The organism is Streptomyces sp. ICBB 8177 (assembly GCF_003144095.1).
Classification (GTDB): domain Bacteria; phylum Actinomycetota; class Actinomycetes; order Streptomycetales; family Streptomycetaceae; genus Streptantibioticus_D.
In genome coordinates, this window is sequence record NZ_NSKH01000004.1 from 281,311 (window position 1) to 396,653 (window position 115,343).

The 115,343-nt window shown below is 71.5% G+C and carries 93 protein-coding genes and 4 pseudogenes (2 of these 97 only partly in view); 48 read left to right on the plus strand and 49 right to left on the minus strand.

What is annotated here, in order from left to right; all coding sequences use genetic code 11:
- From CK485_RS06930 to CK485_RS06945, 4 genes are all read left to right on the plus strand, one after another.
- On the plus strand, positions 1–338 hold the 3' end of the coding sequence (locus CK485_RS06930; protein WP_158288176.1) for an amino acid adenylation domain-containing protein. 1,267 nt of this gene lie to the left of the window's left edge; the window shows 338 of its 1,605 coding nt (coding positions 1,268–1,605); its start codon lies off the left edge, out of view; its stop codon occupies positions 336–338.
- Complete coding sequence (locus CK485_RS06935) at positions 335–3,415, plus strand: condensation domain-containing protein (RefSeq protein WP_241968186.1); 3,081 nt, start codon at positions 335–337, stop codon at positions 3,413–3,415. The genes CK485_RS06930 and CK485_RS06935 overlap by 4 nt, the downstream gene beginning before the upstream one ends.
- Positions 3,412–4,311: a TIGR03621 family F420-dependent LLM class oxidoreductase gene (locus CK485_RS06940; protein ID WP_109448087.1), complete on the plus strand. Its 900-nt coding sequence runs from the start codon at positions 3,412–3,414 to the stop codon at positions 4,309–4,311. The genes CK485_RS06935 and CK485_RS06940 overlap by 4 nt, the downstream gene beginning before the upstream one ends.
- Positions 4,312–4,482: 171 nt before the next feature.
- Positions 4,483–5,301 carry a serine hydrolase gene (locus tag CK485_RS06945; protein WP_109448089.1) on the plus strand — a complete coding sequence of 273 codons (819 nt, stop codon included), beginning with the start codon at positions 4,483–4,485 and terminating at the stop codon, positions 5,299–5,301.
- Positions 5,302–5,373: 72 nt separating this feature from the next.
- On the opposite strand, the gene CK485_RS06950 is transcribed toward CK485_RS06945, so the two are convergent.
- On the minus strand, positions 5,374–6,153 hold the full coding sequence (locus CK485_RS06950) for an SDR family oxidoreductase (RefSeq protein WP_109448516.1): 780 nt from the start codon (positions 6,151–6,153) through the stop codon (positions 5,374–5,376).
- 177 nt (positions 6,154–6,330) lie between these two features.
- Here CK485_RS06950 and CK485_RS06955 point away from each other — a divergent pair, with 177 nt between their 5' ends.
- The 3 genes from CK485_RS06955 (at position 6,331) to CK485_RS06965 (ending at position 10,212) form a co-directional block, all read left to right on the plus strand.
- The gene (locus CK485_RS06955) at positions 6,331–8,283 is read left to right on the plus strand and encodes a TetM/TetW/TetO/TetS family tetracycline resistance ribosomal protection protein (protein ID WP_109448091.1); all 1,953 of its coding nucleotides are present in this window, start codon (positions 6,331–6,333) and stop codon (positions 8,281–8,283) included.
- A gap of 67 nt (positions 8,284–8,350) precedes the next feature.
- Entirely contained in the window at positions 8,351–8,647 is a 297-nt protein-coding gene (locus CK485_RS06960) for a hypothetical protein (protein ID WP_109448093.1), read from the plus strand.
- 170 nt (positions 8,648–8,817) lie between these two features.
- A complete protein-coding gene (locus CK485_RS06965; RefSeq protein ID WP_199239266.1) occupies positions 8,818–10,212 on the plus strand; it encodes a threonine/serine exporter family protein in 1,395 nt (464 codons plus the stop codon).
- Between the two features lie 144 nt (positions 10,213–10,356).
- On the opposite strand, the gene CK485_RS06970 is transcribed toward CK485_RS06965, so the two are convergent.
- Together CK485_RS06970 and CK485_RS06975 are read right to left on the minus strand one after the other, a co-directional pair.
- Complete coding sequence (locus CK485_RS06970) at positions 10,357–11,325, minus strand: serine hydrolase (protein WP_109448518.1); 969 nt, start codon at positions 11,323–11,325, stop codon at positions 10,357–10,359.
- A gap of 224 nt (positions 11,326–11,549) precedes the next feature.
- Complete coding sequence (locus tag CK485_RS06975; RefSeq protein WP_109448097.1) at positions 11,550–12,500, minus strand: EamA family transporter; 951 nt, start codon at positions 12,498–12,500, stop codon at positions 11,550–11,552.
- Between the two features lie 104 nt (positions 12,501–12,604).
- On the opposite strand from CK485_RS06975, the gene CK485_RS06980 reads away from it, so the two are divergent.
- The 6 genes from CK485_RS06980 (at position 12,605) to CK485_RS07005 (ending at position 18,883) form a co-directional block, all read left to right on the plus strand.
- The gene (locus CK485_RS06980) at positions 12,605–13,630 is read left to right on the plus strand and encodes a LysR family transcriptional regulator (RefSeq protein WP_109448099.1); all 1,026 of its coding nucleotides are present in this window, start codon (positions 12,605–12,607) and stop codon (positions 13,628–13,630) included.
- A 367-nt stretch (positions 13,631–13,997) separates the two neighbouring features.
- Complete coding sequence (locus CK485_RS06985; protein WP_241968187.1) at positions 13,998–15,518, plus strand: PqqD family protein; 1,521 nt, start codon at positions 13,998–14,000, stop codon at positions 15,516–15,518.
- A gap of 3 nt (positions 15,519–15,521) precedes the next feature.
- The gene (locus tag CK485_RS06990) at positions 15,522–16,808 is read left to right on the plus strand and encodes an ATP-grasp domain-containing protein (RefSeq protein ID WP_109448101.1); all 1,287 of its coding nucleotides are present in this window, start codon (positions 15,522–15,524) and stop codon (positions 16,806–16,808) included.
- Positions 16,809–16,815: 7 nt separating this feature from the next.
- The gene (locus CK485_RS06995; RefSeq protein WP_109448103.1) at positions 16,816–17,547 is read left to right on the plus strand and encodes a hypothetical protein; all 732 of its coding nucleotides are present in this window, start codon (positions 16,816–16,818) and stop codon (positions 17,545–17,547) included.
- 11 nt (positions 17,548–17,558) lie between these two features.
- Complete coding sequence (locus CK485_RS07000; protein WP_146214494.1) at positions 17,559–18,368, plus strand: hypothetical protein; 810 nt, start codon at positions 17,559–17,561, stop codon at positions 18,366–18,368.
- On the plus strand, positions 18,359–18,883 hold the full coding sequence (locus CK485_RS07005; RefSeq protein WP_241968188.1) for a YbaK/EbsC family protein: 525 nt from the start codon (positions 18,359–18,361) through the stop codon (positions 18,881–18,883). Before CK485_RS07000 ends, CK485_RS07005 begins: the two co-directional genes overlap by 10 nt.
- Positions 18,884–18,956: 73 nt before the next feature.
- Here the strand turns inward: CK485_RS07005 and CK485_RS07010 are convergent, their stop codons facing one another.
- The 3 genes from CK485_RS07010 to CK485_RS07020 form a co-directional block, all read right to left on the minus strand.
- A complete protein-coding gene (locus CK485_RS07010) occupies positions 18,957–19,889 on the minus strand; it encodes a nitrilase-related carbon-nitrogen hydrolase (protein ID WP_109448109.1) in 933 nt (310 codons plus the stop codon).
- A complete protein-coding gene (locus tag CK485_RS07015; protein WP_241968189.1) occupies positions 19,886–20,779 on the minus strand; it encodes a 2-dehydropantoate 2-reductase in 894 nt (297 codons plus the stop codon). The genes CK485_RS07010 and CK485_RS07015 overlap by 4 nt, the downstream gene beginning before the upstream one ends.
- Before the next feature lie 135 nt (positions 20,780–20,914).
- On the minus strand, positions 20,915–22,261 hold the full coding sequence (locus CK485_RS07020) for a S53 family peptidase (protein WP_241968190.1): 1,347 nt from the start codon (positions 22,259–22,261) through the stop codon (positions 20,915–20,917).
- Positions 22,262–22,391: 130 nt separating this feature from the next.
- Between CK485_RS07020 and CK485_RS07025 the strand changes: the two genes are divergently transcribed.
- The 6 genes from CK485_RS07025 (at position 22,392) to CK485_RS07045 (ending at position 27,189) form a co-directional block, all read left to right on the plus strand.
- Positions 22,392–22,832 (plus strand): protein-tyrosine phosphatase family protein, encoded by a 441-nt coding sequence (locus tag CK485_RS07025; protein ID WP_109448115.1) that lies wholly within the window; start codon positions 22,392–22,394, stop codon positions 22,830–22,832.
- On the plus strand, positions 22,829–23,986 hold the full coding sequence (locus CK485_RS07030; protein ID WP_158288177.1) for a low temperature requirement protein A: 1,158 nt from the start codon (positions 22,829–22,831) through the stop codon (positions 23,984–23,986). The genes CK485_RS07025 and CK485_RS07030 overlap by 4 nt, the downstream gene beginning before the upstream one ends.
- A 365-nt stretch (positions 23,987–24,351) precedes the next feature.
- Positions 24,352–25,029, plus strand: a complete 678-nt coding sequence (locus CK485_RS07035; RefSeq protein WP_109448119.1) for a LysM peptidoglycan-binding domain-containing protein — start codon at positions 24,352–24,354, stop codon at positions 25,027–25,029.
- Between the two features lie 221 nt (positions 25,030–25,250).
- Positions 25,251–25,664, plus strand: a complete 414-nt coding sequence (locus tag CK485_RS28695) for a hypothetical protein (protein ID WP_158288178.1) — start codon at positions 25,251–25,253, stop codon at positions 25,662–25,664.
- Positions 25,661–26,974, plus strand: a complete 1,314-nt coding sequence (locus tag CK485_RS07040) for an NADH-ubiquinone oxidoreductase-F iron-sulfur binding region domain-containing protein (RefSeq protein ID WP_158288179.1) — start codon at positions 25,661–25,663, stop codon at positions 26,972–26,974. Before CK485_RS28695 ends, CK485_RS07040 begins: the two co-directional genes overlap by 4 nt.
- Complete coding sequence (locus CK485_RS07045; RefSeq protein WP_109448123.1) at positions 26,971–27,189, plus strand: ferredoxin; 219 nt, start codon at positions 26,971–26,973, stop codon at positions 27,187–27,189. Before CK485_RS07040 ends, CK485_RS07045 begins: the two co-directional genes overlap by 4 nt.
- Positions 27,190–27,227: 38 nt before the next feature.
- Here the strand turns inward: CK485_RS07045 and CK485_RS07050 are convergent, their stop codons facing one another.
- From CK485_RS07050 to CK485_RS07090, 9 genes and pseudogenes are all read right to left on the minus strand, one after another.
- The gene (locus CK485_RS07050) at positions 27,228–28,613 is read right to left on the minus strand and encodes a HAMP domain-containing sensor histidine kinase (RefSeq protein ID WP_109448125.1); all 1,386 of its coding nucleotides are present in this window, start codon (positions 28,611–28,613) and stop codon (positions 27,228–27,230) included.
- 52 nt (positions 28,614–28,665) lie between these two features.
- Entirely contained in the window at positions 28,666–29,349 is a 684-nt protein-coding gene (locus CK485_RS07055; RefSeq protein ID WP_342673466.1) for a response regulator transcription factor, read from the minus strand.
- A gap of 283 nt (positions 29,350–29,632) precedes the next feature.
- The gene (locus tag CK485_RS07060; protein WP_241968191.1) at positions 29,633–30,976 is read right to left on the minus strand and encodes a nickel-dependent hydrogenase large subunit; all 1,344 of its coding nucleotides are present in this window, start codon (positions 30,974–30,976) and stop codon (positions 29,633–29,635) included.
- A complete protein-coding gene (locus tag CK485_RS07065) occupies positions 30,973–31,755 on the minus strand; it encodes an oxidoreductase (protein WP_109448526.1) in 783 nt (260 codons plus the stop codon). Before CK485_RS07065 ends, CK485_RS07060 begins: the two co-directional genes overlap by 4 nt.
- A gap of 2 nt (positions 31,756–31,757) precedes the next feature.
- A complete protein-coding gene (locus tag CK485_RS07070) occupies positions 31,758–32,585 on the minus strand; it encodes an FAD/NAD(P)-binding protein (protein ID WP_241968192.1) in 828 nt (275 codons plus the stop codon).
- Positions 32,582–33,076 carry a cyclic nucleotide-binding domain-containing protein gene (locus CK485_RS07075; RefSeq protein WP_241968193.1) on the minus strand — a complete coding sequence of 165 codons (495 nt, stop codon included), beginning with the start codon at positions 33,074–33,076 and terminating at the stop codon, positions 32,582–32,584. Before CK485_RS07075 ends, CK485_RS07070 begins: the two co-directional genes overlap by 4 nt.
- Positions 33,073–34,236: a 4Fe-4S dicluster domain-containing protein gene (locus CK485_RS07080; protein WP_109448127.1), complete on the minus strand. Its 1,164-nt coding sequence runs from the start codon at positions 34,234–34,236 to the stop codon at positions 33,073–33,075. Before CK485_RS07080 ends, CK485_RS07075 begins: the two co-directional genes overlap by 4 nt.
- 150 nt (positions 34,237–34,386) lie before the next feature.
- Positions 34,387–35,358 carry a hypothetical protein gene (locus CK485_RS07085; RefSeq protein WP_109448129.1) on the minus strand — a complete coding sequence of 324 codons (972 nt, stop codon included), beginning with the start codon at positions 35,356–35,358 and terminating at the stop codon, positions 34,387–34,389.
- A 313-nt stretch (positions 35,359–35,671) separates the two neighbouring features.
- Positions 35,672–36,129, minus strand: a pseudogene (locus tag CK485_RS07090) (transposase family protein); the annotation flags it as partial.
- 217 nt (positions 36,130–36,346) lie between these two features.
- On the opposite strand from CK485_RS07090, the gene CK485_RS07095 reads away from it, so the two are divergent.
- Positions 36,347–37,804, plus strand: coding sequence for a potassium/proton antiporter (locus CK485_RS07095; protein WP_109448131.1), 1,458 nt, complete (start codon positions 36,347–36,349; stop codon positions 37,802–37,804).
- A 1,315-nt stretch (positions 37,805–39,119) separates the two neighbouring features.
- Here the strand turns inward: CK485_RS07095 and CK485_RS29435 are convergent.
- The 4 genes and pseudogenes from CK485_RS29435 to CK485_RS07115 all read right to left on the minus strand — a co-directional run.
- Positions 39,120–39,401, minus strand: coding sequence for a hypothetical protein (locus tag CK485_RS29435; protein ID WP_241968194.1), 282 nt, complete (start codon positions 39,399–39,401; stop codon positions 39,120–39,122).
- 449 nt (positions 39,402–39,850) lie between these two features.
- Positions 39,851–41,152, minus strand: a complete 1,302-nt coding sequence (locus tag CK485_RS07105) for an erythromycin esterase family protein (protein WP_109448135.1) — start codon at positions 41,150–41,152, stop codon at positions 39,851–39,853.
- 131 nt (positions 41,153–41,283) lie between these two features.
- Positions 41,284–41,484, minus strand: a pseudogene (locus CK485_RS07110) (antibiotic acetyltransferase); the annotation flags it as partial.
- A 46-nt stretch (positions 41,485–41,530) separates the two neighbouring features.
- Positions 41,531–42,036, minus strand: a pseudogene (locus CK485_RS07115) (ATP-binding cassette domain-containing protein); the annotation flags it as partial.
- A gap of 414 nt (positions 42,037–42,450) precedes the next feature.
- Between CK485_RS07115 and CK485_RS07120 the strand changes: the two are divergent.
- From CK485_RS07120 to CK485_RS07130, 3 genes are all read left to right on the plus strand, one after another.
- The gene (locus tag CK485_RS07120) at positions 42,451–43,746 is read left to right on the plus strand and encodes a glycosyltransferase (RefSeq protein ID WP_342673467.1); all 1,296 of its coding nucleotides are present in this window, start codon (positions 42,451–42,453) and stop codon (positions 43,744–43,746) included.
- Positions 43,747–43,994: 248 nt separating this feature from the next.
- Positions 43,995–44,402 carry a YciI family protein gene (locus CK485_RS07125; protein WP_109448137.1) on the plus strand — a complete coding sequence of 136 codons (408 nt, stop codon included), beginning with the start codon at positions 43,995–43,997 and terminating at the stop codon, positions 44,400–44,402.
- An 8-nt stretch (positions 44,403–44,410) separates the two neighbouring features.
- Positions 44,411–45,580 (plus strand): DUF6596 domain-containing protein, encoded by a 1,170-nt coding sequence (locus CK485_RS07130; RefSeq protein WP_109448139.1) that lies wholly within the window; start codon positions 44,411–44,413, stop codon positions 45,578–45,580.
- Between the two features lie 699 nt (positions 45,581–46,279).
- On the opposite strand, the gene CK485_RS07140 is transcribed toward CK485_RS07130, so the two are convergent.
- The 8 genes from CK485_RS07140 to CK485_RS07175 all read right to left on the minus strand — a co-directional run bounded on the left by CK485_RS07140 (position 46,280) and on the right by CK485_RS07175 (position 56,316).
- Positions 46,280–46,654, minus strand: coding sequence for a hypothetical protein (locus CK485_RS07140; RefSeq protein ID WP_109448143.1), 375 nt, complete (start codon positions 46,652–46,654; stop codon positions 46,280–46,282).
- Between the two features lie 266 nt (positions 46,655–46,920).
- The gene (locus CK485_RS07145) at positions 46,921–47,226 is read right to left on the minus strand and encodes a hypothetical protein (RefSeq protein WP_146214496.1); all 306 of its coding nucleotides are present in this window, start codon (positions 47,224–47,226) and stop codon (positions 46,921–46,923) included.
- Between the two features lie 422 nt (positions 47,227–47,648).
- Positions 47,649–49,103 (minus strand): Re/Si-specific NAD(P)(+) transhydrogenase subunit beta, encoded by a 1,455-nt coding sequence (pntB, locus tag CK485_RS07150; RefSeq protein ID WP_109448147.1) that lies wholly within the window; start codon positions 49,101–49,103, stop codon positions 47,649–47,651.
- A 6-nt stretch (positions 49,104–49,109) separates the two neighbouring features.
- A complete protein-coding gene (locus tag CK485_RS07155; RefSeq protein ID WP_109448149.1) occupies positions 49,110–50,690 on the minus strand; it encodes a Re/Si-specific NAD(P)(+) transhydrogenase subunit alpha in 1,581 nt (526 codons plus the stop codon).
- Between the two features lie 634 nt (positions 50,691–51,324).
- A complete protein-coding gene (locus tag CK485_RS07160; RefSeq protein ID WP_109448151.1) occupies positions 51,325–52,809 on the minus strand; it encodes a GH1 family beta-glucosidase in 1,485 nt (494 codons plus the stop codon).
- An 85-nt stretch (positions 52,810–52,894) separates the two neighbouring features.
- Complete coding sequence (locus tag CK485_RS07165; protein WP_109448153.1) at positions 52,895–53,815, minus strand: carbohydrate ABC transporter permease; 921 nt, start codon at positions 53,813–53,815, stop codon at positions 52,895–52,897.
- Between the two features lie 31 nt (positions 53,816–53,846).
- The gene (locus tag CK485_RS07170; RefSeq protein ID WP_241968216.1) at positions 53,847–54,779 is read right to left on the minus strand and encodes a sugar ABC transporter permease; all 933 of its coding nucleotides are present in this window, start codon (positions 54,777–54,779) and stop codon (positions 53,847–53,849) included.
- 193 nt (positions 54,780–54,972) lie between these two features.
- The gene (locus CK485_RS07175; RefSeq protein WP_109448157.1) at positions 54,973–56,316 is read right to left on the minus strand and encodes an ABC transporter substrate-binding protein; all 1,344 of its coding nucleotides are present in this window, start codon (positions 56,314–56,316) and stop codon (positions 54,973–54,975) included.
- A 258-nt stretch (positions 56,317–56,574) separates the two neighbouring features.
- Between CK485_RS07175 and CK485_RS07180 the strand changes: the two genes are divergently transcribed.
- Positions 56,575–57,615, plus strand: a complete 1,041-nt coding sequence (locus CK485_RS07180; protein ID WP_109448159.1) for a LacI family DNA-binding transcriptional regulator — start codon at positions 56,575–56,577, stop codon at positions 57,613–57,615.
- Between the two features lie 94 nt (positions 57,616–57,709).
- On the opposite strand, the gene CK485_RS07185 is transcribed toward CK485_RS07180, so the two are convergent.
- Positions 57,710–58,102, minus strand: a complete 393-nt coding sequence (locus CK485_RS07185) for a nuclear transport factor 2 family protein (protein WP_109448161.1) — start codon at positions 58,100–58,102, stop codon at positions 57,710–57,712.
- Between the two features lie 155 nt (positions 58,103–58,257).
- Here CK485_RS07185 and CK485_RS07190 point away from each other — a divergent pair.
- A pseudogene (locus CK485_RS07190) lies at positions 58,258–58,853 on the plus strand (PadR family transcriptional regulator).
- On the opposite strand, the gene CK485_RS07195 reads toward CK485_RS07190, so the two are convergent.
- Both CK485_RS07195 and CK485_RS07200 read right to left on the minus strand, forming a co-directional pair.
- Positions 58,846–59,289, minus strand: a complete 444-nt coding sequence (locus CK485_RS07195; protein ID WP_241968195.1) for a DUF3574 domain-containing protein — start codon at positions 59,287–59,289, stop codon at positions 58,846–58,848. The pseudogene CK485_RS07190 and the gene CK485_RS07195 sit on opposite strands and share 8 nt — an antisense overlap.
- Positions 59,290–59,397: 108 nt before the next feature.
- Positions 59,398–61,227, minus strand: a complete 1,830-nt coding sequence (locus CK485_RS07200; protein ID WP_109448165.1) for an AMP-dependent synthetase/ligase — start codon at positions 61,225–61,227, stop codon at positions 59,398–59,400.
- Positions 61,228–61,519: 292 nt separating this feature from the next.
- Here CK485_RS07200 and CK485_RS07205 point away from each other — a divergent pair, with 292 nt between their 5' ends.
- From CK485_RS07205 to CK485_RS07240, 8 genes are all read left to right on the plus strand, one after another.
- A complete protein-coding gene (locus CK485_RS07205; protein WP_109448167.1) occupies positions 61,520–63,121 on the plus strand; it encodes a ricin-type beta-trefoil lectin domain protein in 1,602 nt (533 codons plus the stop codon).
- Between the two features lie 114 nt (positions 63,122–63,235).
- Positions 63,236–63,910 (plus strand): TetR/AcrR family transcriptional regulator, encoded by a 675-nt coding sequence (locus tag CK485_RS07210; protein WP_109448169.1) that lies wholly within the window; start codon positions 63,236–63,238, stop codon positions 63,908–63,910.
- 54 nt (positions 63,911–63,964) lie between these two features.
- Positions 63,965–65,638 carry an FAD-binding dehydrogenase gene (locus tag CK485_RS07215; protein ID WP_109448172.1) on the plus strand — a complete coding sequence of 558 codons (1,674 nt, stop codon included), beginning with the start codon at positions 63,965–63,967 and terminating at the stop codon, positions 65,636–65,638.
- Positions 65,639–65,765: 127 nt separating this feature from the next.
- Positions 65,766–67,229: a glutamate decarboxylase gene (locus tag CK485_RS07220; RefSeq protein ID WP_109448174.1), complete on the plus strand. Its 1,464-nt coding sequence runs from the start codon at positions 65,766–65,768 to the stop codon at positions 67,227–67,229.
- A gap of 249 nt (positions 67,230–67,478) precedes the next feature.
- A complete protein-coding gene (locus CK485_RS28700) occupies positions 67,479–69,740 on the plus strand; it encodes a DUF4157 domain-containing protein (RefSeq protein ID WP_109448176.1) in 2,262 nt (753 codons plus the stop codon).
- A gap of 136 nt (positions 69,741–69,876) precedes the next feature.
- A complete protein-coding gene (gene panD, locus CK485_RS07230; RefSeq protein WP_109448178.1) occupies positions 69,877–70,302 on the plus strand; it encodes an aspartate 1-decarboxylase in 426 nt (141 codons plus the stop codon).
- 137 nt (positions 70,303–70,439) lie between these two features.
- Complete coding sequence (locus CK485_RS07235) at positions 70,440–73,832, plus strand: S8 family serine peptidase (RefSeq protein ID WP_109448180.1); 3,393 nt, start codon at positions 70,440–70,442, stop codon at positions 73,830–73,832.
- Between the two features lie 274 nt (positions 73,833–74,106).
- Complete coding sequence (locus CK485_RS07240) at positions 74,107–74,529, plus strand: GNAT family N-acetyltransferase (protein WP_109448182.1); 423 nt, start codon at positions 74,107–74,109, stop codon at positions 74,527–74,529.
- 15 nt (positions 74,530–74,544) lie between these two features.
- Here CK485_RS07240 and CK485_RS07245 read toward each other — a convergent pair whose 3' ends face one another.
- Positions 74,545–75,048 (minus strand): hypothetical protein, encoded by a 504-nt coding sequence (locus CK485_RS07245; protein WP_109448184.1) that lies wholly within the window; start codon positions 75,046–75,048, stop codon positions 74,545–74,547.
- 550 nt (positions 75,049–75,598) lie between these two features.
- Between CK485_RS07245 and CK485_RS07250 the strand changes: the two genes are divergently transcribed.
- On the plus strand, positions 75,599–76,498 hold the full coding sequence (locus CK485_RS07250) for a C1 family peptidase (RefSeq protein WP_109448186.1): 900 nt from the start codon (positions 75,599–75,601) through the stop codon (positions 76,496–76,498).
- A gap of 145 nt (positions 76,499–76,643) precedes the next feature.
- Positions 76,644–77,009: a VOC family protein gene (locus CK485_RS07255; protein ID WP_109448188.1), complete on the plus strand. Its 366-nt coding sequence runs from the start codon at positions 76,644–76,646 to the stop codon at positions 77,007–77,009.
- A gap of 31 nt (positions 77,010–77,040) precedes the next feature.
- Here the strand turns inward: CK485_RS07255 and CK485_RS07260 are convergent, their stop codons facing one another.
- From CK485_RS07260 to CK485_RS07270, 3 genes are all read right to left on the minus strand, one after another.
- Positions 77,041–77,949, minus strand: a complete 909-nt coding sequence (locus CK485_RS07260) for an NAD-dependent protein deacetylase (protein WP_199239267.1) — start codon at positions 77,947–77,949, stop codon at positions 77,041–77,043.
- 40 nt (positions 77,950–77,989) lie between these two features.
- Entirely contained in the window at positions 77,990–79,111 is a 1,122-nt protein-coding gene (locus tag CK485_RS07265) for a PP2C family protein-serine/threonine phosphatase (RefSeq protein ID WP_158288180.1), read from the minus strand.
- A gap of 352 nt (positions 79,112–79,463) precedes the next feature.
- Positions 79,464–79,955, minus strand: coding sequence for a hypothetical protein (locus tag CK485_RS07270; protein WP_146214497.1), 492 nt, complete (start codon positions 79,953–79,955; stop codon positions 79,464–79,466).
- A 260-nt stretch (positions 79,956–80,215) separates the two neighbouring features.
- Between CK485_RS07270 and CK485_RS07275 the strand changes: the two genes are divergently transcribed.
- Positions 80,216–80,929, plus strand: coding sequence for a TetR/AcrR family transcriptional regulator (locus CK485_RS07275; RefSeq protein ID WP_109448194.1), 714 nt, complete (start codon positions 80,216–80,218; stop codon positions 80,927–80,929).
- Positions 80,930–81,088: 159 nt separating this feature from the next.
- Here CK485_RS07275 and CK485_RS07280 read toward each other — a convergent pair whose 3' ends face one another.
- Together CK485_RS07280 and CK485_RS07285 are read right to left on the minus strand one after the other, a co-directional pair.
- Positions 81,089–84,367 (minus strand): lectin, encoded by a 3,279-nt coding sequence (locus CK485_RS07280; protein ID WP_109448196.1) that lies wholly within the window; start codon positions 84,365–84,367, stop codon positions 81,089–81,091.
- A gap of 751 nt (positions 84,368–85,118) precedes the next feature.
- Positions 85,119–86,180, minus strand: coding sequence for a chitinase (locus CK485_RS07285; RefSeq protein WP_241968196.1), 1,062 nt, complete (start codon positions 86,178–86,180; stop codon positions 85,119–85,121).
- Between the two features lie 338 nt (positions 86,181–86,518).
- Here CK485_RS07285 and CK485_RS07290 point away from each other — a divergent pair, with 338 nt between their 5' ends.
- Both CK485_RS07290 and CK485_RS07295 read left to right on the plus strand, forming a co-directional pair.
- Positions 86,519–86,851, plus strand: coding sequence for a metalloregulator ArsR/SmtB family transcription factor (locus CK485_RS07290; protein ID WP_109448198.1), 333 nt, complete (start codon positions 86,519–86,521; stop codon positions 86,849–86,851).
- A gap of 34 nt (positions 86,852–86,885) precedes the next feature.
- The gene (locus CK485_RS07295) at positions 86,886–87,569 is read left to right on the plus strand and encodes an NAD(P)H-dependent oxidoreductase (RefSeq protein ID WP_109448200.1); all 684 of its coding nucleotides are present in this window, start codon (positions 86,886–86,888) and stop codon (positions 87,567–87,569) included.
- Positions 87,570–87,730: 161 nt separating this feature from the next.
- Here the strand turns inward: CK485_RS07295 and CK485_RS07300 are convergent, their stop codons facing one another.
- From CK485_RS07300 to CK485_RS07360, 12 genes are all read right to left on the minus strand, one after another.
- Positions 87,731–88,726 (minus strand): YihY/virulence factor BrkB family protein, encoded by a 996-nt coding sequence (locus CK485_RS07300; RefSeq protein ID WP_109448202.1) that lies wholly within the window; start codon positions 88,724–88,726, stop codon positions 87,731–87,733.
- Positions 88,727–88,981: 255 nt separating this feature from the next.
- On the minus strand, positions 88,982–89,746 hold the full coding sequence (locus CK485_RS07305) for a hypothetical protein (RefSeq protein WP_109448204.1): 765 nt from the start codon (positions 89,744–89,746) through the stop codon (positions 88,982–88,984).
- Positions 89,747–90,610: 864 nt separating this feature from the next.
- Positions 90,611–91,591, minus strand: a complete 981-nt coding sequence (locus tag CK485_RS07315) for a TauD/TfdA family dioxygenase (protein ID WP_109448206.1) — start codon at positions 91,589–91,591, stop codon at positions 90,611–90,613.
- 52 nt (positions 91,592–91,643) lie between these two features.
- Positions 91,644–92,624, minus strand: coding sequence for an AEC family transporter (locus tag CK485_RS07320; protein ID WP_109448208.1), 981 nt, complete (start codon positions 92,622–92,624; stop codon positions 91,644–91,646).
- A complete protein-coding gene (locus CK485_RS07325) occupies positions 92,612–93,526 on the minus strand; it encodes an aminotransferase class IV (protein ID WP_109448210.1) in 915 nt (304 codons plus the stop codon). The genes CK485_RS07320 and CK485_RS07325 overlap by 13 nt, the downstream gene beginning before the upstream one ends.
- Positions 93,527–93,535: 9 nt before the next feature.
- A complete protein-coding gene (locus CK485_RS07330) occupies positions 93,536–94,357 on the minus strand; it encodes a hypothetical protein (RefSeq protein WP_109448212.1) in 822 nt (273 codons plus the stop codon).
- A gap of 10 nt (positions 94,358–94,367) precedes the next feature.
- Entirely contained in the window at positions 94,368–96,173 is a 1,806-nt protein-coding gene (gene asnB, locus CK485_RS07335; protein WP_109448214.1) for an asparagine synthase (glutamine-hydrolyzing), read from the minus strand.
- A 130-nt stretch (positions 96,174–96,303) separates the two neighbouring features.
- Positions 96,304–97,233, minus strand: coding sequence for a peptidase (locus CK485_RS07340; protein ID WP_109448536.1), 930 nt, complete (start codon positions 97,231–97,233; stop codon positions 96,304–96,306).
- 5 nt (positions 97,234–97,238) lie between these two features.
- Positions 97,239–98,501: an ATP-grasp domain-containing protein gene (locus CK485_RS07345; protein ID WP_241968197.1), complete on the minus strand. Its 1,263-nt coding sequence runs from the start codon at positions 98,499–98,501 to the stop codon at positions 97,239–97,241.
- Between the two features lie 14 nt (positions 98,502–98,515).
- Entirely contained in the window at positions 98,516–102,322 is a 3,807-nt protein-coding gene (locus CK485_RS07350) for an amino acid adenylation domain-containing protein (RefSeq protein WP_241968218.1), read from the minus strand.
- 337 nt (positions 102,323–102,659) lie between these two features.
- Positions 102,660–103,898 (minus strand): MFS transporter, encoded by a 1,239-nt coding sequence (locus CK485_RS07355; RefSeq protein ID WP_109448540.1) that lies wholly within the window; start codon positions 103,896–103,898, stop codon positions 102,660–102,662.
- A gap of 431 nt (positions 103,899–104,329) precedes the next feature.
- Positions 104,330–105,199 (minus strand): LysR family transcriptional regulator, encoded by an 870-nt coding sequence (locus CK485_RS07360; RefSeq protein WP_241968199.1) that lies wholly within the window; start codon positions 105,197–105,199, stop codon positions 104,330–104,332.
- 714 nt (positions 105,200–105,913) lie between these two features.
- Here CK485_RS07360 and CK485_RS07365 point away from each other — a divergent pair.
- The 10 genes from CK485_RS07365 to CK485_RS07410 all read left to right on the plus strand — a co-directional run bounded on the left by CK485_RS07365 (position 105,914) and on the right by CK485_RS07410 (position 114,603).
- Positions 105,914–106,666, plus strand: coding sequence for an alpha/beta hydrolase (locus CK485_RS07365; RefSeq protein ID WP_158288181.1), 753 nt, complete (start codon positions 105,914–105,916; stop codon positions 106,664–106,666).
- On the plus strand, positions 106,663–108,261 hold the full coding sequence (locus tag CK485_RS07370; RefSeq protein ID WP_109448222.1) for an AMP-binding protein: 1,599 nt from the start codon (positions 106,663–106,665) through the stop codon (positions 108,259–108,261). The genes CK485_RS07365 and CK485_RS07370 overlap by 4 nt, the downstream gene beginning before the upstream one ends.
- The gene (locus CK485_RS07375; protein WP_109448224.1) at positions 108,258–108,521 is read left to right on the plus strand and encodes an acyl carrier protein; all 264 of its coding nucleotides are present in this window, start codon (positions 108,258–108,260) and stop codon (positions 108,519–108,521) included. Before CK485_RS07370 ends, CK485_RS07375 begins: the two co-directional genes overlap by 4 nt.
- The gene (locus CK485_RS07380; protein ID WP_241968200.1) at positions 108,518–109,708 is read left to right on the plus strand and encodes an acyl-CoA dehydrogenase; all 1,191 of its coding nucleotides are present in this window, start codon (positions 108,518–108,520) and stop codon (positions 109,706–109,708) included. Before CK485_RS07375 ends, CK485_RS07380 begins: the two co-directional genes overlap by 4 nt.
- Before the next feature lie 14 nt (positions 109,709–109,722).
- The gene (locus CK485_RS07385) at positions 109,723–110,907 is read left to right on the plus strand and encodes an acyl-CoA dehydrogenase family protein (RefSeq protein WP_109448227.1); all 1,185 of its coding nucleotides are present in this window, start codon (positions 109,723–109,725) and stop codon (positions 110,905–110,907) included.
- Complete coding sequence (locus tag CK485_RS07390; RefSeq protein ID WP_109448229.1) at positions 110,901–111,413, plus strand: flavin reductase family protein; 513 nt, start codon at positions 110,901–110,903, stop codon at positions 111,411–111,413. The genes CK485_RS07385 and CK485_RS07390 overlap by 7 nt, the downstream gene beginning before the upstream one ends.
- Before the next feature lie 70 nt (positions 111,414–111,483).
- Positions 111,484–111,900: an aspartate 1-decarboxylase gene (gene panD, locus CK485_RS07395; protein WP_109448231.1), complete on the plus strand. Its 417-nt coding sequence runs from the start codon at positions 111,484–111,486 to the stop codon at positions 111,898–111,900.
- Positions 111,897–112,646 carry an SDR family NAD(P)-dependent oxidoreductase gene (locus tag CK485_RS07400; RefSeq protein ID WP_109448233.1) on the plus strand — a complete coding sequence of 250 codons (750 nt, stop codon included), beginning with the start codon at positions 111,897–111,899 and terminating at the stop codon, positions 112,644–112,646. The genes panD (CK485_RS07395) and CK485_RS07400 overlap by 4 nt, the downstream gene beginning before the upstream one ends.
- Positions 112,647–112,690: 44 nt before the next feature.
- Positions 112,691–113,512, plus strand: coding sequence for a phytanoyl-CoA dioxygenase family protein (locus CK485_RS07405; protein ID WP_109448235.1), 822 nt, complete (start codon positions 112,691–112,693; stop codon positions 113,510–113,512).
- A complete protein-coding gene (locus tag CK485_RS07410; protein WP_199239268.1) occupies positions 113,509–114,603 on the plus strand; it encodes a zinc-binding dehydrogenase in 1,095 nt (364 codons plus the stop codon). The genes CK485_RS07405 and CK485_RS07410 overlap by 4 nt, the downstream gene beginning before the upstream one ends.
- A gap of 68 nt (positions 114,604–114,671) precedes the next feature.
- On the opposite strand, the gene CK485_RS07415 is transcribed toward CK485_RS07410, so the two are convergent.
- Positions 114,672–115,343: the 3' portion of a helix-turn-helix transcriptional regulator gene (locus tag CK485_RS07415; protein WP_109448237.1), read on the minus strand. 225 nt of this gene lie beyond the right edge of the window; 672 of the gene's 897 nt are visible here — the last part of the coding sequence; its start codon lies beyond the right edge, outside the window; the stop codon is at positions 114,672–114,674.

Here is a 115,343-nt window from a genome sequence, read left to right on the forward strand (position 1 = left end):
TGAAGATCAACGGATACCGCATCGAGACCGGCGAGGTGGAGACCGCGCTGCGCGGCACGCCGGGCGTGGCCGACGTCGTGGTGGTCGCTGCCACCAGCCGCATCGGCGAGCGCATGCTCGTGGCGTTCTACACCACCACCCCCGGCGGCGGGGGCGACGGACCGGCGGAGGGACTGCCGCAGCGGCTCGCTGCCCGGGCGCGGGCGGTGCTCCCCGCGTTCATGGTGCCCGGGCGGTTCGTCGCCGTGGCGCAGATGCCGCTCAGCCCGTCCGGCAAGACCGACAAGCGCGCCCTCGCCGAACGGCTGACCCGGCGCCCCTCGGGAGGGATCGCGTGAACGACGACCCGCGCACCGCCACCGAAGCGCCCGGCAGCCTGCCGCTGTCCGCCACCCAGGAGGCGATGTGGGTGACCTGGCGGATGGACCCGGGTAAGTGGGAGCACATCATCCCGCTCGCCTTCCAGGTCACCGGCGCGCTGGACGTCGAGCGGCTGCGTGCCGCCGTCGACGCGGTGGTCCGCCGCCATCCGGCGCTGCGCGCACGGGTGTCGGACGCCCCGGAAGACCCGCGCCTCACCTGGGACGGCGCTCCCGTGGCGGCCGTCGGGGTCCGCGTGCGTGCCGTCAGCGGTGAGCGGGACGCAGCGATCACGGCGGCACGGGCACCGTTCGACCTCACCGCGGGACCGCTGGCCCGGGTCGAGGTGCTTGAGGGTCCCGGATACACCGTCCTGCTCCTGACCGTGCACCACATCGTGCTGGACGGCACGTCGATCCCCCTTCTCCTGGACGACCTGCGACGGGCCTACGCGGGCGAGGACATCGGCGGGCCCGAGGACCCCGCGCCGCTGGTCGCCCACGCCGCCCGATCGCGTGAGGCAGCCGAGGGGGACGCGGGCGAGCCGCTGCGCGCGTTCTGGCGGCAGGCGTTGAGGGACGCGCCGGAGGACGGCCTGCTGGCGGCACCGGACGCGAACGGGTCGGCAGAGCCGGTCACATGGCCCCTGGCGCTCGAACCTGAGACGGCCGCCGGCGTGGCGCGGCTCGCCGACGCGCTGGGCGTCTCCCGTTTCACCGTGGCGTTCGCGGCGCTCTTCGTCGTCCTGCGGCACCACACCGGCGGTGACGACCTGATCATCTCGGCGCCGTACCACGGGCGTTCGGACCAGGCGCTGGCCGGGCGGGTCGGCTTCTTCGTCAACGTCCTGCCGTTCCGGCTGCGGATGCGCGCGAGTGACACCTACGAGCGCGTCGTACGCGAACTGCGGTCGGTCGTACGGGAGTCGCTGGCGCACGGGACACTGCCGCTGCCCGCGATCCTGCGCACCGCGGGCCTGGTGGGACCGCGCGCCCGGCACACCACGCACCAGGTGGTCTTCGAGTACTGGAACACCGCGAGCGAGACCGGTGTGGACGTCTTCGACTTCGCCCTCGCCCACGAGGGCACGCGGTGCGGGCTGAGCATGCTCGACCTGACGGACGTGGCGGACTACCGGCTCACGGTCATGCTCGCCGAGGGCAGCACCGGCAGCCGGATGCTGTGGAAGGACCCGTCCGGCACGGTCGGGGCCGACCGGATCGCGTCACTGGCACGGGACTACCACGCCGTGCTGAGCGACATGCCGGCAGACCCCCGGCGCACCCTCGCCGACATCGGCGCCCTGCTGACTCCGGTCACGTCGGCGGCCTGCCCGGAAGCCCCCGATGCCTCCGACAGCACTTCGGCGGACGGCGGCGGCGCTCCGTGCGAGGCGACGCCCTCGACGCTGGACGCCATGGCCGCCGTGTGGAGCGACGTGCTCGGCATCGACGACCTGACCCCCGACGAGTCGTTCTTCGAACTCGGCGGCCACTCCCTGCTCGCCGCCACGCTGCTCGGCCGGATCACCGACCGCCTCGGCGTCGAGCTGACGATGCGCGACCTGTTCGCCCACCCCCGACTGGGCGCTCTCGCCGGGGTGGCCGAAGGCCGCCTCGCCGCGCGGATCGCCCCGGCGGCGGAGGGGGCGGCCGGGGCGGACGAGGACGGATGGGGCCCGCTCTTCCCCGCGTCGGGTTTCCAGGAGAGCATCTGGCTGGCCGAACGCCTCGACCCGGCCCATGCGCGCTACCACATCCCGCTCTTCTGGCACGTGCGCGGCACCCTGGACCCGGACGCGCTGCGGTCGGCGCTGGCGCTGCTCGTGGAACGCCACGAGATCCTGCGCACCCGCTTCGTGGACCGCGACGGCCGCCTCCACCACGAGGTCGGCGACGCGTGGGAGCCCGAGGTGGAGTTCGCCGAGGTGGCCGAGTCGGGCGACGAGGCGCGGCGGCAGTGGCTGCGCAAGTGGTCCGACACCGCCGCCACCGGGTTCGTGCCCGGCGAGGGGAGACTGCTGGCCGCCGCTGTGGTCGGTTCGCCGGACGGCGATCCGGTGCTCGCCCTGTGCGTCCACCACCTGGTCCTGGACGGCGAGTCGGTGCCCCTGCTGGTGCGGGAGCTGGAGCGCTGCTACCGGCACGCGGCCGCTCCCGGCTCACCGCCGCCCGAGGCCGGCGGCCAGTACCGCGACCTGGTCCGCGCCCAGCGCACCGGAACCGGCCGGGCGAGGGCCGAGGCCGATCTGGCGTACTGGCAGGAGCACCTGCGCGACGCCCCGGCCGCACTGGACCTGCCCGCGCCCGACGTCGCCGAGCCGTCCGGCACCCTCTCGTTGCCTCTCGCGCCCGACGCGGCGGTGAAGGCCGAGGCGCTCGGCTCGCGCCGGCGGACCACGGCGTTCGCGGTGCACGCCGCGGCGCTCGCGGCGGTGCTGCACCGCGCGTCGGGCGCGGCGGACCTCACCTTCGGCGTCCCGGTCGCCGACCGCGCCGGGCGGAGCGCGGGCGACGTGCTCGGACCAAGCCTCAACACCGTTGTCCTGCGGTCGCGTTGTGCGCCGGAGACGACCTTCGGGGATCTGCTGGGGGCGATGAGGGACGAGGTGCTCAACGCCTTCGAGCACCGGCACGCGCCGTTCGAGGAAGTCGTGGGACGGCTGCGCCCTCGACGCAGGCCCGGACGCGCGCCGTACGTCGACTGCGTGCTGAACAACGTGAGCATGGCCGACTGGTCGGCGGACCTGGGCAGCGCGCGGCTGGTGCCGCTCGAAGCCATGCACAGCGACGAGGCCGCCAAGTTCGGCCTCACCGTCACCTTCACCCGGGGAGCGGACGGGACGCGCGGCGACCTGGCCTTCCGGGGCGATGTGGTCGGCGCCGCCGACGCGCACGCGCTGGCGGACGAACTCGCCGCCGTCATCGGCCGGTTCCCCGGTCTGCTCACGCGGACCGTGTGGAACTCCCGCCCCGGCGCGGCCGGTTCCGGTGACGCGGACGCCGCTGCCCCCACCGACCCGACACCTTCCCTTCCGGCGAGGAGCACCGAGTGAGTCCGGCCACCCCCTTCCGTTTCGGCGTCAATCTCTCGCCGGTCGCCTCCCGTGGCCCTGAGTGGGCTGACCGGTGCCGCGCCGCCGAGCGCCACGGGTTCGACGTCATCGCCGTCCCCGACCACCTGGGAGTGCAGGCGCCGTTCACCGCGATGGTCGCCGCGGCGCACGCGACGCAGCGGGCGCGCGTGACCACGTACGTCCTCAACAGCGCCTTGTGGAACCCGGTCCTGCTGGCCCGCGAGGCGCTGTCCGCCGAGGCGCTGACCGGCGGCCGCGTCGAGGTGGGCGTCGGCACCGGCTACGTGCGCTCGGAGTTCGACACCGCAGGGGTGGAGTGGGGCAGCGCGGGCAGCCGGGTGGACCGGCTCGAGGACACCGTCACCAGTCTGCGTGCCCTGTTCGCCGACCCGCGTCCGCTGGGCTTCACCGAGCCGCCCGCCCGGCTGCCGGTGCTGATCGGTGGCAACGGCGACCGGGTGCTGCGGCTCGCCGCCCGCCACGCGGACATCGTGTCGTTCGCCGGTGCCGTCCTCGCGCCCGGCTCGGCTCGCGGCACGCTGCGACTGATCGACGCGGACGCCATGGCCGAACGGGTGGGCTACTTCGAGCGGGAGGCGGGCGAGCGCGGGGCGCGCACGGAACGCAACATCCTCGTGCAGACGGTCGTGGTGACGCCCGACCGGTCGGGCACCGCGGAGACGATGCGCAGGCGCCTGCCGTACCTGACGGCCCAGCAGATCGTCGAGGTGCCCACCCTGCTGGTCGGCAGCGAGCGGCAGATCGCCGCCGCGCTGCTGGAGCGCAGGGAGCGGTACGGCTTCTCGTACGTGTGCGTGCACGAGCGGGACATGGCCGCGTTCGCACCGGTGATCGGACTGCTGCGAGGGCGGTGACGGGACGCGGCGGCCAGGACGCTTCACCCGCATCGCGTATTGATCCGGGCCTTCGTACGGGGTATGCCGGTCCCGAGGCCCTTGGGCGGAGTGCGGTGCGGTTCCCGGGTGCCCGGCGGGCCGGGCCGCGTCCGCCGGGCGGGCGGTACGGGAACGAGGGGACGGCGGCGCATGCGGGTCCGTACGGTCGGTGCGGTGCTCTCCCTGGTCGCGGTGCTGGCCGCAGGGCGTATCGTCGCGGCCATGCATTCCACGGCCGACGCGAACGCTGACGTGGCCTCGATGGTCTCCGGCGCGACGGGACAGCCGGCGGGTTCGGGCACCGGACGGCTGTCGGTCGCCGTCCGCGACCTCGACACCGGCGTCAGCGGCCGGTACTCGACGGCCGACGGCCACCGCTTCGTCTCCGCGAGCGTCGTCAAGGTCGACATCCTCGTCACGCTGCTGCTCCAGGCGCAGGAACGGCACCGGCCGCTCACCGACCGGGAGCGGCAGCTGTGCGGCCTGATGATCCAGGACAGCGACAACGACGCCGCGAGCACGCTGTGGAGCGAACTCGGCGCCGCCGCGGTGACCCGGACCAATCAGGCGCTGGGGCTGCGCTCGACCACCGCCGGGACAGGACCTGCGTGGGGCCTGACCACGACCACCGCCGACGACCAGCTGCGACTGCTCGCGGCGATCATGACACCGGCCTCGCCGCTGACCGCTTCGTCCCGCCAGTACGCCGTGTCGCTGATGCGTGCGGTGCGCGCCGACCAGCGGTGGGGCGTGAGCGCGGCGGCCGATCCCGGCACCGTGAGCGGGCTGAAGAACGGCTGGCTGCCGCGCAGCGGCGACGGCCTGTGGGTGGTCAACAGCGTGGGCGAGGTACGGCATGGCGGCCACCGCCTGCTCATCGCCGTGCTCAGCGACGGCCAGCCGTCCCAGCAGGCGGGCATCTCCCTGGTGGAGACCACGGCCCGGGCGGCGGCCGAAGCGGTGGACTGATCTTCGGCGCTCGCTTCCCCGACGGGGTCGCCGGTCCCCTGTACGCCCGCCGCCCGCTTCGGCGGTCCGCCCTCAGTGCACGGAGAAGCCGCCGTCCACGAAGAGGGCCTGGCCGGTGACGTAGGCGGAGGCGGCCGAGGCGAGGAAGACCGCGGCGCCCGCGAAGTCCTCCGCCACGCCGTTGCGGCCCACGAGCGTGCGCCGGGCGAGCGCCTCCACCCGGTCCGGGTCGGACGAGAGCCGGGCGTTGAGGGGCGTCATCACGAAGCCGGGCACGAGCGTGTTGCTCGTCACGCCGTACGGGGACCACGCCTCGGCCTGCGAGCGGGCCAGCGACTCGAGCCCGCCCTTGGACACCCCGTAGGCGCCGCTGTCGACGAACGCGCGGTGCGCCTGCTGCGAGGAGATGTGGATGAGGCGGCCGAAGCCGCGCCGCGCCATGCCCGGGCCGAAGCACTGCCCGAGCAGGTAGGGCGCGGTGAGGTTCACGGCCATCGTGGTGTCCCACGTGGCGTCGTCCAGGTCGCCCATCGGCGGGCGCAGGTTGATCCCCGCGCTGTTGACCAGGATGTCGGGCTCCCCGAACACCGCGGCCGCCTCCCGCGCCGCGTCGCGCACGCCGTCGCGGTCGGCCAGGTCGGCGCTCACCCATGCCGCCTCACCGCCGTCGGCCTTCAACTCCTGTGTCACGGAGGCGAGTTCGTCCTTCTTCCGGGCCACGATCACGACGCGGGCGCCCGCCCGGGACAGCGCGCCGGCGATCGCCCGGCCGATGCCGGAGCTGCCGCCGGTCACCACGGCCACCCGGCCGTCCAGGGAGAACAACTGCGTCAGATACGTCTGCGGCGTCATGACGGCCACCCTAGACGGCGGTTCGCGCGGCGCGATATTCGGTTGCGCGCGGCCCGACGGCTGCCAGGATGTCCGAGGACCCGTTCCCCACCAGGCAGGAAGCAACGCGATGCGCCGACTCCACGGAATCACCCAGCGCCCCGTCCGGACGGTGACTCTCCGAGGACTCACACACGCATGCGCACTCCTTCCCTCCCTCCCACGGGGGACGTCCAGCACACTCTGAACGTCGGCATCCTGGCGCACGTCGACGCGGGCAAGACCAGCCTGACCGAGCGCCTTCTGTTCGACACCGGCGTCATCGACCGCCTGGGCGGCGTCGACACCGGCGACACCCAGACCGACACCGGGGACATCGAACGGCAGCGCGGCATCACCGTGCGCTCCGCCGTGGTCTCGTTCACCACGGGCCACACCCGGGTCAACCTGATCGACACACCAGGGCACGCGGACTTCGTCGCCGAGGTCGAGCGGGCGCTCGGCGTGCTGGACGCGGCGGTGCTCGTGGTGTCCGCGGTGGAGGGCGTGCAGGCGCACACCCGGCTGCTGATGCGGACCCTGCGCGGCATGGGTTTGCCGACGCTGCTGTTCGTCAACAAGATCGACCGGGCCGGGGCCCGCCACGCCGGTTTGCTCGACGACATCCGGCGCAAGCTGGTCCCCCGGATCGTCGCGATGACCCGGGTGAGACGGCTCGGCACGCCGCAGGCCCGCGCCCTGCCGCTGTCCCTCGACGACCCCGATGTGCTCGCGGCCGCGGGAGACGTGCTCGCCGAGACCGACGACGCGTTGCTCGCCAGGGTGGTGGACGGCCCGCCTCCCACGGCCGCCGAACTGCGCGCCGCCCTCGCCGAGCAGGTCGCCGGGGCCCGGGTCTTCCCCGTGTACTGCGGCTCCGCGCTCAGTGGCGAGGGCGTCGGGGCGCTGGTCGACGGCATGACCGGTCTGCTCGCTCCCGCCGTCCCCGCCCGGCCAGACGTCGCCGCCGAGCCACGGGGGACGGTCTTCGCCGTGGACCGCGGTCCCGGTGGCGAACGGCGGGCGTACCTGCGGCTGTTCGCGGGCGAGTTGGCGCCCCGACGGCGGGTGACCCTGCTGCGCCGGCAGGCGGACGGCTCGACGGGCCGCCACGCCGGACGTGTCACCTCCCTCCACGTCGTCGGCCGCGACGGGCCCGGGGCACCGGTGCTCACGGCGGGGAACATCGGCCGGATCACCGGCCTGCATGGCGTACGGCCCGGTGACCGGTTGTCGGGGGACGAACTCGGCGGCGACGCACCGCTGTTGCCCGCGCCGACGCTCAGGACCACCGTCAGGCCACGGCACCCGTCACCCGGCGCCGCCACCCGGCTGCACGCCGCGCTCCTGGAGCTCGCGGACCGCGATCCGCTCATCCACGCCGAGGCGGAGCCGGACGGCACCACCCGCGTCCTGCTGTACGGCGAGGTCCAGAGGGAGATCATCGCCGCGATCCTCGTGCGCGAGTACGGCATCGAGGCCGACTTCGCACCGAGCGCGATCATCTGTACCGAGCGTCCGGCCGGTTCCGCCGAGGCGTGCGAGGAGATGGCCTGGCGTGCTCCCACCCCGGGCGGCATGTGGGCCACGGTGGGACTGCGGGTGGAGCCGCTGACGCGCGGCTCAGGCAACGCGTTCCGGTACGAGACCGAACTCGGTGCGCTCCCGCCCGCGTTCCACCGTGCCGTCGAGGAGAGCGTCCACGCGGGGCTGCGCGAGGGGCCGGGCGGCTGGGCGGTGACCGACTGCGCCGTCACGCTGGTCCGTTCTGCCTTCGTCGGCCCCCTCAGCACCGCGGGCGACTTCCGCGAGGTGACCCGCCTGGTGCTGCGAAGGGCGCTGGCGCGGGCGGGAACGCGGGTGTACGAACCGTGCCACGCCTTCGAGGCCGACGTGCCGCTGGACTGCCTCGCGCCGGTCACCGCCTGCCTGGGCCGGCTCGGTGCGCGGATCCGGCGGACCTCGGGTGGTACGTCGTCGTGGCTGGTCGAGGGAGCGATCCCGGCGCGCACGGCGCCGGAGGCCCAGCGGAGGCTCCCCGGGCTGTCGCACGGTGAGGGCGTGTGGTGGTCGCGCCCGGACGGCGACCGGCCGCTGGACGGGAGGCACTGAGGCGGGACGGCACTGAGGGCGGGAGGCATTGAGGTTTCAACGCCTCCCGCACGGCAAGGCGTTGGGCATGACCGGATACAGAGCCCGATACGGAGGAAGTGGCGCGGCGCGTCTGGTTGCGGGAGTCGCGGACGCGGCGGCACTCATCCTGATCGTGTGGATCGTGATGTGGTTCCTGGACGCGAACCGCGCGAACGACCTGGTCAACTGGGTCCACAATGCCGCCGACTGGCTTTCGGGCTGGTCGCGCGACCTGTTCACACCGCGTGCGGGCTGGCTGCGCACGCTACTCAACTACGGCATCGCGGCGGCGGTCTACCTGGCCGTCGGCCACTTCGTGGCGGACCGCATCGGGCGCGTCTGACAGCGGGACGTGCCCGCGGCTTCCGGCTGCCGCTTCGCCTGTGGGGGGCGAGGCGGTGGCCGGGGGCCGCGTTCGTGCGGGCGGGTGGCCCGAAGCGCGTGCACGTGGTGTGACGTGCGGTACGCAGCGCCGTGTGCATAGTCCGGCGCCCCTCGGGCACGCGACCGGGCGTGGCTTTGACAGAGGAGCGGGTACGACGGGTCCTGGACGTGGCACTGCGGCTGGGCGAGACGCTGCTGGCCCGGCAGGCGGGCAGCGCCGACGTCGCCGACTCGGTGCTGGCGGTCGCCGCGGCCTACGGCGTACCGGAAGCACAGGTGAACATCACGGCGGACGCCATCACCCTCTCGGTGCCCAGGGGCGTGCCCGGGGCGCCGGTGACGGCCATGTGGCTGGTGACCTCGCGTTCGCCCGACTACACCCGGCTGTACGAGGCGACGCGCCTGGCGCAGTGTATCGTCGCGGAGAAGCCGCCGCTGGACGAGGTGGAGTCGCAGCTCGTGGAGTTGTCGCGGGGCGGTCACCGGTATCCGCGATGGGTGTCGACCGTGTCACTCGCGGTCATGGCGGCCAGCATGTCGTTGCTGCTGGGCGCGGGCGCGCTGGTCGTGATGCTCGCGGGCCTGACCACGGCGTTGATCGACCGGGTGGGGCGGGTGCTCAACACCCACCGGGTGCCGTTGCTCTTCCAGCAGGTGGTGGGCGCGGCGCTGGCCACCGGGGTGACGGTCTGCCTGGACGCGGCGGGCCGGTTGCCCGCTGGGCAGGCGCCCTCGCTGGTCGTCGCGGCGAGCATCGCGGTGCTGCTGTCCGGGCTGGCCACGGTCGGCACCGTGCAGGACGCCATCACCGGCTACCTGCTGACCGCGACGTCGAGGGGCGTGGAGATCCTGCTGTCCTCCATCGGCGTGCTGGTCGGTGTGACGATCGCGGTACGTTTCGGTGTGCTGGCGGGGGTGGACGTGCGGGTCACGCCGAACCTCCCGGTACCGCTGCTCAGCCTGCCGACCCGGGTGATCGCCGGGACGCTGGGCGCCGGGGCGGCGGCGGTCGCCAACTACGCACCGGCGCGGGCGGCGCTTGCGGCGGGTGCGGCCGGGGCGGCCGGATCGCTGCTGTACCTGGTGGCGTCGATGTTCGGGGCGAGCACGGTCGCGGCGTCGTTCGCCGCCGCGCTCGGCATCGGGCTGGCCGGGGCGCTGTGTGCCCGCAGCCTTCGGGTGCCGCCGCTGGTCATCGTGATGGCGGGGATCTTCCCTCTGGTGCCGGGGCTCTCGTTGTACCGCGGCTTCGTCGACCTGAGCACCGGCCTGTACACGCCGGGCGTGGCCTCGCTGGTGACGGCAAGCGGGATCGCGCTGGCGCTCGGCGGCGGCGTGGTGCTGGGCCCGTTGCTCGCGCCCACGTTGCGGCGCGAGTTGGGCCATCTGCGCAGCCGGCGCACCGCCCGCGGTCACCGCTGGCGCCACGGGCACGCGCACCGGCTGCCCGCGCTGGCCGGAGTCGAGACGAGCCCGGCGGGCGGCGACCCGGGCACGGGCACGGGTCAGGCGGTGCAGGGGTAGGCGTGCCTCTTCCCCGGCCACCCAGGTCTGCCTCTCGCCCGGCCGCCTGCGTGTGTCTCTCGACCTGGCCGCCTTCGCCCGCGCGAGCGTGTCCGTGCGCCCGGCCGCCGGTGTTCGCGGCGGCCGGGCGCACGGTGTGTCGTCCTAGCGGCTGAAGCCGTAGTTCAGCAGCTTCTCCGCGTCCGTGGTGCGGGTGGCCTCCGTCGTGGAGTCCAGCACCGCCCCGATGAGCGTCCTGCCGTCGCGTACGGCCGCGAAGACCAGGCAGTACCCGGCTTCCGGACCCGAGCCGGTCTTGACTCCGATGGTGCCGGGGTAGGCCGTGAGCAGGTTGTCGGTGTTGCTCCAGTCCATGTAGCGGTAGCCGCCCGACTTCGTGGTGACCGTCTGACGGGTCGCCTTGGTGTCCACGATGGCGCGGAACGTGCTGTAGCGCATCGCGCTCGCCGCGAGCACGGACAGGTCGTGCGGCGTGGAGTAGTTGGCGCCGTTGCCTATGCCGTCGAACGAGTCGAAGTGGGTGTCGCGCAGTCCGAGGCTCTTGGCGGTGGCGTTCATCCGCGCGATGAACGACGCCACGCGCGCGGCCCGTGTGGTGCCGCTGCCGAAAGTGTCGGCGAGGGCGTAGGCGGCGTCGCAGCCCGAGGGCAGCAGCATGCCGTACAGCAGTTGGCGGACGGTGACCTTGTCGCCGACGATCAGGTGGGCGGACGAGGCGTTCTTGGCGACGATGTAGTCGCTGTAGGCCTTCTGGATCGTCACCTTGGCGTTCAGGTCGAGGTTCTTGCCGGCGAGCACCACCCGGGCCGTCATGATCTTCGTGGTGGAACCGGTGGAGCGACGGGTGTCGGCGGCCTTGGCGAACAGGGCCCGGCCCGTGGCGTCGTTCATCACGTAGCCGCCCTTCGCCACGATGGAGGGCGCCTTCGCGGTCGCGGGCTTCGCCACCGCGACCTTCCTCACTACTGCCTTCGCCGGGACGGACCGAATCGGCGTCGCTCGCGCCGGTGCGGCTTGCGCCGAGGTGGCGAGCGTACCGCTGATCAGGACGGCGCCCGAGGTCAGGGCGACCGCGCAGCCGCGGCGCAGGCGTTGGGGCGGGCTGGCCTTCATGGGCATGGGGACTCCAACCTCCTGTGGACAAGGGCCGCTTGGGACGTGCGGCGCACGTACCCACGATGCACGAGAAGGCGGCGCGGTGCGGCTCTCCGGGAAGATCCCGCCCCAAAGGGTCACGCGTGCGTTTCCGTACGGCTGCCGGACGTGGCGGAGGACGCACCCGCACCGCACCGCACGCCCTCAGGCGACCGCCACGCCCGCGGGCTACCGGCGCGCCCTCAGGCGGCGGGCGCGTCCTCGGCGGCGGGCGTCGTCGCGGGTACGCCCACGGCTGCCGCGGCGGGCACCGGTGCGCCACGCCGAAGGAACGGCACGCTGCCGGGGCGCAGCATGCCGACGGCGATGCCCACGACCACCAGCGCGGCGGCGAACGACGTCGTCAGCGTCATCCGCTCCCCCTGGAAGACCCAGGCGGCGGCGAGCCCGAAGACCGGTACGAGGAGCGAGAACGGGGCGACGGTGGGCGAGTCGTAGGTGCGCAGCAGGAAGCCCCACACGCCGAAGCCGAAGAGGGTCGCGCCCCATGCCACGTAAAGGGCGGCGCCGGCCCCGCCCCAGGAGATGTCGCGCAGCGCGGTGATGTCCTTGTGCCAGCCCTCGTACGGGACGGAGATCAGCGCCAGCGGAATGGGCGGGACCACGCTCACCCAGACCATGAAGCGGAACATGTCCGGCGGACTCGCCTTGCGCATCGCGATGTTGGAGACGCCCCAGAACGCGGCGGCGGCGACCACCATCAGGAACGGGCCGAGCGGTCCCGCCGCACCGGAATCCGTTCCGGCCACCACGATTCCCGCGGTCGCCATCACCATTCCGGCCACCTGCGCCCTGCGCGGCCTCTCGCGCAGCAGCAACGCCGCGAACAACAGGGTGAACACCGCCTGCCCCTGGAGCACCAGAGAGGCCATTCCGGAGGGCATTCCGGAGTCCATTCCCATGAAAAGGAATCCGAACTTCAGCACGCCGAGCGCGATTCCCACCGCGAGCACCCAGCGCCAGGCCACCCGGGGCCGCCCCACGAAGAACACGGCGGGCACAGCGGCGAGAGTGAAGCGCACGGCGGAGAACAGCAGCGGAGGGAAGTCGCTCAGTCCTACGTCGATGACGACGAAGTTCACGCCCCACACAGCAGCCACCACAACAGCGAGAGCGACATGGGCGGGCTTCATACGGGACCTTCCTGAGCGCGCTTCACATGCGTGGACCATGAAATCAACACCCGGGACGTCCCGGCCAGCGACCATCCCTGAAGGGCGGGGATTAGCATGGCTTCATGCTCGATCTCAGCCGGCTCAGCGCCCTGAAGGCCATCGCGGAGCACGGCTCCATGGCCCGCGCCGCCGGCGCCTTGGGCTACACCCCCTCGGCCGTCTCCCAGCAGATCGCCAAGCTGGAGCGCGAGGTGCGCACCGAGCTGCTGGAACGCAAGGGCAGTGGGGCGGAGTTGACGCCGGCCGCCTGGTTGCTGGTGGAGGCGGCCGATCAGGTCGCGGCCGTGCTGGAGCGCGCGCAGGCGCGGCTGGAGGACAGCCGGGGCGTGCCGACCGGCCGGTTGGTGCTAGCGGCGTTCCCCACCGCGTGCCGCGGCTTCGTCGCCGCCGCCGTCGCGGAGCTGTCCGGGCGGTACGCCGAACTGGACTGCCGCCTGGTCGAGTTGGACCCCAGCCGCTCGACCGCCCACGTGGTCAGGGGCGAGGCGGACGTCGCCGTGGTCCACGACTGGCACAACACCCCCCTGGTGCTGCCCGGGTCGCTGTCCGTCTCGCCGCTCGGTGAGGACGTCGCCGACGTGGTGCTGCCCGCCGGGCATCCACTGGCGGACCGGGAGACCCTGACACCCTCGGACCTGGTGGGTGAGCGGTGGATCAGCCAGGGTCCCGGCGCGATGTGCCACGAGTGGCTGACCCGAACCTTCGCCGGCTGCGGCGCGCGGCCGGACATCGCCTACCAGGTGGAGGAGCACGAGTCGCAAGTGGCGCTGCTCGCGGCCGGGTTGGGAGTGGCGGTGTTGCCGCGACTCGGTCGCCGGCCGCTGCCCGCCGGGATCCGCGCGGTGCCGATGCGTCCGGCGCCGTCGCGCCAGGTGTCCGTCACGTGGCGTGGGCAGGCCGAACGGCGGCCCGCCGTGCGCGCGGTGCTCGACGCCTTGCGTCGCCATTGGGGCGCCGCGACCTCGCCCCAAGCCCCTTCCTTCGATGCGGAAACCGGGCGGCCGGTGAACCGCGCGCATTCGGCCAACCCGGTATCAGCCAAACCGCACGGGGCGGTTGACACCGTCCCGCCCGCTCCTGGAGATTGAAGCGCGAGCCCCGGGTGGTAGGCGGGGCCGGGGGAATCTCGACGGGGGGCCGCATCGCTCATGTCCTTTTCTCGCGACCGACGTTTCGCGTGTTGTCGCGGATAGTCCCGCCTGCCGTGGACCGGTCCGCGCTCTTGTAGCGTCTTTGCGCAGTTGAACAGCCGCGGCGACGGTTCCCCGGTGTGTCGTCGTCCGACGGCCGAAGGGGATCGTTCCGCTTTTCCACGGGCTGGGCCGCCGAAAGCACGGCGACGTCCGCCATGCCCGAAACGACGCGAATCTCCGGTGTCCGTCCGTGATGGGCACCGTGATGCCCGACACCAGACATCCGCCTTTCCGAAAGGGTCACCCCACCATGCCTTCTGCCGTGTCATCACCCGGCGTTTCCGCGGATATCAGTGAACTGCGCTCCAGCGCGCTGCGTGAGTTACGCGCCGTGCTGTCCACGCAGAACTACGAGGGCGCCGTGCGCTGCGCGATGCGGCTGCACGACGCGCTGCCCGACGACCGGCCGCTGGGCAGCAGCGTCGTGCTGGTCGCGTACGGCGGCGGCAAGGACAGCTCCTACACCCTCACGTTCGTGCGGGCCATGCAGCTGGTCCTCTTCCAGCTGCACGGCACCACCTTCCGGATGCGGGTGGCGACCAACCGGCACGCGGGCATGCCGCGGACGGTGATGGAGAACATCGACCGCGTCTACGGTGCGCTGCGCCTGGCCGAGGACCCCGCCTGCGAGCTGCTGCTCATCGACGGCCGCCGGGTGCGCCCCTTCGACGTGGACGTGCCGCAGGACACGGACGTGGTGGAGCGCAACCGGGTCGACATCCTGATGACCGGCCACCGCACGGCCGCCGACGCCCGGCCCACGTTCTGCAACGCCTGCAACCTCAGCATGGTCAACTCCTTCGGCCTGGCGGCCGGACACGACGGCGGCGTCGACCTGATCATCACCGGGGACTCCCAGCGCGAGCAGCGCGACTACTACCTGTGGGTGTCCCGGCTGGCCAAGCGCTTCGGCCTCCAGCCTCCCCGCGACCAGCGCTCCGGCTTCAAGGGCTTCCTGACCGCGCTGGACAACATCTCGCAGGCCTACTTCGCCGACATCCACGGCTCCGACGCCTCCGGTGTGATCGCGGACCACGCCATCACCACCGACGTGCGCGAGGGCCTGCGGTTCTTCTCCATCTACGACGACACCGCCTACGCCTCCGGTGACCACTGGGAGCTGCTGACGGAGTACCTCGGCTTCCGCTTCGACGACATCGCCTTCAGTTTCACCGAGTCCGACTGCGGCAACCCCGCGCTCATGGCGCACCTGCGCGCGCTCAAGTGCGAGCGCCGCTACGGCCGCACCTACGCGGACGGGCTCGACGAATACGTGCGGTTCGCCATCTCGCTGATGGGCAAGAAGGAGTTCCCGCCGCAGCTGGTGGACGTGATGCGCGAGCGGTACGAGGGCTCCGCCGACCGCATGCGGGGCGCCATGGACGCGTACGCGCTGGACGCCTACGGTCTCACCGAGGAGCAGTTGGTGGCCATGGTGTACGCGCCGTTCACCGAGAAGGGCGCGGGCCTGGAGGAGTATCTGCGCGCCGAGCAGCCCGACCTGGCCGAGGCCGCGCCTCGGATGCACGCGCTGCTCGACGGTGCCGAGGGGGACGAGGGCGACGCGGACCTGAGCCGCCGCCTGGAGTCGGCGACCGGCCTGACGCTCGGTCAACTCCGTGTGCTGTACCGGGGTTCGCTGCGTGTCACGTCGGCGACGGCCGGCGCGGACCAGGGCGAGCTGATCGACTCGATCCTGGAGGGCGACCCGCACAAGGAGGTCATCTCCACCCGCCACTCCGCGGACGGACCGCTGGTGCCCGAGCTGCTGTCCGGCCGGTGACACGTGACACCTACTGGCAAGGACTTCGCACGGCGCGCCGGGGACGACTTCGTCCAGCTCGGCGCGACCCGGGACGGGCTCGACCCGTACCTGGACCAGGCGCGCGACCGCGGCATGCGGGCGGTGCTCGTGGAGACGCCCGCGTACCTGCGCTGGCGCAGGATGCTGGGTCGCAGGCCCTTCGACCTGGAAGTCGCGGTCGAGCGGCCGCAGGACGAGAGCGCCGTCACGGCGGCGCTGGCCGCTGCGGGGGTGGCGCCCCGGCTGGTGCTCACCGGCTTCGAACGGTATGTGTACGCCGGGTTCGCGGTGGCCCGCGCGGTCGGCGCGGCACCGTGGCCCGCGGTGGGCGAGGCGTTCCGCCCGCCGGACAAGCGTGAGCAGCGCGAGGCCCTGCGCGCCGCCGGTGCCGTGGTCGCCCAGCCCCGGTTCGCCGTCCTCACCCCCGACGGCCCACCGGACGACCTCGGCTACCCGCAGGTGGTCAAGCCCTCGGACGGCGGCGGTGGCCTCGGGGTCGTGCTGGTGGACGACCCGGAACAGCGGGCGCACGCGGCGGACTTGGTCCGCGGCATGCGCAACTACGGTGGCGGCGCGTTCGGTTCGGTCCTGGCGGAGGAGTTCGTCAAGGGCCCTGAGTTGTCCGTGCAGGGCGTCGCGCACGACGGGCGGCCCCATCTGCTCAGTGTCTGCGAGAAGCTGACCACGCTGGAGGAGGTGCCGGACGCCCCCGGGCTGTCCGGCTTCCGGGAAGTCGGCCACCTCGCCCGGCACGGTGACACCGCGGAGGAGGGGCTGCGCGAGATGACCGCCCGCTGCCTGGACGCGGTCGGCTACCGCGAGGGCCCCTTCCACGTGGACGTCATCCAGGGCGAGGCCGGACCGGTCTTCGTGGAGATGGGGTTCAGGCTCTCCGGCGGCGGTCTGGTGGGCCTGGTGGAACGCGCGACCGGCGACTCGTGGGCGGAGGCGGTCTTCGCCGTCCACCTCGACGGCCGCCCGCCCGTCCTCTCCCCCGCCCGGGAACGTGCCGTCGGCCAGATCGCGGCGGTGTCCCGGCGGGAGCTGGAGGCAGGCGACGAACTGGCCGCGCGCGGCCACGAGGTCGAGGTGCTGCGCGCGGCGCCGCCGCCCGGCACCAGGGCGCTGTCGGCGGCCGACCGCGAGGTGCTCGCCTCCGACCTGGCCCGGCACACCGGCTCGCTCGGGCGGGTGGTCGTCGCGGGCGAGAGCTGCGCCCACGTCCAGTCGCTCCTGCGGCCGATCGTCTCCCCACGACTGCGAGGTTGACCCCCACATGTGCCGACTCATCCTGGCCACCGGGCGGTTCGACGCGGGCGACATCCTGGACGCCGCCGTCGACATGAGCTGCGGCCGCACCGCCGACCACGACGGCCCGACGAACGTCCACCCCAACGGCTGGGGGGCGGTGTGGCGGCAGCACGACGCGCCGCACGGCATCGCCGTCCACCGCGACGTCCGACCGCTGGGCGAGAGCGCCGAGGACTCCCCGATCAGGGGGGTGGAGACGGACTTCCTCGCCGTCCACGCCCGGCACGCCACCCTGCCGCGCAACCAGGGCCTGCGCTGCACCCATCCGCTGGAGCGCGGCGGCGAGTACCCGTGGTACTTCATGCACAACGGGTTCCTGCCCACCGTCCACCAACTGCTGGGGATGGCGGAGTCGGAGTTCGACTCCGGCGAGTACTTCGACTACATCGTGCCACAGGGTGTTCAGGAGCTTGACGAGGCGTCAACTCTACGTCGACTGGCGGCCATTCCACCCGGTGGCAGCTCCGGCAACGCCATCGCGGTCAACCCGGACCACGCCTACGTCATCCACTGGACGACCCCGGGCACCGCGGCGCAGCGCTACTTCCGCATGCACACCGTCACCACCGAGCGGTTCCGGGTCGTCGCCTCCGAGGTGGTCCCGTCGCTGGCGCCGCCCGAGCGGTGGCAGCCGCTCGAACCCGGCCTCGTGCTGCGCGTCCCGCTCGCACCCGCCACCGACCCCGTACTCTCGTGAAGGAGAACACCATGGCGTCCGCCGAAACGTGGACCCGTGTCGTCGTCGACGACGCGGCCGTCAACCGCCCCGACCCCGCGCTCCTGGGCCGGCTGGCCCATGGCGAGACCGCCGTGGTCGTCCTGCGCGGCCTGCTGCCCGCCGAGGCGTTCGCGGTCAACCGCGACCGGATCGGCAAGCTGCTGGCCAACGCGTCCACCACGCAGTACGTCAACGGCGCGCTGACCACGGTCGGCCCCTACCTGGCGAAGTACCTGGACCGGGTCGAGGAGTACTACCCGGACGCGGAGGCCGCCATGGCGATGCTCGCCGGGGTGGACTTCGACCTGGACGCCCAGGTGCGCGGCGCGCTGCGGGAGGCGTTCTCCTTGCGTTCGCTGGAGCCGGCCGCCGAGCCGGACGGGCGCCGCTACTCCCCCTCGGTGGTGCGCATCCACGCGGACGGCGTGCGCAACCCGCTGCACAACGACAACATCATGCGCGACGCGGCCGGGAGCGGGATCGTCCTCGCCGACCAGGCCTTCCAACTAAGCTGCGTGGTGTGCCTCCAGGAGTGCGACGAGGGCGGCGAGTTGCGCATGTACCAGAAGGAGTGGAAGCCGGTGGACGAGGTGCACAAGATCCCCGGCGGCCTCGGTTACGACGAGGCCGTGGTGGAAGGCGTGGCGTGCCACGAATTCAAGCCGCGCACCGGGGACGTGTATCTGATAAACCCCACCCGCTATCACTCCATCGAGCGCGTGCACGGCTCGGACCGGCTCACCATGGGATTCTTCCTCGGCCTGGACGAGGGACTCGAAAAGGCGGTGGTATGGGGATGACAGTGCAGGACGAGGCGGCATCGGACCGGGTCTTCGACCGGCTGGTGGCGCTGCTGGACCGCAACGGCGCCGCGTACGAGGTGATCGAGCACGAGCCGGAGGGGCGTACCGACGTGGTCAGCCGATTGCGCGGCAACGCGCTGTCGCAGGCGGCCAAGTGCGTGGTGGCACGTGTGAAGGTGACCAAGAAGACCTCGCACTACGTGCTGGCCGTGGTGCCCGGGGACCGCAGGGTCGACCTGGGCCGGATCCGCGAGTTGTGGCAGGCCAAGCACGTCTCGTTCGTGGAACAGGAGACCGCCGAGCGGCTGTCGGGCTCGGTGAGCGGCTCCATCGTGCCGTTCTCGTTCGACCCGGCGGCGCTGGAACTGGTCGTCGACCCCGCGCTGCTGGAGCACCCGCGGATGTTCTTCAACGCCGGTGAGCTGCACCTGTCGCTGTCCCTCGACACCGGGGACTACGTGAAGGCGGCCTCCCCGCGGGTGGAGCGCATCGCCGAGGAAGCGGCGGCCTGACTCGCGGAACGCGTCGTGAGCGGGGCCGTGCCGTGGTGAACGGCGCGGCCCCGCTGGCGTCGGCCGGCTTCGGCTACGGCACGGCCGGGCGCGCCGCGGGCTTGGCGCGGTCGTCCACGAGGAGGCTGAAGACGTCAGGCCTCGCGTAGTGGCCGGTGGCGTCGAAGTCGAAGCGCGCGCGAGCGAGTTCGGCCAAGTCCAGCTCGGCGGTCAGGACGCCCTCGCCGTCCCGCAAGGGCCCGGCCAGCACCTCGCCCAGCGGTGAGACGATGACGCTGCCGCCGTCGATCAGCACCGTGCCCGGGTCGTCGCCCTGCACGGGATGGACGTCACCGGGCAGGTCGGAGCGCAGCAGGTACTGGCAGGCGCTGAGCACGAAGCAGCGGCCCTCGAGCGCCACGTGGGTCATCGTGGCCTGCCACACGGCGCGGTCGTCGACCGTGGGGGCGCACCACAGGTCGACGCCCTTGGCGTACATCGCCGTGCGGAACATCGGCATGTAGTTCTCCCAGCAGATCGCCGCGCCGAGCCGGACGTCGCCGGTGTCGACCGAGGGCATGGTGGAGCCGTCGCCGAAGCCCCAGATCAGCCGTTCCGCACCGGTCGGCATGAGCTTGCGGTGTTTGCCCAGGAGGGTGCCGTCGCGGCCGAGGAAGAGCGCGGTGCAGTACAGCGTGGCGCCGCCGCGCTCGACGGCCCCGACGACCAGGTGGATGCCCAACTCGGCGGCAAGATCGCCCAGTTCGGCGGTCTGCGGGCCGGGCACGTCGATCGCGGCGTCGTAGTAGCGGCGGTACTCCTCCCGGCCGGGCGCCGAGCGGGCGCCCACGGTGACGCCGAAGTCCAGGCCCTTGGGGTAGCCGCCGAGGAAGGCCTCCGGCAGGACGACGACCCGGGCCCCCGCGGCGGCCGCCTCCCGGACCAGTTCGCGGGCCTTGGCGAGACTGCGCGCGGTGTCGAACAGGTGGGAGCCGGCCTGGACGACGGCGGCGGTCAGCCGGGTCATCCGCGTCCCCGCAGCGCTTCGACCAGGGCGGTCGTGTCGGGTACCGGGACGCCGTGCCGCTCGGCCGCGCGCAGCACGGCGCCGCCGATCGCGTCGAGTTCGGTGGGGCGTCCCGCCTCGACGTCACGCTGCATCGAGGACTTCATGGTCTCGGGCACGCTGTCGAAGAACGCGACGACGGCGTCGGTGGTGACGGTGGCCCCCGCAGCCCGCGCCACAGCGGTCACCTCCTCGACGACGCCGAGCATCCGCTGCCGGTGCGTCGTGCGGACCTCGCCGACCGGCGTGCCGAAGTACGTGGTGAGCAGGGCGAACGGAGCGAGTACGGCCAGTTTGTCCCACAGTGCGGCCTTCTCGTCGCCGCCGATCACGACTTCGGCGCCGCCGCCGCGCAACGACTCGGCCAGCTCCGTCAGCGCGGCGGGCTCCGGAGTCGCGCAGGCGAGCCGCAGCGCGGTGAAGGGGGTGCCGTGCTCGATGACGCCCGGGGCGGTACGGGTCGACTCCACGCGGATCGTGGCACCGACCACATGGGCTCCGGGGTGGCGCTCGCGCAGGAGGTCCATGTGCTCGACGCCGTTGAGCAGCGGGACGATCACCGTGTCCGGGCCCACCAGTGCGGGCGGGACGCGCTCCATCGCGCTCGCCAGGGCGGTCTGCTTCACGGTGACCAGGACGACGTCCGGCGTCCCGCGCAGCACGGTGTCCGCCTCGACGGGCGTGGTGAAGTCCCCGTGCGCCGCGCTGTGCACGGTGATGCCGTCCTTGCGCAGCGCCTCGGCCGTGTCGTCACCGGCCAGGCACACCACCCGGTGCCCGGCCCGGGCCAGCAGGCCCGCCAGCAATCCCCCGACCCCGCCCGGGCCGAGCACCGCCACTGTCGCTGCCACCGTGTGTCCCTCCTGGGCTTCGCGGTCCTCCGTTCGGGCCCGCCGACGCCCCACCCTGCCACAACGCGGGGGCCCGGGTGGGGCGTTGGCGGATCATGGTCCGGTCGTTCGGGATCGGACCGTGGTGCGGTCGTTTCAGGGGCGGTGGGCCAGGGCGTGTACCAGGACCGCCGCGTCCACCGTGCCGAGACCGGTGGCCTGGTCGTAGCCGCGGGTGGCGGGGAATCCCGCGCTCCCGGTGCGCCCGGTGGTGACGTCCACCAGTCCGCTGTGGGCACGGCCCTGGAGCCGGTAGAGGTCGTCGTCGATCTGGCCGAGGCGGTGGCCTGCGGCCTGGTCGGCGAGCGCCACCACGGCGGCGAAGAGCGGGGACGCCTCGCTGGTGCCCGCGCCGTCGGCGGTCCAGCCGACGTTGGCGGGGTCGAAGCTGGAGTACATCCACATCGCGCCGTCGGTGGAGGCTGCCATGCTGATGTCAGGTGTCCCGCGGTGGGTGCCGACGACCGCGCGGACCGGGTCCTGGTAGGAGGGACGGGCGAAGACCTTGGACCGCTCGCCGCCACTGCCCGACCATGCGCTGTCCGGCGCGGTGCGTCGGCCCTGGTCGTTCAGGTGCAGTTCGGTGCCGCCGATCGCGGTGACCAGCGGGTCGCCGGCGGGCCAGGCCGCGTCGAGGCGCTTGGCGTCGCCGCCGCCGTCGCCGGAGCTGGCGGTGAGGGTGACGCCGTGCCGGGCGGCGTTGACGAACGCGTACCGCTGGGAGGTCAGCGCGGCGTAGTCGCCCTGGCTGAAGCCGGGGAACTGCGCCTCGCTGGTGGCCCAGCTCATCGAGACGACGTCACCGGTCCCCTGGTCGACCAGGTGGTTGATCGCGCTCATCATCTCCGGCACGCCGACGTCGCCCTCGGTCTCGGAGACCGCGGTCTCCACCAGCACGATGCGGGCGCCGGGCGCGACGGCGTGGGCGGCCTCCACGTCGAGGGTGGTCTCGCCGGCCCAGCCGGTCATGTCGGAGTTCTTGGGGTCGAACTTCGGCACGTCGCCCCACTTGACCACGTCGACCGTGGTGTTGGGCAGGCCCCACTGGTGGTCGAAGACGTCGAGGTCGTGCTGGATGGTCGGGGAGCCGTACGAGTCGGCGATCACGATGGTCCGGCCCCGGCCGGTGATCCCCTGCTTGTAGAGGGGGTCGAGGTCGTAGGCGGTGCGGTACTGAAGAGGGGAGTAGCAGCCCCGGGCGATCTGCTTGCGGCACTGGCTGGTGCTGACCGGCGCGGTGAACACCGGGTCGGAGTCCGCGGCGGAGGACGCCACGACCGCCGAGGGGTTCCGCACGGGGTGCGCGCCACCGGCGCCCGCGTGCGGCACGGGGGCGGGTGCCGTGGCGGCGCCCGCCTCGGCGGCCGGGAACAGACCCAGCGCGGCGCACAGCACGCCTGCCGCCATCAGCGGCAGGGATCTACCTCGTGAGGCCAGGTTCATGACAATCCCCACATTCCTCTCAACGGACGAACGACTCGATCACCGGCCGCCTCATCGCATCACATCCGCCACCGCCGCACCCGCCGCAATTCCGTCAACTTCCTCCGCACACACTCGATAGGCTCAGCTCGTGACCACGCCCTGGAACCCCGCCACGGCGGGCGTACTGCCGCTGCCGTCAGGACGGCTGGTCCGCGGGCGGGGCCTGCGCCGACCGCCGCCCGAAGGCCCTTCGCCCACGTTCGGTCTGTATCTCCTGGGGCACGAGCCACCCGCCACGGCGTGGGAGTCCCGCTGGATCAGATGGCCGGATTTCCGGTTGCCCTCCGACCGCGCGGCGGCCTCGCAAGCGCTGCGCGAGGCATGGGAGCGGGCCGTGACGGACCGCGTGGAGGTCGCCTGCGGCGGCGGACGGGGCCGCACCGGCACCGCGCTGGCCTGCCTCGCGATCCTGGACGGCGTACCGGCTCAGTGCGCGGTGGCGTACGTGCGGTCCCACTACTCCCGCCGCGCGGTCGAGACTCCGTGGCAGCGGCGGTACGTCGCGCGCTTCGGCGGAATCCCGACGTGACGGCGCCCACGGTGCCGGCCGCCCCCGCGCAGAGCGTGCGACCGCTCGAGCTCTTCTTCGACCTCGTCTTCGTCTTCGCGATCACCCAGATCGCCTCGACGCTCGCCGTGCGCCCGACCGGTCAGGGCCTGGCCAGGGTCACGGTGCTGCTCGCCATCACCTGGTGGATGTACGGCGGCTACGCCTGGCTCACCAACTCCCTCGACCTGGAACGCACCCGGCCCAGGCTGCTGCTGCTCACCGGCATGGCCGCGTTCTTCGTGATGTCCCTCGCGGTCCCGCGCGCGTTCGCACCCGGCCCCTGGGGCCTGGTCCTGGCGCTGGCCTACCTGGCCGTCGTCACGATCCACACCGTCGGCTTCCTGGGCACCTCGGGACGGCTCGGGATCTCCCGGCTCGGGCCGCTCAACGCGGCGAGCGCGCTGATCGTGGTGGCGGCGGGTGCCGGGCCCGTGCCGCAGCGGGTGTGGCTGCTCGGCGCCGCGTGCGTGTTGCAGGTGGTCTCCCCCTTCATCGCGGGCATCGGCGGGTTCACCGTCGGCGTGGGGCACTTCGTGGAACGGCACGGACTCGCCGTGATCATCCTGCTCGGCGAGTCCATCGCCGAGGTGGGCTCCGCGGCCACCTCCTCCGACCGGCTGCCGCCGGTGCTGCTGGGCTCCCTGCTCGCCCTGGCGCTGAGCGCCGCGATGTGGTGGCTGTACTTCGATCGCGAGGAACGCGACAGCGAACGGCTGCTGGAAGCGGTCCCGCCCAAGCGTCGCCCCCGGACGGCGCTGTACTCCTTCGGCTACGCGTACCTCGTGATGATCCTCGGCGTCGTCGTCGCCTCCGTCGGCATGCAGAAGGCCATCGACTCCTTCGGCGTGCCGTCGCACGGGCTCGCCGCGTGGTTCGTCCCGCTCGGGCTCGCGCTCTACCTTCTGGGCCTGGGCTGCTTCCGCCGCACGCTCTCGGACGGCTGGCCGGTGAGTCGCCTGCTGGGCGCGGCGGCGGTCTGCCTGGCGGGGCCGGCCGCCCTGTGGGGCGCGGGCTGGGCCGCCCTGGCGCTCGCCGCCGCGGTCCTGGTGTGCCTGTTGCTGGCCGACGCACGGACGGCGGGCCCGTCAGCAGCCGTCCCCAACCCCGGCAAGATGCCCGATTTGACCCAGTAAACAGCGTTAAGCGGGTTTATCGGCCCTCACCTTTCGCCACCCCGCGCGACTCCCGTGACCTTGAACATCGCGCACCCATTAGTCCGTTTCCTCCCGTCTGAGATGTGATGCCGGACATAGGACCCACGTCACTTACGAAGGGCTTTAGTGGGCTTACCTGGCCTTGACATCTCTGGGATTCCGGCCGGGAACGACGGCATGGGAATGCCCTCACCACTAGACGGCTTAGTAATGAGGGCAATTGTCTGGCGAAATTCCGGCGGCTAAGAATGTCCCCGCCGCAGCGCCCCGCTAAACGAATTGCGGGCTCTTTTGCCGAGGGAACCGGCAACTGCGGTCAGCCAACCCCGGAAGAGATCCGCTCCATGCCCATTTCTGCCTTCAACCGCCTCTCCAGGACCCGCCTGGCCGCCGTCGGCTCCGCCGTCGCCGCCGGTGCCGTCGCCCTGACCTGCGCGGTCGGGACCGGAACGGCCGAGGCCGCGACTCCCACCCCGACCACCTACACGGTCAAGGCGGGTGACACCCTCGCCTCCATCGCGAGGCACGAGCACGTCCCCGGCGGCTGGAAGACCCTGGCCGGTGCCAACCACATCGCCAGCCCCTACCTGATCAAGCCGGGCGAGGTGCTGAAGCTCTCCGCCACCGCGAAGACCACCGCGGCGAAGCCCGGCACGATCAACGCCACCACGGTCGCCGACACCACCTCGGCCGTCAGCTACCCGAACAACCTGGACGGGTGGATCCGCAACGCGCTGGCGATCATGCAGCAGAACGGCATCCCCGGCTCCTACGACGGCATCTACCGCAACATCATGCGTGAGTCGTCCGGCAACCCCAACGCCGTGAACAACTGGGACTCCAACGCCGCCGCGGGCACCCCGTCCGAGGGCCTGCTCCAGGTCATCCAGCCGACGTTCAACGCGTACCACGTCCCCGGTACGTCGTGGAACCTGACGGACCCGGTCGCCAACATCACCGCGGCCTGCAACTACGCGTACCACGTGTACGGCTCGATCGACAACGTCAACGGCCCGTACTAAACCGGCCTCAGCACACGGTCGTCGCCGCGGCGCGGCACCCTGCCCCCTCCCCCGGGCCGGGTGCCGCGCCGCGGCGATGACGTGCCGTCAACTCCCTTGCGGGACAACGCTGTCGGGCGACAGCCGGCGGCGCCTTGGCGCAGCCATGGGCGCGGCCGTCGGCGGTGTCCTGGTCGGCCGGGCCGGCGTTGTGGGTCGGGCTCGGGGCGGTCGCGTTCGACATGTTGCTCGCGATCCTGCTGACCAGCGCGGTGCGGCTGCGGATCGGGCGCCGGTGGTGGAAGGGGGTGCACTGGCTGGCCTACGCGGCGTGGCCGATCGCGCTCTTCCACGCCCTGGGAACCGGCACCGACACCAGGCTGCCACTCCAGCTCGCGCTCTACGCGGTATGCCTGGCCACGGTGGTACCGGCCATCTGGTGGCGGCTGCGGCACGGTGGTCCACAGCGCTTGGCCGGCCGCGTATGGGGAGTGGTGGCAAGCCTGGCCGTCCCGTTGATGCTCGTGGCATTCGCCGCCGCCGGTCCGCTGCGCGGCGGCTGGGCCAAGCGCGCGGACTCCCTTCCCCACACGCCCGGCCAGAGCCGCACCGCGCACTCCGTTCCGACGTCGAACGCCCAGGGAGGCGAGCAGTGACCGACGAATCGACCAGTACCCTCGCTCCCTCCCGGCGCCCGGCGACCGGGCCGTACGGCAACCGGCTGCTGCACGGCTGGTTCGCCTCCGGGCGGCCTGACGGCCGGCGTGAGCATCTGGAGCGGTACGGGGCCTGCCCCCGGGGTGGGCCCGCTGTGCTGCGGGATGTCGAGACGTCCGGGCTCACCGGGCGCGGCGGCGCCGGCTTTCCCACCGGCCGCAAGATGCGCACCGTCGCGCGGGGCCGCCGCCGGGCCGTCGTGATCGCCAACGGTATGGGGAGCGAACCGGCGGCCCGTAAGGACTCCACCTTGATGGAGCTGGCGCCGCACCTCGTACTCGACGGCGCCGTGGTGGCGGCGGAGTCCGTCGGCGCCGACACGGTCCACCTGTGCCTGCCGCGCACCCGCGGCGACCTGGTCGCCACGCTGGAGGCAGCGGTCCACGAGCGCGACGACCGGGTGGCCGTGCGCGTCCACGCGCTCCCTCACCATTACGTGTCGAGCGAGGAGACCGCGCTGGTCTCCTGGCTCAACGGCGGGCAGGCGAAACCGATGTCCGTGCCACCCCGGCCGTTCGAGGCGGGCGTCGGCGGGCGTCCGACGCTCGTCGACAACGTCGTGACCCTGGCACACGTGGCACTGATCGCCCGGTACGGGCCTGAGTGGTTCCGCTCGACGGGCCGTCACGACGCGCCCGGCACGGCCCTGCTGACCCTTTCGGGCGCCATCCGTACGCCCGGGGTGTACGAGGCCGCGATGGGGTCCACGATCGGCTCCCTGCTGGAGAGGGCAGGTGGACCGCTCGGTGCACCCGGTGCCGTGCTGCTCGGCGGCTTCTTCGGGAGCTGGCTGCCCGCCACCGAGGTCCTGGACGTGCCGTACGCGGCGGCGGACCTGGCCGGAATCGGGGCCGGGCCGGGTGCGGGGGTCATCTGTGTCGTTCCCCGCGACGCGTGTGGACTCGCCGAGACCGCGGCCGTACTGGGCTTTTTGGCCGGCCAAAGCGCCCGGCAGTGCGGCCCGTGCTTCCTGGGGCTGCCCGCGGTCGCCGAGGACTTCGCACGTCTGGCACACACTGGTACGAACCAGGAGTCGGTGGAACGGCTGGAGCGCAGGGTGGGGCTGCTCGCGGGCAGGGGGGCGTGCCGCCACCCGGACGGCGCGGGGCGGCTCGCCGCGTCCGCGCTGCGCGTCTTCGCCGACGACGTGCGCCACCACCAGCGCTTCGGTCCCTGCCCGCATGCCCACGGCCCGTCGTTCGTCGACGTGCCCGCGGTGGAGGTGCCGTCGGACGAGGAGTGGCGATGAGCCGTCGGCAGACGCGTTCATGGACCTTGCGGATCGACCGCATCGCCTGTGAGGGCCACGGCCTGTGCGCCGAGTTGTTCCCGGAAGGGGTGGAGCTGGACGAGTGGGGCTACCCGGTGGTGCCGGATCCCGCGGTTCTCGACGACCGCCTCGCACACGCCAAACGGGCGGTGGCCGGCTGCCCGGCCCTCGCGCTGCGGCTCGACCGGAACTGAATCCCGCGCCGCGCCGGCCGGATCAGAGCTCTGGAACCTCAGGTCCCGGTGCGGCGCGGTCCAGGGCCCTGCTGCTCTCGGTGGCTGTCCGGCCTGGGCAGGGTGAGGCGCACGGTGAGTCCGCCTCCAGGGGTCGGCAGCAGCTCGGCGGTGCCGCCGTTTGCGGTGACGAGCCGGTGGACGATGGCCAGTCCCAGACCGGTCCCGGCCGCCTGCGGGTTCCCGAACCGCCGGAACGCGCCCTCCCGCGCCTGCGCGCTCATGCCCGGCCCGTCGTCGACGACACGCAGCACGACGGAGTCGTGCTGCCGCGCACCGTCGATCCGCACGGTGCTCCCGGCCGGCACGGCGTCGAGGCTGTTGGCGACCAGGTTGTCCAGCACCTGCTCCAGATCGCCGGGGCCGAGATAGGCGGACAGGCGGGCGGGAATCCGCGCGATCAGGGTCACGCCCCGTTCGCGGGCGACGGGCTCCCAGGCCCGTACGCGCTCCGCCGCCACCTCGTCGACCCTGACCGGTACCGGCCTCGGGGAGGCGTTCTCGGCGCGCGCGACCGCGAGCAGGCCGTCGACCAGCCGTGACAGCCGGGCGATCTCCTCCTGTGCCCTTCCCAGCTCCTCCGCGGTCGCCTGGTCGGCACCGGTGGCGAGCAGGTCGAGCCGCAGACGCAGCGCCGCGAGCGGGGTGCGCAACTGATGGGAGACGTCGGCGACGACGGCCCGGTGCCCGTGCACCAGCGCCTCGGTGCGCGCGGCCATGGTGTTGAAGGCCGCCGCGAGCTGCCGAATCTCTGGCGGTCCGCTGACCTGGGGCGCTCTGGCGTCCAAAGAGCCCTCGCCGAGCCGGCGGGCCGAGGCCGCCACCTCGCGGACCGGTCGGCCGACCCAGCGGCCGAGCAGCACCGACACCCCGACAGCGGCGGCCAGTCCGCCGGTCGCGATCAGCCCCAGCCGCAGCCACATGTCGTCGATGCGGTCATCGAGCGGATCCGCGGAGCGGCTGAGAACGGCGACGCCCACGGTGTCGTCCGTCTCGCCGACGGGGACCGCGGTGGTGAGCCACTGGTCGTCCTCGACCACCCGGGTGCCCGGATGCCGCAGGACGGCGCGGACCAGGAAGGCTCCGTCGCCGTCGGCCACATCGGCACAGCGGGTGGTGAGCACCACCGCCCCGTTGGTGTCGTACACCGTCGCGCAGTCCCCCCGCCGTCCGGCCGCCGTCACCAGTTGCGCGGCCTCCGCGGCGGAGTGGTGGTCGGAGAGGTGCTCCTCGGCCGCGGCGGAGATCGCCCTGGCGTCGTCCGTCACCTCGTCGCGGAAGGCCATCCGTTCCCGCTGGGCCATCGACAGTCCCAGCGGGACCACGGCGAGGACGAGGACCAGGGTCAGGAGCGCCAGTACGCTGAACGTGATGCGACGGGTCATCAGACCCTCACACGCCTCGCACCGGGCCTGTCGTGCGGCGCGTTCCCGCGGCTCATTCGGCGGGCCCCAGCCGGAAACCGCGTCCGTACACCGTCTCGATCAGCCCCGGGGACCCGAGTTTGCGCCGCAGTGCCGCCATGTGGACGTCCAGCACCTTGGTGGGCCCGTACCAGTGGGCGTCCCAGGCGCGTTCCAGGATCTCCTGCCGGGTCACCACGCGTCCGGGATCGGTGACCAGGCACTGGAGGATGTCGAACTCCTTGGGCGTCAACGGGATCTCCCGGCCGGCGAACTCCACCTTGTGCATGCGCACGTCGACGGCGAGGGATCCGTGGACGAGGACTTCCGGTCCCTGCGGCCGGGTGCGACGCAGTACGGCGCGCACTCGCGCCAGCAGTTCCGCCAGGCCGAACGGCTTGACCAGGTAGTCGTCCGCCCCCTCGTCCAGCGCCACGACCCGGTCCCCCTCCTCGCCCCGTGCCGTCACCACGATGATCGCCACATCCGACCTGCGCCGCAGCAGTCGGCACACCTCGATGCCATCGATGTCGGGAAGCCCGAGGTCCAGCAGGACCACGTCCGGCCGCGGTGCGGCAGCCAGAGCGGCGCGTCCACTGGCCACACTCCGGGCCTCGTAGCCGGCGGCGTCAAGGCCGCGCACCAGCGAATCGGCGATGCCCGCGTCGTCCTCGACGATCAGTACCCGCAGCACGCCGCGATCCTGCTCATCCACCACCAGCTCATCCTAGGCGCGGGCTTCGGCAGATGGCGGAGCACCGGCGAAGCCCATGGCGACCTTGTAGCGATCCAGGTGGGGGTCCTCCTACCGGATGCTTGAGGCAACTTCGGTACCGGAACACGCCGCGCTCGTGGCTGACGGTGGCCAACCAGTTGCTAAGCCGTCATGGGGCGACACACCCAAACTCGCAAGCGTGGTCAGTTGGGCACGGGACGCCGAGAGCGGCCGAATCTCCGACCTGGACGGCTCATACCGAACCATGGTGGACCTCCGACTCAGGTCACCGGTCGTGATCCAGCCGCAGGTCGAGGAAGTGCGCCGAGCAGGAGATGCACGGGTCGTGGTTGCGGATGATCCGCTCGCACAACGTGGTCAACTCGGACTGCGGCGGCTCCCGCCCGTCCAGCGCGGCGGTCACCTGCCGGCGTAGGTCCTCCTCGATCGCCCCGAGATTCTGAGCGGTCGGCGGGACGATGTCGGCCGCCGTGACCGTGCCGTCGCCGTCGAGTGTGTAGCGGTGGTACAGCAGGCCGCGTGGTGCCTCCGTGGCGCCATGACCGGTCGCGGCCCGCGGCGTGGCCGGCACGTACGGGCGCCCGGGAGGCTCGTAGCCCTCGATGATGCGCAGCGCCTCCTCCACCGCGTACAGCACCTCGACCGCACGCACGATGATGGATCGGTACGGGTTCCGGCAGATCTGCCCGCGTGCCGGATCGCCCAGCCCGGCCTCGGCGGCCATCTGCCGGGCGAGAGGCGACAGGCGGTCTCCGCTGATGGCGTACCGGGCCAGCGGACCGGTCAGGTGGTGTTCGCCGTCGAGCCGGGAGTGCAGTGCCGTCGACCCGGGCACCTGCTGTTCCACGACCCGCTGCGGGAACGCCTCCAAGGGGAAGGATTGGAGGTGCGCCGTCCGTCGTGCCGTGTCGGCGGCCATGACCGTCGGGGTGCCCGCGTCGATGGCGTAGCGGTCCGGCTCCGCAAGCGCCAGGAAGGCGTTCGGGCAGTGGGCCTCGGGGAAGTCGAAGCCCGCGACCCATCGCACCGTGTCCACCGCGTCGTCCAGGGCCTGCCTCAACAGCTCGGTCAGTGACCGCATTTCACCGCCGGCCGGGGTGCGGTGGAAGCCGCCGAGGCGTGCGTTGACCGGGTGGATGGCACGTCCTCCCAGCGCCTCGACGATGGCGTTCCCGGCGCGCTTCAGGCGCAGCCCGCGCTTCACCGCGGCCGGATCGACCCCGCCGAAGCCGTCCGGGGTCCCCAGGAAGTCGGGAGCGTGCAGTAGCTGGATGTGCAGGACGTGGCTCTCGATCCATTCCCCGCAGTACAACAAGCGGCGCAAGGAGGCCAGTTGGCCGCCAACCGTTACCTCGCAGGCGTTCTCGACGGCCCGGCAGGCGCTCATCTGGTAGGCGACCGGGCAGATCCCGCAGATCCGGGAGGTCAGGTCCGGCGGCTCGGTGCACCCGCGGCCGCGCAGGAATGCCTCGAAGAAGCGCGGCGGTTCGTACACGGAGAGCCGGGCCTGCTGCACCTCCCGCCCGCGCATCCTCAGGGTCAGTCCGCTCTCGCCCTCCACCCGCGTGAGCGAGGCGACGCGCAGGTACCTCACACGGGAGTCGCTCACCGGCCGGCCTCCTCGTCCGCGACCGCGTCGAACTCGGGCGCGGCGGTGTTGAACGTGCGCAAGGTCCGCACGATGTCCACCGTCTCCATGCCGTCCCGGCGCAGAAGCGGGACGAACGCGGGGAAGTTGGTCGAGTCGGAGGGACCGAAGCACCCGTAGCAGCCGCGCCCGAACGTGGGACACAGCGCACCGCACCCGGCGTGGGTCACCGGGCCCAGACAGGGAGTGCCGTGTGCCACCGTGACGCACACCGTGCCGCGTCGCTTGCACTCGAAACACACGCTGTGCGACGGGACGTCCGGGGAGCGGCCGGCCAGGTAGGCGGTGATGACCTCGATGAGCTGACCGCGGTCGATGGGGCACCCGCGCAGTTCCAGGTCGACCGGTACGTGCGCGCTCACGGGGGTGGAGGTGGCCAGCGTCTCGATGTACTCGGGGCTGGCGTAGACGACCGACAGGAACTCGGCGACCTCCGCGTGGTTGCGCAGTGCCTGGACGCCGCCGGCCGTCGCGCACGCGCCGATGGTGACCAGTCGGCGCGAGACCTGTCTGATCCGTCCGATCCGTTCGACGTCGTGGGCCGTGGTGATGGAGCCCTCGACCAGCGACAGGTCGTAGGGACCGTCCTCCGGTGCGGAGGAGGCCTCCAGGAAGTAGGAGATCCGCACCCGCCCCGCGATGTCGAGGAGTTCGCCCTCGCAGTCGAGCAGCGTCAGCTGGCAGCCGTCGCAGGAGGCGAACTTCCAGACGGCCAGCGACGGCCGGTACTCGTCGGGCATCTTCACAGCTCTCTCAGGGCCATCAACGGAGCGGCGGTGGGCCAGTCGACGACGGGGCCGTCCCGGCACAGCAGCAGTGGACCGAGCTGGCAGTGACCGCAGTGCCCGGTGGCACAGTGCATGGTCCGTTCCAACGACACCTGGACCCTCTCAGCGGACACCCCCCGGTCGACCAGCTCGCGGGCGGTCGCCCGGATCATCACTTCCGGCCCGCACACGAACGCCGTTGTGCGCGCCGGTTCGAACCGGGCGCGTGGCAGCAGGGCCGTCACGACACCGACGTCGCCTTGCCACGATGGTGCGGGGCGGTCGACGGTGACGAACACACGGGCCCCGGCTTCCTGCCACCGAACCGTCTCCTCCGCGTAGAGCACGTCGTCCGGAGTGCGGGCACCGATCAGCACGTTGAGCGTCCCGAAAGCGCCACGGCGCTCCAGCGCGGCGCGCACCACCGGACGCAACGGGGCAAGTCCGATACCCCCTGCCATCATTAGCAGATCGCCCCCCGTGGCCCGCTCCAGGTCCCATGCCGTGCCGAACGGGCCACGTACGCCCACGAATTCGCCTGGCCGGGTGTTCCGCAGCGCTGTCGACACCGCCCCCACCGCCCGCACCGTGTGGGTGAGCCGGTCACCGTCGATCTCGCTCACGGAGATCGGTGCGTCGCCGACGCTGAACGCGTACAGCATGGCGAACTGCCCCGGTGCGAAGCCCGAGACCGCCCCGTCCACGGGTTCCAGCACGAGGGATGCGATGTCCCGGCCCTCGTCACGGGCGCGCACCACGCGGTACACCACGGGAGCGGAGGCCGCCACCACCCCGGCCGTCACGGCGTCCCCGGGCCGGAGCCAAGCCCCGATGCCTTCCCCGGCGACGAGGGGGGCGCGTACAGGTCGAGCAGCCGGGTCCGGGTGGCGCGTAGCCGCCTGCCCAGCACGGTGGAGGCGACGCAGCGGACGACGGACAGTCCGAACCGCGGGTCGGCGTCGACGGCGTCGCGTACTCGCCTGGCGTCGAACTCGTACGTCTCCACCGAGCCACGTGCCCGAGCGCCCAGGTGCCACCGGTACGGCTCGAACAGCCAGGACCAGCCCACGAGTTCACCGTCGCCGAGGGTCTCCACGATCTCACCGCCCCGCCCCGGCACGTGGGTCTCCAGGGCGACGGTGCCCGATCGGACGACCCAGAAGCGGTCCGCGGGCCCGCCCTCCTCGAACAGCCATGTGCCGTCGGACACCCGCGTTTCGCGGGCGTAGCCGAGCAGCCGGTCACGGTCCTCGGTGGGCAACCGCTCCAGCAGGCCCCCGGTGGCGCGCGTCACGGGTGGTCCCCCAGACTGTGCGGCGCGGGGGGAGCGTGGCGTTCCCGCTCCAGCGCGTGCGCCTCCTCGGTGATGTCGATGCCGACCGGGCACCACACGATGCACCGCCCGCAGCCAACACAGCCAGAGGTGTCGAACTGGTCGTGCCAGGTGCCGAGCTTGTGCGTCGCCCACTGCCGGTAACGGCTCAGACCGGACGAGCGCACTGGGCCGGCCGACAGATGGCTGAACTCCAGGTCGAAGCAGGATTCCCACCGGCGCCATCGCTCGGTGTGCTCCCCCGTCAGGTCGGTGACCTCCTCCGCGCTGGTGCAGAAGCACGTCGGACACACCATGGTGCAGTTCCCGCAGGTCAGGCACCGCCCCGCGACGTCGTTCCAACGATCCGCCTCGAGGGTCTCCGCCATGAGGTCCCGCAGGTCCACGGCGGGCATGGTGCGGCCCATGCGGTCGGCCGCCGCCTCGACCGCGCGCTGTGCCGCCTGCTGAGTGGAGACGTCGGCCTCCCGACGGGGAAGCCGTGCGAGGACCGATTCCCCTTCAAGACTGCCGGCCCGTGCGAGAAAGCGGTGCCCGTGTGCGTCCACCACTTCCGTCAGCGCCAGGTCGTACCCGGGGCCCGCGGCGGGGCCGGCATCCATGGAGACGCAGAAGCAGGTGGCCCCGGGCTCCGTGCATTCCACCGCCACCAGGAAGGCCGCTCGGCGGCGCCGCGCGTAACGGGAGTCGGCGAAGCGTCCGCCGTCCAGGACCCGGTCCTGCACCGCGATCGCCCGCAGGTCGCAGGGACGGACACCGAGGAACGCGTAGGCCACGGGAGGCGGCTCGTCCGGGACGACCACGATGCCGCCGTCCGCTGTCCGGTCGGCGGACCACTCGCGCTCCCGCTGCGGGTGCAGGAACGCCTTCCACGACTGCGGTCCCGCGCTGTGTGCGAAAGCCGCTCCGTCCTCACGCCGTCGCAGCCGGTAGTGCCCGGCCTCCAGTTCGACGCCCCAGCCGTACGGCAGATCGGCCCCGCCGGACAAGGGGGCCAGCACGATCGCCCCGTCGCGTGCGGTCGGTCCGATCACCGTGCGGCCGCCGTCGGCGAGCAAGCGGATCAGGCGGTCGACGCCGTCCGTACCGAGCACGCAGACCTGTGACGACGTTTGCGTCATGCGGGAGTTCCCTCGTGGTCCCTGAGCGACGGCGGGCGCCTTCGTGCCAGCGAGTATGGTGGCTCCCACGGCTCACCCGATGCGCTCGCCCCGTGTCACTCGGAGAATTACCTCGAACGTACCCGCGGGCCGGGGATGCGCGGCGGGAGATCAGGTCGTGACGTCCGCCGGCGGCCGACGCGGTGTGGCAGCGCCCTCGGGGCCGTAACCGAGGCGCATGATCATCTGGACGTAGGCTGGCCCCGCGTCCGCATCGCGCAGGGCCCACCGCAGGTCGTGCCATTCGAGTGCCTGGTAGAAGAAGGACGCGCGCACCCGCTCCCGCGTCGCGAGCAGCAGGACGTGCTCCAGGGCCTGGCCGGCGCGCAGCCAGTCCTGCGGCTGGTCGTCCCCGGTGGCCAGCACGGCCAGGTGAGGCAACTGCTCGAACTCCTCGGGAGGCATGTGCCCGGGCGGCAGCAACGCTCCGAAGTCCCGCACCGGCACGTGGCCTTGGGCGTCCTGCGGGCCGAGCGCGGCCCGCGGCATCCCGAGGGTGCCCTGAGCCCGGACCCAGGCACGGCTCTCGGCACGACGGCGCGGGTCGTTCACGTTGCGCCGCTCGGCCTCGGCGGTCAGCCGCATCAGCCGCCGTACCCCGTCCGGCCCAGGCCACATCAGCACTGCTCCGTCTGCCCTGGCCGCTTCCGTGAGCCGCGTGACCAGTGCGTGGGGAAGAGCGCGGGCCTCGAAAGGGCGGCGGCTGGTGTGCCGGTGCCAGATCGCCTCGTAGAGCTCGTCCTCGGAACCCGGCGGCCCCGACTCCTCACCGAGCAGGTGAACAGTGGCGAGGAGTTCGGGCTCGGTCCGGTCCGGGAACAGCGTGACCTTCGGTGTCCAGCCGGCATGGCAGGCGGCCACCGTCAGGTTCTTGAGCGCCGCCCCGACCGACACGTGGAGCGCGCGCCCGCGCGGGTCGGTCTGCCGCAGACCACGCTCCGCGTCCGCTCGCACGTGCACGGTGCCGGTGCTCTGGTCGAACCCGAACCGCCACGGCTGGGTGTTGTGTATCGACGGTGCGGCCACCGCGGCGCGGATGAGCCCCTCGAACGTCGCCGCGTCGAGTTCGGTGGGACGGTCCATGTCCTTCCACCTCCTGGGCTGGGGGAGGACGGCTTCGCTCTCAAGGGTCGGCCGCCCCGCCGACCAGAGGTAGGGCCGAAGAGGCCAGAGGTCTGGGCGGGCCTACGGCCCACGTGCTGCCCGGCGAAGTATCTCAGCGGTCGGCGACAGGAGCCGGCCCCATCGACTGCCAGGTTGACTGCCTGTATCAGGCTGAGCCTGCACCGCGGCCGTCGCGTCTCATGCCGGCCGGGTGCCCCTCAGTGTCAGCGTGCCTGGGGCCACGAAGGACGCGGACAGTCCGCGTGGTTGTTCAGGCGGTGAGTGAGCCTTTTCAGCGTTGCCTCTCCGGGGTGAGGATCGCGGCGGCGATGTCTGTGATGCGGTTCGGGCTGCAGCGGCTCCGATGGAAGATGCGCCGGGACTTCGGGCGGGGCGACGCCTCGTTCGACAGGAGCGCGGGCCTGGGCGAGTGCCCGGTTCAGCGTCCGTTGGGAGTGACAGTTCACCGTTGGGGCGGCGGCGGATGGCGGTGGTGACCCAGGAGCCGGCGCCGGTGTAGGCGTGGTCGGAGACGATCGGGACTCCCTGGTGTTCGCAGATTCGGGTGATGTGGTGGGCGGGTGCGGTGGTCAGATCGTGAGCGTGGCCCGGCAGGGTCGGCGAGAGCCACAGCAGCCGGCCTTGAGGATCGGTCACGACCTGCACGTTCACGCCGTGGCGTCGGTGCTTGTGGGAGTAATCGGCGCGTTTGTCGCTCAGGCGGTCGCACTCACTGAGGGTGCCGTCCAGTGCCGAAGCGCAGGTGGCTGGTCGCGCTCCGGGTGAGCGCCAGGTCGTCCGGCTTCGGCCAGCGTGCTGGGTCACGGTTGGTGGCGCGGACGGCGACCGGGGCCGGCTCACCTGCCGGGATCTGGACTCCGCCAAGCGTGACGGCGTCCAGACCCCCTTGCGCCCCCTCACGAGCACGGCGGGCGCGTCCCGTTGGCCGGTTTGATTGGATGACCGGGTGACGAACGCGGAGAATCTCGGGCTGACCATACTCGTCCTGTCCGTGGTGGTGATGCTGGCCGCGTTGTCGAACCGTGTCAGCGAACGGCTGCGGGTGCCCGCCCCGTTCATCTTCCTGGTCTGCTCGGCGGCGGCGTCCGACGCCCTGCCGGTGCTGAACCGGCGCGTGCCGGTGTCCCTGGTCGAGCAGGTGGTCACGGTGGCGTTGGTCGTGGTGCTCTTCGACGGTGGTCTCGGTATCGGGTGGCGGCGGTTCCGCGGAGCGGTCGCCCCGATCGTGACCCTGGGCGTCGTGGGGACCGTGCTGACGACGGGCGCGGTGGCACTGCTTTCCCATTACGTGTGCGACCTGGGCTGGCGCACCTCGCTGGTGCTCGGTGCGGCGCTCGCGCCCACGGATCCGGCGGTGGTCTTCTCGGTACTGGGGCGGCGCGAGGTCACCGGCCGGACGGGAACGGTGCTGGAGGGCGAGTCCGGAGCGAACGACCCTGTCGGCATCTCCTTGATGGTGGCGCTGCTGGGCGCCAGCGGGAGCGTCGGTCAGCAGGCCGGGCATGTCGTGGTGACCTTCGCCGAGCAGATGGCCGTCGGCGTGGCGGTCGGAGTGGGCGGCGGCTTCGCCCTGTTGTGGTTCATGCGCAAGGTGTCCCTGCCCGCGGCGGGTCTGCACCCGGTGCGCGCTCTGGCCGGCGCCATGGCCATCTACGGGGTGGCGACCGTCGCGCACGGCTCGGGCTTCCTCGCCGTGCTGGTGGCCGGAGTGCTCATCGGGGACGCGACGATGCCGTACCGGCTGGAGGTCCGGCAGGTCTTCGGCGCACTCTCCAGTCTCGCGGAGATCGTGGTGTTCATCGCCCTCGGGCTGACGGTCGGTCTGCGCACCCTCGCGGACGGGTGGGCCTGGCTGATCGGACTGATCCTCGCGGTCCTGCTGGCCGTGGTCGTCCGGCCGCTGCTCGTCGGGCCGCTGCTGCTGCCGGTGCGGATGCGCGCGGGGGAGCGCGGTTTCGTCCTGTGGGCGGGACTGAAGGGCGCCGTGCCGATTCTGCTGGGAGCGTTCGCCATCACCTCCGGCGTTCCCGACGCCAAGCGGATCTACGAGATCATCTTCATGGTCGTCGCCTTCTCCGTGCTCGTCCAGGGCGGCTCCGTCGGCTGGGCCGCGCGGAAGCTGGGCGTGCCGATGCGCACCACGCCCTCGACACCATGGACCTTCGGCGTCCGCCTTCCCCACGAGCCCAGCAGCACCCTGCACGTCGTCGAGGCCGGGTCCGACGCGGACGGCGCGACCTTGGAGGACCTCGTCATCAACGGTGACATGTGGGTCAGCGCCGCGCTAAGGGGTGGGCATCTGCTGCCCATGGCACCCGACACGGTCGTACGTGCGGGGGACGAGGTGCTGCTCCTGCGGCGGCCCGCGGAGCCGGACGAGCCCCAGGACCCGCCGCGCGCCTGAGTCGCACCAGGGCCGTGTCGAAGGCGAGCGGGCCGCCTGCGAGGAGGCCACGTGTCCGTGCGGCGCCCGTTCCGGAAATGGCCGCCGGGGCAGAGCTTTGCGCAGTGCAAAGACGGGTAGACGCCAGTCGTGGGCCCGGGGAAGGCTCCGCCGGGCCGGCTTCTGATCGAAGAGCACGAAGAACGGAGGCCACGCAGATGTTCCACCATTCCGGACGAGTACCGCAGTCCCGACCACGGACGGAGATCGACAGGCGCGATCAGCTCCGACTTCTGGGCGAGATCAGCACGGGCGGCACGACGGCTCTGCTGCGGGTCCTGCGCCGTGCGAGCGGTGCGCAGGACCCTGCGGCCGCGAACATCCGGCTCTCCTCGTTGCTCCGGGCTCTGCCCGGGATGGGTGCGCTGGCGGCGCACGAAATACTCAATGCGGCGGGTGTCAGCGAGCATCAGCGCGTCGCGGACCTGCGACCGGGGCAACTGGCGGTCCTGATGCGGGCGCTCGACTCTCCGCCGCGGTCCGCGCCGTCGCATCGCGGTTCGGCTCGCGGTTCCGCTACCGTCCCGGAACGTCGGACGAGGTGAGCGGCGTCGGCGTGGTCCCGCTCGCCCTCAGACGGGTGCGGCTGCTCGTCCTTCGATTGCGGAGGCGCCGCCCGCACGTTCAGGGCCCCGGTCCGGGAGTGGCAGCTGCTCCCGCCGGCCCGGCCAGCAACATCGAACTGCGCTGCACACCAACTCCGGGTCCGCGCCGATCATCCCTACCAGTGCGGTGGCACTCGCCGGCGGGTACCGTGCGGCCCGGCAGCCCCTGATCGATCGCCGGCGTGATCGATTGGGACGAGTACGGACGTTGAAGAGTCAACCTGAACCACCGGGTCGCCACCCGGCCCGACCTCCCCGGCGGCCTGTAGGCGCAGAACGCAGAGCTGCACCCGTGGGGTCGGCGCACCCCGCCTCGGTCTCGATGCCCACCGGGCCACTGCCATCCTCAACGCCGTCGCCGCCCCGCACCGTTCACCCCATCCGACCCGGGCCAGGACGGCGGGCCGGGTGCCGCCGAACACGCACTGGGCCAGCGTCCCGAAGAACCGTGACCCAGTAGCGGCCGCTGCGAGGCTGTTCTTCTTTGGGCCTCCCCTGACCGGGAGCATCACGGGTCCGGTGACGCCCTGCCGTGTGGCGAAGATTGTCCTGGATACCAACCAGCTGGAATGTGTCCAACCGCCTCCCGACCAGGGCTGGCCATGCTGCGCGGGATCGCGCGAGAGACCAGGCATGTGATGGTGCCGCCCGCGGCTTCGCGGGAGGTCTTGTCAGCGGGTGGCGGCCTTGCGGGTCCGGGCCAGGGCCCCGGGGCCCGGCATGACGGCGTTTCCACCGGTGATGGCGAAGAACTTGTCCAGACCCGGGACGCACACCGCGACCGTGCACACCCCGTTGGGCTCGGTGTGCGGGGTGCGTGCGTAGGCGCGCAGGCCTCGCGCGGCCAGCGCGGTAACCAGGGCGTCGAGATGGCCCGCGGGGGTGGTGGGGGGCGGTGGGGGGGGTGAAGCGCACCCGCTCGGCCGTGGCGAGGTGGGGGTCGACATCGGCACGGCCGGCAGCCAGGAGGCGAGGGTATCGGGCCTGGGGAGTGCGATCGCGCGGGGGCGGACTCCCGGCGGTGACCTGGGCGAGTTCGTCCAGGGCGCGGCCGGCGGCGTGTTCGGCGCTCAGCGAGGCCCCGAAACCATGGACGGCGTGGTCGCCGTGGGGTGAGGTGTAGGCGCAGAAGGCGGGGACGGCCAGGTCGGTGGTCATGTCGATCAGGTGCACGGGGCGCCCGGCCGCGGCGGCGGCACGCTGTGCTCGGTGGGTCACAGGGGCGGGCAGCGACGCGGGGTCGACCAGGCGCACGGGTGCGGGGCGGGGGTGAGGAGGAAGCCGTCCTCACCCTCCACCTGACCTGCTCAAACCGAGGATGAAAACAGCTCAGTGAGAGATGGTTCGGGCGCTGGGCCCGAGTGTACTTCCTCGGCCTCACCGCCCGGGTCATTGGCCCGTCTCACAAGCTTTCGACGTTGTCGGTAACGGTGGAGGTCGGGGTGTGGAGGATGGCGTCGAAGGCCTCAAGGATGGGGGTGTGGAGGTATGCGCTTTGGATCCGGATGCGGTCGGGGCCCGGGGCAAGGTCGGCGTTTCCATGGGCCTCGCGCGGGCGTGCCTGGTGGAGATCGGCGATACTGAGCCCGAGTTCGGCGTCGGCGAATGCGGCTTCGATGCTTCCCGGCTCGGCCGGATCCAGCGCGGTGGCGTCGATGGTGAAGCCGAAGGGTGTGTTCTCGTCGCGGGGCATGTCCGCGGTATGTCCGGTGGCGCTCGTCAGACCGATGGCGAAGTAGTCATCGCCGAGCGCGCGGTGCAGGTGCTGCCCCATGGGGAGTCCCGTGAGCCGGCCGTTGAAGGCCACCGGTGTCTTCTGGATGTGGGCGTTGTGAGCCGCCAGCACGACGCGGGTCCCGGGTTCGAGGCGCTCCATGTGCCACAGGACCGACTCGGCCATGTAGACGTCGCGGGCCGAGGTGTCGGCGGTCAGCCCTTTGCCCGCGAAGAGGTCGGCCATGGCGCGGAAGGTGTAGTCGGCGTGGCAAGCGCCTTCGAGACGGCGCACGGCGATGTCGTTGCTGTGCTGGTCGCCGCGGGAGACGTACAGCGGTTCGACGGAGCGGAACCGGATGAGCAGGCGCGTCAGGGTCGCACTGAGGGCGTCCTGTTCTGCGGTGGCAAGGCGCGCCCACGCGGGCGCGGCGACGGCTGCGGAGCCACCGGCGAACGATTCGGCGATCCGCATCGCCTCCTGGACGACCGGCAGGGATTCGGGATCGATCCGGCGCAGGTAGTCGGCCACCGGGGCCAGGGCGGGAATCAAGGACCCACCGGCCGCCGGGATGTCGACGCCTGCGAAGCGCACCGGTGTTGCGGCGGTGCGGTTGTGCCGACGTATCCAGCGCAGCGGCTCGCCGACTCCCACGGGGACCGTCCCGGCGAGGTGCGTCGACAGGTCGTCGTCCGTCCCCTCACCCTGGGCCCACGCATCAAGGGGGAAGCCTTCGCTGAAGCCGTACTCGAAGGCCAGGACGGTGAATCCGCAGCGCTCGGCCAGGAACCGCAGGATGCGCTCGCGCATGGATGCGAACTCGTTGATGAAGTGGGAACTTTCACCGATCGCGACGACACGTGCGTCGCCGATGATGTCACGCAGCGGCTCCAGATCGTCGAGCGGTGCCTCGGGGGCGAGGTGATCGAGGGCGACGGCGTGGGTGCGAAGCCAGTCGGCGAACGGGTTGTGGTGGGGCGAAGCAGGCATGTTGACAGCTCGATTCTTGGTGCTGGCATGGAGGATCGCGGATCGGGGAGCGGGTCACCGCGAAGGTCGTCCTGGGCCGGGTTCGTTCAATGGCCCGTGGCGCTGCTGGGCGTTGGGGCCTGAGGTGCCTTTTCCGCGATGACCAGCTTTTCCGGTCCGTAGTGGTACAGCACGTTGCGGGTCTCGAAGGCGGCCGGGTCATCGGCGTCCTCGTAGTACGAGAGGTCTCCGACCTCGATAGGAGGCGAGGTGATCGGCGGTTTCAGCAGCGCCACCCGCGGCTGTTCGGGCATCGGGTGCACGATGGTCGGGTCGGCGGGAGCAGGCGGCACCACGAATTTCGTCCTTCCTGAGGGGTGTCTGCGGGTCCGGAGGTCCTCAGCACGTGGCGGCGGATGTCTCCGTCGCCTGTAAGGCCAGATGGGCGCCCCGCCAGTACCGACGTAGCCGGCGGTCATGGCTGACGATGACGAGCGTGCCGTTGTACCCGGTCAGAGCGGTTTCCAGCTCCTCGGCGAGTGCGGGCGAGAGATGGTGGGTGGGTTCGTCGAGCAACAGGATGTCCGACGGCGCACTGAGCAACCCCGCCAGAGCCAGACGCTGCAACTGCCCGGTGGACACCTGGCCGACAGGTATCGCGAGCTGGTCGCGGTCGAACAGGCCGAGAGACAGCAGTTGTGCGGTGTGTTCGGCGGCCTCTCCTGTCCGCCCACGAGCGAAGGCGGCCAGCACGGTCTCGGCCGGTTCCCCGGGTCGCGGCTCTCGGGGGAGGTAGCCGATCGTCCCGCGGCAGGTGACGCTTCCGCTGTCGGGGGTGACTTGCCCGATCCGTTCTCACCGGTGATCCCGGTGCGCTCGCCCGCGGCGAGCGAGCAGGTCACCGAGTCAAGAACGAGCCTGCCGTTGAAGGACTTGCTGACGGCGAGTGCAGTGATCTGTGTAGGCATGCAGGCGCTCCAAAGCATTCGAGAACGAGGTGGCCGTCGAGGGGTGCGCGGCCGGGCGAACGCCTTGGAAGGGCATCGATCACTCCACTAGTGCGACAACTGTTGCGTTAACAGCTTGCCATAACGACGACGCCCCGAGCAAAGGTATTCAGGGATGACTGCCGCAGACCCAGTACCGCAAGGCACCCGTCCGCTGCCCACCCGCCGCCGGCCCGGGGGCCGCACCGGCCGTATTCGTCTCGGCGGGCCGGTCGCACCGACGGCTCCGCCTCACCGCCGCGCGTGCGCCACAGGGCTGACGCGCCCCGTGGGCGTATCGCTTCGTCGCCCTGGCGGGACATACTGGTCGTCGTGCGGGTGGCGATCATGACGGCTGGTTCGCGGGGTGACGTGGCCCCGTACACGGGGCTGGGGCACGGGCTGACGCGTGCCGGGCACGAAGTGACGGTCGTGACGCACGACCGGTTCGGGCCGATGGTGCGTGCGGCCGGTGTCGCCTTCCACGCGGTGCCGGTCGACCCGCGTGCCGAACTCGCCTCGCAGGCCGGTCGGCGGCTGCACCGGGCTCGCAACTCCGCGGGAAAGCTGGCCCGTTTGCTGGCCATGGTCCGCCCGCTGGTCGGCGAGCTGGCCCAGGCCCTCCTCACGGCCGCGGAAGGAAGCGAGCTGCTCCTGCTCAACGGCGCGGTGGCGCCGCTCGGCCAGGTGATCGCCGAAGGCCTCGGCGTGCCGAGCGCCGGCGTCTACCTGCAACCCCTCGCCCCTACACGGCAGTTCGCGCCGCCGGTCATCGGCGCGGGCTCCTGGGGCGGCCCGGCCAACCGGTTCGCCGCGGTCGCGGTGAACGCGGGACTCGATCTGGTCTTCGCCGGCGCCTGCCGCACCTTGCGTGCCCAACTGGGGCTTCCCCACCGCCGCCCCCGCACCCAGCGGTCGCGCCTGGATCGGGCGGACTGGCCGGTCCTGCACGGCTTCAGCCCCCACGTACTGCCGCGGCCCGCCGACTGGCGGCCGGGTCTGGAGGTGACGGGCTACTGGTGGCCGCACGAGGCGCCCGGCGCCCAACTACCCGGCGCGGTAAGGGAATTCCTGGACGCGGGTCCGGCGCCGGTGTTCGTAGGCCTCGGCAGCGCGACGGTCCCCGACCCTGAGGCGTTGAGCGCCACCGTGGTGCGCGCCCTGCGTTCAGCGGGCCTGCGCGGTGTGATCCAGCGCGGCTGGAGCGGTCTGGACGCCGACGGTGACGACATGCTGGTGATCGACGACGTGCCGCACGGGCTGCTCTTCCCACGGATGGCGGCAGTCGTCCATCACGCCGGAGCGGGCACCACCGCCGCCGGCCTTCGAGCCGGAGTGCCCGCGGTCCCGGTGCCCGTCCAGTTCGACGCCGCCTTCTGGGCGCGGCGTCTGACGACCCTGGGAGTGGCGCCCCGGGCGATCCCGCTGCGCACGCTGACCGCCGACGCCCTCGCCACGGCCCTGCGCCAGGCCACGACCGAGCCCCGTCACTCCCGCCAGGCCCGCGCCCTCGCCGACCTGCTCCGGGCCGAGGACGGCGTCCAGCCCGTCCGTCGGACCGTCGAGCGCCTCACGTCGGGTGAGAGCCCGCCCCGCCTTCCTCGGGGCGGTGAGCGCCACGCTCCGTGACCGGGGGGGGCGGACGAAATCGGCTGTCGTGGAGGCCGGAACGAGCGCGGACTCGTGTGATGGCCAGCGGTCACCACGTAGGTCCCCGCGCCCGGCCCCTCGCCTGCCTCCTCACCGCTCCGTGAGCCCCGACGAGCGGCCCGCGCGAAAAGATTCCTCCGGCCGCCGTGTCGAGAATCCGTGGCGTGCTCCGTCTCCCCGGTGAACGTGCCCACAATGGGTCGCACCGGTACCGAGGAGAAGCACTCATGGCCAAGTATCTGCTGCTCAAGCACTACCGCGGCGCTCCGCCGGCGGCCTGCGACGTGCCGATGGACCGGTGGACGCCGGAGGAGATCTCGGCCCACGTGAAGTACATGCAGGACTTCGCGGCCAAGCTCGAAGGGACCGGCGAGTTCGTCGACGCCCAGGCGCTCGCCCCGGAAGGCACCTTCGTCCGGTACGACGGAGAGGGCCGCCCGCCGGTCACCGACGGCCCGTTCGCCGAGACCAAGGACCTCATCGCGGGCTGGATGGTGATCGACGTCGACAGCTACGAGCGGGCGGTCGAGCTGGCAGGCGAACTGTCGGCGGCCCCGGGAGCGGGCGGTGAGCCGATCCACGAATGGCTGGAGGTACGCCCGTTCCTGACGGCGCCCCCCACCATCGCGGAGTGACCTGCGCCATGGACGAGGCCCTGCTGCGCAGCCTCACCCCCGGCGTGATCGCGATCCTCGTCCGCCGCGGAGCCGACTTCGCGGCGGCCGAGGACGCCGTTCAGGACGCCCTCGTGGAGGCGATCCGCGTCCGGGCGGCCGACCCGGGCGCGGGACCTTCGGGCCCGCGGGGGCCGGTGCGGGACCCCAAGGCCTGGCTCGTCACCGTCGCCTGGCGCCGCTTCCTCGACGCGCGGCGGTCGGACACCGCGCGGCGACGGCGCGAGGCGGCGGTGGACGAGGAGCCGGTGCCCGGACCCGTGCCGGCGACGGACGACACACTCCAGCTGTACTTCCTGTGCGCCCACCCGTCGCTGACGCCCGCCTCCGCCGTCGCGCTCACGCTGCGCGCGGTGGGCGGCCTGACCACCCGCCAGATCGCCGAGGCCTACCTGGTGCCCGAAGCGACCATGGCGCAGCGCATCAGCCGGGCCAAGCGCACGGTGTCCGGCGTGCGGTTCGACCAGCCCGGCGACGTCGCCACCGTGCTGCGCGTCCTCTACCTGGTCTTCAACGAGGGCTACTCCGGCGACGTCGACCTCGCCGCCGAGGCCATCAGGCTCACCCGCCAACTCGCGGCCGCCGTCGACCACCCCGAGGTCGCCGGACTGCTCGCCCTCATGCTGCTCCACCACGCCCGCCGCGCCGCCAGGGCCGCCCCCGACGGGAGCCTCGTGCCGCTCGCCGAACAGGACCGCGCCTCATGGGACACCAGGGCGATCGCCGAGGGTGTCGAGATCCTTCAGGCGGCTCTCGCCCAGGACCGGCTGGGGGAGTACCAGGCACAGGCCGCGATCGCGGCCCTGCACGCCGACGCGCGCACCGCCGAGGAGACCGACTGGGTGCAGATCGTCGAGTGGTACGACGAACTCCTGCGCTTCACCGACAGCCCCGTCGTCCGCCTCAATCGCGCGGTGGCCGTCGGCGAGGCGGACGGGGCGCGCGCCGGGCTGGCGGCGCTGACCGGTCTGGACACGTCGTTGCCCCGCTACGCGGCGGTGGCGGCGTACCTGCACGAGCGCGACGGCGACCTGGCCGGGGCGGCTCGTCTGTACGCGGAGGCGGCGCGCAAGGCAGGGAACCTCGCCGAGCGCGACCACCTGACCCGCCAGGCGGCCAGGCTCAACGCTCAGCGATGAGGGGCCGCCGGGGCTGGTTCACAGGGTCCGCGAGGGAGGCCGGGCGACGGTGCCGGACCGGGCTGGGCACGCGGGGCCCGGCCGGTGCCGGGGGCCGAGGCAGGCGGGGCACAGGTCGGGGCGAGGCCGCTCCCGGCGCGAATCCCAGGGCGTGCAGTGGGTGCGCTGTCGGCCGTCCGGCCCGGTGACGGTGACGGCCCAGGACATCGGGTGCCCGAGGGCGGCTCGTGCGGCGGGACCGTAGAGCACGGCGTCGACGCGGTAGGGCACGCCACGAGTGTCCTGGTAGACCGCGCCGGGGCGTCGGGGGCCGACGCGTCGGCGGTGCACGCGGGCGGCGTCAGCGGCGGTTAACGGCATGGAGCACTCCTTACGCGTGTTGCGGAAGCGACTGCCCAGGGAAAACGTCGCCTCACCCCGAACGCCCCGGCGTCACTCGCACGGCGGACGAGACCCTAGCGGGTGTCCGAGCCGTTCGGGGGACGGGGTGAGGTACGGAGTGCCCGCATCCTCGCACGTGAATCAGTCGCCATCGAGTGGCGGAGCGACTGTTTGCGATGGATCGTGGCGCAAACGCGATGGAATCGGTTCCGCGCGGCGCTTGTCGTTCCGGCGTCGGCGCCGTCGTTCCGGCTGCGCCTGCGGACTCGGCTCGGGCCTGGCATCCGAACGCACCCCGGTCGCCATCCGCGTAGGGGTTCAGCGTTCGCGGAAGCCGCCGAGGAACCGCCGGAAGAGGCCGCCCTCCCGGGGCAGCGGGGCGGATGGCGGCGGAGCGGTGGGCCGCTCACGGGCGACCGGCCGGCTGTAGTCGGCCCGCGCGATGGCGTCGACGGTCTGGTCGAGGTCGAAGTCCCCGGAACCCTCCACGCACGGCACGAAACCGACCAGCATCCCGTCCCGCATCACCTGTGCCTCCAGGCTCGCGGTGTCGTCGGTGTCCCAGACGGCCTCGCGGCCGTCGTGCAGCACGACCCGCACGCCGGTCCGGTAGACGCCCTCGCGGGCTACATGGGCGTCGAGGCCGCGCTCCCGCAACGCGTCCACGACATGAAGCGCTCGGTTCTCGTCCATGCGGCCACGGTAACGCCGCCGTGCGGGAAGAGGCCTGGCCGCAGGGCCGGCGGGCGAGCACGACCTTGCCGATGCCGATGCCGATGCCGCACTCCGCCGCGTGCAGCAGGTCGGCGGCCCGGGCGAGCGGCGGTTCCGCGGCGACGCGGGCGGTGATGCCGCCGCGGGTGCACGTCACGGCGCAGCAAAAGGAACGGCGGCTGGTGGTCGTCGAGACGACGAACACCAGCCGCCGAGGTCCCGGGATCAGCCGGCCCGTGCGGGCGTCAGAGGATGCCGAGGAGTCCGAGGCCGAGCAGGCCCGAACGGGGCTCGAGGCCGATCCCGCCCCTGTTGAAGTCGTCCCGTCGGTCGTGGCAGCCGCAGCGGTCGCCGTCACGGCCGTCGTCGTGCCGCGACCCCTGGTCGTGACGCCAGTCGTCGCGGCCGTGGTCGTCGTGGCGCGGCGGGCACGGGTGGTGCCACTGGGGAGCGAGCGGCACCGCGGGCGCGGCCTGGGCGACGCCCGACAGCGGCGCCACGGCGCCCGCCGCAAGGACAGCGACGGCCATGCCGCGTGCCAGATTCCTCATCACCGTTGGATCTCCTCGAGTGCGGGGAGCAGGGGATGCTCCGATCGAGCCCAGGGGTACCCCCGCCCGCAGTGGGTCCGGGGTCGCGGGCGCCGAACGAGACCCCGACGGCTCTGCGGGTCCACCCTGGTGGCTGAGACGCCGCGAGGGGACTGAGGGCGATCACCTGCCGTGATGGCGTGGGGGCTTGACATGCCGTCAGGAACCGCGCCGTCTCGACCCCCGTGCGGGTCCGGGCGGCGGTGTCCGGCGTCTTCGGACACCGCCGCTGCACGGCGTGAGCTTTCCCGAGCGCAACGGTCATGGTCGACCGACCCGTGCAGGCGGGCGTCTTTCCCGGCCGCGACGGGTCAGACTCGGCCGAACGGGTGGTCTCGCTCCCGGTGGAACGGGGGCCGCAGGTGTGCTCGAGCCGGGCCCGTCTAGCGCGCCCCCGCCTGCTCGCGCGCGGCCGGGGCCGCCACATCGGTGCCGAGCGCGCGCAGGATCTCGTCCACGCTCTGCTTGGCGTCGCCGAAGAGCATGCTGCTGTTGTCGCGGAAGAACAGCGGGTTCTGCACGCCCGCGTAGCCCGAGGCCATCGAGCGCTTGAACACGACGACCTGTTCCGCCTCCCAGACCCGCAGCACCGGCATGCCGGCGATCGGGCTGCCCGGGTCCTCGGCCGCGGCCGGGTTCACCGTGTCGTTGGCGCCGATGACCAGCACCACGGACGTGCCGCTGAAGTCCTCGTTGATCTCGTCCATCTCCAGGACGATGTCGTACGGCACCTTCGCCTCGGCCAGCAGTACGTTCATGTGCCCGGGCAGACGCCCGGCGACGGGGTGCACGCCGAAGCGGACCTCGACGCCGCGCTCGCGCAGCCGCCGCGTCAGCTCCGCGACCGGGTGCTGCGCCTGGGCCACGGCCATGCCGTAACCGGGAGCGATGATCACCGACCCGGCCCGGGTGAGCAGCTCCGCCACCTCCTCGGCCCGCACCTCGCGGTGCTCGCCCTGATCCTCCTGGCCGCCGGACGGCGCCTCGATGCCGAAGCCGCCCGCGATGACGGAGATGAAGGAGCGGTTCATCGCCTTGCACATGATGTAGGACAGGTAGGCGCCGGAGGAGCCGACCAGTGCGCCGGTCACGATGAGCAGGTTGTTGTCGAGCAGGAAACCGGCCGCGGCGGCCGCCCAGCCGGAGTAGCTGTTGAGCATGGAGACGACGACGGGCATGTCGCCGCCGCCGATGGACGCCACCAGATGCCAGCCGAGCGCCAGCGCCAGCACGGTCACCGTGATCATCAACGGCAGATCCGGGCTGATGGTGAACCACACCGTCAGCGCGACGAACAGCGCGAGCGCTCCCAGGTTCGCGGCGTTCTTGCCCGGGAGCATCAGGGGACGGGAGTTGATCCGCGCCGACAGCTTCAGGAACGCGACGATCGAGCCGGTGAAGGTGACCGCGCCGATGAAGATGCCGATGAACACCTCGGCGTGGTGGATGCCCAGCAGGTCGGCGGCGATCCGGGTCTGCGCCGTCCCGTGCGACTCCACCTCCAGGTAGCTGTCCCAGCCGACCAGCACCGCGGCGAGGCCGACGAAGCTGTGCAGCACGGCGATGAGTTCGGGCATCTGCGTCATCTCGACACTGCGCGCCCGCCACAGGCCGGCCACCGCGCCGATCACCATCGCGACCAGGATCAGGGCGATCGCGCCCGCGGTGAGGCTCTGCGCGGCCACCACGATCGTGGCGACCAGTGCCAGGGCCATGCCCGCGATGCCGTAGACGACGCCGACACGGGAGGTGCGGTGCTGGGACAGACCGGCCAGGCTGAGGATGAACAGCAGGGCGGCGACCAGGTCGGCCGCGTGGGAGGCCGTCGTGGAGGTCATCTCGGCTCAGCCTTTCGAAGACGTCGAGAACGTCGAGAACATCGACAGCATGCGGCGGGTGACGGCGAAACCTCCGAAGACGTTGACGCTCGTCAGCAGGATCGCCACGAAGGACAGCGTGGTCACGATCCAGCTCTCGTGGCCGATCTGGAGCAGGGCACCGATCACCACGATGCCGGAGATGGCATTGGTGACCGACATCAACGGCGTGTGCAACGCGTGGTGCACCTTGCCGATGACGTAGTAGCCGATCACCACGGCCAGCGTGAACACCGTGAAGTTGTCGGCGAGTTGGGACGGCGCGAAGCCCACCACCAGGAACATCGCGAGCATCCCGATTCCGATCAGGCCGAGGCGGCCCGCCGGCGTCAGCCTGGCCCGCTTCGGCTCCGGCTCGGCGGGCGCCGACGCCGGCGCGGGCGGCGCGGCGGGCGCGGCCGAGACGGACACGGGCGGCGGTGGCCAGGTGACCTCACCGGCCCGGACCACGGTGACGGCCCGCTGCACGACGTCGTCGAAGTCGAGCGTCAGCCGCCCGTCCTTGCCGGGTGTGAGCAGCTTGACCAGGTTCACCAGGTTGGTGCCGAACAACTGCGAGGCCTGCGCGGGCAGCCGGGAGGCGAGGTCGGTGTAGCCGATGAGGTGCACACCGCCCTCGGTCACCACGGCCTCGCCCGCGACCGTCCCCTCCACGTTGCCGCCCATCGCCGCCGCCATGTCGACCACGACGCTGCCCGGCTTCATCGCCGCGACGTCCGCGGCGGTCAGCAGGCGCGGCGCGGGCCGGCCGGGGATCAGCGCGGTGGTGATGACGATGTCCACGTCCTTCGCCTGCTCGTGGTAGAGCGCGGCGGCGGCGCGGTCGTAGTCGGCGGAGGTCGCCTTGGCGTAGCCGTCGGTGCTCGCCTCCTGCTCGACGTTGACCGGAAGGTACTCGCCGCCCAGCGACTTCACCTGGTCCGCGACCTCCGGGCGCGGGTCGGTGGCCCGCACGATCGCGCCGAGGCTGGACGCCGCGCCGATCGCCGCGAGACCGGCCACACCGGCACCGGCCACCAGGACCTTCGCCGGAGGCACCTTCCCGGCGGCCGTGACCTGTCCGGTGAAGAACCGCCCGAAGACGTGCGCGGCCTCGATGACCGCCCGGTACCCGGCGATGTTCGCCATCGACGACAGCACGTCCATCGACTGCGCGCGCGAGATCCGGGGCACCGCGTCCAGCGCCAGCGCGGTCACACCGGCCCCGGCGAGCGCCTGGAGCAGTTCGGGCCTCTGGGCGGGGGACAGCAGACCGGCCAGGGTCGCACCCTGGCGGAGCCGCCCGATCTCCGCCTCCGAGGGAGCGTTCACCTTCAGGACGACATCCGCCGCCCAGGCCTCGCCGACCGTGGCACCGGCGTCGAGGTACGCCTCGTCGGTGAAGCCGGAGGCCGCACCGGCCCCGGGCTCGACGACGACCTCGTAGCCGAGCCCCAGCAACTGGCGTACGGTCGTCGGGGTCGCCGCGACGCGGTTCTCCCCGGCGAGGGATTCGCGGACCACGCCCACGTGCTGCGGAGGGTGGTGTGCGGGTTCTTGAGCAGACATATCCTGCAACTCTCGTCAGAAACCGTGTTGAGGGGGATCTGTGCTCGGGGGAGTCCTACGGAGTCCTTCCCCTTTGGTCGCAGGAACCTACACGTCGAACGGGTGGTGGCCGACGTGAAGCGGCCGTGATGTGTTTCACCTTGCGGCACCGGGGGCTCACGGCCCGTCAGGGGTAGGAGCGGGTGCCGACCCACCGGAGAGCTCGTGTGAGTCCTACCGCCAGGCCCGCGCGCCGCGTCGGCGGCGGCGACCGCCCCACGCCCCCTTGGTGTGCGCCGGCCCGGCGCCTCGCGCGTCGTGCGTCACTTCCGCGCCGGCGTATGGGAGCGCTTCCCCTTCGAGAGGTAAGCGATCAAGCCGGAGTCTGCGGCTTCCCGAGTTCAAGAAGGAACGCTATGGATCTCTTGGCGGGCCGCGGACGGCCTGGCTTCCTGTGGGGCGACATCCTCGCCTGCCCCACGGTGCCGCTTGTTGAACGACCGGCCGAGTTCCGCCCGTGGAAGGGGCAGCCACGACCGCACAACCGCACCGGGTTCTGCGAGCTGACCGCCCGGCGACCACAGCGCGCGGCGTGTGCCTCGACCGCGGAATCCGCGACCGAGGCACACGCTCTGACGTCTCAAATCCCCATGTATCAGGGGAGTTCGGGCAGCGCGTTGGCGCGGGCGACCGCGCCGTACCAGTGCGCGCTGTCCTTGAGCACTCGGCGTTGCGTGGGAAAGTCCACGTGCACGATGCCGAACCGCCTGGCATACCCTTCCGACCACTCGAAGTTGTCCAGCAACGACCACAGGAAGTAACCGCGCACGTCCGCTCCGTCCGTGACGGCCCGGTGCACCGCCTCCAGATGGGAGCGCAGATACGCGATACGGCGCGGGTCGTGGACCGCTCCGTCGGCATCGACGGTGTCCTCGAACGCCGCGCCGTTCTCCGTCACGAGCAGCGGGAGCCCGGGGTGCGCACGGGAGACGCGCACCAGCAACTCGTGCAACGCGGACGGGTCGACGGCCCACCCGCTCGCGGTGCGCTCTCCAGGTGGCTGGCGGAACGTCACCCGCTCGGAGCCCGGCCACGGCGAGTGCTCGCTGCCCCCGTGGCCGTCGGCCCGACCGGGCTCCTGGCCCTCCGGAGTGGCGGACACCACGGTCGGGGTGTAGAAGTTGAGCCCGAGCAGGTCGATGGGCTGCCGGATCGCCTCCAGGTCGCCGTCGGCGACGAACTCCCAGTCGGTGATCGCGGCGGTGTCCTCGATGAGGTCGGCCGGGTAACGTCCGTCCAGCATCGGTCCGGTGAAGATCCGGCCGCCCAACGCGTCGATGCGGCGGGCCGCGTCCCGGTCGGCGGCCGACGCGGTCGCGGGACGCACCAGGTGCAGGTTGTGCGAGACCGCCACCCGGGCGGCACGCGGCAGCACCGACCGCAGCGCGCTGACCGCCGCCCCGTGGGCCAGGTTGAGGTGGTGGGCCGCGCGCAGGGCGGCGAGCGGCTCGGTGCGTCCGGGCGCGTGCCGGCCGGACCCGTAGCCGAGGAACGCGCTGCACCACGGCTCGTTGAGCGTGGTCCACAGCGGTACGCGGTCACCGAGGGCGTCGGCCACCAGGTGCGCGTACTCGGCGAAGCGCCCCGCGGTGTCGCGGTTCGCCCAGCCGCCGCTGTCCTCCAGTTCCTGCGGCAGGTCCCAGTGGTAGAGGGTGAGGGCGGGCTGGATGCCGCGCTCGACCAGGTCGTCGACGAGAGCGCGGTAGAAGTCCAGGCCACGCTGGACCGCGGGGCCCCGGCCGGTCGGCTGCACACGCGGCCAGGAGACGGAGAAGCGGTAGGCGTTCAGGCCGAGCCCCGCCATCAACGCCACGTCCTCGGCACGGCGGTGGTAGTGGTCAGCGGCGACCTCGCCGGTGTGGCCCTCGTGTACCTTGCCGGGCCTGGCGCTGAAGGTGTCCCAGATGGATGGTGTGCGGCCGTCCTCCGCGACGGCGCCCTCGATCTGGTAGGCGGAGGTGGCGGTGCCCCACAGGAACCCGGCGGGGAAGGAACGGGCCGCCGAGGTCCGAGGCGTGTGGAGCGTGAGGTGGGTGTCGGCGGTTTCGGTGACGGTGGAGGGTTCGAAGACAGCGGACACGGAATGCTCCCGGGTGGTCGTGAGCGGAAATGTTCGGTGGCGGAGTGACCGGCCACCGTTCGGCAGCCGTGAGTTTGACGGGGCGTCATCCCTTGACGGCGCCTTGCATGACGCCGCCGACGATCTGCTTGCCGAAGACCGCGAAGGCGATCAGCAGCGGAGCGGTGGCCACGATCGCTCCGGCCATGATCACGGACTCGTTGATGTCGTAGCCGCCGCCGATGCTGGCCAGGGCGACCTGCAATGTGGGGTTGCCGGAGGGCGTCAGGGCGATCAACGGCCACAGGAAGTCGTTCCACGCCTGGACGAAGGTGAGCATCCCCAGCACCGCCATGGCCGGGCGGGCCACGGGCAGCACGACGTGCCACACGATCCGCCAGGAGTTGGCGCCGTCCGTCCTGGCGGCCTCCAGCAACTCGGTCGGCAGCGCCTGCGACAGGTACTGCCGCATGAAGAACACGCCGAAGGCGGTCACCAGGCCGGGCAGGATCACCGCCTGCAACCGGTCGGTCCAGTGCAGCCCGGACATCAACTGGAACAGCGGCAGCACGCTCAACTGCGGTGGCACCGCGATCGTGGCCACGACGAACACCAGCAGCGCGTTGCGTCCGGTGAACCGCAGTTTGGCGAAGGCGAAGCCGGCGAGGGTGGCGAACAGCACGGTGGAGACCGTGACCGCGCTCGCCACGATGACCGAATTGGCCATCGCGAGGCCCAGGGTGTGGCCGCCGGGCCCGTTGTAGTCCCATACCGCCCGCAGGTTGCGCAACAGGTTGCCACCCGGCACCAGGGGCGGTGGTGTGCGGGCGATCCTGGTCTGCGAGGTGGAGGCGGCGACGAGGGAGAAGTACAGCGGGAAGAGCGAGGCGATCGCCACCACGGCGAGGACCAGGTGGGCGATCGGGCCGCCGTGCTGCCGGCGGTCCGCACCGTCGCCGTGCCATCGGCCTCGCGTCGGCCGCCCTGCGCTCGTCGGTCCCGTGGCGACCACGGAGGAAAGGGTCATGGGGATGGCTCCTCGTTCAGGCGCTCTTGGTTCAGGCGCTCTTGCGCATGCGGCGCACCAGCACCGCGTTGAGTGCGCCGACGACGACGGCGACGAAGAAGATGACCCAGGCGACGGCCGCGGCACGGCCCAGGTGCTCGGAGTTGAAGGCGAGCCGGTACACGTACAGAGCGAGGGTCGAGTATTGGTTGTCGGGGCCGCCGTTGATGCCCTGACCGCTGCCGCCGAACAGGTAGGGCTCACCGAACAGTTGCAGTGAGCCGATCGCGGAGACGATGACGGTGAACAGGATGGTCGGCCGCAGCGAGGGGATCGTCACGTGCCGGAACTGCTGCCACCGGTTGGTGCCGTCCAGCTCCGCCGCCTCGTACAGGTCGCCCGGCACGGCCTGCATGGCGGCCAGGTAGATGAGGGTGTTGTAGCCGGTCCAGCGCCACATCACGATGGTGGCGACGGCTAGTTGGGCGCTGAAGGTGCCCGACTCCCAGGACACCGGTCCGACGCCGAACAGGTGCAGTACCCAGTTGGCGAACCCGGCGTCGTTCTGCTGGAAGACGAACTGGAAGATGAGAGCCGCCGCGGCCACCGAGGTGGCGTACGGGGTCAGCAGCGCGACCCTCAGGAACAACTGGCCGCGCAGGCGGTAGTTGAGCAGGTGCGCCAGCCCGAGCGCGGCCAGCAGTTGTGGCACCGCGGACAGCAGCCCGATGGTGACCGTGTTGCGCAGCGACTTCCAGAACACCTGGTCGTGGACGAGCATCGTGTAGTTCCCGACGCCGTTCCACGTCATCTGATTGGGCGTCAGCGTGCTGACCGAGTGCAGCGAGACCCAGCCGGTATAGAGCAGCGGGAAGAGGCCGAAGGCGGCGAAGAGCAGGAAGAACGGGGCGACGAGGAGATACGGCGTGCCCTTGACGTCGAGCCGGTGCAGCAGGCTTCGGCGGCGCTGCGCGGCGGTCGGCACGGGCGCGGGAACCGGGGGAGGGACGCGGTGGGGCGGTGCGGTCGTGGACGTGGACACCGGAAGGCCCTTCGTGACGGTGGAGGAACGGGAACCTGGTCCCGAGCACCGGAGCGGCCGGCCCGCGACCGTCCGCCGCCGGGGGGGGGGCGGCGGACGCGAGCGGGAGGGCACCCCGGTGCCGACGGGTTCCGGGTCAGCCGGTGGTGTCAGTGGTGATCTGGCTCATCGTCGCGTTCCACGCCGCCGCCGGACTCGTGTGCTTCTGCTCCATCAGCAGCACGCCGTTGCCCATGTCGTTGCGGATGACCCCGTCGTACTCGCCTATGGGTGCCGCGGGGATGCGCTTGGCCGCGGCGGAGAAGATCTGGCCGATCGGCGCGTTCGACAGGAACGCGTTACGCGCGCCGGAGACCTTCGGGTCCGTGTAGGCCCGCACGTTGGAGGGGAAGTTGCCGACGTCGGGGGTGGCGAAGACCTTCGCCTCCTGCGCGGGCTCGGTCAGCCACTCCACCAGCGCCTGCGCCTGCTGGATGTGGTGTCCCTGCGCCGGGACGGTCAGGTACGAGCCGCCCCAGTCGGAAGCCTGCGGCGCGGTCGCCACGTTCCACACCCCGGAGTTCCTCGGGCCCGCGTCGTTGACGATGTTGGCCATCTGCCAGGCCGGGCAGATGGTGGTGGCGAAGGTGTTGTTCGCGAACCCGGCCGACCACTGGGTGGAGAACTGCGCCACCCCCGGCGTCTCGCCCGCGGCCACCGCCTGCCCGGCCAGCTGCCAGGCGGCCTTCACCGACGGGTTGGTGCGGTAGACGGCCTGGCCACTGCTGTCGTAGTACTGCAGCGCCCCACTTCCCACCACACTGTTGAACAACCCCTCGCCGCTGTCCAGGAAGTACGTCCCCTTCGGGGCGTGCCGCTGGTACTGCTCGCCCACGACGTCGACGAACCTCTGCCAGCTGCCCGCCCACAGCTTCGCCACCGCGTCCGGCGCCGTGGGCAGGCCCGCGGCCTTGAACAGCTTGGCGTTGTAGCAGACCGCCTCCGGTCCGAGGTCGGTGCCGAGACCGACCACCGTGCCGCTCTTCGCCTTGCCCTGCGCCCACTTGACCGGTGCCCAGCTGCCCGCGGTCACCCCGGGGACCTTCGACAGGTCGGTGAAGCGGGAGGCGAGGGTCGTGGTGACCTGGCCCATCCGGGAGACGTCGAACGCCTGGATGTCGTCGGCTCCCGATCCCGCGGCGAGGTGCGCCTGAGTGGCGTTCCAGTAGTTCTGCTCGTTGGCGTTGTTGTCTTCGACGATCCTGATGTTCGGGTGCAGCTTCATGTACTCGGCGAACAGGTCGGCGCCCTTGGCGTTGTAGCCGAAGGTCCCGAAGTCCCCCACTTTGAGGGTGACCGTGCCACCGGCGGCGGAGTCCGGCCCTCCGCCGCTGTCACTGCCGCACCCCGAGACCGCCCCGGCGATAAGGCAGGCGGCACCGACCGCCGCCAGCAGGCGTGTGCGGCGGCTCGGTCTGGGCTTGACGGTCCAATCACGCATGGGCAACTCCCTTGCACACAGGCTCACTTCGGGCGTGGACGGCGAAGGTTCCGAGATCCCGGGCGTACACGGATTCCCTCGGAAGCCGCTACGATGGGAGCGCTCCCACCGAGACGTGACGAGCGTTGCGGCTCGGCGGCACGGTGTCAAGAAGCCGGACAAGGGCAACCGCGCGGCCTCCCAGTCGCGCCGGGTACCTGCCGTGCCGCCGGCCCGGCCGGACAGGGCATGATGGCGGCGACACGACCTGGAGGCGACATGCGCGACAACGGACGCCGTACCGGGCGGCCCACCCTCGAAGAGGTGGCGGCCCGCGCCGGCGTGGGCCGCGGCACCGTCTCCCGGGTCGTCAACGGCTCCCCGCTGGTCAGCCCCGAGACCAAGGCGGTCGTCGAGCGGGCGATCTCCGACCTGGGATACGTGCCCAACCGCGCCGCCCGCGCCCTGGCCGGCAACCGCAACGACGCCATCGCCCTGGTCATCCCGGAGGCCGACAGCAGACTGTTCGCGGAGCCGTACTTCTCCGACATCATCCGCGGCGTCGACGCGGCGCTGGCCGACACCGACACCCAACTGCTGCTCACCCTCAGCCGCACTCCCAGGGAGCGCAAGCGGCTCACCCAGTTCTTCGGCGCCCACCGCGTCGACGGCGTGCTCATGGTCTCGGTCCACGAGGACGACCCGTTGCCCGACCTGCTGGAACACCTCCAGATGCCCGCGGTGCTGGCCGGACGCCGTTCCGGTCGCGAAGCGGTGAGCTATGTCGACTCCGACAACAGCGGCGGCGCCCGCGACGCCACCGCCCACCTGCTGGCACAGGGCCGGCGCGCGGTGGCGACGATCACCGGACCGCTCGACATGTACGTGGCCCGCTGCCGCCTCGACGGCTACCGGACCGCGTTGCGCGAGACGATCGGCGACGCGGCGGCGAAGGCGGCCGAACGACTGTGTGTGGCGGGTGACTTCACCGAAGAGGGCGGCCTGCGCGCCACCCGTGAGATCCTCCAGCGGTGCCCCGAGGTGGACGCGATCTTCGCCGCCTCCGACGTGATGGCGGCCGGCGCGCTACGAGCCCTGCGGCAGGCGGGCCGCCGGGTGCCTGACGACGTGGCGCTCGTGGGATTCGACGACTCGGTGATCGCCCGTCACACCGACCCTTTGCTGACCAGCGTCCGCCAGCCGGTACAGGAGATGGGCCGCACGATGGCCCGCGTCCTGCTGGAACAGATCAGCGACCCGTCCGCGACACGCCGCCACGTCATCCTCGACACCGAACTCGTACGCCGCGAGTCGGCCTGAGGGAGGCGGGCAGTGCGTTGCGGCCGGGGAACGAAGCCGGCGCCGCCCGTCGGCGTCCGGGCGGCCTGAGACCGGGCTGCCGATCCGGCGCGGGTCAGCTGCCCGTGGCGTCTCGGGCGATCTGCTCGAAGTGGGGCGCCATCGCCTCGGACAGGGCCCGGGCCGCCGAGAGCGGACGGACCATGACGAGGAAGTCGTCGATCCTGCCGTCCGCGTCGAAGTGGAGGACGTCGCAACCCTGGATCTTCCTGCCGCCCACGGTGGCCGTGAAGAAGAACGCGTGGTCGCGGCCGTCCGGGTTGGCGATCTCACGGACGTAGGCGAAGTCCTCGAAGACGGTGCTCACCGCCCGCAGGATCGCGGAGGTGATCGCCTTGCCGGGATAGGGCTTGAAGGCGACCGGGCTGGTGAAGACGACGTCCTCCGCCAGGAGGCTCTCCACCGCCGCGTGGTCGCCCGCCTCGACGGCCTTGCGGAAGGGGTGCAAGGGGCCACCTCTCACGTTGCCGATACTCAACTAATTGACTAGGTGGATCGGAGGCTACGGGCCTCGCGTCGGCCTTGTCCAGATGCCCGTCCAGGTGCTTGTCCAGGTTTGCGTACGCAACTCGTCGACTGATCGCCCTGACGTACTCTGAGGCCATGGCGCTGCGCGACGCGGTGATGGCCGCGCTTCTCGAGGGCGAGGCATCCGGCTACGACCTGGCGAAGGCGTTCGACGCCTCGGTCGCGAACTTCTGGACGGCCACCCCTCAGCAGCTCTACCGGGAGCTGGAACGCATGCGGCGCGAAGGCCTCGTCTCCGCCCGGGTGGTGCGGCAGGACCGGCGACCGGACAAGCGGCTGTTCTCCTGACCGAGGCCGGACAGCAGGCCGTGCGGGCCTATGTCGCCGAGCCCGTCGGCCGGCCGACCGCGATCAGGGACGAACTGCTGGTCAAGGTGCACTGCGCGGACGTGGGCGACCTCGGTGCGGTAAGGGCGGCGATCGCGGAACGCCGTGAACAGGCCGCGGCCAAACTCTCCCGCTACGAACGCCTGCGCTCACGACTGCTGGCAGGGCGGACCGAGGACGAGTACGTCGCCGAAGCGGAACGGATCGGCCCGTACCTCGCCTTGCTGCGCGGGACAGCCTTCGAGCGCGAGACGCTGACCTGGTGCGATGTCGCGCTGCGGCGGCTGGGGGAACGGATGCCGGCTGACGCCGGACGTGTGACTGACACCGACGTCGTCAGGTGAACGAGGCGTGCACGCTTTCATCGAGGCGGCCCACCGACTCCTGCTGGAAGGCGTGGTCGTACAGGCTCCGGACGGCCTCCAGTTCGGCGTTCGCCGATGCCGCCTTCCGGGTCGGGTAGACGATGACGACGCGGTAGGAGCGTTCCTTCTCGATCACGCCGTGCCGGTCCCGGTACTGCCCGGTCCCGTCTTCGACGGTCAGACCGGCCGGGAAGCGTGTGGTGACCTGGGTGTCGAGGAACCGCTGGAACTGAGCGGCCGTCACGGGAGTTCCGCCGTCGGGGCGCTGGGTGCCGAACAGCAACGTGGTCTCGGTGTACGCCTCACGCGGCCCGACGGGGGTCTCGGCGGCCACGACGAAGGGGGCCAGCACCACGGTCCCGGCCGCCACGAGCACGCCGGCCAGCAGCGCCCGGGTTCGCTTTTGGGTCTTCACGCACGGCATAACGCGGCACAGCCGCAAGAGTTGTGGTGACTTGGCCGCCGTCGCGGATCGTCCGCCGCCCCCTCTGGACGCTTCAGGCGCAGCCGCCCCCAGGCAGGTTCACTTGCTGTACAGGTCCTCGATCTGCGCCGCGTACACTTGGATGATCCGCTCTCTGCGCAACTTCAACGACGCTGTCATGAGACCGTCCTCCACGGTGAACTCGGTCGGCAGCACGCGGAAGGCGCGAATGGACTCGGCACGGGACACGGCGGTGTTGGCCGCGGAGACCGCCTGCTGAATCTCCGCGTGCAGGGCCTGGTTGGCCGGGGCGGGCCCCCAGTTGTCGTACACCTGGCGGCCGACGAGTCGCTGCCAGCGAGCGACGGCCGACCGGTCCACCGTGATCAGAGCGGTCACGTACGGACGGTCGTCCCCGACCACCACGCACTGCGAGATCAACGGGTGCCGGGTGAGCCGTTGCTCCAGCACGAGAGGGCACAGGCTCTTGCCCCCGCTGGTGATGATGACGTCCTTCTTGCGTCCTGTGATGACCAGGTATCCGTCGTCGTCGAAGCGGCCGAGATCGCCGGTCAGCAGCCAGCCCTCATGCAGACCGGCCGCGTCCGCGGCCGGGTCGTCGAGGTAACCGGCGCAGACCGTGCGGCCCCGTACGAGGATTTCGCCGTCGTGGGCGATACGCAGTCGATTGCCCGGCAACGGGCGACCCACGGACCCGAACTTCAGCCGGCCCGGGGGCTGCGCGGTGACCGCGCCCGTGGTCTCGGTCAGTCCGTAGCCGTCATACACCGTGATCCCGGCCCCGGCGAAGACCAGGCCCAAATACCGGTCGAACGGCGACCCTCCGGTCACGGCGTTCCGCACCCGGCCTCCCAGCGCTTCGCGGATCCTGCGGTAGACGGTGCGGTTGTAGCGTGCGTGCGTCGCGATCAGGGCGGGACCGGGCCCTTGCCCCTTGCCCCAGGCGTGTCGTTCCACCGCTTCGGCATACCGTGCGGCGACATCGATCGCCTTGTCGAAGGTCCGCAGGTTGCCCTCCGCTTCCGCCTGGTCGCGTGCTCGGTCGAGCATGCGCTGGAACACGTAGGGGACGGCGAAGACGAACGTCGGCCGGAAGGAGGCGAACGCGGCCGTGAGTGCGGCCGGCGTGAGGTCGGCCTGGTGGCCCAGGAGGATCCCTCCGCGCAGGGCTGCCACCTGGAAGGTCAGGCCGTATATGTGGGCCAGGGGTAGAAAAGCGAGGATCGAGGGCTCCTGACCAGCCGGCGCCAGGAGCGAGCCCCAGCCGGCGAGGAGGGTGTCGCTCATGTACGCGAGGTTCGCGTGCGTGATCCGGCACCCCATCGGGCGGCCTGTGGTGCCGGAGGTGTAGGCGATGACCGCCACCGACCCCGGTTCCACGGCCCAGCGGTTCTGGTCCACCAACTCGTCGGGAATCCCGCGTCCGGCGCGGCCGAGTTCGCCCAGGCAGTCGTGGTCCATCTGCCAGATCCAACGCAACGCGGGCAGCCGATCGCAGACGGCGCCCACCGTCATGGCGTGTTCCTCGCCCTCGACGACCACGGCCGTCGCACTGGTGTGGGAAAGGGCCCACTGGACCTGCTCGGCCGAGGAGGTGGGGTACAGGGGCACCAACTGGGCGCCTATGGTCCACACGGCATAGCTGAGGACCGTCCACTCATAGCGGGTCCGGGCCATCACGGCGATCCGGTCACCGAAACGGACGCCTGACGCCAGCAACCCCTTCGCCACCGAGCGAACCTCGTCGCGCAGGGCTTCCGCCGTCACCCGTAGCCAGGGGCTGTCGTCCCGCGCGCGTCTGGCGAGCACGGCACGGTTCGGCTCGCGCCGTGCCATGTCGTGGACCGTCTCGGCCAGTCCGCCGGTTTGCTGGGCCTCCACCAACGGTGGCGTAGCGCATTCACGCATGGCACCCCCAGGTCCAGGGGCCGGCTCCACTTCGGGGCCGGAGGTGGCGAAAAGCTACTCGCCCGGGCTGAAGCTGCATAGGTCGTGACGGCAACTTCCTTCGTGGGTACGGCGATGCCGTCCCATGGACACCGAATCTCCCCGTCTCCCGGCCTACTTACCGCGGGAAACGGCTTTGCACCCCGCGTCGCTTCCCCCACTATGAGCACTCCGATCCACGCGTCCGGTGTGATGTGGCCCGGCTTTCCGACGCCCGCGGCCACCGTGCGGCAGTGGACGAGGAGGCCTGGGCATGTCGCATCCCCACGATTCCGACGTGGACACCGACCGCGGTGCCCCACCGCTCTTCGCGAGGGACGTCCCGGACGCCACGCTCACTGAGCGGATGCGGGCCGGCAGCCACGCTGACGCCGTAAGGGAGTTCAAGCGCCGCCACCGAGCGGCGGCCCGTGCGTACGCCGCGCTGTGCACCCGGCATCCGACGAGCGCGGACGAACTCGCGGACGAAGCCCTGGAAGCGGCCACCGCCCAAGTGGTGGCCGGCCATGACGCACCCGGCACCTGGCGGCAGCAAGTGCTGCTCGTCGTACAGCGGGCCGCGGCCGACTGGCTTGCCCAGGGGCGGGAGCGGGAACTCGACCCGGCGTTCGTCCAGCGGATCAGCCAGGGCGCCGTATCCGGCCTCGTCGCGCCCGCGTTGAACCCCGACCACTTGAGCGCGGCGGTGTTGCGCGGGTACTTCGGCCTCAGCGCACCCGTGCGCACGGCGTTGTGGCACGGCGAGGTCGAGCGGGAGCCTTTGACGTGGCTGGCGGCCAGGCTGGGGAGGGGCACGGCTCACGCCGAAGCCGCGCTGGCCAAGGGGCGCCGGGAGATCAAGCACGCGTTCGTGCACGCCTACCTCGAGGACCAGGGCACCGCGGAATGCCGTGGTTTCCGGCGCATCTTCGAGGTCGCCGGCCGACCGGACGACCAGCGGCACGACGAGGCCTTCATCGCCCACCTGGGGTCCTGCCCGGGCTGCACGGTCGCCCTCACCGAACTGGCCAGGTTGTGGGAGGAGCCCCGCGCCGCCCTCGCCGAGGGCCTGCTCGGCTGGGCGGCGCACCGTTACGTGACGGGAGCGCCGAACCATGGTGAGCCGAGCGTGCCGTTGCCACAACCCGGTCGCCGTCCCGTGCCCCCGTCTGCCGAGGCTCGCGAGGCGCTTCCCCAGCGCCGCCACCGACGCCGAGGAGTGACGTCCGCCCGGTGGCCGCTGGTCGCAGCCGCCGCGGCGCTCTTACTCGCGGGCACGGTGGTGCTGGCCCGACAAGAACTGACCGGCGGCTCGTCGGCACGCCGGCCGGTGCGTTCCCGGGCTTCAGCCGTCCCGAGCGCCGGCCCGTCGCCGCGCGTCAGCGTGCCCGGCCCGCCCACGGCTCCCGCGACGCCGCCCACGGCATTCGCGAAAGACGTCTACACCCGCGTCATGAACGTCGCCTCCGGACGATGTCTGGACATCGACGGCGCGAGCCCTGCCAAGGGCCGGCAGGTGATCACCGCGCCCTGCGACGACTCGGCGACACAGCAGTGGCGATTGAGCGACCAAGGACTGGTCGCGTCCCTCGCCGACCCGGCACTCTGCCTCGACACGGACAGCGCCGACGACCGGGGCGCGAGCGTACGGCCCTGTGCCGCACCCGACGAAGGACGGGAGACCGGTCTGCTGGTCTCCGTCGACCAGCTGGGCCGAATCCGGCCGCGGTCCGCCCCGCTCCTGGCCCTCACGCCGCACGCCGCGGACTCCGACGCCGGACTCAGCCTGTGCCGGGCCAGCGGCCGGCGTGATCAGCGCTGGACGACCACGCCGACGGCGTCGGAAGCTCTCGCATCCCCAGTGGTTCATCGCTGAACCCCGGGCTTCCTCCGTCGCACGACGAGGGCGCGACGCGACCGGACCTCTCGATACGGACCCGCATCGGATGCACTCGCGTATCTGATACGTTTCCGTATCGAGGTGAGGGTGATGGCGACCGACACAGCTCAGGCGGGCTCCGACGCGGCGCCGGACAAGCCGGCGGGGGCACGCGTGACGCGCCGGCGTGCGCAGACCCGCGCCCGGCTGCTGGAGGCCGCGTTCGCGGTGTTCGCGGCCAGGGGATTCGGCCGGGTGTCGATCGAGGAACTGTGCGACGCGGCCGGATACACCCGCGGCGCGTTCTACTCGAACTTCGCCAGCCTGGAGGAGTTGTTCTTCGCCCTGTACGAGGAACGAGCCGAGCTGATCGCCGCGCAGGTCACGCGGGCGTTGGCGCAGGAGCCGACCGGCCTCGACCTGGAGCCCGCCGTGGAGCGCGTGACGGCGGCCCTCCTGCTGGAACGCGACTGGCTCCTGGTCAAGACGGACTTCCTGGTCCACGCGGCCCGCGAGCCCCGCGTGGCCGACGCACTGCTGGAGCACCGCCGCCGCCTTCGGGAGACGATCGCCCAGCGGCTGGCCGTCCTTGCGGAGCACCGGCGTCTGCCCGCCGTTCTCGGGGACGCCGACAGCGCGGCCCACGCGGTAGTCGCCGCGTACGACGGCGTCACCACCCAACTGCTGCTCGACCGCGACGTCGACCACGCCCGCGCCTGGCTCAGGCAACTCATCCTCGCGCTGCTGTCCCCCGACACGGCGGAGCGCCGGCAGTCCACTCGCTGACCCATCGCCCGCCGCGTACGCGCCCGGCGGGCCCCGACAGGATGGAGTACCGCCATGGACGCCGACGTCATCGTGGTCGGAGCAGGTCTCGCCGGGCTGGTCGCTGCACACGAACTGACCGTCCGCGGCCGCCGGGTCGCGGTCGTCGACCAGGAGAACGCGGCGAACCTGGGCGGCCAGGCGTACTGGTCCTTCGGCGGACTGTTCCTGGTCGACTCGCCGGAGCAGCGCCGCCTCGGCGTGAAGGACTCCTTCGACCTGGCGTGGAACGACTGGCGGGGGAGCGCCCGTTTCGACCGCCTGGACGACGAGGACTCCTGGGCGGTCCGCTGGGCGCGCGCCTACGTGGAGTTCGCCGCCGGGGAGAAGCGCTCCTGGATCGACTCCCAGGGCATCAAGCTGACCCCGATGGTCGGCTGGGCGGAACGCGGCGACCTGCGCGCCGACGGGCACGGCAACTCGGTACCGCGCTTCCACGTCGCCTGGGGCACCGGGACGGGCGTGGTGGGCCCGTTCGTGCGCAGCGCCCAACGCGCTTGCCGAGAAGGCCTGCTGACGTTCCATCACCGCCGACGCGTGGACGAACTCGTCGTCCGGGACGGGGTGGTCACCGGAGTGCGCGGGACGGTGCTGGCCGAGGACTCCTCGCCGCGCGGGGTGGCCTCCAACCGCGAACGCGCCGGTGACTTCGAACTCACCGCCCAGGCGGTGATCGTCACTTCCGGTGGCATCGGGGCCGATCACGACATCGTGCGCCGCTACTGGCCGCGGCGGCTGGGCACCGCCCCCCAGCGCATGATCACCGGTGTGCCCGCGTACGTGGACGGGCGGATGCTGGACATCAGCGCGACCGCCGGTGCGCGGCTGGTCAACCGCGACCGGATGTGGCACTACACCGAGGGCGTGCGCAACTGGGATCCCGTGTGGCCCGGACACGCGATCCGCATCCTGCCGGGGCCCTCCCCGATGTGGTTCGACGCCCTCGGGCGGCGCCTGCCCGACCCCTGCCTGCCGGGCCACGACACCCTGAGCACCCTCAAGTACCTGCGCACCACCGAGGACATCGCGGGCTACGACCACTCCTGGTTCGTCCTCACGCAGAAGATCATCGAGAAGGAGTTCGCGCTGTCGGGCTCCGAGCAGAACCCCGACATCACCAGCGGCGACCGCAAGGCCGTGCTGCGCGAACGGGCGCTCGGCAAGGGAGCCCCCGGGCCGGTCGAGGCGTTCAAACGGCACGGCGCGGACTTCGTCGTCGCCACGTCACTCGACGAACTCGTCGCGAAGATGAACGCCCTCACCGACGAACCGCTCCTCGACCCTGCGGTGCTGCGCGCCCAGATCGAGGCCCGCGACCTGCAGATCGCCAACCCCTTCAGCAAGGACTCCCAGGTCCAGGGCATCCGCAACGCCCGCCGCTACCTCGGCGACCGGCTCAGCCGCGTCGCCGGCCCGCACCGCATCCTCGACCCGCAGGCCGGCCCGCTCATCGGCGTCAAGTTGCACGTCCTCACCCGCAAGACCCTCGGCGGCATCCAGACCGACCTGGACTCGCGTGCCCTGGGCCAGGACGGCCGGCCCGTCGAGGGGCTGTACGCGGCCGGGGAGGTCGCCGGCTTCGGCGGCGGCGGTGTCCACGGCTACAACGCCCTGGAGGGCACGTTCCTCGGTGGCTGCCTGTTCTCGGGCCGTGCGGCCGGTCGCGCCGCCGCCGAGGCCGTCGCGTAACGGGGGAGTGCGGCCACGGGCGGCGGGAAGACGCCGAAGGGACAGGGCTAGCCTGAGTGCTTCGCGCCGCCCGGCCGCGGGCCGGGCGGTGTGCCGTGCTCGCGTACGAAGAGGGTGAAAGAGCTCCATGCCACTCAAGCGTCCCCACCAGCACCGAGGCGTCAGCAAGCACCTGACGGCCAACCCGGTCTTCAGCCGGGAGCCGATATCCGTCCCCCGGTTCAAACTCCCGCACGACGGGATCGACCCGGACGTCGCGTACCAGATCATCCACGACGAGCTGATGCTCGACGGCAACGCCAGGCTCAACCTCGCGACATTCGTGAGCACATGGGCCGAGCCCCAGGCCCAGGCGCTGATGGCCGAGTGCGCCGAGAAGAACATGATCGACAAGGACGAGTACCCGCAGACCGCCGAGGTCGAAGCGCGGTGCGTGCACATGCTGGCCGACCTGTGGCACGCCCCCGACCCGGACCGCGCGGTGGGCTGTTCCACCACCGGGTCGAGCGAGGCCGCGATGCTGGCGGGGCTGGCGCTCAAGCGCCGCTGGCAGCACCGGCGGCGCGCGGAGGGCAAGCCGGCCGACCGGCCCAACATGGTGATGGGCATCAACGTCCAGGTGTGCTGGGAGAAGTTCGCCGACTACTTCGAGGTCGAGCCGCGTTACGTGCCGATGGAGGGCGAGCGCTACTGCCTGTCCGCCGAGACCGCGGTCGAGCTGTGCGACGAGAACACCATCGGCGTGGTGGCGGTGCTGGGCTCGACGTTCGACGGGGCCTACGAGCCGGTGGCCGAGATCGCTGCGGCGCTCGACGCCCTCCAGGAACGCACCGGAATCGACGTGCCGGTGCACGTGGACGGGGCATCCGGCGGGATGATCGCACCGTTCCTCGACCCGGAACTGCCCTGGGACTTCCGGCTGCCGCGCGTCGCGTCCATCAACACCTCGGGCCACAAGTACGGCCTGGTGATGCCCGGTGTGGGCTGGGCGCTGTGGCGGGACGCCGAGGCGCTCCCGGACGACCTGGTCTTCCACGTGAACTACCTCGGCGGCGACATGCCGACGTTCGCGCTGAACTTCTCCCGGCCCGGGGCGCAGGTCATCGCGCAGTACTACAACTTCCTGCGGCTCGGCTTCGACGGTTACCGCATGGTGCAGCAGACCTGCCGCGATGTCGCGACGCGCCTGTCCGCCGAGATCGCCAAGCTGGGCCCCTTCACCCTGCTCACCGACGGCAGTGAGCTGCCCGTCTTCGCCTTCCGCGTCAGCGACGACATCGACAACTTCACCGTCTTCGACGTCTCCGCGGCGCTGCGCGAACGCGGCTGGCTGGTGCCCGCGTACACCTTCCCCGAACACCGCACCGACCTCGCGGCGTTGCGCGTGGTGATCCGCAACGGTTTCGGCCACGACCTGGCCGACCTGTTCCTGGAGGACCTGCGCCGCGTGCTGCCCCGGCTCAAGGCGCAGGCGGCACCGCACCGCAACGCCGAGAACGCGGGCGCGTTCGCCCACGGCGCGGAGACCAAGGAGTCGCCGCGCAAGTCCGGCAAGCCCGCCGTCCCGGCCGCACGCCGAGCCGAGTCGTAGCCGAGCCCCGCCTCCGGGGCCCTCGCCACGGGCCCCGCAGGCGGCTCGTCCCTCAGCCGTCGCGCATCGCGCTGCGGCGCTCCGGTGCCCACCGGTCGGCTCACGGCCTGCGTCGAGCGATGCTCCGTCCGAAGAACGCGCTGCCCTCATCGCCCTTCAACTGCCTTGAGGATTGCCCTCTTTGCCATGGCGGCCGGGCCGCGCGCGGATCTAACCTGGCGCGAGGGACCACCGACACCGAGGACCGCGATGAGCATGCGCAAGACCCGGGACAAGCAGCAGGAAGCCCAGGCCGCCCCGGCGCCCCGGCACCCGTCACCGGCCCCGGGGCAACGGCTGCTCGCACTCCAGCGCACAGCGGGGAACGCCGCCGTGGTCCAGATGCTGCGCCTGGCCGGGCACCTTCCCGGCACCGAGGGGCCGCAGGAGACCGCGCGGCCGGACGTGGGCGCGGAGATCAAGGATGTGACGTCCCGGAGCGGCACGCCGCTGGACCCGGCGAAGCGCGCGAAGGCCGAGTCCGTCTTCCAGGAGGACTTCTCCGCCGTGCGGCTGCACACGGACACGGTGGCCCAGCGGTCCGCGGCGAACGTGGGCGCACACGCCTACACCGTGGGCAACGACATCGTCTCCGGGACCGGCAGCATCGACGACCGGACCCTGTTCCACGAGCTGACCCACGTCTCCCAGCAGCGAAGAGGGCCGGTCGCGGGTACCGACCGCGGGGACGGTGTGCGGGTCTCCGACCCCGGCGACCCCTTCGAGCGGGCCGCGAGCGCCAACGAGCGGCTGGCCGACGCCCCGACGCCGGCACAGCACCACACCGGGGACGGACACGGCCACGCGCACGACTCGTCGGTGCAGCGCAGCACCGCGCGGCCGGACGCCGTGCAGCGCATGACGCCGAACGGCGACGAGCGGGAAGGCGGAACGGATCAGCCACGCCGCGCAGTGCTGGTGGTCTGCGACGAGAGCGGGCTCGGTCTCGGCGGTGTCCCGGTCTTCAACATGGAACTGGTCAAGGGGCTCAACCACGACCACGACGTCACCCTCCTGACCGTCAACTCCCGCGAGGACTACGACCACGCGAAGACGGTCACCCAGCACGACGGCGCCCGCGTCGTCAACGCCTCCGTCCCGGGCGTGGAGGAGGGCCGCGACCGCCTCGACGTCGTCGCCGGCGGTTCACCGGGCCAGTACGGCCTGCCGACCGCCCGGCAGGCCTTCGACATCGTCATCGGCCACTCCCGCTTCTCCGGCCCCGCCGCTCAGAAGATCCGCGACGCCTGGTACCCCGGCGCGCGGCTGGTGCACTTCCTGCACACCAGCCCCGTACGGCTGGACAAGATCAAGGAGGCACCCAAGAAGGGCGCCGAGAAGGCCATCAAGGAACGCAAGGCGATGCGGAAGGCCGACCTGGTGGCCGGTGTGGGATCGCTGCTGGCCAAGGAGGCCGAACGGCTCTCGGAGGGCGTACTGCGCGTCCCAGCGCTGCACGACTTCGTTCCGGGCACCGAGGTCGGAACGCCGGTCGAGCCGTTGCGTCTGCCCCGCCAGCTCAAGGTGCTGCTGCCCGGACGGGCCGACGACCGGATCAAGGGAGTCGAAGCGGCCGTTCGGGCGATCGGCATCCTGCGCCGCCCGAAGGACCAGGGCGGCCGCGGGCTCGATGTGCGGATGACGATCCGCGGCACTCCGGACCCGAAGGAGCAGCCGAAGGCCTTCGCCGAGTGGCAGTCGATCGTGGAGACCCATGGCGAAGGCGGAGTCGTCATGCTTCCCTTCAGCAAGAACCCTGAGGACCTGGTGCGCGACCGCGAGACCACCCACGCGGTGATCATGCCGTCCCTGCACGAGGGCTTCGGTCTGGTCGCCACCGAGGGAGCGGGACGAAGCCTTCCCGTCCTGGTCAACGGGGAGAGCGGCGCGGCCGAGTTCCTGTCGTCGGTGACCAGCGGCTCCTTCACCGGCGTCGTCGAGGCCCCCATCGCCGTCGACCGCGCCAGTGGCAAGGAGGTCGAAGGCGGTGCCGACTCACGGGCGCAGGCCTGGGCCGCGGCCATCGAGGGCCTCTGGGAGAACCTGCCGGCCGCCCGCGACGAGGCCGAGCAACTGCACGAGCTGCTCAAGGGCTACTCCTGGCGGCACGCCGCCCAGGCTCTGGTGGCGGCCACGATGGCGACCGCCCCGCCCCCGAAGGACCCGTCGAGGCCCGAGGCGGAGCCCCACCACGGCGCGGTCACCCGGCAGGGCCCGAACGGCTCCGTGGAGGAGGTCAAGGACGAGCGGGGGAACTGGGCGCCGCACGCCTACTGGGACGGGACCACCGCGGCACCGGACGGTCTCTGGAACGAGGAGGAGCAGGTCGCCCACCTGAGGAAGCTGGTGTTCGCGATGCGGTCCGGCCCCAGGCGGAGCAACTCCGTGGAGGTCCTGTCCTCCGGCCGGCACACCGACATCGTCGGCAAGGAGAGGCCGCGCCCCAAGGACGGGCTGTGGCAGAAGGAGTAGGACTGCGGGAGCAGTGCTGACCGTGCCGTCCCGGAAGCCCGCGCCTGCTCCAACGCGCCACCGGGCTGTAAGGTGTGGGCGCAGCCCCCGACCTGTGGAGTGCGGGCGGGGAGCCCACCGTTCCGGGAGTGCAGCGATGTTGCGAACCATGTTCAAGTCCAAGATCCACCGAGCCACCGTGACCGAGGCCGACCTGCACTACGTGGGTTCGGTCACCGTGGACGCCGACCTCATGGAGGCGGCCGACCTGCTGCCCGGTGAGCTGGTGCACATCGTGGACGTCACCAACGGCGCGCGACTGGAGACCTACGTCATCGAGGGCCGCCGCGGCTGCGGAGTCATCGGCATCAACGGAGCCGCCGCCCACCTGGTGCACCCCGGCGACCTGGTCATCCTGATCAGCTACGCGCAGGTGGACGACGCCGAGGCGCGCGCCCTGCGCCCCCGGGTCGTCCACGTGGACGCCGCCAACCGCATCGTCTCCCTCGGCGGCGACCCCGCAGAGCCCGTACCGGGGACGGCCACCGCACCGAGCCCCCACGCGGTCCCCTCCCAGGGCTGAGCGACGGCCGCCGACGGAGCGGTTCCACCGCGCCAACTCGGTGGTTCTCGGCGCGATTTCCCCCTGTCCTCACCCTCCCCTCGCGACGATAATCGCCGACGCCGTGACGCACGCGGCACGAGGTGAGGGAGAGACGCATGGGGCGTGGAAGACCCAGGACCGGACTGTGTGCCGCCGTCGCGGCGGCCACCGCGCTGGCGTGCGGCGCGACGCCGGCCGCCGCCGTGCCGACCGGCGCGACGGCGGCGGCCGGTGCGGCCCGGCCGGTGATCGTGGTGTTCAAGGACCAGCACCAGAACCTGCCCGACACCCACGCCTCGGGGCCCGCGCGCGAGTCGGCGCTGGCCGCGGCGCGAACGCCCCTCATCAAGGCGCTGCACGCGAGCGGGGCCACGCACATCCACGCGATGGACGTGCTGAACGCCGTCTCCGCCACGGTCTCGGCCCGTGAGGAGACCGCCCTGCGGTCCGACCCGGCCGTCGCCCAGGTCGTGCCCGACGCCGCCATCAAGGTGGTCGACCAGCCCACACCACCCGTGCGTCCGACCGGCCTTGACGGCACGTCAGAGGAGGGGCGCGCGTCGACGGGCTCTCAGCCCGCTGCCTGCGCCGCGGCGGGTGGCGTTCAGCTCGACCCCGAGGCCATCGAGGCGATCCACGCGGACTCCGACAACTCCCGTCGGCACACCGCCCGTTCGCTGGGCGCGACCGGCAAGGGCGTGATCGTCGGGGACATCGCGGGCAGCATCGACGTGAACACCCCCGAGCTGATCCGCGCCGACGGCACGCACGTCATCGCCGACTACAAGGACTTCACGGGCGAAGGCGGCGCGACCGAGTCGGAGGACCTGGAATCGTTCCTCGACGACGGCATGATCGCCGCGCAGGGCCGACAGGTGTACGACCTCGCCGACTACGGCACGCACGCCCTCGGACACCCCTGCCGCATCCGCCTGGAAGGCGTCGCACCGCAGGTGACGCTCGACGCGTACAAGGTCTACGCCGCCAACGACTACACCACCACCTCCGCCTTCCTGGAATCCATCGACTACGCGGTCAGCGTCGACCACGTCAACGTGCTGAACGAGGAAGCCGGCTCGTTCCCGATGCCGGACACCAGCGCGGACCTGATCAAACAAGCCAACGCCGGCGCGATGGCGGCCGGGGTCACCGTCACGGTGCCCTCGTACGACGCGGGCCTGGAGAACACCATCTGGTCCCCGGCGTCGCAACCCGGCGTGATCTCCGTGGGCGCCTCCACCACCTTCCGCTCCTACGCCCAGGCCGACACCGCCGGATACGACAGCATCGGCGCGCGCGGCTGGGTGAGCGACAACATCAGCTCACTGTCGTCGGGCGGTTCGACCGAACAGGGACGCAGCATCGACGTGGTCGCCCCGGGTGACCTGGACTGGGCGATCTGCACGGCGAACCCGGCGGTCGCGCCCGACTGCCTCGACGGCCGCGGCAAGCCCACCGGTGTCTACCAGTCCGGCGGCACCAGCGAGGCCGGGCCCCTGGTCGCGGGTGTGGCGGCCCTGGTGATCCAGTCGTACCGCGACACCCACGGCGGCGCCGACCCGAGCCCCCAACTGGTCGACCACATCATCACCGGAACCGCCGACGACCTCGGCGTCGTGGGATCCGAGCAGGGCGCGGGACTCGTCGACGCCTACCGGGCGGTTGAGGCCGCACGCTCGGTCCGCACCGCCGACGGTGCGCCCAAGCCCGTCGGCGACACACTGCTCACCAGCACCGACCAGCTCGACGCGACAGGTCGGCCCGGCTCCACCGCGCGCTCGTCGCTGCGGCTCACCAACACCGGCCGCGACCCGCAGACGGTGTCGCTGGCCGGACGCACGCTCGGCGCGAGCCGGACGATCGCCACCAGGACCGCCACCCTGCGCGACGGCGGACCCACCTACCAGGACGCGTCCGGCCTGACCCACAACGTCGCCCGGTTCACCTTCACCGTGCCGCCCGGCGCCGACCGGCTGGATGCGAACATCGCCTACCCGGGCGCCGGCGGCGAGCAGCCCGCCGACCTGGCCCTCCTCAACCCGCACGAGCAGCTCACCGGATACAGCCTGCCGCAGGGCGACGGCAACCACGGACACGTCGACCTGCGTTCCCCGCAGCCGGGCACATGGACCGCGGTGATCACCGACTTCCGCGGCAAGCCGGCCTCCGGGCCGGCCGGATACACCGGGCCGGTCGGCTTCACCGCCACGGTCGCCTCGTTCCATCCCCTCGGCACGGTGACGCCCTCCCGGGTGACGCTCGCGCCCGGGTCCTCGGCCACGGTGCGCGTGGCCGCGCCACTGCCGACGCAGGCCGGCGACGAGAGCGCGTCCCTGGTCATCGACTCGCCGAAGGCCGGCCCGAGTTCCGTCCCGATGACGTTGCGCTCGGTCATTGCGGTGCGCGGCGGCGTCGGCCACTTCACCGGCACCGTGGTCGGCGGGAACGGGCGGGGCGAGGTCCCGGCGCAGACCTTCTTCTACCAGGTGGACGTCCCCGCCCGGCAGCCCGCGCTGGACGTGCGGCTGGCGCTCGGCGACCACGCCACCGACCCGTTCACGGCCTACCTGGTGTCGCCGGACGGACAGACCCCGGCACGCGCATCCGACCAGGTGCTGGTCGGAGCACCGGGCGCACACCAGACCGTCCTGAGCACGTCGGCCGCACGACTGCACGTGCTCCGGCCCGCCGCGGGCCGGTGGACGCTGATCGTCACCTTCAGCAATCCGGTGACCGGCGACGCGCTGTCGACGCCACTCGACGGGACGGTCGACTTCGCACCGGCCACGGCCCACGCCACCGGAGTGCCTTCCGGTGGCGTGCTGCCCGCCGGGAAATCACACCTCGTCGGCGTCACCGTGCACAACGACTCGTCCGCTGTGGAGTCGTACTTCCTCGACGCCCGGCTGAACCGGCAGACGACCGTCGCGCTCAGCTCGTTCACACCGTCGAGCGACCTGACGCTGCCGTTGAGCGTGAGCGCGCCGGAACCGCAGTGGATCGTGCCGACCGGCACCACGCAACTGGTGGCGACGGCCCACTCGACGGCTCCCGTCATGTTCGACTTCTCCCCGGCGAACGGCGAACCGGACCTCGGCTCGACCGCCTCTGGGAACGACGCCTACGGCAGCTACGCGACGCCCCAACTCACCCAGGGCGACTGGGACATCGTCCCGCAGCCGGCGGCTGCGTTCGGTGACGGACCCGCGTCCTCGTCGGTGGCGAGCCTGGGCCTGACCGCGACCACGGCGGCCTTCGACCCTTGGGCCACTTCGCCCTCGGGCGACCTGTGGCAGCTCGGTGCCAACCCCGACGCGACGTTCGCCCCGGTCGTCGTCCAGCCCGGTCAGAGCACCACGTTGTATCTCGACATCACACCGAGCGGTCCGGCCGGAACAACGGTGACGGGCGAGATCCACCTCGACGACACCACGTCCCTGAGCCAGAACGGCTACACGCCGACCGGCGACCAACTCGCCGTCATCCCCTACCACTACACGGTCGGCTGAACCCGTACGACGCGGTGACGTAGGGAGGAAGACCCCCGCCCGGTGAGCGCTTGAACCCGCGCGCTCACCGGGCGGGGCCGCCTCTTGCGCGGGTGGCCTCCGCAGGGCCCGGGAATGGCGGTGAGGACGGCGCGGCCCCAGTCGGCGGGCGCCAGGGCCGTGAGGCGGCGCGTCGGTCCCGCGGCGTCCGTGAGCACGGCCGCGGTCCGGGCGAGGGGTGTCCGGCAGATGGAATTCAACTCGCCGTACCAGGAGCGTCTGTTAGACCGTACCGATGAACGAAGTGAGCATCCGTACCGCGCGCATGGCCGAAGCCCCCGACATCCTGGCCTTCTGGGCCCACGCGGCCGAGGGCCACAGCATCACGGACGACCTGGACGGAGTCACCCGCCTGCTCGCGCGTGACCCGAGGGCGCTGCTGGTGGCCGAACAGGGGAACGCCATCGTGGGAACGCTCATCGCCGGCTATGACGGCTGGCGCTGCCACCTGTACCGGCTCGCCGTCGCCCCGGACCACCGGCGCCAGGGCATCGCCACGGCACTGGTCGCCGCCGCTCAGGAGCGCTTCGTCGCCCTCGGCGGCCGCCGGGCCGATGCCATGGTCCTGGACCGCAACGCATCGGGTCAGGCGGCCTGGCAGGCGTCCGGCTTCCACGCCGAGGGCCAGTGGAGCCGCTGGGTGAAGCCGCTCGTCTGACGAGGTGGCGGCCCGTCACTTCTCGATCGAGGGGCAGTAACCGGTCCTGTCGCCAATGGAGTTGATGACCGCGTTGGATCGCGGGTCTCCTGAGTAGTCGATCTGGTCCGTGCACCTCGTGCCGGGCTTCTCCCGGGTGCCGGACGGCGCGCTGCCGTGCTCGGGGTCCGGGCAGTAGCCGGTCCGGTCGCCGATGGAGTTGATGACGGCGTTGGCTCGGGGGTCTCCCGCGTAGTCGATCTGGTCGGTGCACTTCATCCCCGGCTTCTGCCGGACACCCGAGGGCGCGACGCCACCGGAGACCCGCGACGACCGACCGGAGCCGCCGGGCGCCTGCGAGGCCGCGCCTCCGGGACCGGCGGTGGGTGCCTGGCTGGTGGTGGCGGGGGAGTGGCTCGCCTGCGGTGTGCTCGCCACCGAAGACGCCGAGTTCGTCGTGGTGTGGCTGCCGCACGCGGTGAGCGACAGGCCGGCCGCCACGGTGGCGAGGGTGAGCATCGAGATCTTCCGCACGCGCACTGGGTTTTTCTCCTTCGTACGTTGGCTTCTACCCGTTGAGGACTGGACCCGGCGTCGCGGCGGTTGCGGGACGGGAGTGGCCGGCACATTGCTGTGACAAGGCGACTGACCGCTCGTGACGTTCGCCCGTAGCGGGGTGACGGGGCGAGCGGCCCGGTCATGGTGGCGCGTCATCCCATGCGGGCACGTGTGGCCGCGGCGGCGGATGGCGGTGAGGTCGGCAGCCGGCCGTGGTGACAGGTCGCCACAGTCGGGGCTGTGTCTGCTCGCGGTGACGCCTCCCAAGCAGCAGGCCCGGTCGCCAACTCCCGTGAAGGTGCCCCGGTTTCCGCCGGTGTGCCAGGGTTCCCCAGCTCGCCGCGGTGTCACCTTTACGTCATTGTCCTGTTTCCCTCATGACAGGTTCATGCCTGCTGATCTAGGTTCCTCGGCACCGCGAGCGATCCACAGCGAACACCAAGGATTCGCTCCGGCGATCTCACCGTGCCGGCACTCCGCCCTCACCAGGCGCTCCGGCGCGGCCCCCACTGAGTATCGAGGAGCCCCAACGATGCGTCCGCGCATAGTCATCGGCGTCGCCACGGCGATCGCCCTGTCCTGCCTGACCCCCGCCGTCACGGCGGCCACCGCGACGGCGGCCGACCAGACCGGCACCCCGCACGCCCGCCACCTGGCGCACGGCATGGGCCTCAACCTCAAGGAGTCCCGCGCCGAGCACGCCCACGCCCTCGCGGCGGGCCACGCGCAGGCCGTGTTCCGGCGCGCCGGTGCCGCGCCGGCCAGCGCGGACCTGAGCCAGTACACCCTCTCGCCCGGCGACCAGGGCCAGGTCGGCGCCTGCGTCGCATGGGCCACCGGCTACTCCGCCTACGGCATCGTGATGAACGAACAGGGCATCAGCGGCGCCCCGATGGCCCCCATGTACATCTACGCGCAGATCGCCAAGGGCGACGACGAGGGCACCACCGCCAGTGTCGCGCTGCCCATGGAACAGCAGCAGGGCATCGACACCCAGTCCGACTACTGGCAGGGCACCAGCGACTACACCACCCAGCCGGACGCCAACGAGCGGGCCAACGCGGCCCACTACAAGCTCTCCGGCTTCGACGAGCTGTCCACCAGCGGCGACTCGGCCCGCTCGGACATCGAGAACGCCATCTCCCAGGGCGAGCCCGTGGTGATCGGCTTCCAGGTCCACCAGAGCTTCGAGAACCTCGACTCCCAGACCGCGTCGGACTACAGCTACCTGCCCGGCGACTCCTCCAGCGACCCGGTCATCGGTGGCCACGAGGTGACCATCGTCGGCTACAACGACCAGGGCGTGAAGATCGAGAACAGCTGGGGGACCAGCTGGGGCGACGGCGGCTTCTTCACCGTCCCGTGGGACTTCTTCAACACGGGTGACGTCACCGAGGTCCACTCCGTCGGAAGGCTCGACACCCAGGGCTGAACCCTGACGGCCACCTGACGGCCGCCTTCCGGCGACTGCCGCTGCCGCATCGGACCTCAAATCCGCTGCTCGCAGCGGCAGTTGCCGTCCGCCCGCCCGTTGCGAGCGGACGTGTGAGGGCGCGGGCACAGGACATACTGACCTCATGGTGACCATCGGATCAGTCGTGCTGGGTGTCTCGGACGTGCGGCGTGCCGCGGCCTTCTGGACTCAGGCCCTGGACTACGTGCCGCGAGAGGAGGCGCAGGACGACTGGGTGGTCCTGGTGCCACGCACCGGCAGCGGTGTCCAGCTGGCGCTGGGAAGGAGCGAGACACCCGTCCAGACCCGTCCGCGAGTGCACCTCGACCTGTACGCGCGGGACGCGGCCGATCAGGCGGCCGAGGTCGAACGCCTCGTCGGCCTCGGGGCCGACCGGGTCGCGTGGGACCTGTACCCGGCCGATCCCGACTTCGTGGTCCTCGCCGACCCCGACGGAAACCGCTTCTGTGTGATCGACACGAACCACTAGCCGGTGCCCACGACGAGCCCCAGCCCCGCCACTACTCGACCCGTGCCGCGTCGTGTCCGCCGAGCGGGATGCCCAGCCGGTCGGCCACGGTGGCCAGAGCCGTTCCCAGCGGAAGCGCGACGCGGGTGAGGGCGTGCGGATCACCGCGGGTCGGGTCCCGGTTGACGATCAGCACCGGCGTCCCCGCCTGGGCCGCCTGGCGGACGAAGCGCAGGCCGGACATCACGGTCAGGGAGGAGCCGAGGACCAGCAGCGCGGACGCCCCGCGCACCAGCTCCCGGCAGTAGCCCACCCGCGCCGCCGGAACGGCCTCACCGAAGAACACCACGTCCGGCTTGAGGATCCCGCCGCACGCTTCGCAGGGCAGCACCTGGAAGTCCCCGACCTGGTCGTCGGTGAGGTCGGCGTCACCGTCGGGGTTGATCGCGGCGGCCACCGGATCGAAATCCGGGTTGGCCGCCTCCAGCCGCCGGGCCAGGTCCCGGCGTGCACTGACGTCGCCGCAGGATAGGCAGACGACCCGGTCCAGGCTCCCGTGCAGTTCGACCACGTTGCCGCTGCCGGCTGCCTGGTGCAGGCCGTCGACGTTCTGGGTGATGACGCCCGACAACAGGCCGTGCCGCTCGAACGCGGCCACGGCACGGTGCCCGGCGTTGGGACGGGCACGGCTGAACGTGCGTCGGCCCAGATGGCTGCGAGCCCAGTAGCGGCGCCGGGCCGGAGCACTGGCCGTGAACTCCTGGTAGGTCATCGGGGTGTGCCGGCTCAGGCTCCCGCCCTCGCCCCGGTAGTCCGGGATACCGGACTCCGTGGAGATCCCGGCCCCGCTGAGCACGAGCACCCCACCGGTGCTCAGCGCGTCGGCGATCGGCCCGAGGTCCATGGTGGCCGCAGGCAGGTCCTCCGCAGGGGTCCAGCTGAGTGTGGGACGCATCCGCATGACGCCAGGGTACGTAACAGGCCGCCGTACGCCGCCCGCGTCAGGGCCTTCGTACGGCAAGCAGGGCGCAGTCGTCGGTGCGGCGGCCGCCGGTGTGCCGCAGCACGGCGGCGGTGACGTCGTCCACGATCCCTTCCGGGGTGATGGCGGCGCTCCCGTCGGCCCGCCGGACCAGGCCGTCCAGTCGCGCGCGCAGCGGGAAGAAGGTGCCCGAGCGGTCGCGGGCCTCCGTCACGCCGTCCGAGACGATCAGCACCGTCTCACCCGGGTCGAGAGGCACGCGCTCCACAGGCGGCAGTCCTCCCGTCAGATGCGCCAGCCCGATCGGTGAGCCCTGCCCCGCGGCCAGTTGCCGCACGCGGTCGCGGGAGAGGACGTGCGGCCCGTCGTGCCCGAAGTTGACCACCGCGATCTCACCCGGGGCGTCCTGCGGGAACCCGATGATGACGGCGGTGGCGAACCGCTCCTCGGTGGCGCCGAGCTGAGTGGAGAGCATGTTCTGCCGGTGCAGCCGCTCCTCGAGCCAGGAAGCGACGGTCGCCAGGTCCTCCTCGTGGAACGCCGCCTCTCTGAAGCTGCCGACCAGGGCCGCGGCGACCGAGACGGCGGGCAGCCCCTTGCCCTGGACGTCGCCGAGGATGACCCGCGCCCCGTACGGGGTGGCCAGCACGTCGTAGAAGTCGCCGCCGACGCGTGCTTCGACGTCGGCGGCCAGGTAGCGCGCCGCCGAGTCCACGCCGCCCCAGCCGGCGGGCACAGGACGCAGCACCACCTGCCGCGTCGTCTCGGCGGCGCCCCGGAGCCGTTCCACGTAGCGCGCGGCCCGGGCCCGCAGCACGCTGAGCGGTACCGCGAGCGCGGAACCCGTGACCACGAGGAAGAACACCCCGAGGCCTTGCGGCGGCCCCCACCGGCCGTCGACCAGCGGATAGGCGGCGACCACCACGACGGCGAAGACCGCGGTGACGACGGGGCCGCACAGCCCACCGGCGACGGCGGGCACCAGGACCAGCCAACTCGCGGCGGCGAACGAGTGCGGCGTCGCCGCGTCCGCGCCCACGATCACCGCGCACAACGCCGTCGGCACCAACCAGGAGCGGTTGCCGTACTGCACCAGTACCGGCAACCGTTCCGCACCCGTCAGCCGACGACGCCACCGCACCACGCTGTCCTCCGTCCACCCGTCCCGAACGCCGTCGCGAGCCGAAGGACACGAGGACGCCACCGCCCGCGTCGCCCCACCGCCCGAGGCGAGCCCCGGCGCTCCGACACTTACCGTCAGCCGCGGCCCGTGGCACGCCCCCACGCCACGCCGCCCTCGGCCTTCCGTTTCACACGGGCCCAGCGGAGTGACACGTGGCCCACCACCGGGCCGCGGTTCCGGTAAGTGGCCCGGGCAGGGACGGCGGGCGATGAGCAGACGAGGCCCGGCCTGACCCGCCCCCACGCGGAGCGGCGACGACCGACGTGATCGCCGAAGGCGAGCGCCCCGGCCGGCGGCTCGCGCGCGGCGGTCAGCCGACGGGAAGATACGAGTGGTCGGTGGCGCACACCGTCGCCGCGGGACCGCCGTCGATCCGGTAGGTCACGGTGACGGTGTACGAGACGCTCGAGTGAGCGAATCCGTACCCCCATTGCGCGGCCGCGGTCGTGGCGGTCACCTGGCCGTCGGCGGTCGTCGACTGGCCGGTCGTGGCGACCTGGGTCGTGGTGGGCGTCCCCATCCAGATCTGCGTCGTCTTGTCGAGCGTGACGCTGTCGATCGTCACCTGCTGCCCCGAGGCGGCTGTCGCCTGCCCCCGCACCTGCGTCAGGGACAGGTCTCCACCGGTGCCCGCGTACTGCAGGTGGGCGCAGACGTTCGCAAGCCCGCCCGAGCACACCACGGTGTCGTCCGTGAAACCGTCGTCAGCCGCGGCGGTAGCGGCGGCGACGACCCCCAGCCCTGTCACACCGAGTACCGCCACGACGATCCCGCCCGCAGTCCTGCGTGCAGTCATCCTCACGTCATCACTCCCCGCGTCTGGTTCCGAGTGGTCCGGCCCGACTGCCGGCCGCCCCACACCGTGCCGCCACGAGGTCGAGGGGGAGTGGAGGAACGAGACCTGGCGCGGCCTGGTAACGGCTGCGGGGGCACGGCGTTCGCCGGCCGACCCCGCCTGCCCCCGCACCGCCGAAGCCGCCGCGGCGATGGAACAGCGTTCGTACTTGGCGAACAACGTTTGACGGGACGGAATGCCGTTCGTGCCTCCGGTATGCTCGGTTCATGCCACCGACCCCTCAGCAGCGGCGCGCAGCGCGGCACCATCAGCCCGTTCCTGACGGAAGCGAGTCACGGACGCGAGGACGGCGGGCCACGCCGATCACGGTGGACGCCATCGTCGACGCGGCGCTCGACATCGTGGCCCGCGAGGGCTACGAAGCCCTGACGATGCGCCGTGTGGCCACCGCCTTGGAGACCGGACCGGCGTCGCTCTACGCCCACGTCGTCAACAAGGACGACCTGGACGAACTGCTCATCGGCCGGCTGTGCGCCGAGATCGGCCTCCCCGCACCGGATCCGGCTGCCTGGCGGGAGCAGATCACCGGCGTCTGCACCCAGGTGCGCGACCAGTACCTGCGCTTCCCCGGCATCTCCCGGGCCGCGCTCGCCGCGGCCCCGACCAACGAGGACACGCTGCGCCTGGCCGAGGGCATGCTCGCCATCCTGCTCGCCGGCGGCGTCACGCCCCAGGCCGCGGCCTGGGGCATCGACTCCCTGACGCTGTACATCAACGCCTACACCCTGGAGATCTCCCTGCTCGGCCGACCCGGCAACGAATGGGTCGTCGGCCGCGACGAGTTGCTGAACCGGTTCTCCGACCTGCCCGACACCTTCCCGCAGATCAAGCGCCATGCCGCCGAACTCACCGCGGGAACAGGCCATGAACGCTTCGACTTCACCATCGCGTTGATCCTCGACGGACTGGCCCGACGCTGAAACGGCGCGCAGCGCCTCTCCGCGTGGCGCGAGCCCCCGGTCCCCCCGCGGCCTCAGCCCAGACGCTGCCGGCGGCCGGGCCCGCGACGTCGCCATGAGGGCTGCGGACGTCGTGGCCCGGCCTTGTGCGCGAACACCACCGGTTGCCCGCCGGCAGGGTCAGGGCAGCGTCCACCGCTGGGCGGCGGTGCTGTTGCAGTCATAGATCTGCAACTGCGTACCGGCGGTGGTCGAGGAGTGCGGGTCGTCCAGGCAGCGGCCGGACTCCGGATTGACCAACGAGGAGCCGCTGCCGGTCCGCCACTGCTGGGCCCCGGTGCCGTTGCACGGGTACCAGTCGACGAGGGTGCCGTTGCCCGTCCCGCTGCCGGTGACGTCCATGCATCCGCCGAGCGCGCGGATGGTGCCGTCGGTCTCGACCGTCCACTGCTGCGCGTTCGTGCCGTTGCAGCCGTAGAGCTGTATGGGATTGCCCCCGGTCGTGCCGCTGTGCTGGTCGTCCACGCACAGGCTGGAGGAGACACCGGAGACTATGGGCCCGGAGCCCGGGCCGCTGGTGAAGCCCACGGCGAAGACGTGCATGCCGCCGGCGGTCACGTCGGACGGCAGCCGTACCGCGCTGACCGTCTTGCCCGCGGTGAGCTTGGCGGGTGCGGTGGCGAAGACGTACGTCTTGGTCTGGTCCGAGGAGGCCCCGGCGTGGTTGCGGTAGGCGGTGGTGACCGCGACGGTGTTGCCGGCCGCGGCGGCGGACCCGCCGGCGTTCAACGTCCAGTCCGACAGCGTCACGGGGACGGACTGGGTGGTGCCGTCGGTGTAGTCCACGGTGGCGGTGCCGGATGACGGCCCGTTGGCGGCCGACCCCAGGAAGGTGATGGAGCCGGTGCCGGATACGGAGAGTGTCTGGCCGTTGGCCAGGTAGTTGTTCGGCGCGCCGGAGGCGGCGGCGGGCCAGCGGAAGGTCGCGCCCGCCGCGGTGACGGAGGCTCCGGGGGTGACGCCCGCCGCGGACAGCGCCTGCGCCGAGTAGCTGTAGCCGCCACCGTCGAAGTTCGCGGCGCCCGCAGCGGAGTCGTCGGACGTGCCCGCGTCGGTGTAACTGGGCGAGCCCGGGTAGGAGGGCGGCGCGGCGGAGGGGGCGGAGGCCCAGGAGGTGTTCGCCGAGGTGCCGAGGGTGTAGGTGAGGGTGCCGCCGGAGGTGATGGCCGCGGTGGGCGCGTAGGCGTTGTTCCAGGCGGCGCCGTTCCAGGTGGCGGACTGCACGTACGGGGCGTTGTCGGCCGCTCCCGTGCCGTTGACCGTGAGCGTGTTGCCGGACGGCAGGGTGACCACGGTCTGGGTGAACATCGGGCTCCCCAGCGCCAGGTCCGCGGTGCCCGGGGTCTGCGGATACATCCCCAGCGCGGACCACACGTACCACGAACTCATCTCGCCGAGGTCGTCGTTGCCGGCCAGGCCGCCGGGCGCGTCGGTCCAGATCTGGTCCTGGACCTGGCGGACCACCTTCTGGGTCTCGTAGGGGCGGCCGACGTAGTCGTACTCCCAGGGGATGTTCAGACTCGGCTCGTTGCCCAGGTTGGTGTAGCCGCCTGCGCCGGTGAGGGAGGACAGGTCCGTGTCGAGGAAGGCGGCGAGCTTGGCGTCGCCGCCCATCGCGGTGGACAGGCCGTGCAGGTTGAACGGGACCATGGGCGTGTACTGCCAGGAGTCGCCCTCGACGAAGTTCGTACCGGAGGTCGGCGAGAAGCCGGACGTCCAGGCGCCGCCCGCGTCCCGGGGCTGGATGAAGCCGCTGCCGGAGTCGTACAGGTTGTGCCAGTCCTGGGCGCGGTTGACGAACGTGGTCTGGTCCGAGCTGTCGCCGAGCGCGCCGGCCAGTGCGGAGACCGCGAAGTCGGCCGAGTCGTACTCCAGCGTGGTGGAGGCGGGGCCGTAGAAGTTGCAGCAGCCGTAGCTGCCGTTGCTCGGCAGGTAGCCGAGCTGTTCCAGGTAGTTCAGGCCGGGCCGGTTGTCGTTGGTCGCGGTGGCCTCGGTGACCATGTCCTTGAGCGCGGTGGTGGTGTCGAAGTTCGTCGCGCCGAACGCGTGGTAGTCGGCGAGGATCTGGTCGGCTGGATCGCCGACCATGACGTAGGACTCGCCGTTGTCCTCCGACCACTTGGGGAACTGGCCGGTCTGGCTGTAGTCATCCACCATCGACTGCGCGGTGTCGGAGGCGGCCTGCGGGTCGACCAGCGCCTCCAACTGCGCCTGGGACCGGTAGATGTCCCAGCCGGAGTAGTTGGCGTAGGCGGCGCTGTGGCCCTGGTCGACGGTGTGGGTCTTGCCGTCGAAGCCGTAGTACTGGCCGTTGGTGTCGCTGATGACGTTGGGGTGCAGCAGCGCGTGGTAGAGCGCGGTGTAGAAGACGGCCTGTTGCGCGGCGGTGCCGCCGCCCACCTTGACCCGGCCCAGGAGCGAGTTCCAGCTGTTGGCCGCGGCGGACTCGGTGCCGGCGAAGTCCCAACCGGGGTTCTCCGCCGTACGGTTGGCCACCGCGTTGGCGGCCGAGACGTAGGAGATTCCTACCTTGGCCTGGATGACCGGGGTGCTGGTGGCGTTGAAGGTGACGTAGCCGTCGGAGGCGGCCGCCTTCGGTGTGGCGTTCGTCCGTGCGCGGTGCGCGGCGCCGTGCAGCGTGGGCCTGTTGGGCTTCTCCGCGGCGCTGTGCGACGGCTGGTAGGCCGGGGACGCCTTGGCCGCACCGTTCGCCGCGGCGGTGCCGTTCGTGGTGAACGGGTGGTCGAAGACCATGTCGAAGTAGACGGTGTAGCTGTTGCCCGCGCCGCAGAACTTGCCGCTGGTGACCTGTCCGCTGACCTCGGTGTTGCTGACGACGTTGAACTGCGTGTTGCTGTCGCCGTTCTGGCTGCCGTTCAGTTTGAAGAGCAGGTTGGCCTGTGAGGTGGAGGGGAAGGTGAAGCGGGCCATCCCGCTGCGGGTGGTGGCGGTGAGCTCGGTCTTGACACCGTTGTTCAGGGTCACCGTGTACGCACCCGGGGACGCCGACTCGTTGCTGTGCGAGAAGGCGTCGGTGGCCCCGGTGTTCACCGAGCCGACGGTCGGCAGGACCGGTACGTCGCCGGCCGCGCCGCAGCCGGGGCCCGCGATGTGGGTGAGGCTGAAGCCGGAGATGGCGGAGTCGTTGTACTCGTAGCCCCCGCCGTCCGGCCGCGAGGGGGTGTCGGGGCTCCACTGCACCATGCCGAACGGCAGGTCGGCCCCGGGGAAGTCGTCCGCGGAGTTGGAGGTGCCGATGAACGGGTTGACCAGTGACGCCGGGACGGAAACCAGCGCGGGGGCACCGGCGAACGCGGGCGCCGAGGCGCCTGCCGCGATCAGTGCGCCGACCGCCAGCAGCGGCAGGGCGTATCTGTGCCGTCTTCTTGATCGTCCCATCGTGGACTTCCCTTCGCCGGCCGGGAGGATCGGTTCTCAGGGGTGGTGGGGGCCGTGCGGGCAGCGGGCGGCGGCCCGGCGGAACAGGCGGACCGCGCGGCAACGTTGTCTCGCCCGGGGGGCCCGACACCGTTGTCAGGCACTGGGTTCCCGGGAAATGTCGACCCGTCAGGCCACCATGTCAAGACAACGCGAGCACCTAAGGCCTGTCGACGGGCACGCCGTCACACCCGCCCGCGGCATCGGTGCGCGCTGGCGGAGGCGGGCGCGTGCGGCACCGGCGCGGCGGAAGGGCACGCTGTGCCACCGTCGGATGGCTGGCATATGAGCCGGGTGGTGAACGGTCCCGCGCCCTCGGCGCGCTGGTCGGGCTGTCCCACAGGCTGAGACTAGGCGGTCGGTCGACCGTCACTGGGAGCGCAACGCCGACGCACAGGGGGATCGCACTTCGTCCGGCCCTCCGGCGCTCGGCTCGGGGAGGCGGACGGTGCCGCTTCGACACCGTCGGCGCCAGCCACCGAGTCCGTGCGAAGCCGCGGACGGTCTCAAGAGCGAACCGACCGCAAACGGCCGCCGGTGTCCTGTTCCGTCCAGCCTGACCGTTGCGCCGCGGCCCCTCGCGCTGCGGGACGCCATTCGATGCCCTTCGGCGGAGAGGCGAAGAGCGACGCGGTCGTCGAGTGGACAGACGGAAAGGGCGGGGTGCGCCCTCAGGAATCGTGGCCCGACTTCGGATCAGGGCGACTTCGGATCAGCCCGTGTACTTGGTGATGATCTTGGTGAAGTCGAACGGATCCTGGTCGACACTGCTGCATGCCCCGTCCGCCCAGTTGTGGGGGACGCCGGGGTCGCAGGCACGGTCGCGGTTGAGGTCCCAGTAGGACAGCTGGGCGACGTGGTTGCTCTGCGCGAAGGCCAGCAGTGAGTTGAACGTGTCCTGCGTGAACAACTCGCTCGGTTGGTCGGTGTGGCCGTTCATCAGCTGTATCGAGGTGTGCGCCCAGGCCGTGGCGGCGTCCCACCCGTAGAGGGACTGCAACTGGGTGTTGACGTCGTCCGCGACCGTCTCGGCTGCCTCCGTCTCGGTGCCGCTGGTCAGGCCGAAGTCGAAGTCCATGATGTTGACCGTGTCGATCCGGGCACCGTCGGCGATCGCCTGCCGTATCTCGTCCTTGCCCGTGTCGGGGAGGCCGACGGTGGTCATCGGAATCGTCAAGGAGACCGAGAGGCCGGGGTTGTCCTGCTCCAGTGTCTTGATGGCGCCCCAGCGCACCGCCATGTTGGCGTCCAGGTCGTCGCCCTCCCAGTCGAGGTCGATCCTGGTGAGCTTGTACTTGTCGACGACCTGCTGGTAGGCCGCGGCGAGGGCTGTCGAACTGCCGCAGGTCGCGCCGAGTTCGGTGCCGTTGTAGCCCCCGAACGAGACGCTGACGTCGCCGCCCGCAGCGCGGATGGCGTTCACCTCCGCGGCTACTTGCGTGTCGGCGGCGACGGGGTGCGTGCTGTCGCCGTCCCAGGCCGGTGTGCATCCGCCCGAGTCGAGCACGAAGGCGAGGAGGAATTCCTTCTCTCCCGAGTCGGCGACGATGTCGGAGATCGCCTGCGGGTTGTTGTCCAACGGCATGAAGTACGCGGGGTGCTGGAATGTCGCGTCGGTCGCCGGAGTGCGCGGGGCGGTGTCCCGTCGCGGCGACGCGGTCGCCGTCGCGGTGGGTGCCGTCACGGTGGTGAGCGCGGCCAGGATCACGGCCGCCGCTGCCAGGCGGGTGGGCGACCTGTGTGCGGGGCGAGTTGAGGAGCGGGGAGCGGGCATGGTGCACGCCTCCAAGCGGGTGGGGCCGTCTGGTCTCCATAACTTGGACTAGACCAATTGACCGCGTCAAGAGGAGTGCGGGAGGCGGCCCGTCGGCAGCAAGGCCTGGAGTCCGGTGGCGGGCCGTGCCCGCACATGTCCCCGTCGCCCGCCGGTTGGCCTGCCGGACGGGATGACGTCGCGACTCGCAGGGCACTCCCGAACCGTCCCGACGCGGTCCCGGGCCGCGGTGGCCTCGGAGGCCCTCGACCGGGCGACGGGCCGGTCCCGATCGGAGAGGGAGGCGCTGTCGGGATAACGTGGCATGTCGGGCTGCCGGAGGGAATGGTGAGTGTCGTATGGGTGGAGCGCCGGGACTGGATACGAGCGATCTGATCGAGGTGTTCAAGGCGCTCGGCAATCCCGCGCGCCTGCAGATCATGCAGTGGCTCAAGGACCCGGACGTGCACTTCGGTGAGTACGAGCCGATCGCCGACCGCAGTACGGTCGGCGTGTGTGTCACGCATATTCAGGCGAAGGCAGGCCTTGCGCAGTCGACGGTCTCCAGCTACATGAGCACGCTCGAACGGGCGGGGCTCGTGTTGCCCACGCGGGTGGGTAAATGGACTCACTACCGGCGCGACGAACGGCGGTTGGCCGAGCTGGCGCGTGCGGTGGGTAGCACTATTTGATTGACACATCGCGATACGTCGATATGATCTTCTCATGTCGTCTATTGATGCCGCGCCCGTCGCCCTGATCGTCCATGCTCATCCCGAGCCCCAGTCGTTCAGCACCGCTCAGATGGCCACTGCGGCGCAGACCCTGCGCGAGGCCGGCTACCGGGTCGACATTCTCGACCTCTACGCCGAAGAGTGGGCACCGATCCTCGACCGCCACGAGTTCGGGCCCACGGAGGGCCACTTCAAGCCGCAAGCCGAACAGATGCGCGCGGTCAAGGACGGGACTCTCGACGCCGCCGTCAGGGATCACCTCGACCGGCTGCTCGCGGCAGACCTGCTCATACTGTCCTTTCCCCTGTGGTGGTTCTCGTTGCCGGCCATCCTCAAAGGCTGGATCGACCGAGTCTTCGTCATGGGCGGAGTCTTCGGCGGTGACCATGGACTCTTCGCTGACGCGGCCCTGGCAGGAAAGCGTGCGATGCTACTGCTCACGACCGGCGGGGCGAGTGAGTCGTTCCAATCCGGTGGCACCCTCGGCCCCATGAGCGACTTCCTGTTCCACATCCACCGCGGGATGCTGGAATTCGTGGGCTTCCAGGTCCTCGACCCGGTGGTGACCTATGCCCCGGCACGCATGACCGTTGAGGCGCGGGCCGCGGCACTGGCAGCGGTCGGTCAGTCCGTCGGACGCGCCGTGGGGGACGGACGGCCCGTCACCGCCCGGTGATCGGAGGGGCGCCTGAGGTCGCGCTCAACCAGGAGCGAGGAGTGAGCGAAGGGTGCGGGGGATGGAGACGTCGCGGGGCCCGCGAGTCCCCTGTTGAGGAACGGACGACGCAGGTTGTCACTGTCCTGCCTCGGCCCGCGTGTGAACCTGGGCCGTCACGCTCACGGATCGTCTCTTCCGTGCGCCGGGGGCGGCGTGGGGTCGTCATCGTGGAAGTGGCTCTCCACGTGTTGCTCGGGGCGGCGCTCCTCCTGCTCCGCGATGTCGTCCAGGACCCGGCGGTCGGCTTGGGTGAGCGGAGGCTGCAACAGGGCGCGAGGCCACAGGTGGCGGTGATGGACGACGTTGCTCTCCGCCGCGTAGACGGTCAGCTGCGCGCCGAGGTAGATCCACGACAGCAGTCCGAGAACGGTTCCGAACAGGCCGTAGACCTGGTTGGCGTGCCGCAGCTGGTGTGCCACCAGCAGACCGCCGAAGGCCTGCAGAAGTGTCCAGAGGGGGCCCGCGGCCAAGCACCCCCGCAGCAGCCACCGCCACGGGACCTGCTTCGGAGTCAGGATGCGGAAGCAGGCCAGGTACAGCGCGCAGTTCAGCAGCACGGAGACGATCAACGTGCCGATGGTCGCGGCGGGCCCTGGCGTGAGGTCGGTGACCAGGCCGGTGCCGACGGAGCTGACGATCAGGCCCAGCCCCAGAACGGCGATCAGCCCGACCGATCGCACCAGGCGGGGCAGGTAGCCGGGGCGGCGCACTCCGGGGATGTTCCACACCTGTGCCATCGTGAACTGCAGCGTCTGGGCGATGCCGAGTGACCCGTACAGCAGGCCGAGACAGCCGATCACCACGGCGAGGGTGCTGCCGGTCAGCGAGTGGACGTTGCCGCGCAGCTGGTCACCGATGACGGGGAAGTCGGCGAGCGCCGAGCCGAGCACGCGGCTTTGCAGGGACGGATTGTCGCGGAGCACATAGCCCAGCAGGGTCACCAGCAGCAGGAGCAGGGGGAACAGCGCGGCGAAGCCGTAATAGGTGATCAGGGCGGCCAGCTGACCGCCGCGGTCGTCACCGAACTTCTTCACCACCCCCACGATGAACCCCGGCAACCGATGACGCTGCTGCCAGCTGTCAGCGCCCCGGAGCACGCCTTCCAGAGACTTCATGATCCTTTCCCCTCTCCCGACGCGCCCGCGATGAGAAGGACCTCCGGAGCCGCTGCACCTGTCGGGTACCCGCAGCCCGAGTGCGTATCTGTCCTCCTGCGTCTACCCCCTGCGGCCTGCGGCACCTCGTTGCGGCCGTGTCGGTTCTCAGGACCCCGGGGCGGCACCGTGCCAGCGGTCCCGGGCGGCGGGAGGCCGCGGTAGATGCAAGATGTCCGGGATCCCGACGGTGACCAGGGGCTATGTCCACGCCCACTACCGCTCGCGGGGTCCTTTGCCTCGCCGTGCGCGCGTCGTGAGCGCGAGCGAGGCCGAGCCGGGGCAGTCGTCCCAGCCCCAACGGACGCAGAAGACTCCGATCGCGATGATGAAGAGCCACACCCCGGTCGCCACCAGGCAGTCCGTCGTGCCCCGCCGTCCGGTCAGGAAGTAGTGGGCGAAGGCCAGCGTCCAGAAGCCGGAGTGGACCCAACCGAAGGCACGCAAGCCCACCGGGCCGAAGAGCTGCCGGAAGGTGCCGTCACCGAACCAGACCCACAAGATCAGACCCAGGCCGGTCCAACCTGCCAGCGCCGTGTAGCCCAGCACCCACTCCTGGGAAGGGTCGTAGCGCTCGTACCAGTCACCGACGTCGAGCCGGACGACGCCGCCGCGCCAGGTCCGCAGCTCCACGTTCTCCCCGGGCCTTGCGGAGTCATAGAGGGATGCGCTCACCTCCCGGCTCTGCACTGTGCCGGACGCTCGCCGGAAGGCCAGCACATAGTGCGTGACGTTCGAAACGCCGCCGCTGCCGTCGTCGATCGATTCCACGTAACTGTGCCGACCGGTGAGCGTGCCGGTCTCCTGCGCCACGCACCCGTCCGCGTCCCCGGCGGGTGTCGGAATGCCGCCGGGGCACAGCCGCGCGTAGTGGAAGGGCACGGTGTCCTGGTATGGCCCGATCGACCACAGGACGGCCCAGGCCAGAGCCGCCACTCCGAGCAGCAGCGCCCCTGTCCGTACCGCTGTGACCCGTCGCATCTGTCTCCCGTCCTCAACCGGAGGCCCGCCCGCCCTGGTATCGGGCGTAGATCGTTGTGTGGGGCGCCGGTGGGTCCGCACAGGGCGAACGCGGCGGCGTTCTCCACTCGGGCCGGGCTGCCAGCTCGCTTGCCGCGTCACACCGCGCAACCGGTCCTCGGGGGGCGAGGCGGGCGGCATGTCACGCCTCCTCGGTGGGCGCGGCGCGGTGGGCTGGGGTAGGCCGCGCGAGCACCGGGGCGACGGAGTCGGCGAGGGGACGTCCAGCGAGAGGCCCCCTGGGCCGGGGCCCGGCAGCCGGCGTCGGACGGGCGGTAGGATCGGCCGGAACGGGAGTGCACCAGTTGCGGAGTGACCCGTCCCTCGCGTTCCGGCCTGGCCGGGCCCGGACCGACGGTGCCTTCCGCGACGTCCCGCAGGCCTGTCCCACGCGGCGCTGGAGCAACTCGTGGTCTTAGGGCCCGCGTTCGGGCGGCAGCTGCACCAGCAGCAAAGGGCGGCCACCCTTGAGGAATCGCGAGCCGTGGTCCGGTGTCACGGACACAGACTATGCGGATTACCCTGCAAGCCAGGATAGTTGTGAGGTGCTGGTGCGAGCGGAGCCGGCGCCGGACGGACACCTCGCCGCCACTCCCGCACTCTTCGTCCGCGGTCGTCCTTACAACGGGTCACTGCGCTCGACGCCCCGAACCACGTCGAAGGCATGCGATCAGGCTGGTCCGCGGAGCTGAGCATCGGTACGGCTGCGGAGGAAGTCGTCGGCCGCGTGGGAGGGGCCGACAGCCCAGAGCTCCCGTGGGCGTGCACGACGCCACGCGGCCGGGGAGGTCACCGGGCCGCGTGGCTCGTGGGCGATGCCGTGCGTCAGCAGGCCTTCATGGGCTGCCCCGCGACGAGTTCGGACTCCGTGCCGTCCGGTCCCATGGGCAGGTCGCCGAGCAGGGTGACGCGGTGCATGACGCGATCCACGTCCAGGTGGGCGAAGTCGGTCGGCGCGAAGTGGCACGTGCTGCGGTTGTCCCAGAAGGCGATGCTGCCGGGCTCCCAGCGGAAGCGCACCGTGTACTCGGCGCTCGTCATGTGCTCGGAGAGCAGGTCGAGCAGGCGACGGCTCTCCAGCCGCGACAGTCCCATGACGCGGGTGGTGGAGCCGGGGCTGACGAAGAGCGCCTTCTCACCCGTCTCGGGGTGCACGCGCACCACCGGATGCACCGCGACCTCCGGCTCCTCGCAGTAGCGCCGCAGGATCTCGCGGTCCCGCTCGTCGGAGTGCATGAGGTGGACGGCGGTGAAGAAGGCGTGTTCGGCGCGCAGCCCGTCCAGCATGTCGCGCAGCGGGCGGGAGAGGCCCTCGTAGGCGGCGACCATGTTCGTCCACTGGGTGTCGCCGCCGAACGCGGGTGTGCGCTCCGCCCGCAGCATGGAGGCCTTCGGCGGATTCACGGCCGGGGTGAGGTCGCTGTGCCAGCCAGCGACGGACGAGACCCATTTGCGGCGGAAGTGCTCCTCGAAGTCGCTGCCGTAGCGCTCCACGTCCTTCTTGGGGTCGACGGTGAGGATCTGGGGGAAGCCGTCCGGGTGAACACCGTGTTTGGCCCCAGGACGCCGGGTCAACTCGCCGAAGCGCGCCCCCAGTTCCACATGGCGGGCGTGACCGATGTCCGGGCCGCGGAAGAACACCACCCGGTGTTCCAGCACCGCCTGCCACACGGCGGCCACGGTGGCGTCGTCGAGTTCTTCGCGCAGGTCGATGCCGTGGATCTCGGCACCGATGCGCCCGGCCACGGGCCGGATGTCCAGGGCGATGTGCCTGGTGGCGGAAGTGACGGGTGAAGCGGTGGTCATGGGATGGCCTTCCGTTCCGAGAAGGGGGTGTGCGGGGGGGGCGGCGGCGCGGTTAGTGGGACAGGCGTACGACCTGGAACCACAGGGGCAGCAGGAGTAGCGACGCGGCCGAGCTCTTGATGACCAGCGCGGCGGACAGGTCGACGTCCACGTCGTAGCGCTGGGCGAAGATGAACAGGTTCTGGGGGGCGGGCATGGCGGCGATCAGTACCAGATAGTTCAGCCATGCCCCGTGGACGCCGAACACGTAGTGGCAGCCGGTCCAGATCAGCACCGGGAACACGAGGCACTTGAACGCCACCAGCCACACCTCCTCCCGCGGTGTGCCCCGTACCGCCAGGCCCGCGCCGCCCAGGTGGAGGCCGAGCGCGAAGAGGGCCACGGGTGAGGCGGCGTTTCCGACGAAGGAGAAGCCACTGAGCACCGACGAGGGCACGGGGACCTTCAGCAGGTTCAACGCGATCGCGAACGCGCAGGCCAGCACGATGGGCGTGGTGAGCGAGGCCCACGTGGCCCGGCCGATCCTCGCCGCGGCCCGGCGTCGCACGGAGGGTTCCCCGTCCGGGCCGTCGGGCCGTGGATCGGCGCCGAGTTCCATGACCAGGATGATCACGGATGTCAGCACGCACGTCTGGAAGAGCAGGACCGGGAAGATCGGCGCGGCGGTCCCGAAGAGCATGGTGAACACCGGCACGGCGAAGTAGGCCGTGTTGACCTGCACCCCACCCATGACGCGCAGTGCCACGCCGCGTGGCTCACGGGTGCTGGAGACGCGAGAGGCCCAGCCGACCAGCACCATGCTGAGGAGGGCGAAGACCATGTACCCGCAGATCGCCCTGGCGTCGAACAGAGTGCCAAGATCGCTGGTGTAGAGGTTGCCGAAGAGGTAACAGGGGATGGCGAAGAGGAAGGAGAAGTCGGAGAACGCCTTGGAGCTGTCCGCGGGGATGGCCTTGCGGCGGGCGAACAGCGCACCACAGCCGAAGGCCAGCCCCACGGGGATCAACTTCTCCAGTGCGGTCAGGGTGCCCACGCGTCGGGCACCGTGAGGGGGCCGCTCCCGGCCGTCAGGTCGCGGTAGGCGGACACCACCGCGGCGATCACCGCGTTCCCGCTGAGTTCGTAGGCGTGGTCGTCGATCCGGTTGACCGGCAGGACCTCGCAGGCGGTGCCGCACAGGAAGGCGCCGTCGGCCTGCCGCACGAAATCCGGTGCCAGGTCACCCACGACGCAGGGGATGCCGAGGTGTTCCGCGATGCGCAGGACGCAGTCGCGGGTGATGCCGTCGATGGTGCTGCGGGTGTCCGGGGTGTGCAGTGTCCCGGCGCGGGTGAAGAACAGGTGGGCGCCGGTCGCCTCGGCGATGTTGCCGTCCGCGTCCAGCAGCATGGCGTCGTCGAACCCGGCGCGCAGTGCCTCGTTCTTGCTGATGGTCCCGATCATGTAGTTGCCGGCCGCCTTGCTCTTGACCGGTGCGCTGTCCGGTGACGGCCTGCGGTAGCGGCCGGTGCACAGGCCGATCCCCGCTTCCAGGGCGTCCTCGGGAGCGTAGTACCCGGTGGGCAGTTCCCAGGCGGCCACGGACGTGTGGACCGAGGTGTGCGGGGCCGCGGTCTGGATGACCTCCGACCCGCGCCAGGCGTTGATCCGTACGTACCCGGACTCGATGCCCGCCTTGGCGACGACATCGGTGGTGGCGTCGTACAGCTCCTGTCGTGAGTGAGGAAGGTCGAAGTCGAGGATGCGGGCGGAGGAGCGCAGTCGGTCGAGGTGCGCGCCGAGGAGGAAGGGCGCTCCTGCGTAGACGCGTACCCCTTCGAAGACGCTGCTGGCGTAGTGGAGGCCGTGGGTGAGGACGTGCAGCCGGGCCTGTGTCCACTCGACCAGTGTGCCGTCCAGCCATATGTGGCCGGACCGTTGGTCAAACGGGAGCATCGCGGTTCCTTAGAGTGCGAGGTCGAACAGGTGGTGCTGAAGGTCACCGACGAGTGCGACGAACCGCCGCTGGTGCTGGGTGAGGGCCCGCACCGAAACGCCGTGCAGGGCGAGCGGGTTGATCGGGTAGAGCACCAGCACGTTGGAGTCGTAGTGGACGGTGTCGACCTCCTCCACGTAGGCCGGGTCGATGTCGAAGCGGTTGTCGCCGTACTCCGAGGCGGAGGTGTGGAACTTGGGCCTGTCGGTCCGGTACTTGTACAGCACCAGGTCGCCGCCGGGTGTGTCGTCCTGCGGCAGGCGCATGTAGAACAGGCCGCCGAACAGCTTGTACGGCTTGTCGACATGCGGTCCCCGGTACGAGGAGGGACGCCCGGTGACCGCCGAGTTGATGACCGCGGTGCAGTCCATGAGGATGTCGTGCGTCTCGAAGGTGTCGCGGTTGCGGCGGCCCACCCGAAGGTCGCGCAGCGGCCCGCACGTCTTTTCCGCGTCCGGGTTGGCGGCCAGCAGCTCCTCGTGGAAGAGGTCGAGGAACTGGTGGTAGAACTCCGGCGAGGAGTGGTAGGTCACGAACTCCTTCCACACCTGCGGCATGGCCTCGTCACCGAGAATGTGCTCGGACATGTAGTTGTAGCGCTCGTTGGACGTGATCTCCTTGCCGATCCGCTCGCCGATGTACTCCGCGGTCGGCATGGTCTCGGCGAGTGCCTGATAGAGGTCGTCGTCCAGGGGGTTGCGCAGTACGACGTGGGGGAACGGGTCGTGCCGGATGTCGTCCTTGGTGGCCTTGGCCAGCAGCGACCGGATCGGCGGGTGGGCATGGGTCATGACGGTCTCCTCAGAGGGTGATGTCGCGGGTGGTGAGCCAGGTCTCCAGGACGAGCAGTGACCACAAGGTCCCCGCCGCGTGCGGGTCGGGGCTCAGGCTCTGGAGGTCGAACAGTTCGCGGATCGCCTCGCGCCTGAAGAACGGCAGGCATCGGGCGGTGGGGGCGAGCAGGGTGTCGCCGATGTAGTCGTGCAGCCGCTCGCCCGGCCGGATCATCGCTGTGACGGGTAGGGTGAAGGGCTGTTTGGGCCGGTCGACGACGGCGGCGGGCAACCACGGCCTGGCCGCGGCGGCGACCGGGGCCTTGACGGTGTCACCGTGCACCTTCAGCTCTGAGGGCAGGGCGTGGGCGAAACGCATCACCCGGGGCTGGAGGAACGGGATGCGGGCTTCGACGGCATGGGCCATGCTCAGGTGGTCGACACGTCGCAGGATGTAGTAGGGGAAGCGCTCGGTCTGGTCGTAGCGCAGCAGCGTTTCCAGCTTGTCCGCCCGCCCGTCGCGCACCGCGCGGGCCAGCCGGTCACCGCTACGGTCACCGAAGTACCCTCCGTAGGTCGCGAGTTCGCCGCGGAAGTCGTCACTGTAGAGCCGGCGCAGCGCCGCCGGACCCGCGACCGCCATGGTGTCCTGGTAGGCGCGGTGCCAGTCGGCGGAGTCGTCGCGCGCCGCCTTGACGTAGCGGGCGTAACCGCCGAACAACTCGTCGGCGCCGTCACCGGTGAGGGCGACCTTGAACCCGGCCTGGTGGATCGCCTCGAACAGGGCGTACGTGCTGAGGCTATGCGGTGCGTTGTTGGGCTGGTCGAGGTGGCGCACGAAGCGGTCGACGAGTCCGGGGAAGTCACCGGGGTCCACGATCACCTGGTGGTGGCGTGTGCCGCAGTGGCGGGCGACCTGCTCGGCGAAGTGGCGTTCGTCGGCCGGCCAGTCACCTTTGTAGGCGATGTTGAAGGAGGCGAGGTCGGGGACGAAGGTGCGGCTGAGGGCGGTCAGGTAGCTGGAGTCGAGCCCGCCGCTGGTGATGACGCACGCCGGTACGTCGGCGTCGAGCATGCGGCCGAGTTCGTCGCGCAGCAGGGCGTCCAGGGCGCTGCCCGCCTCTTCGACCGTCGCCGGGGCGTCCGGCTCCTCCCCGGCCGTGCCCGGGGCGGTGGCCCAACGGGTGAGGCGCCCCTGGGCGAAGCGCAGGGCGCCACCGGGCGGCAGGGTCGCCACGTCACGGTAGACCGTGCCGGGGCCCCACACGGCGCGGCCACCGAGGTAGCGGTCGACCGCCGACGGATCGATCTCGTCCGGGAAGTCGGGAAAGCGGGCAAGGGCCTGGAGTTCGGAGGCGAAGCACAAACGCCGCCCGTCCCGCGAGACGTAGTAGTACAGCGACTTCATGCCCGCGTGGTCGGTGAACAGCTTCAGGCACGGCTCGCCCCGGCGGTCCACGATGGCGATGGCGAACATTCCCTCCAGTCGCTCGACGAAGGCGTCGCCGTACCGCTCGTACAGCGGCAGGAGCACGTCACCGTCGCAGTCGCCCTCGAAGGGGAAGCCCTGGGCCGCGAGTTGCGCGCGCAGGGCGCGGTGGTTGTAGATCTCGCCGTTGAAGACACAGGTGAGCCCCGGCAGGTGGAAGGGCTGGTCGCCGGTGGCGACTCCCTGGACGGCGAGACGGTTGTTGCCGAGAGCGGCGATGTGGTCGCGGGTGCGGCTCTGCGCGTCGGGGCCGCCGTGCAGCAGCCCGCGGGCGACGCCCTCGAGCACGCCGTCTTCGGTGTCGTCGGCGTACGGCTCGCCGAAGCGGCCATAGATACGGCACATGGAGGAGGAAGATCCCTTGGATCGTGGCCCCGCTCGGGTGCGGGGCCTGATGGTCGCGGTCCTGCCCGGGCACGGACCATACGGTGGCGCGCGCCGGTGACCGGCGGTGCGCACGGTGCCCTGCGCCGGGCTATCCCATGACGCCGGCGCGACTGACCTTGGCGGGGGACTGGCGGGCGTCGGGGTAGTGGCGGGACAGGAACTCCGAGACGATCTCGATCTGCCGTGTGATGTCGTCGAGTTGTCCGGCCGTCGGCTTGGTGCCGTGGCCTTCCAGCGCGCTGTTGCCGGTCTTGAGGTAGACCGGCGAGGCGACGCGGACGAACTCCGGCGCGTCGTAGGTGCGCACGAAACCTCCGGACATCCGCGGGTTGTCCACGTGGATGTCCACGGGGATGGTGATGGCCCGGCGGATGGAGGCGATCATGGGCAGCGTCAGGTCTCGCACCGGATTGAAGCTGTTGGCGCCGAGCATTTCCAGCATCTGCGCGGACGCCGAGTTGGCATGACCGCAGTGGGCGGAGACCTTGAGATGGGTCTCCTCGGGCAGGTCACCGGCGGTGCGCAGCCTGCTGAGGACCCACAGCAGGCCCTCGTCGTAGATCACGAAGCCGCGCACGCCGCACTCGACGGCGCGCATCACGTCCTCGACGGCGCGCACGATCTGCTCCTGGCCGCGCAGCCGGTACCCGATGCGCACCCCCTCGGGGGTCTGGACACTGCCGCCGATGTCGTAACTGGCGCGGGGGCCGACCGACATGAGGATCTCGGCGCCGTACTCCTCGCCGAGGGCGACGTAGTCGCGCAGCTCGCCGAGGGTGTGGCGGTACATGCCGAGCGTCTCGGTGACGCGGTTGACGGTCAGCCCGCGGCGGCTCGTCTCGGTCAGCACGGCGTGCGCGGCACCCACCGAGTTGATCGTGGGCACCTCGATGCGGAAGTGGGATCCGTCGTCGAATGTGGCCGCGGAGGTGGCCAGGACGCAGGCATCGCCGTCCGGGAGGCCGAGTCCGCTCAGTCTGGCCCTGGTCGGTGCGTAAAGGACGTCAGCGTGGTTCACGTCGTTCACCTCGTCACCTCGAAGCCGAGCTGGTTGTGGACCCGCTCGACGACGCGGCGCGCGATCCGGATGGATGTGTCATGGTCGGGGTGCACCACCTGGACCTCGCCGAAGTTGCCGAGGTTGCCGCGGCAGGGCTCCAGGAAGGGGGCGTCCGGGAAGCGCACGGTCAGGGAACGCAGTGCGGGACCGTACTCGTCGGCCCAGGAGAGGTCCGGGGCGGCGGCGGGGGTCGGTTGCCGGTCCGCGGCACCGAACCAGCGGACGGTGGCGTAACCGGTGAAGTCCGCGGGTTCGATGCCGGGGTCCTCGCCGAGGTGGATGCGCACCAGCCAGGTGAACAGGTCGCCACCGCCGGCGAGCCGGAAGAGATTCGGCAGGCAGGAGCCCATGAGCCGGGGATTGAGTTCGATCAGCCGTGGCCGTCCGTCGTCACCGAGCATGATCTCCATGTGGAAGATGCCCATGCCCAGGCCGACGGCTCGCACCACCTGTTCGGCGAACGCCATGACAGCCGTGTGGTCGGCGGCGGTGATGGCGGCCGGGATGGTGGTGCCGGTCTCCAGCGCCTCGTGGCCCCGCCACACCGAGCGCTCGCTCACGGCCAGCGGCAGGAACCGTCCCTTGACCAGGCCCACTTCGGCGGAGAGGAACCGTCCGGTGAGGTATTCCTCCATCAGCACGCCCTGCGCGTACGTGCTGCCGTGCGGATCGAGGTCCTGGAACAGCTTCTCCAACGCGGTCTCGTCCGCGACGACGTGAGCGCCCTCGCTGGCCGAGCCGATGGCGGGCTTGAGCACCACGGGGTAACCGGTGCGGGCGGCGAACTCCCGGGCCTCGGCGAGGCCGTTCACCACCCGGTAGGCGGTGGCGTCGACGCCGGCCTCGGTCAGCACGGCGCGGCAGTGGTCCTTGCGTTTTGCGGTGCGCGCGCCCTCGGCGCTCGTGAACGGAATACCGAGCTCTTCGGCGATCACCGCGACGGGGACGACGAGGGCGTCGACAGTCGCCACGAATCCGTCGATCGGGCGTTCCTGGTGCAGGCAGGCTATGCAGGCACGCAGTGCGTCGAGGTCGGTGGCGTCCGGCAGCAGGCGCACGTCGTCGACGAACCTGCCGTACGGGGTGGTGTCGAAGTCGATGTTCTGCGAGCGTTCCATCCGGGCGGAGCGGATGAGGGTGACGTGATGGCCCAGTCGAGCCGCGGCCTCGAACGCCGGGGCGTTCCCGGTCTTCCAGGTCACGAAGACGACGTGTCTGCGGGGCATGGGGGACTCCTTGCTCATCGGACCTTGGCCGCTACGCGCTGGCCCATGCGGACGAATGCCGGGTCCTTGGTGCCCGGGGCCGGGATGAAGGAGATGGAACCGGCGAGGATGTTGCGTTCCGACATCGAGCTGAAGCCGCCCGCGCCGGTGAGGACGAGTTCGCCCTCGTCCAGCGGCGTCCAGGAACCGTCACGAGCCCGCTCGTGGTAGGCGTACTCCAGCCGCTGCTGTCCGCGTGTGACGTCGAGGCGGTAGCCGTCGCACTCGTACCGCCCGGCACAATCGTCCAGAGCGAGGTCGAACGGGCGCCCGGTGCGGATGAGGCGCTCTCCGGTGAGCGACTGGATCAGGTCCTCGTAGACGCCGAACGCCGGATAGGCGTTGGCCAACAGGATCAGGAAGGCGCCTTGCTCGGGGAAGACCTGGATGAAGTTGTGGTGGCCGCTGCCGTTGGAGTTGAAGCCGAAGGCGCTCGGGCCGAACAGCAGCCAACCCAGACCCCAGGCGTGCATGAAGTGGTGGCCGGGAATGTCGATCTGGGGAGTGCGCATCGCGGTGGCGAGCTCCCGTGACAGCAGCCTGCGGCCGTCGGGGGTGGCACCGTCGTCGAGTGCGAAGCGGGCCAGCGCCACCAGGTCCTCGGTGGTGAAGCAGACGGCGAAGGAGGAAGCCGCGTCGTCGGCGACGGTCTGCGGTCCGGGCTCGAAGCGCTGGTAGCGCTTGTCGTCGGCGTGCCACAGATATCCGGTGGCCACCTCGTCCCCGTAGTGGTCGCCCGGGTCGTTGGTCTCGGGGATCCTCTTGATGCCCAGCGGCGACAGGAGCATCTCGTTGACGGCGCGGCGCCACGGGGCACCGGTGACCCGCTCGATCAGCAGGGCGACCACGGAGGTCCCACAGGCCGAGTACGCGAAGATGGTGCCGGGGTCGAACAGTTGCTGGTAGTCGCGGAAGCCGGTCACGTAGCCGGTGAGATCCGGCTGGTCGATGTCGTGCCACACCTCCCAGGAGTCGTCGATCCCGCTGGTGTGGGAAAGGAGTTGACGTAGCGTCACTTCCGCCGTGTTGCCGTCCCGGCGCCGGAACCCTTCCGGCAGCAGGGGCGCCAGGGGCGCGTCGAGTTCCAGCAGGCCCCGGTCGACCAGCATCAGGGCGACACAGGCGATGAGCACCTTGGTCACGCAGGTCATCCGCTGCCGGGTGACAGCGGTGTACGGGACGTCTCGTTCGAGGTCGGCGTGACCCTGGTAGGCGTACTCGACGGTGCCGTCGACGAAGAAGGCCGCGCCGGCGCCGGGGACGCCGTGACCCGTGGTGGACTCGCGAAGGACGGTGCCGATCACGGTCCGGTCCGTCCCACCCGGCTCGAACGGGGAGTCCTTCAGCAGTCGTGCCTGCTCAGCGATGGTGCGATGGGCGTAGACCTCCGCCACCCGCACCGGGCGTCCGGCCAGATCCGTCAGCCGTGCGGCGAGCAGGTTGGCGAGCAGGGAGTGGCCGCCGACGGAGAAGAAGTCGAGGCCGGGCCCGGGGGCGGCGACGCCGAGCAGCTCGGCCCACACCGCGCCGATCCGCACCTGGAACGGGTCCGTCAGCTCCCCCGCGCCTGCCTCGCCCCAGTCGACGGGACGCGCTCCGAGGGCCTTGCGGTCCGTCTTGCCGTTGGGGAGCCGGGGCAGTCGGGGCTCCACGACGACCCGTGCGGGCCGCATGTAGTGCGGTAGCTGGGTCTCCAGGTGCGCCGCGACCCGGTCGGGCGCCAGGCCGGCGTGCGCGTCGGCGACGTAGGCCACGATGCGCTGTTCTCCACCCGCACGGACGACCACGGCGGCCACGTCGTCCACACCTGCGAGGCGACGGGCGGCCGCCTCGATCTCGCCCAGTTCGATGCGGTAGCCGCGCACCTTGACCTGATTGTCACGGCGGCCCAGGAAGTCGAGTTCCCCGTCCGGCGTCCAGCGCGCGAGGTCGCCCGTGCGGTAGAGCCGTCCGGTGCCCGCGAGTTCGGCCGGCGGCTCGATGAACGCGGCGGCGGTGCGCTCGGGATCGCCGCTGTAGCCGGCGGCCAAGCCGTCGCCGGACAGGTGGATCTCACCGGTCACGCCGTACGGCACCAGACGCCCGGCGTCGTCGAGCAGATGGACGCGGGTGTTGGGCAGTGGCGTGCCGATGGTGGGCCGGGGCGTGCCGGGTGCGGTGAAGCAGCGTCCGGTGGAGTAGGTGGTGTCCTCCGATGGCCCGTAGAGGTTGAACACGCGCCCCGCCCGGGTGCCGGACAGCACGCCGTCGACGAGTTCCCCGGGCAGCGGTTCGCCCGCCACGTTGACGACGCTCACGCTGTCGGGGATCGCCGCACGCCGCAGCAGGACGGACAAGGCGCTCGGGACGGTGTTGACCAGCGTTGGCGCGAGGGACGCGTCCTCGGTGAGCGCGAGCACGTTCTCCGCGACCACCACCGTGCCGCCCGTGGTCAGCGGCGCCCACAGTTCGAAGACGGACAGGTCGAAGTTGAGGGAGGTGCCGAACAGAACACGGGACAACTCCTCGCGGCTGTAGGTGTCATGGGCCCAGGCGAGCAGCGCGGTGACGTTGCGGTGGGTGATGACCACGCCCTTGGGGGCGCCGGTGGATCCCGAGGTGTGGATCAGGTGCGTGGGTGTGCCGGCGTCGACCGGTTCCGGCCGGGCGGGGTCTTCCTCCAGCGCCGCGTCCCACAGTTGCGCGAGGGGTACGCCGGGCAGTCCGGTGCGGGTCAGCCACCGAGGGGCGTCCGCGGTGTCGTAGACCACCAGGCTCATGTCTGCGCCGGCGGCGATGGCGCCGAGGCGGTCGGCCGGGTACGACGGGTCGAGGGGTACGTAGGCGCACCCTGCCTTGTGGATGGCCAGCAGCAGGCACACCATGCGCTCGGTGCGGCTGACGGAGACCCCGATCCGCCCGCCGTGCACGGCTCCGAGCTGCCTCAGTGCCCGGGCGAGCCGGTTGGCGCTGGCGTCGAGTTCGGCGTAGTCGAGGGTGCGGCCGGCGTACTCCACGGCGGGGGCCCGCGGTGTGCGGTCGGCCTGGGCCTCGACGAGCCGGTGCACGCAGGCTTCCCGGTCGTACTCCAGGGCGCGCGCCCCGATTCCGGCGACGAGCAGACCCCGTTCCTGGGGCGACAGGATGTCGAGTTCGCGTATGTCCGCGGCGGGCCGGGCGCAGGCGTCGAGGAGCAGGGCACGGTAGTTGGCCGCGAGCCGTGAGATGAACGCGGGGGTGAACAGCGCACAGTCGTAGCGCAGGGCGAATGCCGGCCCCCCGGCGCCGTCCTCCACCGCCAGCAGCAGGTGCAGCTCGGCCCAGGCCGGGTGCTCCTCGGCGACGGACCCCTCCTGACAGACGGACCCCTGGAGGAAACCGGCGTGCAAACCGTCGCCCAGGAGGTCGGTGAGCGGGGGGAGCGGTTCCTCGGCCACGAGTTTGCGGCGGCGTGATGCCAGGGCCGCGGTCAGCGCCGAGAACGGCGTGTGGTCGGCGACGCGGGAGCGCACCGGCGTCGCGCGGCAGGTGCCCGCGTCGTCGGGGGCCAGGTGAAGCAGGGTCAGGTCGTCCTGTCCGCTGTAGCGGTGCAGCAGTACGGCGAACGCCGCCCGGAACAGGTCGACCGCCGACAGCCCCCTCTCGGCGACGAACGCGCTGAGTTGCCGCACCTCTTGGCCGGACCAGCTGACGACACCGAATTCCGGGGCGCCGCGTTCAGGACGGGAACCGGTGACCGGGAACTGAAGAGCGGGAACGGCTTTATGGATTTCCTCGGCCATCTGGCCGGGGCCGACGGACATTTCGTCCACGGTCATCATTCTCCCGTAATCGTCATTGACCCGTTCGCAACGGGACCGCAATCCATTGATACAGCATCTCGCTCACTGGCGAAAGGAATTACTGCGGGGGACCGGAAAGAGTGCAGAAAGGGCTGCATGAACGCATGGCTCAGCCCCCGCCGCGGCATTTCACTTTTCAGTGGCATGCCGTACATGAGCGTGGAAAGAATTTCTGGAAGCGTAAATACGGTACCGATGGAAGGGCCGTCAGGTGTTCATCGGCGCTTCGGCGCCGCGTCGGAGTGGTGGGCACGTGCCCGGTCGGATGGACGGGTGTGGGGGAGCGGCCGACCGGATGTCAGCGCACCGCTTCGGCCGCCGGCTCCACCGGCTCGGGCAGTGCAGGACCGCGGCGCCGCGCCCACGCCACCAGCGGCGGGAAGGCGGTGCCGGAGGCGGCGAAGACGATCGCCATGGCCCACCACCCCGGTCTGCCGTGCTCGACGGCGAGCCAGGTCAGGACAGCGGGAGCGACGAGCTTCCCCAGGTCGGCGCCCATCTGGTAGGTCCCCTGGTACTGGCCCTGGGCATGGTCGGGGGCCAGCCCGAACGACACGCCCCAACTGCCCGCCGCCTGCCGGATCTCGCCCATGACGTGGGCAACCGCCCCGAGGGCGAGCAACACGGACGCCTCCAGGGCGGGCACGCCCCCGCTGAATCCGAATACCACGCAGGCCAGTGCGAGAAACAGACCGCCGTGCCGGACCGCCCGGGCGGCACTGCGCGGCTCGTCGGTGCCGCGCGAGATCCGGACCTGGAACAGCACCACGGCGCCGGTGTTCAGCAGCAGCACGGCGGCGGCCATCCAGCGCGGGGCGCTGGTGCGGTCGATCACCCACAGCGGCAGGACCACGTCGAGGAGCTGGTTGTGCATGGACAGCACACCGTCCACCACGACCAGGCTCAGGAACGGCCGGTCGCGCAGCACCTCCAGCCGTGGACCGGGCCTGGCCGGCTGGGGCGGCACGGCCGGCAGCAGCACGGTGAGCAGGCCCGCCGCCGTGTAGGTGGCGGCGTTGAAGGCGACCGCCCAGCGATAGGCGTAGTCGGTGCCGACGATCAGCAGTCCGCCGGCCACCGCGGCGCCGAGCGCGACGCTGACGTTCGTGGTGGCCCGCAGATAGGCCCGGGTCCGTACTCGTTCGGCAGCGGGCACGACACCGGCGATCATCGCCATCCGCGCGCTGCGGCTGGCGCTGTAGGCGACCGCTTGGACCGCCATGACGACCACGTACCCGGTGAAGCCGTGGACGAGTAGCAAAGCGGCGGTGAGCGGACCGAGCGCCACGAACGACCAGACCTGGACAGTGCGGGGACCGACACGGTCGGCCAGGTGACCGGTCGGCGTGCTCATCGCGAGGGAGACGGCCGCCGCTGCGGCCACCCCCAGGCCGAATCCGGTGGGGGAGAGCCCGATGACACGGGTCGCGTAAATGGCACTGATCGCCATCCACAAACCCTGCCCCATCGTGTGCACCAGGGTTATTCCTGTGATGGTGCGCGATGGCCCGGGGGCGGGAAGGAATCGGCTCAGCACGGCGGAACCGGGTGACTGCGGGCACCGCCGGGTTCGCAGTGTGGCGTTCCGTGAACGGATCGCCATCGCGTCCGCCCGGGCACGCCGGAAAAAGCGTGCCGTACCGGCACGTCATGAGTTGGCACTTGCGACCCCCGTCGGCTGGTAGCCCAGAAAAAGCGGCCGCTTGGTTACGGGCGAGTAGGTGTACGCCCGTTCTCCTCGGTATTGCCGCCCGGCCCCCGGGCTGTTCGCCTGGGGCCGAGCGGGACAGTAGTTGACCTCTGAGCAGCCCGTCAAGGTTGCTCCAGCGCGGAAAAACCGGGGGCTGGGCAGGTAAATTGGCGAAGGGAGTGAATTCCTCCGTTGCGCGGGCGTCCATGGTCCGTTCCGGCAACGGTCGGCGTGTCACCGGAAGCGGTCGCGGGCGGCGTGCGGACGCCTCGCCGGCCTCAGCCCCGTTCGCCCCCGTCCCGCAACGCGACGCCCTCCCGTGCCGCCGCGTGCGCGAGCAGGGCCGCCCGCGGATGGGCGCCGTGCGAGGGATACGCGAGGTGGGTGCTGACCGCCGGGCCGTCGCACAACGGCACGAAGCGCACCTCGGGATGGCTGTAGCGGCGCGCGGTCGCCGCCGGCGCGGTTCCCACGCCGAGCCCGAGCGCCACCTTCTCCAGCCACTCGTCGTAGTTGCCGCACTCGGCTCCGACGACCGGCCGCTTCCCCGGCGGCCACATGTCCGGCGTGGTCACCCCGCTCATGGTGTTCACCACCAGCGGCCAGCGGGCGAGTTCGGCCCAGCTCAGTTCACGGCTGGCGGCCAGCGACCAGAAGGCCGGCACCGCCGCCACCCGGCCGTCCTCGTAGAGGAACGCGCTGCGCAGTCCCCGGGGCAGCCGAGGCCCGCGCAGCAGCGCCAGGTCGACGTCGCCGGTCCCCAGCCGGGTCACGGGGCTGTCGCACCGGACGAACTCCACACTCACACCGGTCTCGTCGTCGAAGCGCGCGGCCAGCCGTGCGAGTCCGTCGGGCAGACCCCAACTGAACCCCAGCCGCAACCGCTCACCCTCACGCATCCCGTCCAGCACGGCGTCCAGTTGGCGCAGCAGTGGCACGAGGGCGTCGTGCAACTCTGCTCCCTTGGCGGTCAGTTCGGTCCTGCGGGTCGTACGGTCGAACAACCGCACCCCCAGCGTCTCCTCCAGCGCGCGGATGTTGCGGGTCAGCGTCGGCTGAGCCACGTGCAACCGCCGGCCGGCAGCGGTGAAACCGCCTTCCTCGGCCACGGCGAGGAATCCGCGTAAATGACGTAGGTCCACATCCATGCGTCCAGAGCATAGGTGATGCGCCATCGCTATTTCCCAATCAGGTCCCGGCCTGCTTAGTGTGTTCAGTGATGCCGGACGAGCCGGTCCGTCAAGAGGTGACGCATTCGGCGATTGCCCAGGACCACCGGGCCACGGCAGACCAGGATCACAACGGGGGTTAGTGATGACGATTTCCTCTCACCGGGATTCCGGCCGCACGCGACCGGCGCCAGACACGATCACGCGGGTGAAGCGCGGCTTGCGGTCGACGGCCGGAGCCGGCGACCGGGCCTACTGAAGTCTCTTCACCAGTTCCGCGAAGCGCCTGGTCAAAGGCGTGGCGCCAGCACCGCGGCACTTCGCCGCGCCCATCGACGATGCCTTGCGGCAGCCCTGCCCGACGCCGTTCGCCGTGACCGGCGGCGGCCGCGCGGCGGGCCCGGCCGCCCTGGCGTCCCGTGGTCCGGCTGACGGCCGGTCGACGTTCCCTGCCCACCCTGAGCGTGTCGCCGGCGACTCCGCGTGATTTTCCGTTCGCGCACATATCGACGGCGCACCCGGAGACTCAAGGACGCCTGATTTCCCCGCCGTTACTTCCCGAACAAGAAGCAGGACGTCCGGTTGGGTAACGGGTGCGGCCGCCGACCGCACGCTCGCGCGCTTTCTCCGAATCCATACCCCATGACCACCTAAGGAATTGATGTGCCGGTAGTCGAGACCCGACATGGCCCCGTGGAACACGTCCTGATCGACGGTGACCCGGACCGAGCACCGCTGGTCTTCCTGCACGGCGGGCTGGGCTGTGTCGCCGCCTGGGGCCGCTTCCCCGCCGCGCTGGCCGCCGCCACCGGGCGACGCGCTCTGGTCTACTCCCGTCTGGGAAACGGCGGTTCTGGACGGTTGCCGTCGCCACGCACCGCCCGTTACGTCCACGAACACGCCTGGAGCGAGCTACCGGAGCTGCTGGATCTGCTGGACATCCGTGAACCCGTGCTCGTCGGGCACAGCGACGGTGGCTCCGCCGCGCTGCTGTACGCCTCCGTGCGCCCGGTCGAGGCGGTCGTGGTGATGGGACCGCATCTGTACTTCGAGGAGGAGAACAGGATCGGCATCGAGGCCGCCAAGGCGTCGTACGCGGCAGGCCCGCTCGCCCGCAGGCTCGCGCTGGTCCACGACGACCCGGCGTCGGTCTTCGAAGGCTGGAGCGCGGTGTGGCTCTCCGAGGAGTTCCGCGGCTGGTCCATTGAGCAAGACCTCAAGGTGAGCGCGCCGGTGCTGATGATCCAGGGCGACCGCGACGAGTACGGGTCGCTGGCCCAACTGGACGCACTCGAGCGTGCGGTGGGCGGCCCGGTGCGCCGCCTGGTGCCCGAAGGCTGCGACCACTACCCGTACCTGGTCTGTCCCGGCCTGGTCATCGACACCGTCACGGACTTCCTCGCCACGGGCGCCCGCGGCGCCGCCGCCCTGGGTGGTGCGCTGTGACGGTCCTCGACGACGTCCGGCTCGACGGTCTGCTGGCCGCCGCGGCCGTCCGCCACGCCGACCGGCCCGCGCTGGAGGGCGAAGGGCGGACCTGGACCTGGTCGGCGCTGGAGGCCGAGGTCCGCGCGCTGGCCGCCGAACTGACCGCCCTCGGTGTGGGGCCGGGCGTACGCGTCGGGGTGTACGCCCCGAAGACGCCGGCCACCGTCATCGCGCTGTACGCCGCCCTGCGCGCCGGAGCCGTGGTGGCACCGATGGACGTCGCCGACCCCGCGGCTCGCACGGCACGCATGATCCGGAACGCCGGGATCTGCCTGCTGCTCACCACGGATCGGGCCGGCGCCGCCTGCCGGGCCGCGGCCGACGCCGCGCGCGTAGGGCGAGGCCCGGGGGCGCCCCGGGAGGGCGAGCTCCCGCACGGGTTGCACTGGATCGAGGTGGTCGCGCGCGCCGACCGTCCGGCACCGCTGCCCGCCCCAGCCGACACCGGCGGCTACGTGCTGTTCACCTCCGGCAGCACAGGCTGGCCCAAGGGCGTGCTGCTCTCCCACGCCAACGTGGCGCACTACGCGTTGTGGGCGGCACGGGAGTTCGCGCTCACCCCGGACGACCGTATCGGCTCGCAGGCCGCCCTGACCTTCGATCTGACCACGTTCGACCTGTTCAGTGCCGCGGCGGCGGGCGCGTGCACGGTTCTCCTGCCGGACGTGCTGCGGTCGTTCGCGCGGGACGTGGTGACCTGGCTCGCAGAGCGGCGGATCACCGCCTTCATGGCGGTTCCCTCGCTTTACCACAACATGCTGCGGCAGGGCGGCTTCGCCGACGCGGTGCCGGCCTCCCTGCGCGTCGCGGCGTTCGGCGGCGAGCCCTTCGTCCCCGACCTGCTCCAGGAGTACCTGAGGCTGCTGGGCGACCGGCCGTTCTACAACCTCTACGGCCCGACCGAGACCAACGCCTGCACCTACCACCGTGTACCCGCCGACTGGAGTGCCGACCAGGAGATGACCATCGGCCGGGGCATCGGCGGCGTGCACATCGAGGTGCTGGACGAGCAAGGCCGTCCGACCGACGGGGACGGAGAGATCCACGTCGCCGGCCCCACCGTCTTCCAGGGCTACCTGCGCGACGGCGGGCTGAGCGACCCGACGGCCACCGTGGCGTTCCGCGACGGCGTGTCCCGGCGGGCCTACGCCACCGGGGACATCGGAAGGATCACCGCCGACGGCCGGGTCTTCCTGCGCGGTCGCCGCGACTCCCAGGTCAAGCGGCGCGGCCACCGCATCGACCTGCTCGACGTGGAGAACGCCGCGCTGGAACTGCCCCAGGTCGTCACCGCGGCGGCCGTCGCCAAGGACGGCGAACACTCCGGCGAGATCTGGGTCTACGCCCAGACCACCGCCGGGGAGCGGGAACTGCTGGCCGCGCTGCACGGCGCGCTGCCCAAGCGAATGCTGCCGGACCGCGTCGTCCCACTGGCCGCCATGCCCACCACCGTCAGCGGCAAGGTCGACCGTCGCGCACTGGGCGCGGCCGCCTTCCCCGCCGACTCCTCCACCGTGTCCCGAACCCTCACCACCCAGGAGACATCCGCGTGAACACCGTCGAAGACCTCTGCGCCCTCATCGCCGCCCACATCACCTGGGGCCGGGGCGAGGACCCGCAGAGCCTGGTCCCCGACAGCCCGCTGCTGGAGATGGGGCTGCTGGACTCCTTGGCGATCATGGAGATCGTCGCCGCACTCGGTGCGGAGCACGGCATCGCGCTGCCCGAGACCCAGATCGTCGCGGCCAACTTCCGTACGCCCGCGGCGCTGTGGGCTGTGGTGCGGACCGCACCTCGCGGGGCCGAGGCGTGAGCGCCGCCGTCGAGCGACTACTACGCGGCGGCCCGGCCGCCGTCGAGCGACTCGTCGACGAGCACCGCGAGCGCGCCCTCCCGGTGGTCTCCAAGACGGGTGTGGACGACTTCCGTGAGGCGTGGCGGGCGCTCGCCGACCTCGGCGTGCTCCGCTCGCCGCTCGACGGGGCGCGGGACGACGCGCACCCCGGAGCCGATGGCGGCACCGTCGGACCCGTCACCCGTTCGCTCGCCGCGATCGAGGGCATCGGCCTGGCCGGCGCCGACCCGGGGCTGTGCTACGGGCTCACCTCCCAACTCGTCGGCATGCAGTACCCGTTGCGCGCCACGTTGTCCAGCCTGCCCGGGCGGACGTCGGCAGGCGTCGCCGACGGGCAGGTGCTGCTGTGCCACGCCCTCACCGAACGCGGCGGCGGCAGCGACCCGTTCTCCATGCGCACCACCGCCAGGCGGGACGGCGACGGTTACGTGCTCGACGGGGCGAAGACCTTCGTCACCGCCGCGCCCGTGGCCGACCTCGCCGTCGTCTTCGCCCGCACCGGTGCGGGACGTTCGCCTTTCGCGCTCTCCGCGTTCCTGGTGCCGGTGCCGTCGCCCGGTGTGACGCGCGGCGAGTCTTTCGACAAGTCGGCGCTGCCCACCGTTCCGATGGGTGAACTGCTCTTCGACCAGGCCCGGCTGCCCGCCTCCGCCCTCATCGGTGAGGAGGGTTCTGGGCTGGCGGTGATGGCCTCGACCACCGCGTGGGAACGTGCCCTGATCATGGGGTACGCCCTGGGGCCCATGCGCCTGCTGTTGCGCCGCACCCTGGAGTGGGCGAACCAGCGGGAGCACTTCGAACGGCGGATGGGCGCGAGCCACCAAGTGGCGGCTCGCGTCAGCGACATGGCGATGGCGTTGCACCGCTCCCGCACACAGCTGTACGCGATGGCGGCGGCGCTGGACGCCGGAACCCCGGCCCGCCAGCTCGCGGCCGAGGCGTCGCTCACCAAGATCTCCGTTTCCGAGGACTACGTGCGGATGACCGAGCACGCCACCGCCCTGTCGGGGGTGCGCGCCTTCCTGCCCGACTCCCCGCTCCCCGCCGACCTGCACAGCCCGATGGCGGCCCTCACCTACGCCGGCCCCAACGACCTGCTGCGGGTGGGCGTCGCGCGTCAATTCGGCCTGCCGGTCGAGAACTGACCCCGAGGACACCTGTGAACCCAACAGACCTGGACGACACGCTCAAGCTGGCGGCAGAGGCAGGACAGGCCCTCGCCCCGCTGGCGGCCGACGTCGACGCCGGCCGTGCGGACAGCCGGCGCACCTACGAGATCCTGCGCGAGAGCGGACTGCTCGGCATGCTCGCTCCGCCCGAGGCCGGGGGCCTCGGGCTGGGCTTCGGCTCCTACTGGCGCGTACTGGCGGCCCTCGGCGCGTACAACGGCGCCGCCGCGCTGGGCTTCAACATGCACCACGTCGTGATCGGCGCCCTCGCCGACTCCTACGGCACTCCTCTGCCACCGGCGGCGGACCGCTTCCGCGCCTGGATGCTGGGTGAGGTGGTGCAGGGCCGCAAGCTGTTCGCCTCGGCCACCTCGGAGGCGGGCCGCGGCGCCAAGCTCCGCGGCATGCGCACCCGTTACCGGCTCGACGAGGACGGCGACACCTACGTCCTCAACGGGGAGAAGTCGTTCGTCTCGCTCGCCGGGGTGGCCGACTACTACGTGGTGGCCGCCGCGGCCGAGGGCCCCGAGGACACCGCCGACGTCTCCCACTTCGTGGTCGCCGCCGACGACCCCGGTGTCTCCTTCGGCGCCGTGCACACGCTGTCCGCGATGTACGGCACGAGCACCGCGCCGATGACCCTGACCGACGTGCGCGTTCCGCGCTCCCGCCTCTACCTGGGCGTCGAGGGGATGTCGCTGTTCAAGGTGGTACGCGAACCGCACTGGATGATCGCCGGGTACACCGGCGCCTACCTGGGCATCGCCGAGGCCCTGTTCGACGAGACCGCCCGCTACGTCAGCGGCTCGCCCGGGCGCGCCGCCTCCCCGGTGCTCCAGCAGGAGCTGGGAAGGATGTCGGCGCGGCTGATGGCGGCCCGGGCGCTGGTGCACGAGGCCGGTGAGCAGGTGGAGCGCGAGCGCGGCAGCATCCAGGCGAACGCGATGGTGCACGCGGCGAAGTACGTCGTCGGCGAGACCGGTCCCGCCCTCGCCCAGGACGCGCTGAGGGTGTGCGGATCGGCCGCGGTCAGTCGCAGCCATCCGCTGGAACGCCTCGTGAGGGAGGCGTCGTTCGCCAACGTGATGCCCGCCAAGCCGCTGGAGTGCCTGGAGTACCTGGGCAAGGCGGCTGCCGGCGTCAACCTCTTCGACGCCAGGGCGTTCGCGTGGTGACCCCGGTCGACCGGACAACGGCACGCGCGCAGGAGGCGTTCCGCGCGTTCATGGGCGCGCACCCGGCGGGCGTGGCGGTGATCACCACCGCCGACGCGCGGGAGCGGCCGTACGGGTTCACCTGCACGGCGTTGTGCTCGCTGTCGCTCGACCCGCCACGCCTGCTGGTCTGCGCCGCCCACACGGGCACCACCCTGCCGGTGATCGCCGAGCGTGGCACGTTCGTGGTCAACCTGCTGCACACCGCCGGACAGCGGGCCGCGCAGACGTTCACCCGCCGCGACGTCGACCGCTTCGCCCAGGTGCCCTGGGAGCGTTCCGGCGTCACCGGACTGCCGGTGCTGCACGAGGACGCGCACGCGATCGCCGAGTGCGAGGTGGCGGACCTGTTGCCCTCCGGCGATCACACCATCGTCGTCGGCGACGTGCTGGACGCCCGGGTGATCGCCTCCGACCGCGCACCGCTGCTCTACGGGCGCCGGCGGTTCGCCGCCTGGCCGATGTGACCCGCCTGCCCGACCCATCCCATCCCAGTCGCCGCGCGCACCGCGGCGCATCCGACGAAGGACATCCGCGATGAACCGCACCATGATGAAGTCGAAGATCCACCGTGCCACCGTCACCCAGGCCGACCTGCACTACGTCGGCTCCCTCACCATCGACTCCGACCTGATGGCGGCCGCCGACCTGCTGCCGGGTGAGAAGGTCGACGTGGTCGACATCGAGAACGGCAACCGGCTTTCGACCTACGTGATCGAGGGGCCCGCCGGCTCCGGTGTCATCGGCATCAACGGCGCCGCCGCGCGCCTGATCAGCCCCGGTGACCGGGTCATCATCATCGCGTACGCCGACATGCCGGACGCGCAGGCCCGCGCTTTCGCTCCCAGCGTGGTGTTCGTGGACGCCGACAACGCGGTGCTCCAGCGAGGCGGCGACCCGGCGGACGTACCGGAGGGCTCCGGCCTCAAGCGCGGCGACCTGGTCGCCGGATGACCACTGCCGCCGCCCCGGCCGCCGTGGTCAGCGGCGGCACCCGGGGCATCGGACTGGAGTTGAGCCTGAGGCTCGCCAGACTCGGGCACCGGGTGGTGGCGCTCTACCGAGGTGACGAGGCCGCCGCACGGCAGGCCGAACGAACGGGCGGCGGCGCGATCAGCGCGCTGCGCGTGGACGTGGCCGTGCCCGCGCAGGTGCGGGCGGTCTGCGCCCACGTCCTCGACCGGTACGGCGCTCCGGCCGTGCTGGTCAACAACGCGGGCGTCAACCGCGACGGGCCGTTCCTCACCATGGGCGAGGACCAGTGGCGGGAGGTGCTCGACACGAACCTGTCCGGACCGTTCCACCTCAGCCGCGCCCTGGCCCCGGCGATGGTGGAGGCCGGGCGCGGCAGCATCGTCAACATCGGTGCGACCACGGCGATCCGGCCGCGCGCCGACGGGGCCAACTACTGCTCCGCCAAGGCGGGCCTGCTCCAACTGACCCGGTGCATGGCGCTGGAACTGGCGCCGCACGTGCGGGTCAACGCCCTGCTGCCGGGGTTCACCGACACACCGGAGGTCGTCGAGCGCTATCGGCTCGACGATCCGCAACGACGGGCGGCGGTGCTGGCGACCGTGCCGCAGCGCCGCACCGGATCACCGCGCGAGATCGCCGACGCCCTGGAGTTCCTCGTCGGCGAGGCCAGCGCCTACGTCACCGGCCAGCACCTGGTGGTCGACGGAGGACATTTCATGGGGTGAACCCCCTGCCCGGGACGCCCCGCCACTACGGAGGACCGCACCACATGTCTTTGACCCACCTGACACAACGACAGATCGACGAGTACCACGAGAACGGCTTCCTGATGCTGGACTCGCTGCTCGACACCAAGGAGGTGGAACTGCTGCGCGACGCCTTCCGGCGTGACTGCGAGGTGCCGGGACCGCACCTGGTGGCCGAGGAGGACGGCTCGCGGGTGCGCGCCGTCTACGCGTCCCATCACCGCCGGCCGGAGTTCGCGGCGCTGATCCGGGATTCACGGGTGCTGACACCGGTGCGGCAGCTGCTCACGGACGACGTGTACGTCTACCAGTTCAAGATCAATGCCAAGCCGGCCTTCGGCGGCGAGAAGTGGGCGTGGCACCAGGACTTCCTGGCCTGGCGTATCGCCGACGGGCTGCCCGCTCCCCGCCAGGTCAACATCGGCGTTTACCTCGACGCCGTCACCGAGTTCAACGGCCCGGTCATCTTCCTGCCCGGCTCACACCGCGACGGGCTGGTACGCCGGGACCGCTCCGCCGACGCCCGCTCCGAACAGCACCTCGACCCCGACGACATCTCGCTGACGGCCGGCCAACTGGCCTTGCACGCGGACCGTTGCGGCATGGTCAGCCCCAAGGGGCCCGCGGGATCCGTGGTGTTGTTCTCTCCCGAGATCGTGCACGGCTCCGCGCCCAACATGTCGCCGTTCCCGCGCCGGCTGCTGATCGCCACCTACAACGACTGCGCCAACCTGCCGCAGGCGCCCGGCGAACCGCGACCGGAGTACGTGGTCTGCCGGGACAGCGAGCCACTGGTGCCGGTGGAGGGCGCGCTGTCCGGCGCCCTGGCGGGGGTGTCCTCGTGACCGGGCGTGCCGTGGTGCTGGAGGAGTTCGGCGCGCCGCTCGCCCTGCGCACGTTCGCGGTGCCGTCGGCTCCCGCGGGCGGGATGGTCGTCGCCGACTGCTACGGCGGCGTGTGCGGCACCGACCTGCACCTGCAGCAGGGCCACCTGCCGATCCCACTGCCGCTGGTGCTCGGTCACGAGGGCTATGGGACGGTGCGGGAACTGGGACCGGGCACCGTGCGCGACGCGCTCGGCGCCGAACTGGCTCCTGGTGATCCCGTGATGTGGGCCTCCTCCATCGCCTGCGGAACCTGCCCGCCGTGCCGCCGGCACCGTGAGCCCACACTGTGCGAGAACCGCCGTACGTACGGGGTCAACCGCGCGGTCGGTGACGGGGAGGCGCTCTCCGGCTCCTGGGCGGACACCATCGTGCTCCAGCCGGGCACCACCGTGGTGAGGTCGGCACCGGGCGTCGAGCCGCTTGCGGCCATGGCCCTGGCCTGCGCGGGGCCGACCGTGGTGCACGCGCTGTACGAGCGGCGTCCGGTACGTGTGGGCGAGACGGTCGTGGTGCAGGGCAGCGGTCCGGTCGGGCTGGCCGCCGCGGCGTTCGCCCAGCTCGCCGGCGCCGCACGCGTCATCGTGGTGGGCGGGCCCGCCGAGCGGTTGGAGCTGGCCGCCGCGGCGGGGATCGGCGACGTTCACCTGGATGTCGCGGGTGCCGACGATCCGGACGCGGTGCTGGAACAGGTGCGCTCGCTGACCGGCGGCGGGGCGGACCTGGTGATCGAGTGCGCCGGGGCCCCCGCCGCGGTGGCGCAGGGCCTCACCCTGGCCCGACGCGGTGGTTCCTACCTGGTCATCGGCCAGTACACGGACGCCGGGGACACCTTGGTCAACCCCCATCAGATCGTGTACCGGCAGCTCGACGTCATCGGCTCGTGGGCGTTCACCGGGGCCCATCTGGTCGAGTACGTCCGGATGCTACCCACCCTCGCCGCCCGCTTCGACCTGGCCCGGCTCGTGACCGCGTTCCCGCTGGAGCGTCACGCCGAGGCGCTGGACGCGGTCCGCTCCGGCGGGGTCATGAAGGCGGTGTTCACCGGCTGACCCCTTGGCCGGCAGGAGCGCCCCGGGGACGGATGCTCCGCGGGAACACCGAAGGCCGGCGCGGGCCCTCACCCCGTGCCGGTCTTCGGCGTGCCCGCGTTCCCCGCGCCCCGCCCGGTCGCGGTCAGGTCGCGCAGCGCGCGCTCGGACGAGTGGTCGTCGGGGAGGTAGGCCAGCAGGTGGTGCGCGGGTTCGTCGACGGCGGCCAGCTTGACGTAGCGCAGCCGCAGGTCGCCGGCCTCCTGGTGGCGGAAGTGGCGGACCGCGGGCTGGAACCCGGTGGTCTCCCGGCGGTCGTACCAGCGCGCCGCGTCCGGGTCCGCCAGCAGTTCGGTGACGATCTCCGCGTACCGCCCGTCGTCCGGATGGCGAGCCGCCTGCGCCCGGAACTGCCCCAGCAGCGCCCGCGCCTCGCCCTCCCAGTCGGCCAGCAGGCTCCGGGCGGGCGTCCAGCGGAAGACCAGCCACAGGAGGTTGCGCCGCTTGGCGGGCAGTCTGCCGGGGTCGGTCAGCAGCGCCGCGTAGCCGCAGTTCCAGGCCAGCAGGTCCCAGTGCGGGTCGAGCACCACGGCCGGATTCGGATCCAGGGTGCGCACCAGGGTCAGCAGGTTGCGCGAGACCCAGGTGGGCGTCCGTACGGCGGGCGGCGCCTCCTCGACGAAGGCCAGCACGTGAGCGGTCTCGGCCGCGTCCAGCCGCAAGGCGCGGGCCACCGCCCGCAGCACCTGTTCCGAGGTGCG

Coding starts and splice junctions, on each gene's coding strand:
- CK485_RS06945 (WP_109448089.1), top strand. CDS start 4,483: ATGCGGGTCCGTACGGTCGGTGCGGTGCTCTCCCTGGTCGCGGTGCTG.
- CK485_RS06950 (WP_109448516.1), bottom strand. CDS start 6,153: ATGACGCCGCAGACGTATCTGACGCAGTTGTTCTCCCTGGACGGCCGG.
- CK485_RS06955 (WP_109448091.1), top strand. CDS start 6,331: ATGCGCACTCCTTCCCTCCCTCCCACGGGGGACGTCCAGCACACTCTG.
- CK485_RS06960 (WP_109448093.1), top strand. CDS start 8,351: ATGACCGGATACAGAGCCCGATACGGAGGAAGTGGCGCGGCGCGTCTG.
- CK485_RS06970 (WP_109448518.1), bottom strand. CDS start 11,325: ATGAAGGCCAGCCCGCCCCAACGCCTGCGCCGCGGCTGCGCGGTCGCC.
- CK485_RS06975 (WP_109448097.1), bottom strand. CDS start 12,500: ATGAAGCCCGCCCATGTCGCTCTCGCTGTTGTGGTGGCTGCTGTGTGG.
- CK485_RS06980 (WP_109448099.1), top strand. CDS start 12,605: ATGCTCGATCTCAGCCGGCTCAGCGCCCTGAAGGCCATCGCGGAGCAC.
- CK485_RS06995 (WP_109448103.1), top strand. CDS start 16,816: ATGTGCCGACTCATCCTGGCCACCGGGCGGTTCGACGCGGGCGACATC.
- CK485_RS07000 (WP_146214494.1), top strand. CDS start 17,559: ATGGCGTCCGCCGAAACGTGGACCCGTGTCGTCGTCGACGACGCGGCC.
- CK485_RS07005 (WP_241968188.1), top strand. CDS start 18,359: ATGGGGATGACAGTGCAGGACGAGGCGGCATCGGACCGGGTCTTCGAC.
- CK485_RS07010 (WP_109448109.1), bottom strand. CDS start 19,889: ATGACCCGGCTGACCGCCGCCGTCGTCCAGGCCGGCTCCCACCTGTTC.
- CK485_RS07020 (WP_241968190.1), bottom strand. CDS start 22,261: ATGAACCTGGCCTCACGAGGTAGATCCCTGCCGCTGATGGCGGCAGGC.
- CK485_RS07035 (WP_109448119.1), top strand. CDS start 24,352: ATGCCCATTTCTGCCTTCAACCGCCTCTCCAGGACCCGCCTGGCCGCC.
- CK485_RS28695 (WP_158288178.1), top strand. CDS start 25,251: ATGTTGCTCGCGATCCTGCTGACCAGCGCGGTGCGGCTGCGGATCGGG.
- CK485_RS07045 (WP_109448123.1), top strand. CDS start 26,971: ATGAGCCGTCGGCAGACGCGTTCATGGACCTTGCGGATCGACCGCATC.
- CK485_RS07050 (WP_109448125.1), bottom strand. CDS start 28,613: ATGACCCGTCGCATCACGTTCAGCGTACTGGCGCTCCTGACCCTGGTC.
- CK485_RS07065 (WP_109448526.1), bottom strand. CDS start 31,755: ATGCCCGACGAGTACCGGCCGTCGCTGGCCGTCTGGAAGTTCGCCTCC.
- CK485_RS07080 (WP_109448127.1), bottom strand. CDS start 34,236: ATGACGCAAACGTCGTCACAGGTCTGCGTGCTCGGTACGGACGGCGTC.
- CK485_RS07085 (WP_109448129.1), bottom strand. CDS start 35,358: ATGGACCGTCCCACCGAACTCGACGCGGCGACGTTCGAGGGGCTCATC.
- CK485_RS07105 (WP_109448135.1), bottom strand. CDS start 41,152: ATGCCTGCTTCGCCCCACCACAACCCGTTCGCCGACTGGCTTCGCACC.
- CK485_RS07125 (WP_109448137.1), top strand. CDS start 43,995: ATGGCCAAGTATCTGCTGCTCAAGCACTACCGCGGCGCTCCGCCGGCG.
- CK485_RS07130 (WP_109448139.1), top strand. CDS start 44,411: ATGGACGAGGCCCTGCTGCGCAGCCTCACCCCCGGCGTGATCGCGATC.
- CK485_RS07140 (WP_109448143.1), bottom strand. CDS start 46,654: ATGGACGAGAACCGAGCGCTTCATGTCGTGGACGCGTTGCGGGAGCGC.
- CK485_RS07145 (WP_146214496.1), bottom strand. CDS start 47,226: ATGAGGAATCTGGCACGCGGCATGGCCGTCGCTGTCCTTGCGGCGGGC.
- pntB (WP_109448147.1), bottom strand. CDS start 49,103: ATGACCTCCACGACGGCCTCCCACGCGGCCGACCTGGTCGCCGCCCTG.
- CK485_RS07155 (WP_109448149.1), bottom strand. CDS start 50,690: ATGTCTGCTCAAGAACCCGCACACCACCCTCCGCAGCACGTGGGCGTG.
- CK485_RS07165 (WP_109448153.1), bottom strand. CDS start 53,815: ATGACCCTTTCCTCCGTGGTCGCCACGGGACCGACGAGCGCAGGGCGG.
- CK485_RS07175 (WP_109448157.1), bottom strand. CDS start 56,316: ATGCGTGATTGGACCGTCAAGCCCAGACCGAGCCGCCGCACACGCCTG.
- CK485_RS07180 (WP_109448159.1), top strand. CDS start 56,575: ATGCGCGACAACGGACGCCGTACCGGGCGGCCCACCCTCGAAGAGGTG.
- CK485_RS07200 (WP_109448165.1), bottom strand. CDS start 61,227: ATGCGTGAATGCGCTACGCCACCGTTGGTGGAGGCCCAGCAAACCGGC.
- CK485_RS07205 (WP_109448167.1), top strand. CDS start 61,520: ATGTCGCATCCCCACGATTCCGACGTGGACACCGACCGCGGTGCCCCA.
- CK485_RS07210 (WP_109448169.1), top strand. CDS start 63,236: ATGGCGACCGACACAGCTCAGGCGGGCTCCGACGCGGCGCCGGACAAG.
- CK485_RS07215 (WP_109448172.1), top strand. CDS start 63,965: ATGGACGCCGACGTCATCGTGGTCGGAGCAGGTCTCGCCGGGCTGGTC.
- CK485_RS07220 (WP_109448174.1), top strand. CDS start 65,766: ATGCCACTCAAGCGTCCCCACCAGCACCGAGGCGTCAGCAAGCACCTG.
- CK485_RS28700 (WP_109448176.1), top strand. CDS start 67,479: ATGAGCATGCGCAAGACCCGGGACAAGCAGCAGGAAGCCCAGGCCGCC.
- panD (WP_109448178.1), top strand. CDS start 69,877: ATGTTGCGAACCATGTTCAAGTCCAAGATCCACCGAGCCACCGTGACC.
- CK485_RS07235 (WP_109448180.1), top strand. CDS start 70,440: ATGGGGCGTGGAAGACCCAGGACCGGACTGTGTGCCGCCGTCGCGGCG.
- CK485_RS07240 (WP_109448182.1), top strand. CDS start 74,107: ATGAACGAAGTGAGCATCCGTACCGCGCGCATGGCCGAAGCCCCCGAC.
- CK485_RS07250 (WP_109448186.1), top strand. CDS start 75,599: ATGCGTCCGCGCATAGTCATCGGCGTCGCCACGGCGATCGCCCTGTCC.
- CK485_RS07255 (WP_109448188.1), top strand. CDS start 76,644: ATGGTGACCATCGGATCAGTCGTGCTGGGTGTCTCGGACGTGCGGCGT.
- CK485_RS07260 (WP_199239267.1), bottom strand. CDS start 77,949: ATGCGGATGCGTCCCACACTCAGCTGGACCCCTGCGGAGGACCTGCCT.
- CK485_RS07275 (WP_109448194.1), top strand. CDS start 80,216: ATGCCACCGACCCCTCAGCAGCGGCGCGCAGCGCGGCACCATCAGCCC.
- CK485_RS07280 (WP_109448196.1), bottom strand. CDS start 84,367: ATGGGACGATCAAGAAGACGGCACAGATACGCCCTGCCGCTGCTGGCG.
- CK485_RS07285 (WP_241968196.1), bottom strand. CDS start 86,180: ATGCCCGCTCCCCGCTCCTCAACTCGCCCCGCACACAGGTCGCCCACC.
- CK485_RS07290 (WP_109448198.1), top strand. CDS start 86,519: ATGGGTGGAGCGCCGGGACTGGATACGAGCGATCTGATCGAGGTGTTC.
- CK485_RS07295 (WP_109448200.1), top strand. CDS start 86,886: ATGTCGTCTATTGATGCCGCGCCCGTCGCCCTGATCGTCCATGCTCAT.
- CK485_RS07300 (WP_109448202.1), bottom strand. CDS start 88,726: ATGAAGTCTCTGGAAGGCGTGCTCCGGGGCGCTGACAGCTGGCAGCAG.
- CK485_RS07305 (WP_109448204.1), bottom strand. CDS start 89,746: ATGCGACGGGTCACAGCGGTACGGACAGGGGCGCTGCTGCTCGGAGTG.
- CK485_RS07315 (WP_109448206.1), bottom strand. CDS start 91,591: ATGACCACCGCTTCACCCGTCACTTCCGCCACCAGGCACATCGCCCTG.
- CK485_RS07325 (WP_109448210.1), bottom strand. CDS start 93,526: ATGCTCCCGTTTGACCAACGGTCCGGCCACATATGGCTGGACGGCACA.
- CK485_RS07330 (WP_109448212.1), bottom strand. CDS start 94,357: ATGACCCATGCCCACCCGCCGATCCGGTCGCTGCTGGCCAAGGCCACC.
- asnB (WP_109448214.1), bottom strand. CDS start 96,173: ATGTGCCGTATCTATGGCCGCTTCGGCGAGCCGTACGCCGACGACACC.
- CK485_RS07345 (WP_241968197.1), bottom strand. CDS start 98,501: ATGCCCCGCAGACACGTCGTCTTCGTGACCTGGAAGACCGGGAACGCC.
- CK485_RS07350 (WP_241968218.1), bottom strand. CDS start 102,322: ATGTCCGTCGGCCCCGGCCAGATGGCCGAGGAAATCCATAAAGCCGTT.
- CK485_RS07360 (WP_241968199.1), bottom strand. CDS start 105,199: ATGGATGTGGACCTACGTCATTTACGCGGATTCCTCGCCGTGGCCGAG.
- panD (WP_109448231.1), top strand. CDS start 111,484: ATGAACCGCACCATGATGAAGTCGAAGATCCACCGTGCCACCGTCACC.
- CK485_RS07400 (WP_109448233.1), top strand. CDS start 111,897: ATGACCACTGCCGCCGCCCCGGCCGCCGTGGTCAGCGGCGGCACCCGG.
- CK485_RS07405 (WP_109448235.1), top strand. CDS start 112,691: ATGTCTTTGACCCACCTGACACAACGACAGATCGACGAGTACCACGAG.